The following is a 114,031-nucleotide window of genomic DNA, read 5'->3' as shown; positions in this document are numbered from 1 at the left end:
GGCGAGACCGCGCCAGGTGGCGAAGGTCATGGCGTTGCGCCGCTCGGGCCGGTCCAGCGTCACGGTCGCGACGGCACCGGCCACCTCCAGCCGCAGACCGGCCTCCTTGAGGGCCGTCTCGTCCGGAGCCGTCCCACCCGGAACCGGGCTGCCGTCCGCCCGGTCCGTGGCCGTTTCCGGCCGCCCGTCCGTATTCGCGTCCGCCATGGGCCTCCCTTTCGATGAGCGCGACGGGCCCGCCCCGCCGTCCACGGGGCGGAGCCCGGCACCTGTCCCGCCGCCGCGACCGAACCTTACTCGGCCGGTCGCGGCGCCGGTTCAGGCGGTGCGCTCATCCGGGGGCCGGTGTCCGGTCAGGACTTCTTGCCCCGGGTCGCGCCGCCGCGACCGCGCAGGTTGACGCCGGACTCGGTCAGAATCCGGTGGATGAAACCGTACGAGCGGCCGGTGGCGGCTGCCAGGGCGCGGATGCTCTCGCCGGAGTCGTACCTCTTTTTCAGGTCCGCCGCCAGCTTGTCGCGCTCGGCACCGGTCACGCGGGTGCCCTTCTTAAGGGTCTCGGCCACGAGTACCTCCCGTAGTGATGTGGTGACCGCTGCGTTATCCCCCGCCATGATCAGTCATTCCCGCCGGTTCGGCTACCCACTCGGCCAGAAAAGATCTGCGGAAGTCACTCCGCAGGTCACGCGAGCGCCACCAGATCGGCAAACTCGTCACTCCAGATGTCTTCCACCCCATCCGGCAGCAAAATCACTCTTTCCGGTGCGAGCGCCTCCACGGCCCCCTCGTCGTGGGTCACCAGGACGATGGCCCCGGCGAACGTCCGCAGCGCGCCGAGGATCTCCTGGCGGCTGGCGGGATCGAGGTTGTTGGTGGGCTCGTCCAGCAGCAGGACGTTCGCGCTGGACACCACGAGCATCGCCAGTGCCAGCCGCGTCTTCTCGCCGCCGGACAGCACGCCCGCGGGCTTGTCGACGTCGTCGCCGGAGAACAGGAACGAGCCGAGGATCTTGCGGACCTCGACGGGCGCCATGCCGGGCGCGGCCGACTGCATGTTCTCCAGGACGGACCGGCCGACGTCCAGGGTCTCGTGCTCCTGGGCGTAGTAGCCGACGCGCAGCCCGTGCCCGGCCACGACCGCCCCGGTGTCGGGCTCGTCGACGCCCGCCAGCAGGCGCAGGAGGGTCGTCTTGCCCGCGCCGTTCAGGCCCAGGACGACCACGCGGCTGCCCCGGTCGACGGCGAGGTCCACGTCGGTGAAAATCTCCAAAGATCCGTACGATTTCGACAAACCCTCCGCGGTGAGGGGGGTCTTGCCGCACGGAGCCGGATCCGGGAAGCGGATTTTCGCGACCTTGTCGGCCTGCCGCTCGCCCTCGACGCCCGCGAGGAGCTGCCGGGCGCGCCGGTCCATCTGCTGCGCCGCCTTCGCCTTGGTGGCCTTGGCGCGCATCTTGTCGGCCTGGGAGAGCAGCGCCGACGCCTGCCGCTGCGCGTTGGCCGTCTCGCGCTTGCGGCGCCGCTCGTCGGTCTCGCGCTGCTCCAGGTACTTCTTCCAGCCGACGTTGTAGATGTCGATGACGCTGCGGTTGGCGTCCAGGTGGAACACCCGGTTCACGACCGCGTCCAGCAGCTCGACGTCGTGGCTGATGACGACGAGCCCGCCCTGGTGGCCCTTCAGGAAGTCGCGGAGCCACACGATGGAGTCGGCGTCCAGGTGGTTGGTCGGCTCGTCCAGCAGGAGGGTGTCGGCGCCGGAGAACAGGATGCGCGCCAGCTCCACCCGGCGCCGCTGGCCGCCCGACAGCGTCCCGAGGGGCTGGGTCATCACCCGGTCGGGCAGGCCGAGGCTGGAGGCGATCGAGGCGGCCTCGGCCTCGGCGGAGTAGCCGCCGAGCACGTGCAGCCGCTCCTCCAGCCGGCCGTAGCGGCGGACGGCCTTGTCGCGGTCGGTGCCCGTCGCGGCGGCCATCGCGTCCTCGGCCGCGCGCAGCTCGCGGATGACCTCGTCGAGCCCGCGGGCGGACAGGATGCGGTCGCGGGCCAGCTCGGTGAGGTCGACGTCGCGGGGGTCCTGCGGGAGGTAGCCGATGGTGCCGGAGGACGTCACGGCGCCCTGCGCGGGCAGGGACTCCCCGGCCAGCACCCTGGTGAGGGTCGTCTTGCCGGCGCCGTTGCGGCCGACGAAGCCCACCCGGTCGCCGGGGTTGACCCGGAACGTGGCGGACTCGATCAGCAGCCTCGGCCCGGCGCGCAGCTCGATGTCTTTCGCGATGATCACAGTGACAGGGCTCCCCTGACGGACGGCTCGGAGGACAGGCACGAAGAAGCGCGCCTCTCGGTCCTGGACGACCGGGGCGCGCTGGGGCGCACTGTCAGTTCGGGAGCGGAACCATCCGCCCAGTGTACGTGACGGCAGGCCCCTCCCCGCCCGGCGATCGGGCGCCCCGTGGCCGGTCCCGGCAAGATCGATGTGTGAAGCCGCAGCCCGGGGCCAGGATGAGGGTCGGGGGCGAGCGGCGGAAGGCACGGGGAGTGTGAGCGAGATGACGCAGGTCACGAGCAACCCGCCGGAGGGGACGCCGAGCTGGCTCGACATCGGCGTGCCTGACATCGAGCGGGCCAGGGCGTTCTACGGAACGCTCCTGGGCTGGGAGTGCGAGGACGCGGGTCCCGAGGCGGGCCACTACAACCAGTGCACCCTGCGCGGGGAGCCCGTCGCCGGGATGATGCAGAACCCGGACGACCAGCCGGACGTGTACTGGTGGGCGGTCTACTTCGCCGCCGACGACTGCGACGCCGTCGTCCGGCGCGCCACGGAGGCGGGCGCGGAGGTCGTCGTGCCGGCGATGGACGTGATGGACCTCGGCCGCATGGCCATCCTCAAGGACCCGCAGGGCGGACAGTTCGGCCTGTGGGAGGGCCGGGCGCATCACGGGTCCGGGATCGTGAACGAGCCCGGATCGTTCGTCTGGAACGAGCTGGTCACGCCCGACTTGGAGCCGGCCTCCGAGTTCTACCGGGCGGTGTTCGGGTACGAGGCCGAGCCGATGCCGGGCGAGACGGAGTACGCCATGCTGCGCCGCCCCGACGGCCGCTACGTCGGCGGCGTCGAGGGCGGGCGGGGGCTCGTCCTCGGGAACGGCGGCGAGCCGGTCCCGTCCTGGACGACGACGTTCGCGGTCGAGGACGCCGACGCCGCGGTCCGCGCGGTCCGGGACGGCGGCGGCACGGTCGACGCGGAGCCGGTGGACAGCCCCTACGGCCGGTACGCCGCCGTCCGCGACCCGTTCGGGGTGCCGTTCAACGTGATGAAGCCCGCGCCCGAACCCGGGTCGTGACCGGGGGTCCCGGTCGAGTCCCGGTCAGCTCTGGCGCTCGGCGGCGAGCCGCTGGGAGATCGTCTGGTGGAGCCGCTGGAGCCCGGACGGGCCGACCAGGCCGATCTGGCCCTCGAGGTCGCGCAGGAGGACGTCATCGTTCATCACGACCTCCGACGACTGCATCAGCACGGTGCCGGCGCCGGTGAAGTCGAACTGGTGCTCCTCGCCGGACCGCCCGCCGACACCGAACGCCATCCGGGCGGCGCCGAACGCGCCGCGCATGTAGGTGTGGTCGTAGTGGTGGCACGGCGAGGGGCAGTCGGCCCAGCCGAGCAGCGCCTGCGGGTCGACCCTGATGGGCGGCTCCACGAAGTGGACGGGACCGTTGGAGGCCGCCACGAACCGGCCCGTGCCGATCAGCGTCAGGAACCCCGGGATGATCGACTGCTTGAGCTCCAGGCCCGGCTCGAAGGCCAGCAGGTTCCCGGCCCGGACGGTGAGGTTGCCGTCGTCGAGGTCGAAGGAGTTGACGTCGAAACCGCGGTCGGCGAGGACGAGCTTGCCCTGCCCCTGCGCGACGATCCAGTCCTGCGCGTACAGCGGGGAGTTGAAGGTGTGCGCGACCAGGGAGTCCAGCGGCCCCGCCGACAGCGCCTCGAACCTGATCTGCCCGTAGTAGGCGATCATCTTGCCCTTCTGCGCGAGCCACTGCCCGTTGAGGTCGACGCTGAAGGCGTAGGGGTTGACGTTGTCGTTGGACGGGAGGGTCCCGGCGTTCCAGGTCTGCGTGCCGAACATGCCCACGGGTCAGATCTTCCTCTCGCTGGCCTGGACGTAGACGACGCCGGTGCCGCTCAGCTGGAGCTGGAACCCTTCGCCGGAGCCCCGCCCGATCATCTCGCGCAGTCCCACCGCGGTGGTGAGCCTGTTCTCCACCTGGCCGCGGTGCGCGACGTACGCCTGCGGGTCGACGTGCACGGGACGCTGCGGGCTGATCGGCATCTCCATCACTCCGCCGTGCGACAGGAGCGCGCAGGAGCCGTGGCCCATGAGCGTCGTGGTGAACAGGCCCTGCCCGGTGACCGCGCCGCGGACCATGCCCCGCACACCGCCCTGCTCGCCCATGAACATCGTCCCCACCTGGAGGGACGCGTCGTGGACCAGGAGCCGGTCGGCCTCGGCGTAGAGGGTGTCGGTTCCGTGCAGGTCGACGACGGTGACCTCCAGCCCGCCCTGGCCGAACAGCACGCTGCCCTGGCCGGTGACGTGCATCATCGCGGTGCGCTCGCCGGCGACGGCGCGCCCGATCGTGCCGCCGATGCCCTGCCCGGCGGTCGTGGACGGGGCGAACGACACCTGGCCCGTGTAGCCGAGCATCGCTCCGCGCCTGCTGTAGACCTCCTGGCCAGGCCCGATCGGCACCTGGAGCATCTTCGAGTTGATCGGCTGGTAGCCCGGCATTCATACCTCCTGAAGGGGGACTGCCCCCCACGCCCCCGGGGCCGACTTCGTCGGCATCAGATCTCCAGAATTCCGCCGCGTTCGGCCGGCTGCACGTACACCAGCCCGTGTCCCGAGTATCGGAACTGCACGCTCTCCCCCGACCCCTGGCCGAGCACCGTGCGCCAGTTGACGTCGGTGACCACGTCCTGCTGGAGCTGCCCGTGATGGCAGACGTAGGCGTGGGGGTCGACGCACAGCGGCGTCTGGGGCGTCACCTCCAGCGCGATCGCGGCCCCGTCGGACAGGATCGCGACCGTCCCGTGCCCGTCGACCTTGGTGGTGGCCAGTCCCTGGCCGGTCCCCATCCCCCGCAGCCCGACGAAGTGCACACCGGTCTGCAGGGTCCCCTCAAGGGCCAGGAGACTCTCCGACTCCACGTACAGCGTGTCGCCGGTGAGCTGGACGAGCGTCACCTCGGCCGCCTCGTTGGCCAGGTAGACCGTCCCCTGCCCGGTGACCTCCATGAGGGTCATGCCCTCACCCGCCATCCTGCGCTTGAGGGCGCCGCGCAGGCCCTCGCCGCCCGTCATGCCCTGCCGCTTGAACGCCATCTCGCCCTCGTAGGCGACCATGGACCCGTTCAGCGCCCTGACCGTCTCGCCGGCGAGGTCGACGGCGAGCATCTTCGAGCCGTTCATCCGAAATCGCGCCACGAAGCGAGAAGATACCGGCCCGGCGCGTTGACGGACGCCTCGACCTCGGATCGGAGAGGATGAGCACCATGTGGATCGCTCCCGAACGCCGCAGTCTCGGCCGGTGGGCCGTACCCGGGCTCGTCCTGGGCGCCGGAGTGGTGGTCGGGGCCGTGCTCGCCGCCGACGGGCGGTCGGGGACGGCCCTCGTCGCGCTCGCCGCGCTCGCCGGCTACGCGGCCTATCTCGCCTACCGGCGCAACGAGCCCGCCCTGCCGCTCAGCGAGGGCTTCGGATCCGGCACCCGGGCCCGCGCGCACCTGCGGGCCGCCGCGATGACCGGGGACGTGCTGACCGTCGCGGTCGTCGGCGGCCTGATCGTCCAGGCGCTGCGCGGCGCCGACATCACCGCCTACGCGTGGCTCGCCGCCCTCGCGGGCGTCACCTACCTGCTGTCCGCCCTCGCCGGCGGCCGGGGCCTGTGAGCCCTGCCGCGCTGAGATCGTCTTTGCGGCGCCCGACCGTGTCAGGGTAGCTCCCGGGAAGGGGCCGCCCCCGGAATGCCGGACAGGGCCGTCTCCTGGGCGAGGATGGCGGCCTGGACGCGGCTGGTGAGCCCGAGTTTGCCGAGAATGCGGCTGACGTGCGTCTTGGTGGTGGTCTCGGCCATGTGCAGCCGGTCCGCGATCTGCCCGTTCGACAGGCCCTCGCCGAGGCACGCGAACACCTCCCGCTCCCGCGGCGTGAGGTCGGCCAGGCCGGGCGGCTCCGCCGGGGACGCCGGCCGGGCCGCGAAGGCGCCGATCAGCCGCCGGGTGACCCGCGGCGCGATGATCCCGTCGCCCGCCGCGACGGTCCGCACCGCCTCCACCAGCCGGTCGGCGTCGACGTCCTTGAGCAGGAACCCGGCGGCGCCCGCCCGCAGCGCGCCGAACACGTACTCGTCCATGTCGAAGGTCGTCAGCACCAGCACGTCGGTGAAACCCGCGATCTCCCGGGTCGCGGCGATGCCGTCCAGCCGGGGCATGCGGACGTCCATGAGGACCACGTCCGGGCGCAGCTCGCGGGCCAGCGCCACCGCCTCCGCCCCGTCGGCGGCCTCCCCGGCCACGCGGACGTCCGGGGCCGCGCCGAGGATCAGCACCAGCCCCGCCCGCACCGCCGCCTGGTCGTCGGCGACCAGCACCTCGATCATGACGCCCGCTCCGCGGCGTGCAGGTCGACCGGCAGCTCGGCGTGCACCCGCCACCGGTCGCCGTCCGGTCCCGCGTCGAACTCCCCGGCCAGCATCGCCGCGCGCTCCCGCATCCCGACCAGCCCGCTGCCCGTGCCCGGCAGCCGCGACCCGTTCCGCCCGAGCGGGCTCACCACGTCGATCACCACGCTGCGCCGCCCGTACTCGACGCGGACCTCGGCCCGGCCCGGCCCGGCGTGCTTCAGCGCGTTCGTCAGCGACTCCTGGACGATCCGGTAGGCGGCCAGCTCGACCGCCGCGGGCAGCTCGGCCGGCTCCCCGGCGATCTCCAGCTCCGCCGCCAGGTCGGACCGCGCCGTGTGCCGCACGAGCGGCTCCAGTTCCGTCAGCCGGGGCCGCGCCGCGGGGTCCGCGCCGTTCCCCTGCCGCAGCAGCCCGATCATGCGGCGCATCTCGGCGAGGCCCCGCACGCTGTTCTCCCGGATGACCTCCATGGCCCGCGCGACCTCCGCCGGGTCGAGGTCGCGGACCTTCAGCACGGCCGACGAGTGCAGGGCCACGGCGCTCAGGTGGTTGGCGACCACGTCGTGCAGCTCCCGGGCCATCCTGGCGCGCTCGGCGTTCACGGCGGCGAGCCGGTCCATCTCGGCCAGCCGCGCCACCTGCTCGGCGCGCTGCCGCTCCGCCTCCGCCCGGAAGCGGTGCTCCCGGACGGCCATCGCGGTCAGCACCGGCCCGACCCAGACCACCCCGGCGACCGCGCCGCCGACAACGCCGCCGGCCACCTGCCCGATGGCGACGCCGAGCGCGGCCATGACCGCCAGCGACGCCAGGACGGTCGTTCCGAGCAGCCACTCCGCGGTCCGGCGCCGCCCGTACAGGCTCGCCGCGTACAGCGCGTCCCCGTAGATCATCGCCGTGGCGATGCTCGGCCCCAGGGCCACGTCGGCGAAGTTGAACGGGGTCGCCAGCGCAAGCCCGGCCAGCGGCGCGGTCCGCCTCAGCAGCATCGCCGAGCACAGCCCGAGCAACGGGACCAGTCGCGCCCATGCCGGCGGGTCCCACTCCTCCGGCGACCAGATGGTGTAACCGCGCACGGCGAGCATGAGCAGCCCGCCGGCCAGTGCCGCCGCGGCGATGAGCGCGTCCTGGCGGGTCGTGAGGCGTCGGACCTTGTCCACGGATACATCTCAGCATCCCCGCGGGGCCGCCCGCTCCACCCCGGTGAGGACGGCCGCGTACATCCTTCGGACGACCCGCGAAACCTCACACCGGACGACGATCCCGCGCCGCGGGGGCGACACGCTGTAGCCAGGGGAGAAGGGATTCCACGTGCTCATCGCGATCATCGTCGCCTGCGAGATCGGCTTCTGGGTCGTCCTCGGAGCCGGGCTCATCGCCCGCTACCCGCTGCGGCTGCGGCGGACCGGCGCGGCGCTCCTGCTGTGCGTCCCGCTCATCGACCTCGTCCTGCTGGCCGCCACGGTGCTCGACCTGCGCGGCGGCGCGACCGCCGGGACCGGGCACGGCCTGGCCGCCGCCTACCTCGGCTACTCGGTCGCGTTCGGCCCCAGCGTGGTCCGCTGGGCGGACGAGCGTTTCGCGCACCGCTTCGCCAGCGGCCCGCCGCCCCGCGGCAGACCGAAGTACGGCCGGGCGCGCATCCGCTACGAATGGCGGGAGTTCGGCAAGGCGGCCCTCGCCACCGCCATCGCCTGCGGGCTGCTCCTGTCGATGATCGTCCTGGTCGACGACCCCGACCGCACCGCGGCCCTCCTCGCCTGGCTCGGCCGCCTCGGCATGGTGCTGGCGGTCTGGTCGATCTGGCCCATCAGCCACACCCTCTGGCCGGCGAAGCCCAAGGAGACGGACGCCTCCCGGCCGCCCGCGGGGCACACCGCGCCGAAGTGAGCGCCCGTCCAGGCGCCCATGCGGAGGGGCCGCGCCCCGAACCGGGGTGCGGCCCCTTCCACGTGGGCGATCCGCGCGGGGCGCGGGTCAGATGTTGAAGCCGAGGGCGCGGAGCTGGTCGCGGCCGTCGTCGGTGATCTTGTCGGGGCCCCACGGCGGGAGCCACACCCAGTTGATCTTGACGTCCTTGACCAGGCCGTCCAGCGCGCTGTGCGTCTGGTCCTCGATCACGTCGGTGAGCGGGCAGGCGGCGCTGGTCAGCGTCATGTCCAGCGTGGCGACCTCGTCGTCGAGGTTGACGCCGTACACGAGGCCGAGGTCGACGACGTTGATGCCGAGCTCGGGGTCGACGACGTCCTTGAGGGCCTCAAGGATCTCCTCCTCGGGCACGGTGCCGGTGGGCGAGCCCGTGGTGGGTGAGCCGGTGGCGGGCGAGCCCGTGGTGGGCGAGTCGGTCATGATGCCTCTCCGAGTGCGCGGGCGGTCGCGTCCTTCCACGCCATCCAGGCGAGCAGGGCGCATTTGATCCTGGCGGGGTACTTCGAGACCCCGGCGAAGGCGATGGCGTCCTCAAGGACGTCCTCGTCGAAGTCGGCGTCCTGGCCGCGCGACTGCATCAGCGCAAGGAACTCCTCGCCGACCGCCATCGCCTCCTTGACGGACTTCCCGATCAGCAGGTCGGCCATCACCGAGGCGCTGGCCTGGCTGATCGAGCAACCCATGGCGTCGTAGGAGACGTCGGCGACCGCGGCGTCCTGACCGCCGCCGGACAGGTGGACGCGCAGCGTCACCTCGTCGCCGCACGTGGGGTTGACGTGGTGCGCCTCCCCCTCGAACGGCTCCCGCAGCCCCTTGTGGTGGGGGTTGCGGTAATGGTCCAGGATGACCTCCTGGTACATCGCCTCCAGCTGCATGTCGTCCTTTCGAGCCTTTCTCACTACAACCGGGCCCTGGCCCAGCGTGTTCCGCAGTTCCCGCCAGAGGTGCGCCCCCTGCGGCCCCCGGAGTTATGAAGTACGGAAGAACTTCTGGGCCTGCCGTACCCCGTCGGCGAGGGCGTCAACGTCGGCGAGGGTGTTGTAAAGGTAGAACGTCGCGCGGGTGGTCGCCGGGATGCCGAAGCGGCGGCAGATCGGCCACGCGCAGTGGTGGCCGACGCGGACCTCGACGCCCAGGTCGTCGAGGACCTGCCCGACGTCGTGCGGGTGGATGTCCTCGACGGTGAACGACACGGCGCCGCCGCGGGCCTCGGTGGTGCCGGGGCCGATGATCCGGACGCCGGGGATCTCGGTGAGCCGCTCCAGCGAGTAGGCGACGAGGGCCTCCTCGTGCGCGTGCACGCGGTCCATGCCGATCTCGGCGAGGTACTCGCACGCCGCGCCGAGGCCGATCGCCTGCGCGGTCATCGGGACCCCCGCCTCGAACCGCTGCGGCGGCGGCATGAACGTCGACTCCTCCAGCCGCACGATCTCGATCATCGAGCCGCCGGTGATGAACGGCGGCATCGCCTCCAGCAGTTCCGCCCGGCCCCACAGCACGCCGATGCCGGTCGGGCCGAGCATCTTGTGGCCGGAGAACGCCAGGAAGTCGGCCCCCAGCGCGGACACGTCCACGGGCTGGTGCGGCACGGACTGCGCGGCGTCCAGCAGGACGAGCGCCCCCACGGCGCGGGCACGCGCCACGATCAGGTCGATCGGCGGGACGGTGCCCAGCACGTTCGACTGGTGCGTCAGCGCGACGATCTTGGTGCGCTCGTTGACGAGGTCGTCCAGGTCCGCCAGGTCGAGGCGGCCGTCGTCGGTGATGCCGAACCAGCGCAGCGTCGCCCCGGTCCGCCGGCAGAGCTGCTGCCACGGGACCAGGTTGGCGTGGTGCTCCATCTCCGACACCACGATCTCGTCGCCGGGGCCGACCGCGAACCGCGCCGCCTCCGGGCCCGCGGTCACGGCGTTGCTCATCGCGTACGCGACGAGATTGATGCCCTCGGTGGCGTTCTTGGTGAACACGATCTCACCGGGCGGCGCGCCGATGAACCGGGCGATCGACGCGCGGGCCTGCTCGTAGGCCTCCGTCGCCTCCTCGGCCAGCAGGTGCGCGCCCCGGTGCGGCGCCGCGTTGTGCCGCTCGTAGAACTCGCGCTCCGCGTCCAGCACCCGGAGGGGCTTCTGCGACGTCGCGCCCGAGTCGAGGTACACCAGGGGCCGCCCGCCGCGCACCGTGCGCTGCAGCAGCGGGAAGTCCTTCTTCAGCTCCTCCGGCAGCAGGACCGCGCCGGGCCGCGGCGCGGCCTCCGCCGGCGCCTCCGGGGGCGCTCCGCTCGGCGTCATAGGGATGCGCCCGCCTTGGTGTACTTCTCGTAGCCCTCTTCCTCCAGCTCGTCGGCCAGCTCGGGCCCGCCCTCGGCGACGAGGCGGCCCGCGGCGAAGACGTGCACGAAGTCGGGCTTCACGTAGCGCAGGATGCGCGTGTAGTGGGTGATGAGCAGGATCCCGGTGTCGCCGGACGCGAACCGGTTGACGCCCTCGGAGACGACCTTGAGGGCGTCGACGTCGAGGCCGGAGTCGGTCTCGTCCAGGACGGCGACCTTCGGCCTGAGCATCTCCAGCTGCAGGATCTCGTGCCGCTTCTTCTCACCGCCGGAGAAGCCCTCGTTCAGGCTGCGCTGCGCGAACGCGGGGTCGATGGCCAGCGCGTCCATCGCCTGCTTCATCTCCTTGGAGAACTCGCGGAGCTTCGGGGCCTCGCCGCGGACGGCGGTGACGGCCGAGCGCAGGAAGTTCGACACCGACACGCCCGGCACCTCGACCGGGTACTGCATCGCGAGGAACAGCCCGGCGCGGGCCCGCTCGTCGACCGACATGGCGAGAACGTCCTCGCCGTCGAGGGTGACGGACCCTGACGTGACCTCGTACTTGGGGTGCCCGGCGATCGCGTACGCCAGGGTGGACTTGCCGGAGCCGTTCGGCCCCATGATCGCGTGAATCTCGCCGGCCTGCACCTTCAGGTCGACCCCGCGCAGGATCTCCTTCGCGCCGTCGGCGCCGTCGCCGACGGAAACGTGGAGGTCGCGGATCTCTAGCGTGGCCATAGTGCTCGTGGTTCCTTCGTCGTGGGGCCTAGTCGCCGGCGGCGAGCGACACGTAGACGTCGCCGTCCTCGACCTTGACCTTGTATGTGGCGACCGGCTGCGTGGCCGGCGGGTTGGTGGGCTTGCCGCTGCCCAGGTCGAAGCAGGACCCGTGCAGCCAGCACTCGATGGTGCCGTCGTAGACCTCCCCCTCGGACAGGGAGACCTCGGCGTGGGAGCAGATGTCGTTCACGGCGTACACGGCGTCGCCGCTGCGCGCGATCGCGACGGGCGTGTCGTCCACCTCGACGGCGATCGCCCCGTCGGCGGGCACGTCGTCCAGCGCGCACACCTTGACGTACGCCTCCTGGGGGGACGTCCCCCCAGACCCCCCGGGCTGCGCGGCCGGGCTCATCGAGCCGCCCCCCGGTCCAGCTCCTCCTCGATCGCCTCGATGACCTTGTCGCGCACCTCGGCGACCTCGATGCGCTCGATCAGCTGGCCGAGGAAGCCCCGCACGACCATGCGCCGCGCATCGTCGAAGGAGATCCCGCGCGCCTGCAGGTAGAACAGGTGCTCGTCGTCCAGCCGCCCGGACGCCGAGGCGTGCCCGGCGCCGGTGACCTCGCCGGTGAGGATCTCCAGGTTCGGGACGGAGTCGACCCGCGTCCCGTCGGTGAGGACGAGGTTGCGGTTCAGCTCGTAGGTGTCGGTGCCCTCCGCCGCCGCGCGGATGATCACGTCGCCGATCCAGACGGCGTGCGCGTCCTGGTCCTGCAGCGCGCCGCGGTAGTCAACGCGGCTGCGGCAGTGCGGGACGGCGTGGTCGACCAGGAGGCGGTGCTCCAGGTGCTGGCCGCCGTCGACGAAGTACACCCCGTACAGTTCGGCGTCGCCGCCGGGGCCGTCGTAGGCCACGGACGGGGAGATGCGCACGACGTCGCCGCCGAGCGAGATGTTGTGCGAGACGAACCGCGCGTCACGGCCGAGCCTGGCGTGCTGGTGCGACACGTGCACGCCGTCGGCGGCCCAGTCCTGCAGGCTGATCACCGAGAGGCGGGCGCCGTCGCCGACGACGAACTCGATGTTGTCGGCGTAGGTCGCCGACCCGCGGTGCGCGAGCACGACGGTGGCCTCGGCGAACGGCTCCACCACGACCGTGGTGTGGCCGTAGGCGGCCGAGGAGGCGTCCTCGCCGCGGATTCGCAGGACGGTCGGCGCGGAGGCCACGGCCTCCTTCGGGACGGTCACGACGGTGGCGTGCGTGAAGGAGTTCCACGCCTGCGCGCTGACGCGGTCGGCGGGCACGTACGCCCCGCCGAGCCGGGCGTCGTCGCGGCCGACGGTCTCGACCGTCACCTCCGGCGCCGCCTCGGCCTCGACGAGGACCTTGCCGTGGGGCTCGGCGGTGCCGTTGTGCAGGCCGCGGAGGCGGCGCAGCGGGGTGAACCGCCACTCCTCCTCGCGGCCCGTGGGCACCTCGAAGTCGCCCAGGTCGTACGACGACCTGTCGTGCAGGGTCGAGAGCGGCCGCTGGTCAGACCGGGTCTCCAGGCCCATCAACCCACGGCTCCTTCCATCTGCAGTTCGATGAGCCGGTTCAGCTCGAGGGCGTACTCCATCGGCAGCTCGCGCGCGATGGGCTCGACGAACCCGCGCACGATCATCGCCATCGCCTCGTCCTCGGTGAGGCCGCGGCTCATGAGGTAGAACAGCTGCTGCTCGGACACCTTGGAGACGGTCGCCTCGTGGCCCATCTCCACGTCGTCCTCGCGGACGTCGACGTAGGGGTAGGTGTCGGACCGGCTGATCTGGTCGACGAGCAGCGCGTCGCACTTGACGGTGGACTTGCTGCGCTCGGCGCCGTCCTGGACCTGGACCAGCCCCCGGTAGGACGTGCGGCCGCCGCCGCGCGCCACCGACTTGGAGATGATGGTGCTGGAGGTGTTCGGCGCGGCGTGCACCATCTTGGCGCCGGCGTCCTGGTGCTGGTCCTCGCCGGCGAACGCGATCGACAGGGTCTCGCCCTTGGCGTGCTCGCCGAGCAGGTACACCGCCGGGTACTTCATGGTGACCTTGGAGCCGATGTTGCCGTCGACCCACTCCATGGTGGCGCCCTCGTAGGCGACGGCGCGCTTGGTCACCAGGTTGTAGACGTTGTTCGACCAGTTCTGGATCGTCGTGTAGCGGACGCGGGCGTCCTTCTTCACGACGATCTCCACGACCGCGGAGTGCAGCGAGTCCGACTTGTAGATCGGCGCGGTACAGCCCTCGACGTAGTGGACGTAGGAGCCCTCGTCCGCGATGATCAGCGTCCGCTCGAACTGCCCCATGTTCTCGGTGTTGATGCGGAAGTACGCCTGCAGCGGGATCTCCACGTGCACGCCCGGGGGCACGTAGATGAACGAGCCGCCCGACCAGACCGCGGTGTTGAGCGCGGCGAACTTGTTGTCGCCGACCGGGATCACCGAGCCGAAGTACTCCTGGAAGATCTCCGGGTGCTCGCGCAGGCCGGTGTCGGTGTCGAGGAAGATGACGCCCTTCTCCTCAAGGTCCTCACGGATCTTGTGGTAGACGACCTCCGACTCGTACTGCGCCGCGACGCCGGCGATGAGGCGCTGCTTCTCCGCCTCCGGGATGCCGAGCTTGTCGTAGGTGTTCTTGATGTCCTCGGGAAGCTCCTCCCAGGACGTGGCCTGCTGCTCGGTGGAGCGCACGAAGTACTTGATGTTGTCGAAGTCGATGGCCGACAGGTCGGAGCCCCACGTGGGCATCGGCTTCTTGTCGAACAGCCGCAGGCCCTTGAGACGCAGGTCGAGCATCCAGTCGGGTTCGTCCTTCTTGCCCGAGATGTCGCGGACGACTTCCTCGTTCAGGCCGCGGCGGGCCGAGGCACCGGCCTCGTCAGAGTCGGCCCAGCCGAACTTGTACCTGTCGAGCCCTTCCAACTCAGGGTGGGCTGCAGTAGTCATAGGGACGTCCCTCCGGACTCCTCGTCACTGGTATGTGTCAGTTCGGGGGACCGCTCCCCCGCGTCCCCACCAGGGGCGACGCTCGCGGCGGGATCGTCGGTCCCACCCGTCCCGCACAGGGTGCGGGAGCTGACGTGGGTGGTGCAGATCCCGTCGCCGTGGGCGATCGTGGCCAGCCGCTGGACGGGTGTGCCCAGCAGCCGGCTGAACGCCTCGGTCTCGGCCTCGCACAGCTGCGGGAACTCCGCGGCGACGTGCGCGACCGGGCAGTGGTGCTGGCACAGCTGCTCGCCGCCGCCCGGCTGGGGCGCCTTGGCCGCGGCGGCCGCGTAGCCGTCGCCCGACAGCGCCTCGGCGAGCGTGCGGACCCGCTGGTGGGGCGGGGCCTCCTGCACGACGGGCCGGTAGCGCCGCTCCAGATCGGCGATCTGGCGCCGGGCGAACTCGGCGACCGCGTGGTCGCCCGCCGTCTCGGCGAGGAACCGCAGCGCGCTGGTCGCCAGGTCGTCGTAGGCGTGCACGAACGCGCTGCGCCCCGCGTCGGTGATCGCGAACCACTTGGCGGGACGTCCCCGGCGGCGGGCCTGGGGCGTACGCGCCTTGCGGACCTCGATCATGCCCTCGGCCAGCAGCGCGTCCAGGTGCCGGCGGATCGCGGCCGGCGTGAGGCCGACCCGCTCCCCCAGCGCGGACGCCGTGACGGGCCCGTGTTCGAGGATCAGCCGCGCCACCCGGGCGCGGGTGTCGCGTTCGGTGCCGGTTCCGGCTCCGGACAGCGACGCGCCGGAGCCGAGGTGACCGGGGCCGGACGGCACGCCGGCAGGCCGCGCGACGGCGGCCCGGGCATGCGTCTGGTCCTCGCTCACGTATTTCACAACATCAGTGTGCCGTAATTCCTTCCCGGGAAACACCGGAACGCCGATGTCGTAGCTCACGCAGGTAAGCCTTACCTAACCTGGGCTTTCACCGCCGGGCGGCCCCGCCGCCCCCGCCGCCGCGGGGCCCGCGCCGCGCGGCAGGACCAGCACCGGGCACGGCGCGGCCCGCACGATCTTGCCCGAGCTCTCGCCGAGGAAGACCCTGCGCAGCGGCGCGTCATGGCTGGAATGGCAGGCCAGCACTTCACCGGGCAGCATATCGACGGTGCCGAGGGCCTTGTCGATGCCGGTCCCGACGGACGTCAGCCGCTCCACCGGCGCCCCGCCGCCGAGGAACCCGGCGGCCTCGCGCAGGTCCTCGTCGGCCTGCGCCACCTGCCGTTCCAGCACGCCGCCGGCGGTCTGGAACCTCGCCGCGAGCCCGGGAGGCCGCAGCACGAGCGTGACCAGGCGCATCGGCAGGCCGAGGGTCCCGGCGAACTCCGCGGCGGCGAGCAGCGGCCCCGCGACGTCACGGCGGCGCCAGTACGCGATCGTCAGCCGCTCCAGCCGGCCGGGCGCGTGCCCGGCGTAGCCGCGGGGCGCGAGCATCACCGGGACGGGCGAGCCGTGCAGGAGCTGGTCGGCGGTGCTGCCGATGGCGATGCGCCCGCGCCGCCCGCGCGGGGCCGAGCCGATGACGATCAGGCCGGCGCCGACCTCCCTGGCGACCTCGGCGAGCCCGCGGCCGCTCCCGCGGTGGGGGTGGGCGCGCACGGTGACCCGCTCCCGCGGCACCGCCAGCCCGCCGAGCCGCTCGGCCGCCTGGGCGAGGGCCTCGTCCGCCTGGCTCCTGAGGTAGGCGACCCACTCGGCGTCCACTCTGCCGGGGCCGTGGGCGGGCCACGGGGGCGGGTGGACGTGCGCGACCGCGAGCGACGCGCCCGCGCCCCTGGTGACCAGCGCCGCGAGGGCGAGCGCGTCCTCGCCCCGGTCGTCGGGCGAGTATCCGGCGAGGACCTGCAACGCGTTCGGCCCGCTCATGGCGACGTCCTTCCCTGGGAGCCGGACGCCAGACGCGAACGGCGGTGCCCGTACAGGAAGTACGCGGCCAGGCCGACGAGGAGCCAGAGCGCGAAGACCACCCACGTGACCCCGCCCAGGCCGACCATCAGGTACACGCAGAACCCGACGCCGAGCACCGGCGTCACCGGGTAGAGCGGCACCCGGAAGCCGCGCGGCAGGTCCGGCCGCGTGCGGCGCAGGACGATGACGCCGACGCTGACGAGCGCGAACGCGAACAGCGTCCCGATGCTCGTGGCGTCCACCAGCCGGCCGAGCGGGATCACCGCCGCCAGGATCGAGATGAACAGCGCCACGATGACCGTGTTGGCGACCGGCACCCGCCGCGACGGGCTCACCTTCTGGAACACGCTCGGGACGAGGCCGTCCCGCGACATCGCGAACAGGATGCGGGTCTGCCCGTACATGACGGTGAGGACGACGCTGGCGATGGCGATCACCGCGCCGAGCGACAGGACGATCGACGGCCACGTCCGCCCGGTCGCCGTGTCCAGCACCCGCGCCAGCGACGCCTCGGACCCGCTGATGTCGAACTCCGTCCAGTGCATCGCCGCGACCGCGGCCAGGGCGACCAGCACGTAGATGACGGTCACCACGACCAGCGAGAGCATGATCGCGAGCGGCAGGTCGCGGCGCGGGTTCCTGGCCTCCTCGCCGGCGGTGGACGCGGCGTCGAAGCCGATGTAGGAGAAGAAGACCCTGGAGCCGGCGGCGCTGAGGCCCGCCCAGCCCATCGGCGCGAACGAGTCGAGGTTCCGCGACCGGAACGCGGTGAACGCGACCGCGCAGAAGAACAGCAGCACGCCGATCTTGAGGAACACCATGACCGTGTTGGCGGTGGCGCTCTCCGACGCGCCGCGCAGCAGCAGGAACGCGGCCAGCATGACCACGACCACGGCGGGGATGTTGACGAGCCCGCCCTCGCCCGGCGGGCTGCTGACCGCGTCCGGGATCGTGAACCCCAACGCGGCGTCGAAGAACGCGTTGAGGTAGGAGCCCCAGCCGACCGAGACCGCCGACACCGACACGGCGTACTCCAGCAGCAGGCACCAGCCGCACACCCAGGCGACGAGCTCGCCGAGCGTGGCGTAGGTGTAGGAGTAGGAGGACCCGGCCACCGGGATCGTCCCGGCCAGCTCGGCGTACGAAAGGGCCGAGAACAGCGCGGTGACGGCGGCGAGGACGAACGACAGCGTGACGGCCGGGCCCGCCAGCGGCACCGCCTCGCCGAGCACGACGAAGATGCCGGTGCCGAGGGTCGCGCCGATGCTGATGGAGGTGAGCTGCAGCAGGCTCAGCGAGCGTTTCAGCTCGCCGCCCTCGCCGGCCCCGCCCTCGGCGACGATCCGGTCGACCGGCTTGGTCCGCAGCAGGCTGCGCGCGAACGAGACCGGTGCGGTCCCGGCGGTCACAGGGTGCTCGCCAGCGGCCAGGTCGCGTTGGGGGTCACGATCGTCCCGGCGGTTCCGTCGAGGATCTCCACGCACTGGTCGAGCAGCCCGATCCCGGCCATGTCGCCCGTCCGCTCGACGAAGGTCAGTGCGGCCTCCACCTTGGGGCCCATCGACCCGGCGGGGAACCGCTCGGCCCGCAGCTCGTGCGGGGTCGTGTGGAAGATCTCCTCCTCCCGGGCGGTGCCGAAGTCCCGCATCACCCGGGGGACGTCGGTGAGGATCAGCAGCGCGTCCGCGTCCATGCTCTCGGCCAGGAGCGCCGCCGTGCAGTCCTTGTCGATCACCGCCTCGACGCCCTCCAGCCGCCCGACGTCGTTGCGGAAGACGGGGACGCCGCCGCCGCCCGCGCAGACCACGATCGTCCCGAGCCGGACCAGCTCCCTGATCAGCCGGGTCTCGATGACCCGCTGCGGCCGCGGGGACGGGACCACGCGGCGCCAGCCGTCCCCGTCCCGCCGGACGGTCCACCCGTACTCGGCGGCGAGCTTCTCGGCCTCCACCCGGTCGTAGACCTGCCCGACGAACTTGGCCGGGTCGGCGAACGCCGGGTCCACCGCCGACACCAGCGTCTGGGTGATCATCGCCAGCACCTGGCGGCCGGGCAGCGCGTTCTGCAGCGACTGCAGCATCCAGTACCCGATCATGCCCTGGGTCTCGGCGCCGACGGTGTCCAGCGGATACGGGCGGGTCAGGCCGGGGTCGTTGAGGCTCTCCAGCGCGAGCACCCCCACCTGCGGCCCGTTGCCGTGCGTGATGATCAGCTCGTGCTGCTCGGCGAGCGGCGCCAGCGACCGGACGGCCCGGTCGACGTTGCCGCGCTGCGGCTCGGCGTCCGCCGTCTCTCCCCGCCGGACCAGCGCGTTACCTCCGAGCGCGACGACGACGCGCATGTTCCCTCCCCCCGCGCCCCGGCTCCCCCGGGGCGGTGCCCTCAGGCGTCCCGTTCGATCGGGCAGGTCATGCAGCGAGGTCCGCCGCGTCCCCGCCCCAGTTCGCTGCCACGGATCGTGATGACCTCGATCCCGTTCGCGCTCAGGTGGTTGTTGCTCGTCGCGTTGCGCTCGTAGGCGACGACCACGCCCGGCGACAGGGCCAGCACGTTGTTGCCGTCGTCCCACTGCTCGCGCTCGGCGGCGAACACGTCCTGCTCGGGGGTGAGGACCTTCACGTCGTCGGCGCCGAGCGCGGCGGCGATCGCCTTGTACATGTCCTCCGGGGGGTGGTCGGTGATCTTCAGTTCCTTCTCGGTGTCACCCGGTTCGACGGTGTGGGACGGCAGGAGCCCCAGGCCCGCGTAGGTGGTGAACACGCCGTGGTCGACCATCGTCATCACGGTGTCCAGGTGCATGAACGCCCGTTTCTGCGGCATCCGGAGCGCGACGATCCGGGAGCAGGAGCCGGCGGCGAACAGCGACTGCGCGAGCATCTCGACCGCCTGCGGCTGCGTCCGCTCGCTCATCCCGACCAGGACGGCGCCGTTGCCGATGACCAGGACGTCGCCGCCCTCCAGCGTCGCCGGGGCCATCCGGGTGCCGCGGTTCCACACGTGGTAGCCCCCCGCCGCCGGATCGTCGTGGCCGCCCGCGAACATCGGGTGCCACCGGTAGACGGCCTCCATGTTCACCGTCTCGCGCATCCGCGCCTTCTTGCGCATGGCGTTGATCGAGACGCCGTCGTAGATCCAGCAGGACGGGTCGCGGGTGAACAGGTGGTTGGGCAGCGGCGGCAGGATGAACCCGTCCGGCCCGATCGAGTGGAACGCGATGGACGCCGGTGCGGGCATCCGCTCCAGCATCTCCCGCTTGGTGACCCCGCCGACGAGGTACGCGACCAGCTCGTCCAGGTCCATGCCGTCGAAGCAGTTGCGGATGGCGTCGGTCGCCAGGGGCCCGTAGAAGTGCGGGTCGACGACCGAGTCGAGGATGTGCTTGCGCGCCTCGGGGATCTCGACCGTCTCCCTGAGCAGGTCGATCAGCAGGTACGTCCGCACGCCCTGGGAGCGCAGGACGTCCTCGAACTCCGCGTGCTCCTCCACGGCCCGCCGCACCCAGAGCACGTCGTCGAACAGCAGGCCGGCGGCGTTGGACGGGGTGAGGCGCTTCAGCGACAGCTCCGGCCGGTGCAGCAGGACCGCCCGCAGCCGCCCGACCTCCGAATCGACGTGAAACGGCATCCCCACCTCCTCGGGGCGCTGCCGCGGTGCCGCGCAGCCCCGGCTCGCCGCTGACCGCCGGCGACAGGCGGTGATCTCCCCCGGCCCGCGCGAACGAAACCGCCCCGATGCCGCGCCGCGCGCGGCGAACCGGCGCGGCCGCGCCCGCCCCCGGCGGGCTTTGCCCGATCTTCACGCGGCGCACCGGCGGGACCCCGAACGAACCGGTCAGGCCCCGGTTCTAAACTCGTCGGCATGACACCCCCCGGAGACGGCGCCGTCGAGCTGGACTCGCTCGTCAAGCGCTACGGCGCGGTCACCGCCGTGGACGGCCTGTCGCTCAGCGCCGCCCGGGGCGCCGTCACCGCGCTGCTCGGCCCCAACGGCGCCGGCAAGACCACCACGGTCGAGATCTGCGAGGGGTTCCGGCGGGCCGACTCGGGCACCGTCCGCGTCCTCGGCCTCGACCCGGCCGCGGACGGGCGGGCGCTGAAGCCGAGGGTGGGCGTGATGCCGCAGTCCGGCGGCGTGCCGGCGACGGCCCGCGCCGGGGAGTTCCTCGGCCTCGTCGCCTCGTTCCACGCGACGCCGCTCGACCCGCCGGCCCTGCTGGAGCGGCTCGGCCTGTCCGGGCATGCCCGCACCCCGTTCCGGCGCCTGTCGGGCGGGCAGCAGCAGCGGCTCTCGCTGGCGGTCGCCGTGGTGGGGCGGCCCGAGCTGGTCTTCCTGGACGAGCCCACCACCGGGCTCGACCCGCAGGCCAGGCGCTCGACCTGGGAGCTCATCGGGGAACTCCGTGCCGCCGGGGTGTCGGTCGTCCTCACCACGCACAACATGGAGGAGGCCGAGCACCTGTCCGACCGCGTCGTCATCGTCGACCACGGCAAGGTCGTCGCCGAGGGCGCGCCGGAGGAGCTGACCGGCGCCGAGCGGCAGCTGCGCTTCCGCGCCCGGCCCGGCCTCGGCCTCGAGGAGCTGCTGGCGGCGCTGCCCGCCGGGTGCGCCGCCAAGGAGTCGCCCGCCGGGCACTACCTGATCGAGGCGGACGTCCGCCCCGAGCTGCTGGCCACCGTCACCGCCTGGTGCGCCTCGCACGGCGTCTTGACGGAGGACCTGCGCATCGAGCGCCGCACGCTGGAGGACGTCTTCCTGGAGCTGACCGGACGGGAGCTGCGCCCGTGACCACCCCGCACGAGGCCGCGCCGCGGGACACGGCGCGGCTGGAGCTCACCCCGGCGCCGGCCGCCGTGCCGCTGCCGCGGATGGTCCTGGCGCAGACCCGCTACGAGCTGCGCACGATGCTCCGCAACGGCGAGCAGCTCCTGCTGACGCTGATCATCCCGGTGGTGCTGCTCGCCCTGTTCGGCGCCACGTCACTGCTGGACCTCGGCGCCGGGTCCCGCGTCGACTTCCTCACCCCCGGCATCCTCGCCCTCGCGGTCATGTCGACGGCGTTCACCGGGCAGGCCATCGGCACCGGCTTCGAGCGGCGCTACGGCGTGCTCAAGCGGCTCGGCGCGACGCCGCTGCCGCGTGCCGGTCTCATCGCCGCCAAGACCCTCACCGTGCTCGCGGTCGAGGCGCTGCAGGCCGCGGTGATCTGCGCGGTGGCGCTGGCGCTCGGCTGGCAGCCGCACGGCGACCCCTTCTCGGTGATCGTCCTGCTGCTGCTCGGCACGGCCGCGTTCAGCGGGTTCGGGCTGCTCATGGCCGGAACGCTGCGCGCGGAGGCCACCCTCGCCGCCGCGAACCTCGTCTACGTCCTCCTCCTGGTGACCGGCGGGGTCGTCTTCCCCCTGGAGGAGTTCCCCGCCCCGGTCCGGGACGCCCTGGAGCTGCTGCCGATCTCCGCGCTGGCCGAGGGGCTGCGCGACGTCCTGCGCGACGGCGCGGCGCTTCCGGCCGGTCCCGTGCTCGTCCTCGCGGTGTGGGCGGTCGCGGGGCTCGCGCTCGCGGCCCGCTTCTTCCGGTGGGAGTAGCCGATGGCCCTGGCTGAGACGCCCGAGCCGCTCGGCGGGGCGGCCATGCCTTCCCGGCGCGCCAGGCTGCTGTCGCTGGGCTCGGTGCCGCCGCCCGCGCTGGTCGTGCTCGGCATCATCTCCGTCCAGGTCGGCGCCGGTCTCGCCAAGCACCTGTTCGACCGGCTGCCGCCGAGCGCCGTCGTGTCGATGCGGCTGCTGACGTCGGCGATCGTGCTGGGCTTCCTGGCCCGCAGGGCGCTGCGAACCGTCCTGCGCGACCATTCCAGGTCCAGCCTCGCCGTCGCCGCCGGCTTCGGGCTGGCGCTGGCGCTGATGAACGTGTCCATCTACCAGTCGTTCGCGCGGATCCCGCTGGGCGCGGCGGTCACGATCGAGTTCCTGGGGCCGCTGACGGTGGCCTTCGTCGCGTCGCGGCGCCCGCGGGACGCGCTGTGGGTGGTACTGGCCGGGGCGGGCGTCGTACTGCTGGCCAGGGGCGGCACCGAAGGACTGGACCCGGTGGGCGTCGCGTTCGCGCTGCTCGCCGGGGTGTGCTGGGCCGCCTACATCCTGCTCACCGCCGCCACCGGCAAGCGGTTCTCCGGGACCACCGGCCTCGCGTTCGCCAGCATCGTCGGGACGGCGGTCGTGCTGCCCGCGGGGGCGGCCTCCGCCGGGGCCGCGCTGCTGGACCCCGAGCTCCTGCTGATCGGCGTGGGCGTCGGGTTGCTGTCGTCGGTCATCCCGTACTCGCTGGAGCTGGAGGCGCTGCGGCGCATGCCCGCCCGCGTGTTCGGGATCCTGATGAGCCTGGAGCCCGCCGCCGCCGCGCTGGTGGGGATGCTGCTGCTCGGCGAGTTCCTCACCTTCCGCCAGTGGGTCGCCGTCTGCTGCGTCGTCATGGCCTGCGTGGGTGTCACCCGGGGGCAGCGGAACCCGCCGGAGGCCCCGGAAGCCTGAGCGCCGGCCACGAGTGGCAGGGCGTGTGGCAGCGTGGAAGGATCGGGACCGCGAGATCGTCAGGACGAACGGAGAGGAGCCGCCGTGATCGGCCGGAGCCAGGACCAGGGGATACCGCCCGAGTTCTTCGAGGCGGGGCCCGCGTCGTTCGTGGACCTCCTGCGCCTCCACTCGCCGGAGCTGCTGCCCGTCAACCGCGTGCCGGACGGGGACGTCCCCGACCTGCCGCACGGCACCACCGTCCTGGCGCTGACGTTCCCGGGCGGCGTCATGATGGCCGGTGACCGGCGCGCCACCCAGGGCAACCGCATCGCCTACCGGGAGCTGGACAAGGTGCAGCGCGGCGACGAGTACTCCGCGGTCGCGTTCGCCGGGACGGTCGGGCTCGCGCTGGAGATGGTCCGGCTGTTCCAGGTGGAGCTGGAGCACTACGAGAAGATGGAGACGGTCCCGCTGTCGCTTCCGGGCAAGGCCCGCCGCCTCGGCGCCGTCGTCCAGGCGAACCTCGCGCAGGCGCTGCAGGGGCTCGCGGTCGTCCCGCTGTTCGCCGGGTACGACCCCGACACGGGCGAGGGCCGGATCTACACCTACGACATCACCGGGGCACCGCAGGAGGCCCGCGACTTCCACGCGGACGGATCGGGCTCCCCCTACGCGACGGGCGCGCTGAAGAAGCTCTACCGGCGCGACCTCTCCGAGGAGGACGCCGCGACCGTCTGCGTGCAGGCCCTCTACGACGCGGCCGACGACGACGCCGCCACCGGCGGGCCCGATGCGGCCCGGCGCATCTACCCGACGATCGCGGTGGTGACCGCGGACGGCTACCGGCGCCTCCACCAGGACGAGGTGTCCGCGATCGCCGACGAGGTCCTGCGCGCCCGGATGGACAATCCGGGCGGCCCCCTCGCCCCGCTGCGCTGAGCCCCGGACCCGGCGCCGCCGGGCACGGGGAACGTCGGTGCCGGCTCCTAGACTCGGGGCATGGCACGGGCGAACGACGAGGCCGCTGACCTCATCCAGGAACTGGCCGACCTCCTCTCGATCACCGGGGGCGACGCCTTCAAGATCAGGGCGTACGAGAAGGCCGCGCGGGCCATCGCCGGGCATCCCGACGACATCTCCGGCATGGACCTGGCCGGGCTGCGCACGATCCCCACGGTGGGCGAGGCGATCGCCAGGAAGGTGCTCGACTACACCACCACCGGCACCATCCGGCAGGTGGAGGAGCTGCGCACCCGGATCCCCGCCGGGGTCAGGGCACTGACGGCCATCCCGACCCTCGGCCCGAAGAAGGCCCTCACCGTGTACGAGGAGCTGGGCGTCTCCTCGGTGGACGAGCTGGCCACCGCCATCCGCGACGGCCGCCTGCGCGGCCTCAAGGGGTTCGGCCCGAAGACGGAGGAGAACATCCTCCACGGCATCGAGCTGCTGCGCAGTTCCGGTGAGCGGGTACTGGTCGACGCCGCCGCCGGCGTGGCCGACGAGATCGTCGCGGCGCTGTCCGCGCTGCCGCAGGTGGAGCGCTGCGAGCACGCGGGCTCCCTGCGCCGGATGCGGGAGACGATCGGCGACGTGGACGTCCTCGCGGCGTCCCGCGACCCGCGGCCGGTGATGGCGGCGTTCACCGCGCTGCCGCTCGTCGCCGAGGTCGTCGCGGGCGGCGAGAAGAAGACCTCCGTCCGCACCGCCAAGGGCCTGCAGGTCGACCTGCGCGTCGTCCCGCCCGAGGCGTGGGGCGCCGCGCTGCAGTACTTCACCGGGTCGCAGGCGCACAACATCCGCACCCGGGAGATCGCCGTGAAGGCGGGCTTCAAGCTGTCCGAGTACGGGCTGTTCCACGCCGAGTCGGACGAGCTGATCGTGTCCGAGACCGAGGAGGAGGTCTACGAGCGGCTCGGCCTCCCCTGGATCCACCAGGCGCTCCGCGAGGACACGGGCGAGATCGAGGCGGCCCTGAAGGGCGAGCTGCCCCACCTGGTCACCGTGGAGGACCTGCGCGGCGACCTGCACAGCCACACCGACCTCACCGACGGCATCGCCTCCCTGGAGGACATGGTCGCCGCCGCGCACGCCCGCGGCCTGGAGTACTACGCGATCACCGACCACGCTCCCAACCTGTTCATGCAGCGGATGACGGACGAGAAGATGCTCGCCCAGCGGCGGCGGGTCGCCGAACTCCAGGCCGAGTACCCCGGCATGAGGCTCCTCCACGGCACCGAGCTGAACATCGACCCGGACGGCGGGGTCGACTGGGACGCCGATTTCCTGGCCGGCTTCGACATCTGCGTCGCCTCGGTCCACTCGCACTTCACCCAGGACCGGGACGCCATGACCCGGCGCCTCGTCCGCGCCTGCGAGAACCCGCACGTCCATGTGATCGGCCACCCGACCGCCCGCAGCATCGGCCGCCGCTCCCCCGTCGACGCCGACTGGGACGAGGTGTTCCGCTGCGCCGCCCGCACCGGCACCGCCATGGAGGTCGACTCCTTCCCCGACCGGCTGGACCTGCCCGCCGACCTGATCCGCCGCGCCAAGCGGTTCGGGGTGAGGTTCTCCGTCGACACCGACGCCCACTCGGTCGGCCACCACCGCAACATCCGCTACGGCGTCGGCACCGCGCAGCGCGGCTGGCTGACGCCCGACGACGTCATCAACACCTGGCCGCTGGACCGCCTCCGCGCCTTCCTCCGCAAGCCCTGACGCGCCTCCGCGGGATTCGGCCCGGCGCCGGACGCCGCGTCCGGGTGGCGCCCGGCGCGGTCACGCGGGCTGAGGGCTCTGGGCCTGGCTCTGCGCGGAGGGCGCCTCGGTGACGGGTGGCGCGGCGGCGGGGGCCTCCCCGCGGTCGCGGAGGGCGAAGAACAGGCGGAAGGCCGCGATCCACATCAGCACCGACCCGAGCATGTGCAGCAGCACGAGGCCCTCGGGGACGCCGAGGAAGTACTGGACGTAGCCGACGACGCCCTGGAAGGCGATGAGGGCGGCCAGCTCGTGCGCGCGGCGGCGGGCGGCCGCGGGGGCGCCCGTGCGGTACAGGGCGATGATGACGAGCACCGTCAGGGCGGTGGTCACCCAGGCCAGCGTGCTGTGGACGCGGGCGACGTCGGTGATGTCGAAGCCGTACCGGCGGGAGTCGGCGTCCCCCGCGTGGGGGCCGGTGCCGGTGACGACGGTCCCGGCGACGAGCACGGCGGCGCACGACACCAGGAGCGCGGCGGTCAGGCGGCGCGTCCACGGGCCGGCGAGCGGCCGGGGCGGGGCGTCGCCCTCACCGGCGCGGATCCACAGGGCCACGCAGAAGACCAGCAGCGCGGGCGAGACGAGGAAGTGCAGGGAGACGGCCGTCGGATGCAGCTTCGTCAGCACCACGATCCCGCCGATGATCGCCTGCGCGACGACGCTCATCGGCTGCGCCAGCGCCCACCAGACGAGCTCCCTGCGGCGGGGCCGCAGCCGCAGCGCCGCGATGAACACCAGCAGCCCGGCGGCCAGCACGACGAAGGTGATCAGCCGGTTGCCGAACTCGATCGACATGTTCAGCACGTGGTGCTCGGGGTTGTGGGTGGGGACGAGGCTGTCGCCGGAGCAGCGGGGCCAGTCGGGGCAGCCGAGCCCGGACTTGGTGACGCGGACGGCGCCGCCGCTGACGACGATCAGCACGTTGCCGATGACGCCGAGCAGCGCGATCAGCCGCAGCGACCCGGGGGTCGGGCGCCACACGGCGTTCCACGCCCGGGACGGGAGGTTGGAGGACGATCGCTCTGCCACGGGACCAATCGTATGGCCGGGCCGGGGTGACCGTGATCCGGCCCCCGGTCACCCCGCGTAGGGGCCGGGGGGATCCGGTGGCCGGGGCGGCAGGAACCCGGACCGGCCTTGCCCGGCCCACGGCGGGACCCCCGCCCGCCGCGCCCCGGTGCCCGCCTGGGTGCGCAGGAACGCCTGCCTCGACAGCCCCATCAGGCTGAGCAGCGCGTCGCGGCGGGTCACGAACCAGTTCCGGTCGGCGACGCCGCGGTCGGCGCGCTTGTGCAGTAGCACCAGCTCCGTCGCCGCGAGCTGGTAGTCCGCCATGGCCTGGCCGGCCACCGGGCCGCCGGCGAGGCGGGCCCAGCGGCGGGCGGCGCGGCGCGCCGGGAGGGAGCGCAGCATCCGGATGTCCTGCGGCGTCACCAGTCCCGTCGCGGCGTACACCGGCAGGTAGATCTCGATGCGGCGCACGGTGCCCCGGCGCTCGAAGAAGACGATGGCGACCAGGGCGACCAGGATGCAGAAGTCCAGCACGTAGACGACGGCGAGGCCGCCGAGCCCGCCGACCGTGGCCGCGCCGTTCCACAGGCCGTGCAGGACGATCGCGCCCAGCAGCCCGGCCAGCGGCGCGATGAGCTGGCCCCGCCGGTGCGTGGCGGCGTAGGCGACGCCGAGGCCGGTCATCGCGGTGAACAGCGGATGGCTGAGCGGCATGATCAGGCCGCGCAGGATGAACACGGCCCCGAGCTGCTCCGTGCCGCCCTCCTCGTACGCCCGCATGTAGTAGGTGATGTTCTCCATCATCGCGAAGCCGAGACCGACCATGGCGGCGTAGACGATCCCGTCGGCGAAGCCGTCGATCTCGTTGCGGCGGACCCAGAGCATGACGAACAGGGCCGCGCCCTTCAGCGTCTCCTCGATGACGGGGGCGCCGAAGGTGGCGCTGACGACGTGGCCCTCGCTCTCGCCGAAGATCGGAACGGTGACGTACAGCAGGCCGGCGGTGTTCAGCACCAGGGCGCCGAGGACGGCGACGCCCGCCCCCCACATGAACGAGAACGCCAGGGCGCGCGGCGGTTCGGGCTCCAGCCGGTCCAGGGTGAGCGCGAGCGCGATCAGCACCGGGATCGGGACGATGGCGAGCAGCGCGCCGACCCAGAACCCCGGGCCCCCGTACAGGGCGGTGATGCCGAGCGCGATCGCGGCGCACAGCCCCGACACGGTCATGCCGGCGATGAGGGCGACGGGGGGCCTGCCCGGGATCCGCCCCTCCAGCACCGCCTTGGGGTCAACACGCGCCATGCCGCGAAGCGTAACGGCCGGTAGCGCGAAGTGCTAAGCCGCCGCCAGGGGATGATCGCGTTACGCTCGCGGGCGCCGTCCGAGCGTGCCGCGTCAGAACAGCAGCGGGTCGACGGCCACGGCGGTGAACAGCAGCGCCAGGTAGACGTTGGAGAGGTGGAAGAACCGCATCGGCCGGAGATGGACGCCGGTCACCCCGGCGCGGACGGCCCGCAGCAGCCGGTGCCCCTCGGCGACGAAGACCATGCCGAGGACGACCGCGACGGCGCCGTACACCGGGCCCATGCCCGCGACCGGCCACAGCAGCAGCGAGCAGGCCACGGTCGCGTAGGTGTAGAGGAGGCTCTCGGTGACGACGCGCCGCTCGCCGGCGACGACCGGCAGCATCGGGACCTTGGCGACCGCGTAGTCCTCGCGGTAGCGCATCGCGAGCGTCCAGGTGTGCGGCGGCGTCCACAGGAACACGACGCCGAAAAGGACGAGCGGGGCCCAGGCGAGCTCGCCGGTGACCGCGGCCCAGCCGATGAGGACGGGCATGCAGCCGGCGATGCCGCCCCACACCACGTTCTGCGACGTGCGCCGCTTGAGCAGCAGCGAGTACACGAAGACGTAGAACAGGATCGCGAACAGCGACCCGGCCGCGGCGACCGGGTTGACGGTGAGCAGGAACCCCGCCGTGGACAGCACCGCCAGCGTGATCCCGAAGATCAGCGCGCGGGCGGGGGTGACCTGGTGGCGGGCCAGCGGGCGCCGCCGGGTGCGGCGCATCTTGGCGTCGATGTCGCGGTCGATGTAGCAGTTGATCGCGTTGGCGGCGCCGGCGGACATGGTCCCGAACGCCAGCGTCAGCAGCACGGTGGACAGCGGGGGCACTCCCCCGGCCGCCAGGAACATCACCGGGATGGTGGTGATCAGGAGCAGTTCGATGACGCGCGGCTTGGTCAGCGCCACATAGGCCCGCACGCTCGCGCCGATCGTCCTGGGGGCGGCGGCCTGCGCCGCGGGCACCGGCACGAGGGCCGCGAAGGGCGCCCCCGGACCCTCGCCGCCGAGATCGTCGAGTTCGACCTCGACCCCGCGCTTGTTACTGAGCACCGTCACAATCGGGTCCACGTTGACTAGGAATGAGAAATCGCGTACCACCTCGGCGGCGCCCCCGCGATCCGGGCCGGCCTCGGCGTGGTGCAACTTCGGCTTGCGTCTTGCTGCCGCGGCCGTGTCGTCAACCGCGCAATCACTGTAGTCCGACCCCTCCGGGGGGCGTGCACCGGGTCACCGGATCACCCACGAGATCACCCGTGCGGGGGGTTAGTCCCGTATGCCCACGGGCAAGGGTGCATGAGCGGTGCGGCCCCCGGCGGCCGGGACCCCCCAGGCGGGGACGCGGGTGCCGGAGAGGCGGCGCCTCGTGGCCGCGTTTCGCGGCCGCCTGCGGCGGCCATCCCCCGCGATAGGCTCGCTCAGGGCGCGGCGCGGCTTCGCCGGCCGCGGGACGCGGCCGGCGCACGGGGCCGGCGGGCAGGCCGGTCGCGCGGCGGGCGGGCCCGGCCCGCGGGGTGCCGCGCGCCGGGCGTGCGGCACGACAAAGTGGTTCAGTACTACCGGTTCGAGAGGAGCCTGGCGTTCCGTGAGCAGGGACAACAGCACGTTTGAGTGGTCCGGGCAGGATCGGCGGGCGGTGGACGTCGTCCGCGCGCTCGCCATGGACGCGGTCGAGGAAGCGGGCTCCGGGCACCCAGGGACGGCGATGAGCCTCGCGCCCGCCGCCTACCTGCTGTTCCAGCGGTTCCTCCGGCACGACCCGACGGACCCGCACTGGCCCGGCCGGGACAGGTTCGTGCTCTCCTGCGGGCACTCCAGCCTGACCCTCTACATCCAGCTCTACCTGTCGGGCTACCCGATGACGCTGGACGACCTGAAGGCGCTGCGCAAGTGGGACAGCCTCACCCCCGGCCACCCCGAGCACGGGCACACGGCCGGCGTGGAGACGACCACGGGCCCGCTCGGGCAGGGCCTCGCGAACGCGGTCGGCATGGCGATGGCGGCCCGCCGCGAGCGCGGCCTGTTCGACCCCGACGCGCCGCAGGGCGAGTCCCCCTTCGACCACACCGTCTGGGCGTTCACGTCCGACGGTGACATCCAGGAGGGCATCAGCCACGAGGCGAGCGCGCTGGCCGGCCACCAGCGGCTCGGCAACCTGATCGTGCTCTACGACGACAACCACATCTCCATCGAGGACGACACCGCGATCGCGCTGTCGGAGGACGTCCGGGCCCGCTACGCCGCCTACGGCTGGGACGTCCACCACGTCGACTGGACGGAGAACGGCGACTACGAGGAGAACGTCGCCGCGCTCGCCGCGGCGTACACGGCGGCCCGGGCCGAGACGTCCCGCCCGTCGTTCATCGCGCTGCGCACGATCATCGGCTGGCCGGCGCCGAACAAGAAGAACACCGGCAAGATCCACGGCTCCGCGCTCGGCGCGGACGAGGTCGCCGCGACCAAGCGGATCCTCGGCATGGACCCGGCCGAGCCGTTCCACGTCCCGGACGACGTCCTGGCGCACGCCCGCAAGGTGACCGAGCGCGGCCGCGCCGACCACGCCGCGTGGAACGGCTCGTTCGGCGCGTGGCGCGAGGCGAACCCCGGGCGGGCGGCCGAGTACGACCGGATCGCGGCCCGCGAGCTGCCGTCCGGCTGGGAGAGCGCGCTGCCCGAGTTCGAGGCCGGCTCCGACGTCGCGACCCGCAAGGCGTCCGGTGACGTCCTGGCGGCGCTGGCGCCGGTGCTGCCCGAGCTGTGGGGCGGCTCGGCGGACCTGGCCGACAGCAACAACACGACGATGAAGGGCGAGCCGTCGTTCGTCCCCGAGGAGTTCCAGACCAAGGAGTTCCCCGGCCACCGCTACGGCCGCACGCTGCACTTCGGCGTCCGCGAGCACGCGATGGGCGCGATCTGCAACGGCATCGCCCTGCACGGCGGCACCCGCCCGTACGGCGGCACGTTCCTGGTCTTCAGCGACTACATGCGCCCGGCCGTCCGGCTGGCGGCGCTGATGAAGCTGCCGGTCACGTTCGTGTGGACGCACGACTCGATCGGCCTCGGCGAGGACGGCCCGACGCACCAGCCCGTCGAGCACCTGTGGTCACTGCGCGCGATACCCGGGCTGGACGTCGTCCGGCCGGCGGACGCCAACGAGACCGCGGTCGCCTGGCGGACCATCCTGCGGCACACCGACCGCCCCGCCGGCCTCGCGCTGACCCGGCAGAAGCTGCCGACGCTGGAGCGCGGCGGCGAACTGGCGTCCGCGGAGGGCGTCGCCAAGGGCGGCTACGTGCTGGCGGACGCCGACGGCGGCCGGCCCGACGTGATCCTCATCGCGACCGGCAGCGAGGTCCAGCTCGCCCTGGAGGCGCGGACGTCGCTGCAGGCCGAGGGGACCCCGACCCGCGTCGTGTCGATGCCGTGCGTCGAGTGGTTCGAGGAGCAGTCCGACGCCTACCGGCAGGAGGTCCTGCCGCCCGGGGTGCACGCCCGCGTGTCGGTGGAGGCCGGGATCGCGCTCGGCTGGCGCGGCTACGTCGGCGACGCCGGCGAGTCGGTCAGCCTGGAGCACTTCGGCGCGTCCGCCGATTACAAGACGCTGTTCCTGCAGTTCGGCATCACCGCCGAGCGGGTCGTCGCGGCGGCCAAGGCCAGCCTGATCAAGGCCGGTGTCCGGCACGCCGGGCGCGGCGAGACCACCGGCAACTGAAGACGCGACGAGGAGAAGACGATGAGTGAGATCCTGAAGCGGCTGTCGGACGAGGGCGTCTCGACCTGGCTGGACGACATCAGCCGCGAGCGGCTGCGGACGGGCAACCTCGCGGAGCTCGTCAAGGACAGGCACGTGGTGGGCGTCACGTCCAACCCGACGATCTTCGCCAAGGCGCTGAGCCAGGGCACCGCCTACGACGACCAGGTCCGCGACCTCGCGGTCCGCGGGGTGGACGTCGAGGAGGCGTCCCGCGCGATCACCACCTACGACATCCGCTGGGGCTGCGACGTGCTGCGCCCGGTGTTCGACCGCACGGACGGGCTGGACGGCCGCGTCTCGATCGAGGTCGACCCGCGGGTCGCCCGCGACACCCGCCGGACCGTCGCCGAGGCCCGCGCGCTGTGGTGGCTGGTCGACCGGCCGAACCTGTTCATCAAGATCCCCGCGACGGAGGAGGGCCTGCCGGCGATCACCGAGGCGCTGGCCGAGGGCATCAGCGTGAACGTGACGCTGATCTTCTCGCTGGAGCGCTACGGGAAGGTCATCGACGCGTACTTCGAGGGGCTGGAGCGGGCCCGCGCCGCCGGCCGCGACCTCTCGAAGATCGCCTCGGTGGCGTCGTTCTTCGTCAGCCGGGTCGACACCGAGATCGACAAGCGGCTCGACAAGATCGGCTCCGCCGACGCCGGGGCGCTGCGCTCCAAGGCGGGCCTGGCCAACGCTCGGCTCGCCTACGCCCTCTACGAGGAGAAGTCCGGCACCGACCGGTGGAAGGCGCTGAAGGACGCCGGGGCCCGTCCGCAGCGTCCGCTGTGGGCCTCCACCGGCGTGAAGGACCCCGACCTCAGCGACACCCTCTACGTGGACGAGCTGGTCGCGCCGGGCACGGTGAACACGATGCCGGAGGCGACGCTGGTGGCCGTCGCCGACCACGGCCAGCTTCGCGGCGACACCGTCCGGGGCACCTACGACGACGCCCGCGCCCACATGGCGGCGCTGAAGGACGCCGGCGTCGACTACGACGACGTCGTGCGGGTCCTGGAGGAGGAGGGCGTCGAGAAGTTCGCGGTGTCGTGGAAGGAACTGCTCGACACGATCCGCGGCGAGCTGGAGTCCAAGAGGGCCGGCGCGTGACCTCGGTGGTGACCGCCGGGGGGATCTCGGTCACCATCCGCGGCCCCGTGCTCGACGAGAGCGAGACGGTCCTCGACCGGCTCGTGTCCGACGGCGTCCCGGGCTCGCTGGCGTCGCGCAACGCCAAGCTGTGGGGCCCGGACGCGGCCCCGCGCGCCGCCCGCCGCCTCGGCTGGCTGGAGCTGCCGGAGACCTCGCGGTCGCTGGTGGAGCTGCTGGCCGGGCCGGTCGGCGAGGCCCGCGTCCGCGGCCTCGACCGCGTCGTGCTCGCCGGTGCGGGCGGTGCCGCGGTCGCCGCCGAGGCGATGTTCCGGACCTGCTTCCGGTCCGGGGACGCGCCCGCGGAGCTGATCGTCCTCGACACCACCGATCCGCACGAGGTCGCGGGCGTCCTCGCCGGCGACCTGCACCGGACCATCGTGGTCGTGGTGGGCGAGAGCGTCGAGGCGGCGGCGCTGCACCGCGTCTTCGGCCGCGCGTTCGCCGAGGCCGGGCTGGACGGCGCCGAACTGGCGCACCGGTTCGTCGTCGTGGCGGAGGAGGGGTCCGCGCTCGCGGAGGCCGCCGGGGAGGCGGGGCACCGCCTCGTGCCCGCCGAACCCGACGTCGACGGGCGCTTCGGCGCGCTCGGCGCGCGGGCGCTGGTGCCGGCCGCGCTCGCGGGCGTCGACGTGGACGCGCTGCTCGACGAGGCGTCCCGGCTGATGGCGGTGCTCCGGCAGCCCTACGACAACCCGGCCCTGGCGCTGGGGGCGGTGCTGGCCTCGTCCGCGCTCGGCACCCGCGACAAGCTCGTGATCGCCGACCACGGCTCGGGCCTGCACGGCTTCGCCGGGTGGGCGGAGCAGCTGGTCGGCGGCGCGCTGGGCAAGGACGGCAGGGGCCTGCTGCCGGTCGTGGTGGAGAGCGTCGACGCGCCGGGCTTCGAGCTGACCGGCGACCTGCGCCGCGTCATCCTGGGCAGCCGGCCGGACGAGCCCGGCCCCGGGCGCGAGGCGGGCGTGACCGTCGCGGGCCCGCTCGGCGCGCAGTTCCTGCTGTGGGAGTACGCGGCGGCCGTGGCCGCCCGGGTGCTGGGCGTCGACCCGTTCGACGAGCCGGACACCGGCCAGTCGGCGGACAGCACCGCCGCGCTGCTGCGCTCGGAGGAGGGCACCGCGCCGACGGTCGTGCGGCGGCCGCCGGAGCTGGTCTCCGGGGCGGTGGAGGTGCACGCGGGCGCGGAGGACGCGCTGCGGGGCGCGCAGACCCTGACCGAGGCGCTCGAGGTCGTGCTGGAGAGCGTCCCGGACGGCGGCTATCTCGCCGTCCTGGCCTATCTGGACCGCCGCGGCGACGCGGCGGCGGCCGGGCTGCGGCCGCTGCTGGCGGCGCGGGCGGGCAAGGCCCGCAGGCATCCGGCACCCGTCACGTTCGGGTGGGGGCCGCGCTACCTGCACACGGCCGGCCAGTACCACAAGGGCGGGCCGCGCAACGGCGCGTTCCTCCAGGTCACCGGCGCTTTCACCGGTGACGTCCCGGTCCCGGGGCGGCCGTACTCCCTCGGGGAGCTCCAGCTCGCGCAGGCGTTCGGCGACCTGCGGGTGGTCCGGTCCATGGGCGGTCCCGCCTTCCGCATCCATCTGCGCGACCGCGCGGAGGGGCTCGCCCAGCTCACCGAGGCGCTCGCCTGACGCGATGTTCGCGGGGCGAAGAAGATCGAGGGAGAGGTCGCCAATGTCCATTCTCTCCTGAAACGATGGGGGCCAGGAGGGATCGGTGTCCGGATTCGACGTATTGACGCGCGGCGACGTGCTGGACTCGGCGCTGCAGGCGAGGGACTACCTCGTCGGCTGCGGCGTCCCCGGCGCGCTCGCCGCCAAAGACCCGCGGCTGTGGGGGCGGCGCGCGGTCGACCACAGCAGGCTGGGCTGGCTCGACCTGCCGTTCGCCTCCCGCGGGCTGCTGAACCAGGTGGACGGCATGGTCTCCGAGGCGCGCTACTCGGGCCTCGACCACATCGTGCTGATCGGCGTCGGGGCGGAGAGCCTCGCCGCCCAGGCGATCATGGAGGCGCACGCGTCCGCGGTCGCCGCCGACGCGCCGGAGCGGGGCGCCGGCGACCGGCCGACGGGTGAGCTGACCGTCCTCGACGGCGGCGACACCGCGGCGCTCGCGTTCGCGATGGAACGGCTCGACCGGACGCTGGTCGTGCTGTCCAGCAAGGCGGGCGTGTCCCTGGAGGGCGACGCCTACCGGCGGATCTTCGCGGCCGCGTTCCGCGAGCGGGGCCTGTCGGAGCGGGAGATCGCGGGCCGGTTCCTGGTCATCACCGACCACGGGAGCCCGCTGCACGACTTCGCCCGGCAGTGCGGCTACCGGATCGGCCTCACCGACCCCTACCTGCCCGGGCACTACGGGGCCCTGTCGGCGTACGGGCTCGTGCCGGCGGTGCTGGCGGGGGCCGACGCCGAACGGCTGCTGGAGGAGGCGGCGTCGCTGGTGCCGTCGCTCGGCAAGGACGAGGACAACCCGGGCCTGCTGCTCGGCGCGGTCCTCGGCGGCTGCGCGCAGCAGGGGCCGGGCGGGCTGGCCCGCGACAAGGTGCTGCTGCGCGAGCCCGGCGGTCCGGGCGCGCTGAGCGGCTGGATCTCCCAGCTCCTCGCGGTCGGCACCGGCAAGCGGGGCCGCGGCGTGCTGGCGTTCGAGCCGCCGGGCGGGCGCGGCGACTTCCCCGACGTGCACGGGGTGTCGATCAACCCGCGGTCGGCGGCGCAGGACGAGTCCGACACCTCGGTGTGGGCGCCGCTCGGCGCGCAGTTCCTGCTGTGGGAGTACGCGACGGCGGTCGCCGGGTGGCTGCTCGGCGTGAACCCGTTCGAGGCGGGCAGCACCGTCGTGCAGGAGTCCGAGGACGACGCCGCGACGATGCTGCGCACGGCGGGCGGCGGGCCCCTCACCGCGGAGCGGCCGGTGTACGTGGAGGACGACATCGAGGTGCACGCGGACTTCCCGTGGCCGCCCGGCGCGGAGTTGCAGACCGTCCTCGGCGGGCTGGTCGCCTCGGTGCCCAACGACGGTTACCTGTCGGTCATGACGTATCTGTCGGGCGACTTCTCCGGCCGGTACCTCGCGCCGTCGATGGCCCGCGCGTCCGGGCGTCCCGTCGCCTACGGGCCGGGCCCGGGATACCCCCACGCGACGGGGCCGGTGCACAAGGACGGGCCGGGCAACGGCGCGTTCCTCATCATCACCGGCGACCCCGCGCCGGGTGACGTCCTCGCCACCCACCCCGTCCCCGGCCGCCCGTACAGCCTGGCGCAGCTGCAGCTCGCGCGGGCCCTCGCCGAGCTGCGGGCGCTGCGCGAGCGCAGGCTGCCGGTGATCCGGCTGCATCTGCGCGACCCGGTGGAGGGCGCGGGCAGGCTCACCGAGGCGATGCGGGCGGTGGCGGGGGCACGCCGACCGTGACGTTCACCGCCGTCGTCTCGGGGGAGACGGCCATCACCGCCCGCGAGCCGCTGCCGGCGGCGCGGACCGGGACGGCACGCCAGGACAAGAGGGCAGGATGCTTGAAGGGGTAGTACCACAGGGCGCCGCGGCACCGGAGACGGTGCGGCCGCGGGCGGCGCCGCCGGAGCACGCGCTATCGAAGGGGGCCACGTGACCGACCCAGCCAACCCGCTCCGCGACCCGCGGGATAAGCGCCTCCCCCGGGTGGCCGGGCCGTGCGTGCTCGTGCTCTTCGGCGTGACCGGCGACCTGTCCCGCAAGAAGCTGCTGCCGGCGATCTACGACCTGGCGAACCGGGGGCTGCTGCCGCCCGGGTTCTCCCTGGTCGGCTTCGCCCGCCGCGAATGGGACCACCAGGACTTCCGGGAGATCGCCCACGAGTCGGTCAAGGAGCACGCGCGGACCCCGTTCCGCGAGGACGTCTGGACGCACCTGTCGGAGGGCATGCACTTCGTCCCCGGCACGTTCGACGATCCGGGCGCGTTCGACGCGCTCACGATGGCGGTCAAGGAGCTGGACGCCACCCGCGGCACGGGCGGGAACTACGCGTTCTACCTGTCGATCCCGCCGAAGTTCTTCCCGCAGGTGGTGGAGCAGCTGCAGCGCTGCGGCCTCGCCGAACGCACCCCCGACTCCTGGCGCCGGGTCGTCATCGAGAAGCCGTTCGGCCACGACCTGAAGTCGGCGGTGGAGCTGAACGACACGGTGCACCGCGTCTTCCCCGAGGAGTCGATCTTCCGGATCGACCACTACCTCGGCAAGGAGACGGTGCAGAACATCCTGGCGATGCGGTTCGCCAACTCGATGTTCGAGCCGATCTGGAACCGGTCGTTCGTCGACCACGTGCAGATCACGATGGCCGAGGACATCGGCATCGGCGGCCGGGCCGGGTACTACGACGGGATCGGCGCGGCCCGCGACGTCATCCAGAACCACCTGCTGCAGCTGCTGGCGCTGACGGCGATGGAGGAACCCACGTCGTTCAGCGCCGAGGCCGTCCGCGCCGAGAAGGCCAAGATCCTCTCCTCGGTGCGGGTGTCGGGCGACATGGCCACCGCCACCGCGCGGGGGCAGTACGCGGCGGGCTGGCAGGGCGGCGTGAACGTCCGCGGCTACCTGGACGAGGACGGCATCCCCGCCGAGTCCCGCACCGAGACCTACGCCGCGGTCAAGCTGCAGATCGACAACCGCCGCTGGGCCGGCGTCCCGTTCTACCTGCGCACCGGCAAGCGGCTGAGCCGCCGGGTGACGGAGGTGGCGATGGTGTTCCAGAAGGCGCCGCACCTGCCGTTCTCCGAGACCGACACCGAGGAGCTCGGGCAGAACGCCCTGGTCATGCGGGTCCAGCCGGACGAGGGCATCACGGTCCGGTTCGGCTCGAAGGTGCCGGGCACCTCGATGGAGATCCGCGACGTCAACATGGACTTCGCCTACGGCGAGTCGTTCACCGAGACCTCCCCCGAGGCGTACGAGCGGCTGCTGCTGGACGTGCTGATCGGCGACCCGCCGCTGTTCCCGCGCCAGGAGGAGGTCGAGCTGTCCTGGAAGATCCTCGACCCGATCGAGGAGTACTGGGCGAGCCGCGGGGGGCTCGACCAGTACAAGTCCGGCGGCTACGGCCCGGTCTGCGCCGACGAGCTGATGGCGCGCGACGGGCGCGCCTGGCGGCGGCTCTAGAGGAAACGGGGGCTGTAGATGAACATCGACCTCACCGGCACCACCACCCGCAAGATCCAGGACGCGCTGACGCAGTCGCGGCACCTGATGGGCGGGCCCGCCGTCGGCATGGTACTCACGCTGATCATCGTGACGGACGAGTCGGCCCAGTACGACGCGGTGCGCGCGGCGACGGAGGCCGCCCGCGAGCACCCCTGCCGGGTGCTGACCGTGATCTCGCGCGACCCGCGGGGCGGCTCGTCCCGGCTGGACGCCGAGATCCGGATGGGCGAGACCGGGCCGGGCGAGACGGTGCTGCTGCGCATGTACGGGCCGCTCGCCGAGCACGCCGACTCGGTCGTCGTGCCGCTGCTGATGCCCGACACGCCCGTGGTGACGTGGTGGCCGGGCGGCAAGGTGCCGAAGGTCCCGGGCAGGGACCCGCTCGGGACGCTGGCGCAGCGGCGGGTGACCGACTCCTACGCGGCCCGCGACCGGCTCGGCACCCTCGCGCAGCTCGCCGCGGGGTACCGGCCGGGCGACACCGACTTCGCGTGGACGCGGCTGACGTCGTGGCGGTCGCTGCTGGCCGCCGCGCTGGACCAGCAGCACGACGCGGTCGTCGCCGGGGAGGTCGAGGCCGAGCCGGACAGCCCGAGCGCGGAGCTGCTGGCGGCGTGGCTGTCGATCCGGCTGGGCGTCCCGATCAGCCGGACGGTCTCCGAGGGCCCCGGCCTCACCGGCGCCCGGCTCGTCACGACGAGCGGCGACATCCGGATCCACCGCCCGGACGGGCGGATCGCGACGCTGTCCCGGCCCGGCCAGCCGGACCGGCAGGTGTCGCTGGTGCGGCGGCCGGTGGCCGAGCTGCTGGCCGAGGAGCTGCGGCGCCTCGACCCCGACGAGGTGTACCACGAGGCCGCCATCCGGTTCGCGAAGGATCTCGCGGGCGGGACGGACGAGGGCGTGGCGAGCGACCCGCTGTCGGCGACGGCGGAGGCGGCGCGGACGCGTCCCGCCAAGCGGGCCGCGGAACAGGCCGCCGCGGAGGACGCCGCGAATCGGGACGCCGGCGAGGCGGGCGGGGAGGACGGGGCATGAGCGTGCCCGAGGTCCTCCTCCACCGCGACCAGGGCATGCTCGCCGAGGCGGCCGCGGCCCGGCTGGTCACCCGGATCGCGGACGCCCAGGCGGCGCGGGGCGCGGCGTCGGTCGTGCTGACCGGCGGCGGCGCCGGCACGGCGGTCTTGGCCGCGCTGGGCGGCGCTGCGGCGCGCGACGCGGTCGACTGGGGGCGCCTGGACGTGTGGTGGGGCGACGAGCGGTTCCTGCCCGCCGGGGACCCGGAGCGCAACGAGACCGGTGCCAGGGAGGCGCTGCTCGACCACGTCCCGCTGGATCCGGCGCGGGTGCACCCGATGCCGGCCGCGGACGGGCCGGACGGCGCCGACCCGGAGGCCGCGGCGTCCCGGTACGCCGACGAGCTGCTGTTCGCCGCGCACCCCGGAGGGGCGCCCAGGTCGGCGTTCGCCGTCCCCTCCTTCGACGTGCTGATGCTGGGCGTGGGCCCGGACGCGCACGTGGCGTCGCTGTTCCCGGGGCTGCCGGCGGTGGCCGAGACGCGGCGCCCGGCGGTGGCCGTCCACGACGCCCCGAAGCCGCCGCCGACGCGGATCTCGCTGACGTTCCCGGTGCTGCGGGCCGCACGGGAGGTGTGGGTGCTGGCGGCGGGCGAGTCGAAGGCCGGCGCCGTCCGGCTCGGGCTGTCGGGGGCGGATCCGGCGGCGGCGCCGGTCGCGGCGGCCCGGGGCCGGGAGCGGACGCTGTTCCTGCTGGACGTCGCCGCGGCGTCGCGCCTGCCGGCCGGGCACTCCCCCGCGCCGTGACCGGGCTTCCGCACCGCTGACCCGACTTGGCGGAACCGCTGCTCCGCCATGGGAGAACCGAAAGAGTGCCGACACTCCCGCTTGCCTTCCGCAAAACCGCGCATAACCTGACCATGGGGTTGCCCGTGTCGAGCGTGAGGAGTTCGCAGGTGCTCATTGGTCGGACCGGGACGAGGATCGCGGCGGTCATCGGGGCGGCGGTCATCGCGGTCGCCGGCTGCTCGTCCGGCGGCGACGGCGGAGCGGGCGGGGGCGACGGCAAGGGCTCGGACGCGGTGACGCTGTCCATCACGCCCGCGACCGGCACCGAGCAGGTCGCGCCGGAGAAGCCCGTCACCGTCAAGGCGGACAACGGCAGGCTGACGGACGTCACCCTCACCTACGGCAAGAAGAACGAGAAGGCCGAGGGCACGCTCGCGGAGGACGGCGGGTCGTGGAAGTCGTCGTGGTCGCTGAGGCCGTCCACGACGTACACGGTCACCGCCAAGGGCGCCGGCGACGACGGCAAGGAGGTCACCGAGACCTCCACCTTCACGACGCTGAAGCCCCAGGGGAAGCTGGAGAGCGGCATGTCGCCGCTGGACGGCGAGACGGTCGGCGTCGGTATGCCGATCCAGCTGCTGCTGTCCAGGCCGGTGAGCACGAAGGCCGGCAAGGTCGCGGTGGAGAAGTCCCTGGAGGTCCGGATGTCGGAGCCGGTCCAGGGCGCCTGGTACTGGATGAGCGACAAGGAGGTCCAGTTCCGGCCGCGCGAGTACTGGCCGACCGGGCAGAAGGTGGAGGTCACCGCGCATCTCGCGGGCGTGAAGATCGCCGACGGCGTGTACGGCGTCGCGGACCGCACCGCGAGCTTCACGGTCGGCGAGCGGCACATCACCACCGTGGACGCCCGCAGGCACCGCGCGACGGTGACGAAGAACGGTGAGACCGTGAAGAACATCAAGGTCAGCCTCGGCAAGCCCGGCTACGAGAGCTACAGCGGGACGATGATCGTCCAAGAGAAGGCGAAGAACATCATCATGGACTCGGCGACCACCGGAAACCCGGGCGAGTACCGGATCCCGACGAAGTGGAACGTCCGCCTCACCTACAGCGGCGTGTTCGTCCACTCGGCGCCGTGGTCGACCACCTCGCAGGGCGAGGAGAACGTCAGCCACGGGTGCGTCAACATGTCGCCGGGGAACGCCAAGTGGTTCTACGACCTCTCCAACCGGGGCGACATCGTCAAGGTGGAGGGGACGTCCCGCAAGCTTCGGTTCGGCAACGGGCCGACGCCGTGGGCGAAGTCCTGGGAGGACTGGCTGGCGGGCAGCGCGACCGGCGAGCCGGTCACCGGCGCCCCGCTGACGTGACGCCTCTCATATGGCCCGCGCCGCGTGCGGCCGGTGAGATCACTGGCAGACTGGGGGCATGCAGAAGCTCTCGTTGGACGCACACGCACGTGACCAGCTGAAGCGCGCCGCGGCCGGCTCCACCGGGCGCAGCGCCGACACCGTCTACGGCGGTCACGAGCGCGTCCTGCGCCAGACCGTGATCGCGCTGACCTCGGGCACGACGCTGGCCGAGCACGAGAACCCCGGCGAGGCCACGCTCATGGTCCTGCAGGGGCGGGTCCGGCTGCTGAGCGGGGAGCACGCCTGGGACGGGATCTCCGGCGACCTCATCATCATCCCGGACGCGCGGCACAGCCTTGAGGCCCTGGAGGACTCCGCCGTCCTGCTCACGGTCGCCAAGACCCGCTGAGCCGGCGACCCGCCGGGAACCGGCCTGACGGGCCGGTTCCTCAGCCGCGGCGCAGGTGCGCGAGGCAGGCGCCGGGTTCGGCGAAGGGTTCCAGCCGGTGCGCCTCGACCGGCGCGTCCAGTTCGGTGAGCGCCCCCTGCATGAGCCCCAGGTGGACGTCGCAGACGAGCGGCCCGTACTCCTCGGCCAGTTCGAGGAACGGGCAGTGCCGCAGCCGGATGACGTCCCCGGAGGGCTTCGGGGCGAAGTCCAGGTCGTCCAGGAGGGCGGTCAGCCGGCCGGCCGCCTCCTCCTCGGTCAGCCGCTGGAACGGCGGCGGGCGGTCGACGAGGAACCGGCCCCATTCGCGGCCCGCCTGCGCGGCGTTCTCGCGTCCCTCGGCACCGTCGGCCGCCAGGCGGCTGAGCAGGATCTGGGCGAGCAGCCGGTAGCCGCGGGCGCCGCCGCGGTCCATCCCGGGCCGTGCGGCGTAGACGGTGCGGGGGCGCCCGGGACCGGAGGGCTGCTCGACGGTGCGCTCGACCGCGCCGTCGGCGGCCAGGGCGTCCAGGTGGAAGCGCGCGGTGTTGGCGTGCACGCCGAGCCGCTCCGCGACGTCGGTGACCCCGAGCGGGGCACGGGCGTCGCGCAGGACGTCCAGAACCTCACGCCGGCGGGAACGTTCGCGTTCGCTCGCCATGCCGCACATCCCCTCCCTGCGGCGGCACCGAGACCGGGCGCCGGTCACAGTGCGCTCCACCACGTTTTCACAAATACTACTGTGTTAATCGTGGAATGAGGAGCGCACCGTGACCGGGCGCCGGGACGGACGCCGGTACTCGCGACCAAAGTCGATGCGGTGGCCGACCTGCGGACGCATGCCGGGGCGGGGCGGCGTGGCTAACGTTGGGCCCGTGGACCTCAGGCGATCGTGGCGCGACTGGCTCGGGGACGCGGGGATCACCGCGGCCGCCGGCCTGCTCGGGCTGTTCCTGCTCCAGGCGTCGATCGAGGACCCGCCCTACCCCGGGGAGGAGATCTCGGTCCGCTTCGAGCTGGCGGCGGGCGCGGTGTCCCTCGGCGTCCTGCTGCTGTGGCGGCGCCGCCACCCGGTCGCCGTCGCGGTGACGATGATCGTCCTGCAGTGGGCGGCGACGACGGTCTTCGGCACGGCCGCGGTCGCCGTGTACTCCCTGGCGATGCTCCGGCCCTGGCGGATCGCCCTGCCCGTCGCCGCCACGAGCCTGACGCTGATCATCGGGATGTTCCGGCTGCTGTCGGCTCCGGACTTCCTGGAGGGCGCGGTCGTGTTCGCGCTGCTGTACGCGGTGGCGGTCACGACGGGGATGCTCGTCCGGTCCCGGCGGATGCTCATCGCGTCGCTGAAGGAGCGGGCCCGCGCGGCCGAGACCGAGCAGCGGCTGCGCGTCGAGGAGGCCCGGCTCCTGGAACGCGAGCGGATCGCCCGGGAGATGCACGACGTCCTCGCGCACCGGATCTCGCTGCTGGCGGTGCACGCCGGGGCGCTGGAGTTCCGCCCGGACATGCCGGACGACCAGCGCGAGGCCGCCGGGGTCATCCGGCGGAGCGCGCACGACGCCATGGAGGACCTGCGCGAGGTGATCGGCGTCCTGCGCGACGACACGCCCGGCGCGGACCCGGAACGGCCGCAGCCGACACTGGCCGACGTGTCCGCGCTCGTCGAGGAGTCGCGGCGCGCAGGCGGCCGCGTCACGCTGGACGACGGCGTCCCGGACCCGGACCGTGTCCCGCCCCGGGTGGGCCGGCACGCCTACCGGATCGTCCAGGAAGGGCTGACCAACGCCCGCAAGCACGCGCCCGGCGCCCGTGTCGAGGTGCGCCTGGCCGCCGGGACGGACCTGGACATCGAGATCGTCAACGCGCTGCCGGCGGACCGGCCCGCCCTCGCGATGCCCGGGTCGGGCGCGGGCCTCGTCGGCCTCGCCGAGCGGGTGGCGCTGCTGGGCGGCACGCTGGAGCACGGCCGCACCGGCGACGGCCGGTTCCGGTTGCGCGCCCGCCTCCCCCTCCGGACCGCATAAGATCACGCATGTCCCCGCCGGACGGAGGGAAGGGTCACCGGCATGGCAGCGAACTCCTCGTCCTCACCCGACCTCGAAGAACTCGACCGGGCCCAGTGCATGGCGCTGCTCGGCGAGGGCGGCATCGGCCGCGTGGCGTTCGACGACGGGGAGGGACCCACGGTGGTCCCTGTGAACTACGCCGTCGACGGGGACGCGGTGGTCTTCCGCACGTCGGTCTCGGGCCGGGTGAACCGCAGCCTGCTGACGTCCGTGGTCGGCGGCGAGGTCAGGGCGGCCTTCGAGGTCGACCGGTACGACGAGGCGAGCCGCAAGGGGTGGAGCGTCCTGCTGCGCGGCGGCGTCCACCCGCTGAGCGACGAGGAGAAGGCGGCCGCCGCGCGGGTCGAGCCGTGGGCCGGCGGCGAGCGCGAGGCTTGGTTCCGGCTGGCGGCGCGGGAGGTCAGCGGGCGGCGGGTGCACCGGCCGTAGCCGGTGCGAAGGCCCTGCTGCCCCGCGAGGCCGTAGGGTGACGGGATGGACTCCCCCACCATCCGGGTGCTGATCGTGGACGACGACGCGCTCGTCCGCGCCGGCCTGTCCATGATGCTGTCGAACGCCGCCGACCTGGAGATCGTGGGGGATGTCGCCGACGGCGCGGAGGTCGTGGCCGCCGTCAACCAGCACCGCCCCGACGTCGTCCTGATGGACATCCGGATGCCGCGGCTGGACGGGCTCGCGGCGACCGAGCTGCTGCGCTCCCGCCGCGAACCGCCCGAGATCATCATCCTGACGACGTTCGACTCCGACGACCACATCGTGCGCGCGATGCGGGCGGGCGCGAGCGGCTTCCTGCTGAAGCACACCCCGCCGCCGGACATCATCCGGGCGGTCCGGGAGGTCGCCGCCGGGGAGCCGATGATGTCGCCGGCGGTGCTGCGCAAGATGATGTCCTACGTCGCCGGCTCCGGCGCCGACCCGCGCCAGGCCCGGGCACGGGAGCTGCTGGACCGGCTGAGCGACGGCGAGCGCGCCGTGGCGGCGCTCGTCGGCCAGGGCCGCACCAACGGCGAGATCGGCAAGGAGCTGTCGCTCAGTGTCGCCACGGTCAAGGCGTACGTGTCGCGGCTGCTGACGAAGCTGGAGCTGAACAACCGCGTCCAGATAGCCCTCCTCGTCCACGACGCCGCCCTCGACGAGTGAGCCGTGGCACGGCACCTCCCCCGTATCGCCGTCCGAACAGGGGAAGGAAGTCAGCCCGGTTCGGCAGAGCCGCCGGAATGCTGAATCTCGTTCAGCAGTCTCGCGCATTCCGCCACGAGTCGCTGGTCACCACACTGGCCAAATTCTCCTCGCGCCCGAGCGATGTCCGCGGTCGCCTCCGCCCGGCGATTCGAGGCCATGAACATCCGTCCTCGAGTCAGGACGGCGCGTCCGACCCCGGGGCGAGCCTGTAGGCGCTCGAATATCTCTAAAGCGTCGTCGCAGGCCGACTTCGCTTCCGCGTATCTGCGTTCAATCGTCCGCGCTTCGGCCAGCAATGTGAGGCAGTCTCCTACTCCTAGAGGATTTTCAATGTGCCTGTAGAGCCGGAGCGCGCGGCCCGCGTGGTCCGCGCCCACCACAGGATCGCCTTCACTCAAAGCCACTTGAGCGAGCAGCGTCAGCGCGTGAGCCTCACCAAGCGGGTTCTCGACCTCGAGGTAGAGCTTTTGGGCCTCAGCGGCAAGGTCGGCTGCCTCTTCGACGCATCCCCCTTCGAGCTTGACGGCTCCTAGGAGGAGGAGAGCATTACCGAGTCCGAGCTTGTTCGTCGTCTTCCGATGAAAGGCGATTTCTTTCTGGGCATCCGCTTCCGCCTCCTCAAGTCGACTCCTTGCGAGGTTGATCCTGCCGAAGATATGAACGGCTCCCGCCTCTTTAAATGCTTCGCCTGTCTGACCGTAAATCTCCAGCGCCCGTGATGCGGATGCCACGGCCTCATCCATTCGGCCGAGTAGCAGGCTGAGGTCCGCCACCATGCCGTGCGCGGCGGCGAGGCCCCTGAGGTCGCCATGGGTTTCATAGAGACCAGCCGCCTCCGACACATCGGCCAGCGCGGCGACCAGTTCCGCTCTGCCGCACTTGACGTGTGCCTGGAGTTCCAAGGCCCGGGCCTGGCCCAACTCGTCGTCCATCGACTGGTAGATTCCGAGACTTCGGCTTGCGGCTTCCTGCGCCTGCTCGGTGTCCATCTGAGCGAGATGGAGGTGGCCCTGCATATGCAGGACGGCCGCAACTCCCCGCTCATCGCCTGCCTCCTGGAACCCTCGCCGCGCCTTTTCGGAAGCGGCGAAGGCACGCGGCAGGTCCAACTTGCGGTGGGCGACCTCCGCCAGCCTGAGTTGCGCTTCTCCCGTCAGGCCACTGTCGCCGGAGGCCTCCGCCAAGGCGTGGCCCCGCCGCAACTGCTCCTCGGCCGCATCCAGTCGCAGCTGGAAAAACGCAATCCTGCCGCCGGCGATCAACGCCTTGGCCCTTAGACGGCGACTCTCCTTCTCAATCGAACGGCCACCGCCGATGTGGGCCGCATCCGCCACTTCTACAAGTTGCAATGCCTTGTCGAACTCGTAGCGCGAGAGCGCGGCATCGACCTCGACTTCCCAGGAGCGCATAGCGTCCGTATCACCTACCGAAATCCGATGGTAGAGTACTTCGAGAGGATCGCCGCGGTCATCGAAGAAATTCGCTGCGGAGGCATGGAGTCGCCCGAGGGCATCGGGGCTCTCATCCGCAGCGAAGGAAAGTACGGCACTTCTTATGAGCGGATGCATCCTGGCCTCGAACCGGCCGCCTTCGCCGCGGCGGGACTGCACAAACGAATATGCACGGATTCGCTCGTACCACGCCGAGCCGTCGTCCTCGAACTCGCCCCTCTCCCCCAGCAAACGAGTGAGCAAGGGTTTTTCGATCTTCCGAGCAACCGCCGCCGCGATCACCCGAGACCTGTCTCGCTTCGGGATACGTCCGAGCAGTGTGCGACTCACCCAGCTGGCGCGCGGCTCGGAACGGTAGCTGCGATCGAGCAGGTCGCCGACCTCACTCAAGGGAGTGTCGGCCGAGGGCAGCACATCTGCTAGCACATTGGTCCACAATGGGTGTCCCAGGGCGACGGAATGGACTTGGGCCGCCACTTCAGGACCCATCCCTCGTCCCCGCAAAACCTCCCTCGTATACTCTTCCTCCCACTCGGTGAGCTCAATGCTCTCGACCTTCAGGCCATAGGGTAGAACCAACTCCTCTCTTCCGGCGAGGACGAACTTTAGACCTGGCCAAGCACGAGAAAGTTCCGCGATCAGACTTGTCGTGAGCCAATGAGACACGCTACCGGACATCAACGGAGAAACGGATCCGTCCAACATGTTTCCGTCAAGGAAATGCAATCGCTCGGTCGTGTCGAAACAAATAAAAGACGGCGCCCCTGCACCAGCCACCGAAACCGCTTTCTCGATTTCTACCATCAAGCCTGCGGTCAGCATTTCTCTCTGCTCACTTTTCAACAGTGAGTACCGGTGGCCAACGCCGACATCTACGTTAATTTCGACGTCGGAGATATTTCCGTGTCTGGTCGCCCGCTGATCGATGGAAAACGAAGGGGTCGCGCGAATGAATTCGCGCATCTCCCTGTTCGCCGCCTGCACAAGGCGCCAGTAGGCGGTGAGCTGCCGTCCATGCCACGCTTCGAAACATCTCGCCACCATGTTGAGAGTCTGCTGGGCCAGGTGGACTTCGTTTCGTAAATCGCCACCACCGAGATCAACAAGTTGCTCGAGATCGATCACCTCGCAGCAGGCGTCGTACTCTCCGGCAATACTTGCTTGAAAGTACGAGAGCATAGTGGATTTGCCCTGACCGCCGACCCCCCAGAGCATGAGCGCACGGGTGGTGTCGTTCGTGCAGAGCCGGTGCATGGCCGTGACGACTTGGATGCGATCAACAATCGCAGTGCTGTGAACCACCGTCCCCCCGCTACGAGCTCGTGTCGATGTTCTGGTTCTCTATCGACCCCCCATCCGCGTGCCTGTCGATCTTTGCCCCTTCAGCACGCACCTTTGAACGCGATATTCTACCATCATTTTCTGCCTTTTCAGAAACTTCTGCACCGCTTGACGCGGTGATCCTTCCGGAACGGATACTGCCGCCGCTCTGCGCCCTCTGAGTCACGATGGTCCCGCGCGGTTCGACCGCTCGGCCGCGCTCCATCCACGTCAGCGCGGCCGTGGCCGCCACCAGGCCAGCCAGACTCAGCGCCAGGATCCATGTGAAGGAACTTGTAACCATGTTGGTAATCAGGCCTATGGCAGCCGCCAGGAGAACCGAAAGCACACCGAGGATCTTGAAGCGCTTCGAGGGAGCGTCCATGTTGATCACCTTCCCGAGGCTTCGAGCACTGCGGCACCCATGCGGCCGGACGGCCGACGCCTTCCGCTGTCCGCGCCACCACGCGAGCTTCGCTGGCCGATACAGGCCAGTTTCGCCGCGACAGACGTAAGACGCATGCCTTCATCATCATAGTGATCGGGTATGGGGCTTGTTGTCCAGTGGTTCTCATCCGCGTGGCGTTGGGTGCGACGTCCACATGAAGACGGGCGGTCCGTACGGCATGATCAGAGTTCTAATAGATGGACGAGTCGCAGGCTCTGACGGGGTCGGAAGGTATACTCGGCAACTGACAGAAGCTCTTTACAGGACCTCATCTCCAGACGTTCGGATCACCGTTCTCAAGCCAACGGGTACTCCGCGATATACCCGCGCCGAGGGAACCGAACTGGCGGTGGCCGCGCAGGAGTGCGAAGCCAATGTGGTTCACCTTCTCGACTACCGGATCCCTCTCGAAAGTCTCGACGTTCCAATGGTGATCACGATCCATGACGTGTTTCGCGCCACCCGCCCCTGGCTCTGTTATTCGGATAATGAATTCGCGGAACGTTTTGGCGTAGCAGGTCTCAGGAACCTCAAAGATCTAACAACCGCGATAACGACCTCACACCGTGGGTCAGAAGCCGACCTTACCGGCTCAGGTAGCGCTCATCGGAAATTCTACCGAGCGATGCTCGACTTCGCCTGCTCTCAGGCACAGGATGTCATCGTACCGACACGAACGGTCGGCGAACAACTCCGTTCGCTTGTCGGGCCCACCACTGGCCTTACTGTCTCCCCCTACGGTGTCGACCATCTGGAGTCCCACGATGACGACCGTTCTCCGGTAGCAGGTGTGACAGGTCGCTATCTTCTCTACGTTGGCCAAGCACGCTCGCATAAGGGCCTGCCAAAGCTCTGCGCGGCTTATCTCGCCAGCGGTGCTCACGACCTAGGTGTCCCATGCGTTTTCGTTGGTTGCGATTTCGCTGATGCAACTTACCATGCGAAATGGATCCGGTCCCAACTCGGCGATGCAGCCGTCTTACGTGGCAAAATCGACGACGCCACACTGGCAGCGCTGTATTGCAACGCCTCCGCTCTCGTACATTTGGCGGAGGACGAGGGCTTCGGGTTCACGCCGCTGGAAGCGCTGACGCTGGGCACTCGGGTCGTGGTCCACGACCTCGACGTGTTCCGCGAGACACTTGCCGACCACGCGTTTTATTGTAAAACCGGCTCCACTCAGGAGATCGCAACCCTTCTCAATCGCCTCCTGCGGACGCCTGACGATTCATCTCAGAAGGAAATGCGCGCTCGATGGGCCGGCCGCTACACCTGGAAGGACCATGCCAAAGACATCCTTTGCGTCTACCGCAGGGTCGGTCAGTGACAGAACGACTGGTGATCCTCGATGTCGGAGACGTCCTCATACGGACCCGCCCCACGGCACAGTACAGATCTCTCGCCGAGAAGACAGGTCACCGTTGGCGGTGGGTCGCCGATGCCATCGAGGAATGCGGCGTGATCGCTGACTTCGAGACCGGTGCAGTATCCGTTCAGCAGTTCACTGATACGGTTAGTAGCCTTTTTCCTGATAACTGTCTTTCTAATCAGGACATCGTCATGGCCTGGCAATCGGTCCTTGGTGCACCGGTTGCCGAGATCATACATGCCGCCAGACCGCTGGTGGCGAGCGGAAGACTGCTTCTTGCAAGTAATACCAATCCACTGCATTGGCGATCCGTGGCCGCTTGCCTTCTCACGAGCGGCATCGAAGCACCCGCTGTCCTTTCCTTTGAGGTAGGTCACACCAAACCGAGCGAGAAGTTCTTCAGCGCCATTCTAGAGGCCGATCAACGAGTCGGCGACCAGGCGATCTTCATCGACGACCTCGGGCGGAACGTCGCCGCCGCCCGGCAGCACGGAATACCGGGACGGATCCACAGCGATCCACAGAAAACGGCCGAGTGGCTCCGCGAACTTTCGGCCGCGAGATGGGATTCGTAATGACACTGAAGCTGATCTTCGATATTCGATCGAATCATGACACCGGAGTCTCGCGTTATGGACTTTCCCTGTTACAGGCAGCCGCCCCAGTCATGGCGGCGATGGGATGGCGTCTCACCGTGATTGCCTGGAAGTTTCAGGAACGGCGAGCCAGACAGGCTTCAATTCCCTATGGAGCGGAGGTGCTCATCTGCCCGGAGCCGGAGGGCTTCGTTCGCGTCTCTCCGTGGTTGCAGGACCTCGTGTGCTCCGTCCGTCCAGATCTCTATTACACCACGCACTATACTGCGGATCCCTTTCTTCCCACACCGTTCGTATTCACCATTCATGATCTGACGCGACTGAAGTATCCAGAACTCAGCTACACCGATGATTCCTTTGTTCGACGGTTCGGATGGAACGAGTTCATCAAGCTCAAACTGGATCTGGAGACACTATCGACTCGCTTCGAAACGGACGACGGCGGCGATGTCTTCACCCAATACTTTGCCAAGTTGAACAGGATGCTGGTGGAGCGGGCCTCACTGGTAACCGTCGTTTCTCGGTCGACGGCTCTTGACGTCAGATCACTACTGAATGTTCCAGTGCACAGGCTCGCCCTCGTACCCGGAGCGGTAGACCCATCGGTCTTTCACCCGACAACTACCGAAGCGGTGCGGGCTGTAAGGACCAAGTACGCCCTGACGGGACCCTACGTGCTCTATGTGGGCCTCGCGAACGCGAACAAGCGGTTTCCGTGGCTCGTCGAGCAGTTGTTTACCAGGACGAACGAGCTGCCCGCCGAACTACGCCTCGTCGCCGTCGGCGGCCACGCGGAGACTCTTCCCGAGGTCGGTCTGATGCTGGCCGACCATGGGACGGGACGCGTGGTGTTCACCGGGCGGGTGCCAGATGTGGAGCTTGCGGCCCTCTACACGGGGGCGAGCGCCCTCGTCACCGCTTCTTTCAACGAGGGGGTAGGGCTACCGTGCCTGGAGGCGGCCGCTTGTGGAACGCCGGTCATCGCTCCCGACATCGTTCCCTTGCGTGAGTCCCTCGCCGACGCCGGTCTGTTCTACTCCCCAGGGGACGGCGGCGCGATGCGTTCGCTCATCGCGTCGGTGGTTAATCGAGCCGGACGCACCCCCGCGTCGGACTTCGAGCCGCCAAGGTGGCACAGGTCGGGTCGTCTTCTCGTGGCGGCGCTCCAACGTGCTGCCGTTACGGGCATCGCGGCTCCCGGCGTCAGCGACTTATATGCGGCGAGTCAAAGGGCTGTTCGGTAGGAGCAGCGCCGCGGCGAGGCCCGCCGCGAGGACGGGCAGTGCGGTGAGGAACAGGTCGGAGAAGGCCGCCGCGAACGCCTCCGAGACGCCGTCCCGCACGGGCCCGGGGAGGGTGGCGAGGACCTCGGGGCGGACGGCGTCGTCGAACGCGGGCACCTGGCCGCCGGGGGCGCGGCGTCCGATCTCTTCGGCGAACCGGCTCGACACGATGCCGCCGAACACCGCCATGCCCGCGGCGGTGCCGAGCATCCGGGTCGCGAAGACGCCCGAGCTCGCCGCGCCCAGGTCGCGGTGCGGCGCGGCGTTCTGCGCGATGAGGATGACGACCTGCTGGGACAGCCCGGCCCCGAAGCCGAGCAGCGCCATGTAGCAGCCGGCTGTGAACGGGTGGGTTCCGGCGTCCATCGTCGCGAGCAGCCCGACCCCGGCGGCGCTGAGCGCCATGCTCGCCGCGGGCAGCCGGTGGTAGCGGCCGGTCCGGGAGATGTGCCGTCCGGCGAGCATGGCGGCGGCGACGAGGCCGGCCATCATCGGCAGCACGAGCAGGCCGGAGCCGGCCGCCCCCACTCCCCCGACGACCTGGAAGAACATCGGCAGGTAGGTGGCGAGCCCGAAGCCGGTCGCGCCGCCCACGGCCGCGACGGCGCACGCCACCGCGAACGACCGGTCGCGGAACAGCCGCGGCGGGATGACCGGCTCGGCGGCGGTGCGCTCGGCGAGCAGCCACGCCGCGAACAGCGCCACCGAACCCGCCGCGAGCCCGGTGGCGGCCGGTGAGTCCCACGCGTAGCGGGTCCCGGCCCAGCTCGTGAACAGCGTGAAGCAGGTGACGGCCGCGCCGAGCAGGACGATCCCCAGGTAGTCGATCCGCGGCCTGCCCTGCGGTGCGGGCAGCCGCAGGAACAGCACGGTCGTGGCGGTGGCGGCCAGGCCGAGGGGCAGGTTGACGTAGAACACCCACCGCCAGGACGCGTGGTCGGTGAGGAAACCGCCGACCAGCGGCCCGGCGACACTGGACACCGCGAAGATCAGCGCCGAGTACCCCTGGTACTTCGCGCGCTCCCGCGGCTCGAACAGGTCGCCGGTCACCGCGAACATCGAGCTCATCAGGCACCCGGCGGCGGCGCCCTGGACGACGCGGAACGCGATCAGCCAGTCCATCGACGGCGCCGCCCCGCACGCCGCCGATCCCGCCAGGAACCCCAGCAGCCCGATCAGCAGGATCGGCCGGCGCCCGAACAGGTCCCCCAGCCGCCCCGACAGCGGGACGGTGACGCTGGTGGCCAGCACGTACGCGGTCGACACCCACGCGAGGCGGTCGAGACCGCCGAGGTCCCCGACGATCGTGGGCAGCGCGGTGCCGAGGACCGTCGCGTCCAGCGAGGACATCAGCCCGGCGAGCAGCAGCCCGCCGAACGCCGCCAGCCGGTGCCGGCGGCTCATCGGCACGGTCGGCCCGAACGCCTTGTTCATGTGCACCTCACATTTATCTGCTTCAAGCAGATGAATGCTAAGCGCACGCATATGTGCAATGCAACCTAGCTAGACTGGTCGCCATGCGCGACGAGGCGAGCCACGAGCGGGCCGGGGGCGACCCGGCGGTCGACGTCGTCGAGCGGAGCATGGTCAAGCTGCGGCGCGGCATGTCGCGGCAGCGGCTCGGCAAGGCGGCGGTCCGCGAGCACAACCTCCCCGTGGACGTCCAGGTCCTGCACGTCGTGGACGTCATCGACGAGGGCCCCGACCACGACGGCCAGGAGATGAGCGTCGGCCTGGTCGCCACCCGCCTCGGCGTGGACGCGTCGCGCGGCAGCCGCATCGTGGCCGAGGCGGTCAAGTCCGGCTACGTCCGGCGGGTCGCGTCCCAGGAGGACGGCCGCCGCATCCACCTGGAGCTCACCCCGGCCGGGCAGGCCGTCGTGGACGCCACCCGCCGCACCCGCCACGAGCACTTCGCCAAGGCCATGGGCGACTGGACCGGCGAGGAGCGCGCCGAGTTCGCGCGCCTCCTGTCCCGCTTCGTCCGCACCTACGAGGGCTGACGCGCGGCCACCGTCCCGTGGTCGAGCCAGGGCGGACGATCACGACAACGGCGCCGGCCGGCCACAGGAGATCGCACGCGCCGCCAAGGCCGGTCAGCCGGCTCGGCCCGGCGCCTGCCGCCGATGCGCCCGCCTTCTCCAGCCCGCGCGCTGAACCGCGGCTAGGCTCCCCGTGTGGACGAGGCCGAACTCCTGGCGAAGGCCCGCGCGGGTGACACGGCGGCGTTCGATGCCCTGGTCACCGGGTACCGGGGCGAACTGAAAGCGCACTGCTATCGCATGCTCGGCTCCCTCCAGGACGCGGAGGACGCCCTCCAGGAGTCGCTGCTCGCCGCCTGGCGCGGCCTGGGCGGATTCGAGGGACGCAGTTCGCTGCGCACATGGCTGTACCGGATCAGCACCAACGCGTGCCTCCGGCTGTCATCGAAACGCCCTCCCCGCCTCATGTCCCCCGACCTCGGCCCGTCCCGCCGCGACCCCGGTGACCTGGGCGAACCGGTCACCGGGCCGGTTTGGCTCGAGCCCTGGCCGGACGACGTCCCGGCCGACGCCCCCGGCCCGGCCGCCGCCTTCACCCGCCGCGAGGGCGTGGAACTGGCCTTCGTCGCCGCTCTCCAGCACCTGCCCGCGACCCAGCGCGCGGCGCTGATCCTCCGTGAGGTCCTGGAGTTCCCCGCGGCCGACGTGGCCTCGTTCCTGGACCTCACACCGGCGGCGGTCAACAGCGCCCTGCAGCGCGCCCGCAAGGCCGTCCGGGAACGCGTGCCGCGCGCCACCCAGCAGACCGAGCTGTCCGCGCTCGGCCCGGACGGGCAGCGCGAACTGGTCGACGCCTTCGTCACCGCGTGGGAACGAGCCGACGTGGACGCCCTCGTCACGCTGCTCGCCGACGACGTCCGGTTCACCATGCCGCCGCTGCCCGCCTGGTTCGACGGTCACGAGGACGTCATGCGCTTCCTCGTCGAGCGCGTCTTCGAGACGCCGTGGCGGCTGGTGCCGATCCGCGCCAACGGCCAGCCCGCCTTCGCCTCCTACCAAGCCGGGCCGGACGGACGCTTCCGCATAGGTGCGATCAGCATCCTCACCCTGCAGGACGGTCGTATCACCCAGATCTCCGGCTTCCTCGACCCCACGCTCCCCCGCCTCTTCGACCTCCCGGAAGAATTCTCTTCCTGACCGATGAATCCGCGGCGCCCCCTGTCTCTCCCCCTTTGCAAGCACCGCAGAGAGGAAGAGCACCGATGCGCAAGCTGATCGTCACCAACATCATCTCGCTCGACGGCTACTACGAGGGCCCGGGCAACGACATCATGGCCCTCCCCTTCGACGAGGGGTTCAGCGGATACAACGCCGAGCGCCTCCGCGCCGCCGCCACCCTCCTGCTGGGCCGCCACACCTACGAGGGCCTCAAGAGCTACTGGCCGCCCATCGCGGACGACACCTCCCAGCCGCCCGTGGAGCGCGAGATCTCCCGTCTCAACGGCGCCATAGAGAAGGTCGTCGTCTCCGACACCCTCACCCCCGGCCAGACGGAGCCCTGGCGCAACACCGAGATCGTCGAGCGGGCCGCCGCGCACGCCCGCATCGCCGAACTGAAGAACGCCCCCGGCAAGGAGATCCTCATGTTCGGCAGCCGCACACTGTGGAACGACCTTCTGGCCGCCGGCCTGGTGGACGAACTGCACCTCATGATCGGCCCGGCCGTCCTCGGCGCCGGAACCCCCGTCTTCCAGGGCCCGGCCCCGATCTCGCTCCGCCTGCTGGAGTCCCGCACCCTCCCGGACTCCAGCCTCGTCCTCACCCGCCACGCCCCCGCCTGACGGCGGTCGCGACCCCGGCGGCGCTCACGCCGCCGGGGCGCCTCCCAACCGGAGCACCCCGTGTCGGCGATGGACGTCGCCCGATCACCCGAGGCGCGTGCGGAGCAGGCAGAACTCGTTGCCCTCGGGGTCGGCGAGGACGACCCAGCTCTCCTCGCCCGTCTGCCCGACGTCGGCGTGCCGCGCCCCGGCGGCCAGCAGCCGCTCGAGTTCGGCGTCCTGGTCGCGGTCGGTGGGGTTGACGTCGATGTGCAGCGGGAGCTTGCCCGACCGGGGGTCGTCGCTGCGGCTGAGGATGAGCGTCGGCTGCGGCCCGCCGGCCCCTTCCCGGGGGCCGATCTCGATGTCGTCGTCCTCCCGGTCGAGCACCACGAACCCCAGCACCTCGCACCAGAACCCGGCGAGCGCCTCCGGATCGCGGCAGTCGAGGACGAGCTCAGTGATCCGACACGCCACGGGCCGCCTCCAGATCCTCGTTTCCACCTGCCTTCCACACCGTAGGGGGTCCGGCCTACATCCCTGGTCGCCACCGGACGGCCCGATGTACTCCAGAAGTTGCGGGCGGCACCGGAACGAGCGCGACGTGCGGGGGAATGCCCTGGCCGGATGGCCGTCTAGGCTGATCGCATGGGTGGCGGGCCGGATGTGCGCGGGCGGCTGACGGACAAGGCCGCGGCCGGCGGCGTCCTGCTGCTGGTGTCCGTCGGCAGCCTCAACTCGGTGTTCGCCCCCGGGGACGAGCCCTGGGCGCGCACCGCCTTCACCTGGGTACTGATCGCCATCGGCTGCGGGGCCCTGTTCTTCAGCCGCCGCTTCCCCCTCGCGGCCGCGCTCGTGTCGGTGGCGGCCACCGGCGCCTACTACATCACGAGCGAGCACGACGGCCCGCTGATGATCGCGCCGATCGTGGCGCTGTACATGATCGCCGCACAGGGGCGGCTGCAGGCCGCCATCGCCGTGGCCGCGCTGATCGTCATCGGGACGGGCGCCGGGACGCTCTCCGGCAACGACGACGTCAACGGGGTCGCCCTGTTCATGCTGACCGGGTGGGTCGTGGCGATGGCGGCGCTGGGCTGGGTCCGGCACAGCCGCCGGGTCTACCTGCGCGAGGCCGAGCAGCGCGCTGCGGGCGAGGAGCGGCTGCGCATCGCCCGCGAGCTGCACGACGTGGCCGGGCACCACATCTCGCTCATCAACGTCCAGGCCGGAACGGCGCTGCACCGGTTCAAGCGGGACCCGGCGCAGGCCGAGGCCGCCCTCGCGGCGATCAAGGAGTCGAGCCGGGACGCGCTGCGCGACCTGCGCGCGACGATCGGGGTGCTGCGCGAGGACGACGAGGACGCGCCGACGGCGCCCGTCCCGGGCATCGACCGCATCGGCGACCTCGTCGAGTCGGCGCGGGCGGCGGGGCTCACGGTCCGCACCGAGATCACCGGCGCCGGGGAGCCGCCCCCGACCGGCGTGGAGCTTGCGACATACCGCATCGTCCAGGAATCGCTCACCAACGTCGTCCGGCACGCCGCCGCCGGCACGGTCACCGTGCGCATCGCACGGGGACGGCGCGACGTCCTGATCGAGGTCGCCGACGACGGGCGCGGCCCCGCCGCGGGCTCGTCCGGGTCCGGCGTCCACGGGATGCGGGAGCGCGCCCGCGCGCTGGGCGGCGAGCTGACCGCGGGTCCGGGGCCGGACGGCGGCTTCCTCGTCCGGGCCCGCCTGCCCCATGGGAACGGAGCTGCATGATCAAGGTTCTGCTGGCCGACGACCAGCGGCTGGTGCGCGCGGGATTCAAGTCCATCCTCGACGACGAGGACGACATCACGGTGGCCGGTGAGGCCGCGGACGGCGCGCAGGCCGTCGCCGCGTGCCGCGAACTGCTCCCGGACGTGGCGCTGATGGACATCCGGATGCCCGGCATGGACGGGCTGGAGGCCACCCGGCGGATCACCGCCGACCGGCGGCTGGACGGCGTCCGGGTCGTCATCCTGACCACCTTCGACCTCGACGAGTACGTGTACGGGGCGCTCCGGGCCGGCGCCTCCGGGTTCCTGCTCAAGGACACCGATCCGGAGGAGCTGATCCACGCCGTCCGGGTCGTGGCGCGGGGCGACGCGCTGATCACCCCGTCGGTCACCCGCCGCCTGATCGCCGAGTTCGCCGGGCGGGTCGAGACGCCCGTGCCCGGCCCCCGCCTGAAGGCCCTCACCGACCGCGAGCGCGAGGTCATGGCGCTGGTCGCCGCCGGGCTCAGCAACGACGAGATCGCGGCCCGCCTCGTGCTGAGCCCGGCCACCGCGAAGACGCATGTCAGCCGCATCATGTCCAAGCTGGACGTGCGGGACCGCTCCCAGCTGGTCGTGCTGGCCTACGAGTCCGGCATGGTGAACCCGGGCTGGATGACCGGCAACCCGCAACCGCCGGGGTAGCCGGGCCGCGGCCCCGCAACCCACGGCGTACCGCAAGTGCCCGCCGGAGGCCGATGCCGCACGGCATGCCGTGATCGGAACCTGACGGCATGAGTGCAATGTCCAGACAGGCCACCGGCGCCGTCGTCGGCTTCCTCGCCGGCGGGGCGGCGGGGTTCGTCCTCACCGAGGCGGTGGCCGCCTTCTCCCATTTCGTCCTTGACCACACGCTCGACGTGGACGGCACCGGCACCCTGCTGGCCGTCTTCATCGGCGTGCCCGTCCTCTGCGCCGTGCTCGGCGCCGTCATCGGCGTCCGCCTCGGCGGCCGCCAGGGAGGTTGACCGGCATGTCCGCGAAGACAGAATCCTCCGGCGGGGGCTCCGCGGGGGCCGCACCGGCCCGGACCGGCGTCTTCGGCCGCACGGCCGCCTGGTCGCAGCGCCACCGCTGGGCCGCGCTCCTGCTGTGGGCCCTGACGGTCGTGGCGATCACGGCCGGATCGCAGGCCGCCGGTTCCGCCTACCACAACGACTTCTCGCTGCCGGGAACCGACTCCCAGGCCGCGGCCGACCTCATGGAGGAGCACGGCTCGCTCCAGGCGGGCGCCACCGTCCAGATCGTCCTCAAGGACCGCCAGGGGCTGGGCGGCGACCGCGCCGCGATCGACGGGATGCTGGCGAAGGTGCGCGAGCTGCCGAGCGTCGCCGACGTCCGGCCCCCGGGCCCCGGCTCCCTCTCCGCGGACGGGACCATCGGCTACGCCACCGTCACCCTCGACGGCTCGGCCGAGGACGTGCCCGCCGAGCACGTCACCGAGATCATCGAGACCGCCCAGGGCGCGACCCAGGACGGCCTCCAGATCGAACTCGGCGGTGATCCCGTGCGCGGTGCGCAGGAGGAGGGCGGCGGAGGCGCCGAGGGCGCGGGGATGCTCGCCGCGCTGGTCATCCTGGTCCTGCTGTTCGGCTCCCTCATCGCCGCGGCGGTCCCCCTGGTCACCGCCCTGTTCGCGGTCGGCGCCGCGGTCGGGCTGATCGGGCTCGCCTCGCACGTGTTCACCGTCGCCGACTTCACCCCGCCGATCATGATGCTGATCGGGCTGGGCGTCGGCGTGGACTACGCACTGCTGATCTTCTACCGGTACCGCCAGGAACTGCGGGACGGCGCGGAGCCCGCGGCCGCCACGCGCGTCGCGCTGGACGTGGCCGGCCGGACGGTCTTCTTCGCCGGCTGCACCGTGATCATCGCGCTGATGGGGCTGGTCGTCCTCGGCCTCGGCTCGCTCCAGGGCGTGGCCCTGGCCGTGGCGCTGATGGTGCTGGTCACCATGGCCGCTTCGCTGACCCTGCTGCCCGCCCTGCTCGCGGTGTTCGGGAAGCGGATCCAGCGGAACGTCCTCAAGCGCCCGGGCCGGACCGGCGACGACGGGTGGCGGCGGCTCGCCACGGCCGTGCAGCGGCGGCCCGTCCCCGCGCTGCTCGTCGCCGCCGCGGCCCTGCTCGCCCTGGCGGCCCCCGCCCTCGACATGCGGCTCGGCTTCGCCGACGCGGGCAACGACGCGCCGGCCTCCACCAGCCGGCAGGCGTACGACCTGCTGGCGGAGGGGTTCGGGCCCGGTTTCAACGGTCCCCTGGTGGTCGTCACCGAGGGCCCGGCCACCGGGCTCCAGCAGACGCTGGAGCAGGCCGAGGGCATCGCGGCCACGACCCCGCCGTTCCCGTCGGAGGACGGCAAGGTGCACACCGTGATCGCGTTCCCCGCGAGCGCGCCGCAGGACGAGGCCACCGCCGACCTCGTGCACGGTCTGCGCGACGACGTCCTCCCGGGCCTGTCCGAGCGGACCGGCGCGGAGTACCTGGTCGGCGGCCCCACCGCCGCCACCCTGGACTTCGCCGACTCGGTCTCGGACCGGATGCCGCTGTTCGTCGCCGTGGTCGTCGGCCTCTCCGCGATCCTGCTCATGGTGGTGTTCCGCTCGGTGCTGATCCCGCTCAAGGCGGCGGTGCTCAACCTGCTGTCGATCGCCGCCGCCCTGGGCGCCATCACCCTGGTCTTCCAGGACGGGCGGTTCGGCGCGCAACCCGGCCCGATCGAGGCGTTCATCCCCGTGATGATCTTCGCGATCGTGTTCGGGCTCTCCATGGACTACGAGGTGTTCCTGGTGTCCCGGATCCACGAGGAGTGGGAACGCACCGGGGAACCCGCGCACGCCGTCCGGGAGGGCCTGGCCGCCACCGGCCGGGTCATCACCGCGGCCGCCGCCATCATGATCGTCGTGTTCGCGGCGTTCATCCTGAGTCCGGGCCGGATGCTGCAGCAGTTCGGCCTGGGCCTCGCGGTCGCCGTCCTCCTGGACGCCGTGGTGATCCGCTGCCTCATCGTTCCGGCGATCATGCAGCTCCTCGGGAAGTGGGCCTGGTGGCTGCCGGGGCCGGTGGCCAGGCGCCTCCCGCGGGTCGCGCTGGAGCGCCCGAGCTGAGCCGGCGGAGATGAGCGGGCGTCACGTCTATGATCTCGGTGGAAGATCGTTCGGCACGACGGGGGGAGCGGCCGTGAGGCACCTCGGCATACTGGCCCACAGCGCGGAAGGCGCCGCACTGTGCTTCCGGACCTTCTGCCAGGAGGGTTTCCGCGAGCTGGGGCCCGATGACCATCCCGACGTGACGCTCGACCTCATCGCCCTCGCGCGGAGCATGCCCGCGTGGGAGGCCGGGGACCACGACCCGATCCGGGCGACGCTCGCGGAGAGCGTCCGGCGCCTGGCGGCGGCGGGCGCGGACTTCTTCGTGTGCCCGGACAACACCGCGCACCTGGCCCTCGAACGGCCCGGCGGCGACCTGCCGCTGCCCGGCCTGCACATCGCGCAGGTCGTCGCCGGCCGGGCCGCCCGCGACGGCCGGACGCGCGTCGGCGTCCTCGGCACCCGCTACACGATGGAGGGTCCGGTCTACCCGCGCGAGCTGGCGGCGCGCGGCATCGCCGCCGAGGTCCCGGACGCCGCCGGCCGGGACACCGTGCACAGGATCATCTTCGAGGAACTGGTCAACGGCGTCTTCACCGAGGACTCGCGCCGCGCGTACGTGCGGGTCATCGAGGGCCTCGCCGAGCGCGGCTGCGACGCCGTCGCGCTGGTGTGCACGGAGATCCCCCTCCTGGTGACGCCCGACGTCTCGCCGCTGCCCACGCTCGACTCGACCCGGCTCCTCGCCCGCGCCGCCTTCGACGTGGCGGCCGGCCGCGCCCCGCTGCCGGAGTGGCGCGGCGGCCCGGTCGGCTCCCCCTGAGGCCCCGGCCTCGTCCCGGCGCCCCGCGGCACGCTTCGGCCGGCGTCGAAACGAGGCCGCCCTAGAGTCGGCGGCATGGGATTCCGCGACCTGCACCACGGTGATCATCCGCTGGTCCTGCCCAACGCGTGGGACTTCGCGAGCGGCGCGGCGCTGGTCGGGGCCGGATTCCCCGCGATCGGGACGACCAGCCTCGGCGTCGCCGCGGCGGCGGGCAAGACCGACGCGGCCGGGGGCACGCGGGAGGAGACGCTGGCGCTCGCCCGGCTCCTGTCCCGCCTTCCCGTGCCGGTCACGGTGGACATCGAGGGCGGGTTCTCCACCCGGGCCGCGGACGTCGCCGCCCTCGTCACCGAACTGGCCTCGCTCGGGATCGCCGGGGTCAACCTGGAGGACGGGCGGGCCGACGGCACCCTCGCGCCGGTCGGCCACCAGGCCGCCGTCATAGCGGCGGTGAAGGAGGCCGCGCCGCAGGTGTTCCTCAACGCCCGAACCGACACGTTCTGGCTGGGCGCCGCCGACCGGGACGAGACGCTGCTGCGGGCCCGCGCCTTCGCGGAGGCGGGCGCGGACGGGATCTTCGTCCCCGGCATCGTGGACGACGCCGACATCCGGGCCGTCCTCGACACCACGGACGTCCCGCTGAACGTCCTGTACCTGCCGGGCAGGACCGAGTACGCCCGGATGGACCGCCTCGGCGTGCACCGCGTCAGCACCGGCTCGCTGCTGTTCCGCCGCGCGCTCCAGGTCACCGTCAGCGCGGCCCTCGGCGTCACCGGCGAAGGCGGCGACCACCCCGCGCCGTCGTACGGGGACGTGCAGCGGCTCGTCCGGCCCTAGGCGGGCTCGGGGCAGCCGGGGACCGCGTCGACGACGCCGCGGGACCCCACCCAGCGGGAGCGGTCGGCCGCGTAGTAGGCGGCGCCGTCGGGACCGGCGGGCCCGTCCGGCCCGCGGCGCATCCCGAGCTGCAGGGCGATCTCCGCCGACGCCGGGTTCGCCATGTCGATCTCGGCCGTGACCCGGTGCACCCCCACCACGCCGAAGGCGTAGTCGAGGACCGCGCGGGACGCCTCGGCCGCCAGTCCCTGGCCCCAGCGCTCCGGCTGCAGGCTGTAGAGGATCTCCACGTCCACGCCGTGGCCGAGCGGCCCGTCGCGGTGGCCGAGCCCGGCCATCCCGATCAGCGGCTCGCCCGCCGCCGGCCCGTCGATCCCGCCGCTCCAGCGCGCGGGACGCAGCGCCCACAGCCCGTAGCCCTCGGTGGCGAAGTCCCGCTCGCTGGCGTCGATGATCTCGCGCACCTGGGCGGCGGAGATCGTCCGGTCGCCGAACAGGTGGCGGCGGACGAGCGGTTCCGTCCAGTGCGTCAGCAGCGCGGCGTGGTCGCTCATCGTCACCGGGTGCAGCGCGAGCCGGACCGTGCGCAGCACCTCAGTCATCCCCGGCGCCGTCCGCCGCGGGCCACTCGGGCGGGGTCATGCCGTCCGGGACGCCGACCCGGAAGACGCGCATCTGCAGCGCCAGCGCCCGGTAGTAGCCGACGAGCGTGACGAGCTCGACGAGGGCGGGGCGGCCGAGCGTGGCGGCGGCCTCGGTGAACACCGCGTCGCCGAGGTCGTCCTCGGCGGCGAGCTGCCGCGTCGCCTCGTAGACGACCCGTTCGCGGACGTCGGCGAACATGGGCGCGCGGCCCTCGCGCAGCGCGTCCATCTCGTCGTCGCGGAGCCCGGCGCGGCGCCCGATCCGCTCGTGCGCGTACCACTCGTAGTCGGACCGGACGTGCGCGGCGACGACCAGCGTCGCGATCTCCCGCTCGCGCTTGGTGAACGCGGTCCGGAAGCGGAGCGCGGCACCGAGGTCCTGCAGCGGCAGCCCCACGGACGGGCTGTACAGCATGGCGTTGAACGGGCCGAGGAGCCGTCCGGACTCGTCGGCCATGAACGGGGGGAGGCGGTCGGCGGCGCGCGGTCCGCCGGTCAGCGCCTCGTACAGGAGCCGCTGCTCGTCGCTGAGGGAGCCGGGGAAAAGCAGGGGGAGCCGGGCCGCGGCGGGCCCGCGCGGAGGCCGGTCGTCGACGTGCTCACCGCTCACGGGGTCGATCACCCACCGCACGCTAGGCGTTCGGCAGGGAGGGCTCAAGTCCCCGTCCGGTATGTGAAACCGCGGGCACACCATGACGTAGCGGCCGCGTAACACGCGTGGGCGAGCCTGGTCGCCGACACACGCCGGGACCGAACGGGCGCCGGCCCCGTGAAGGGAACGCTCCAATGCCACTGTTCCGTATCCGCACCGAGATCGAGGACAGGCCCGGCCGCCTGGCCCTGCTCACCGCCGCGCTCGGCCGGCGCGGCGCCAACATCCTCGGCCTGTCCGTCCAGCTGGACACCGACGGTGTGGTGGACGAGTTCGTCGTGGACGTCCCGCACGGCGGCCCCGGCGCCCGGGAGCTGGCCGAGACGCTGGGCGCCGCCGGCGGGGTGCGCACGGCCGTCCGCCCCGCCCGGCCGCACGAGCTGGTGGACGAGCCGACCCGCGCCCTGGTCCTGGCGTCCCGGCTGCGCGCCGAGCCGGACGCGGTCCCCGCGATCCTCGGCGAGCTGCTCCGCGCCGACGACGCCTCCTGGGACGTCCCCCGCCGGGACTGCGCGGACGCCGACGTGCTCGTCGTCCCGGTGGGACGCGGGCGCGCGGTCCGGCTCCGCCGGTTCGGGCTGCCGTTCACCGCGACCGAGGCGGCGCGGGCGGACGCGCTGGTCCGGTCCGCGCTGCCCGCTCCGCCGCGCAGTCCCGTCCCGCGCCGCGTCGTGCTCCGCGACGGGACGCAGGTCGTCGTCCGCCCCATCGGCGCGGACGACGACGACGGCGTCCGGGCGCTGCACGAGCGCTGCTCGCAGGACAGCCGCCGGATGCGGTACTTCAGCCCGATGCCGGCTCCGCCGCGCCGGGCGATCGAACGGTTCCGCGACCCCGCCTACGGCCGCACGCTCGTCGCCGAGGGACCGGACGGGTCGCTGCTCGCGCTCGCCCACCTCATCCACGTCCTCGATCCCGGCGTCGCCGAGATGGCCTTCCTCGTGGAGGACGGCTGGCAGGGCCGCGGCCTCGGCCGGGCCCTCGCGGACCTGCTCGTCGCGCTGGGCCGGGACCGGGGCGTGGTGGAGCTGCGCGCGATCGCGCTGAGCGAGAACACCCGGATGCGCCGGCTACTGACCTCGCTCGGCGGCCGGACGCGGCGCACCGCCGACCCCACCGTGGTGGAGATCCGGCTGCGGCTGGACGGGCGCCCGGCCGGGCCCGGCGCGCTGGCAGGATGGCCGGGTGACCGGCATCTATGACAATCCCTGGGCGTACGAGCTGGCGTGCTCGTTCCGCGACGTGCCCGCCGAGGTCGAGGTACTGCTCGCCTGGTGCGCCGAGCACCGTCCGGGCGGCCCGGCCGCGACGGTGCTGGAGCTGGCGGCCGGGCCGGCCGAGCACGCCCGCGAGTTCGCCCGCCGCGGCCTGGCGGCGACCGCGCTCGACCTGAACCCGGAGATGTGCGCCCACGCGGCCCGCGCGGCGGAGCGCCAGGGCGTCGAGCTGCAGGTCGTGCGGGACGACATGACCCGGTTCGACCTGGGCCGCCGGTTCGACCTCGTCGTGACCATGCTCGACTCGACGTCCCACCTGATGACGCTGGACGCGTTCGTCGCGCACCTGCGCCGGGCCGCCGCGCACCTGTCCCCCGGCGGCCTCTACATCGTCGAGATGTCGCACCCCCGGGACCGGCTCGGCGACGAGCCCACCGTCGGCACGGCCTGGACGGTCGATCGTGACGGCGTCCACGCCGATGTGCGCTGGGGCGAACCCGCCGACCGGCTCGACCCGGTGACGCAGATCGCCGACGACCACGTCACGGTGACGGTCGAGGCCCACGGCGCGACCCTCGTGATACGCGACGTCGTCCCCTACCGCTTCTGGTCGGCCACGGAACTCGACGCCGCCGTCCGCCTCGCCGGCGACCTGGACCCGGTGGCGCAGTACGGCGACTTCGGGGCCGGCGAGGACGCGGTGGCCCTCACCGACCCCGGGGCATGGCGCATGATCACCGTGCTGCGCGGCGCCTAGGGGGTGGGCGTCCAGCCGGGCATCGGGTAGGACGTGAGCAGCTCCCGGATCTGCCCGGCGACGCGCTCGACGACCGTCTCGTCCTGCTTGGCGGTGGCCTGCACGACCTCGTCGATCCATGCCGCGACCTGCGGCATCCGCTCCTCCTCCAGCCCGCGGGTGGTGATCGCGGCGGTGCCGAGCCGCAGCCCGGACGGGTCGAACGGCTTGCGCGGGTCGAACGGGACCGCGTTGTAGTTCAGCTCGATCCCGGCCCGGTCGAGGGCCTGCGCGGCGGGTTTGCCCGCGACCCCCTTGTTGGTGAGGTCGATCAGGATGAGGTGGTTGTCGGTGCCGCCGGAGACCAGGTCGTAGCCGCGCTCCAGCAGCGCGGCGGCGAGGGCCTTCGCGTTCGCGACGACCTGCCGCGCGTAGCCGGAGAAGTCCCGCCGCGCGGCCTCCTTCAGCGCGACGGCGATCGCGGCGGTGGTGTGGTCGTGCGGGCCTCCCTGCAGGCCGGGGAAGACGGCCTTGTCGATCGCCTTCGCGTGCTCGGCCGTCGACATGATCATCGCGCCGCGCGGGCCGCGCAGCGTCTTGTGCGTGGTCGTGGAGATCACGTCGGCGTGGCCGACCGGGGACGGGTGCGCGCCGCCCGCGATCAGCCCGGCGATGTGCGCGATGTCGGCGGCCAGGACCGCGCCGGTCTCCCGGGCGATCTCGGCGAACGCGGGGAAGTCGATCGTCCGCGGGATCGCGGTGCCGCCACACCAGATGAGCTTCGGCCGCTCCTTGCGGGCCAGGTCGCGCACCTGGTCCATGTCGACCCGGCCGGTGTCGGCGCGCACGTCGTACCGGACCGGCGTGAACCACTTGCCGGTGGCCGACACCGACCAGCCGTGCGTGAGGTGCCCGCCCATCGGCAGCGACAGGCCCATCACCGGGTCGCCGGGCTCCAGGAACGCCATGTAGACGGCGAGGTTCGCGGGTGACCCGGAGTAGGGCTGGACGTTGGCGTGCTCAACGCCGAACAGCTCCTTCGCCCGGTCGATGGCCAGCAGCTCGATCGGGTCGACGTTCTGCTGCCCCTCGTAGTACCGCTTGCCCGCGTAGCCCTCGGAGTACTTGTTGGTCAGGACGGTGCCGGTGGCCTCCAGGACCGCCTGCGACACGTAGTTCTCCGAGGCGATCAGCCGGATCTTCTCGTACTGGCGGCGGGCCTCGTCCTCCACCAGCCCGGCGATCTCGGGGTCCTGCTCCAGCAGATGGGGTACGGCCGGTTCGTGCATGGTGAGCCTCCGCTGTCGGCGCCGGGACTTCGGGCGCCCCGACGAGGGGGCCCGTACACCCAGGCGCGCGGTGTGCGGACTACGTACGCTCCCCGGTGGTCGCCTCCACCTTGACTGCGCCAGTCGCGTGCGCCCCATCATACCGAGCCGCCCGCCGCCCGCGCGGTGACCGTGCCGGGACCGACACGACGAACAGGCCGCCCAGCAGGAGCAGCGACCCGGCCGCGACGGGCGCCGACATGCGCTCGCCGAGCAGGAGGATCGCGAGAGCGGCGGCCACCAGCGGCTCGGCGAGGCTGAGCGTCCCGGCGGCCGCCGCCGTGACGCGCTCCAGGCCCGTGACGAAGCACATGTACGCGGCGGCGGTGGCGGCGATCCCCAGCCAGGCCACGAGCACCGCCGACCCGGGTGCGGCGAGTGCGGGCAGCTCGGTCAGCGTCCACGGCAGCAGCACCGCTCCCCCGGCGAGCAGCGTCACCGAGACGGCGGCGGTCATCCCCACGTCGCGGCCGGTGAGGACCTTGGCCGACACGGTGTAGACGCCGAAGCACGTCCCGGCGAGGAGGCTCAGCGCGATTCCGGCGGGGTCGGCGCCGCCGGCGGAGCCGGGGGCCATCAGCAGCGCGACGCCGCCGATCGCGCCGGCCGTTCCCGCCCACCAGCGGCGGCTCAGTGCGGTCCCCAGCACGATCCGCTCGCACAGCCCCGTCGAGACCGGTGCCAGCCCGAACACGACGGCGGTCGCGATGGCGGCACCCGTGCGGTTCACCGAGCTGAAGAAGGCCGCCTGGAACGTGCCGGTCGCGGCCGACGCGGCCAGCAGCGGCCCCCAGGTCCGCCGGGTCAGCGCGCGGAACGCCCGCGGCCTCGTCAGGAGGACCAGCGCGGCGAGGATCAGGCCGCCCGAGAAGATCCGGGCTCCCCCGACCGCGACCGGACTCGCCGACGACTCCGCCAGCACCTGCGCCGGCCCGACCGTCCCCCAGAGCACCCCGGCGGCGAGCACCAGCAACGTCCCGGATGATTCATTCCGTCGATACACGCGACTGAAGTTAGAAGAATCTACGCACTTGTCGTGAGAGTTCCGTACTTCCTTCGCCGCGGGTGCTCGTGGCCGTCAATCATTCGTCCGTGGACGCACCATCCACGGCTCACCCGTAAGGCGTTCGGTCCCCGGGCCTCCCTGCCGACGGAAGTTCGCCCTGCTCGACCGGCTGGACGTGGTCGTACACGACCGTGGTGCGGACGTCCACGAACTCCTTGCGGCGCGCCAGCCGGTCGAGCACGAAGTCGCGCAGGTACGCGGTGCTCGGCACCGCCACGTGGACGAGCAGATCCTCGTTGCCCGTCACCACGAACACCCCGACGGCCTCGGGCATCGCCGCCATGCCGTCGCGCGCCGACTCGATCGCCTCCCGCGACTGCGGCCGGATCCGGATCGAGATGAGCGCCTGCACGCCCCGGTCGAGCCGTTCGAAGTCGACCGCGGCGTGGAATCCCGTGATGACACCGCGGGAGCGCAGCGCACGTGTCCGCTCCAGCGCCGTGGAGGGCGCGATCCCCACCGCCTCCGCCAGTTCCCGGTTGGTCTGCCGTCCGTCCCGCTGCAGCCGCCGCAGGATCGCCTGATCGACCGCGTCCACGCCACCTCCCAAGATCCCCACCACGAACCGAACCCAAGGTGCAGAAACGCACAAAAAGCGCCGCCCCTCCGAAGGATATTCGGAGGAGCGGCGACATCGACCAGGTCCCGGCCACGCCCCGACCACAACGTTCTGCCCTCACCACGGAAGCGGTTCCGAGCCTGCGAGAAAGCGAGCCACCGCGCTGACGCGCGCCGTCGCTACCCGCCAACCTCAGCCAGCACCGCAACCCCGCAACGACATCAACGCTTGCGATCGCGTCCGAAGGCAGGTTTCGAGCCTGCGAGAAACCTGATCGCGCAGCGAGCCGCAAGGCGAGCCGAAGCGATGCAGCGATCGCGCGCATTGCCCGCCGAAGGGAAGGCGCCCTAGCGCCTGACCGCCAAGGGCAATGCAAACAAACTCGCCTCAGCGGCTGGCGGACTCCAGGGCCTTCTTGACGGCGGCGCGCTTCTGGCGGAGCTTGGCGAGGGCCTCTTCGAGGATGGCCTCGCCGTCCTCGTCGCTGCGGCGCTCCTTCACGTACGCGAGGTGCGTCTTGTACGGCTCGGTCTTCGGCGGCGCCGGGGGGTTCTCCGAGTCCTGGCCGGCGGGGAACCCGCAGCGCGGGCAGTCCCAGGTCTCGGGGACCGCGACGTCGGTCGCGAAGCTGGGCCGGGTCTCGTGCCGGTTGGCGCAGTAGAACGTCACCCAGACGCGGGGGGCGGCGTCGCCGCGCTCCGCCTCACCCATCGGACCGGCTCCGACACGGCTGCCCCGAATCGCGTTGCCACTACCCACGGAGTACTCCTCGCTCAGTGTTTCCGCCGCCGCCCGCGGTCTCCGGTGGGCGGCGCGGCGCTCGCATGCTGTCTGACGGGTGGTTCAGGAGGCGTCGCCCTTGAACAGCAGCCCGAGGACGATGATGGACGCGGACCAGACCAGGCCGACGGCGACGGTCAGCCGGTCGAGGTTGCGCTCCACCACCGACGACCCGCCCAGGGACGTCGAGATACCGCCGCCGAACATGTCCGACAGTCCGCCGCCCTTGCCCTTGTGCATCAGGACGAGAACCACCATCAGCAGGCTCGACAGGATGAGCACGATGGCCGTTGCGATGATCACGATTCTTCAGCGCCTTGTCGTTCGTAGTTCGGGACGGTGGATGCGGCCGGGCGGTTTACCCGTCAGGTACGAAGGGTACGACGAACTACCCGCTGGTTCGGCAAGAACCCCCAGTTCACGCAGAATTGATCAGTTTTGATCAGACGGGGAGATCCCGGTACCGGCAGATCTTGACGAATTCTCCCGGGTCCAGGCTGGCACCACCGACCAAGGCACCGTCCACGTCCTCCTGCGCCATGAGCTTGGCGACGTTGCCGCTCTTGACCGAACCGCCGTACAGGATACGCGCCTGGTCGGCCAGTCCGCCGTCGTAGAGCTCGGCGAGCCGCGTCCTGATGGCGCCGCAGACCTCCTGCGCGTCCTGGGGGGTGGCGACCTCGCCGGTGCCGATGGCCCAGACGGGCTCGTATGCGATCACGGTGCGCCGCGCCTGGTCGGCGGGGATCTTCTCCAGTCCGCCGTCCAGCTGCGCCAGGACGTGCGCGACGTGCTCGCCGGCCTTGCGGACGTCCAGCCCCTCGCCCACGCACAGGATCGGGGTGATGTCGGCGCCGAGGGCGGCCCTGGCCTTGGCGTTGACGACCGCGTCGTCCTCGGCGTGGTACTGGCGGCGCTCGGAGTGCCCCACGGCGACGTAGGTGCAGCCCAGCTTGGCCAGCATCGCGGCGGAGATCTCACCGGTGTAGGCGCCGGAGGCGTGCTGGGAGACGTCCTGCGCGCCGTACTGGATCCCGAGCTTGTCGGCGTCGACCAGCGTCTGCACCGAGCGGATCGCCGTGAACGGCGGGAGCACGGCGATGTCGACGGCGTCGTGGTCGGCGTCCTTGAGGGCGAACGCCATCTTCTGCACGAGCTTGATGGCGTCGAAGTGGTTGTTGTTCATCTTCCAGTTGCCCGCCATGAGCGGCTTGCGGCCGCTCTGCGCGCCGGAAGGGGTCGTTCGCGCCACGTGTCAGTCCTCCAGGGCCTGCAGGCCGGGCAGCGTCTTGCCTTCGAGGTATTCGAGGCTGGCGCCGCCGCCGGTCGAGATGTGCGAGAAGGCGGCCTCGTCGAAGCCGAGCCGCCGGACGGCCGCGGCCGAGTCGCCGCCGCCGACCACGGTGAACGCGCCGGAGTCGATGAGGCCCTGGGCCACGGCGCGGGTGCCGTGCGAGTAGGGCTCCATCTCGAACACGCCCATCGGGCCGTTCCAGAAGACCGTCCGGGCGTCGGCGAGGCGCGCGGCGAAGAGCTTGCCGGACTCGGGGCCGATGTCCAGGCCGAGCCGGTCGGCCGGGATCGCGTCGGCGGCGACCACGCCGTGGTCGGCGTCGGCGGAGAACGCGGTCGCCGCGACGATGTCGACCGGGAGGACGAACTCCACACCCGACTCCTCGGCGCGCCGCAGGTACTCGCGGACGGTGTCGAGCTGGTCCTCCTCCAGGAGGCTCTTGCCGACCTCGTGCCCCTGGGCCTTCAGGAACGTGAACACCATGCCGCCACCGATCAGGATGCGGTCGGCCTTGCCGAGCAGGTTGTCGATCACACCGAGCTTGTCGGACACCTTGGAGCCGCCGAGCGCGACGGCGTAGGGCCGCTCGACGTCCTCGGTGAGCTTCCGCAGCACCTCGACCTCGGCGGCGATCAGCCCGCCGGCCGCGTGCGGGAGCCGCCGCGGCACGTCGTACACCGACGCGTGCCTGCGGTGCACGGCACCGAACCCGTCCCCGACGTAGAGCTCGGCGAGCGCGGCGAGCCGGTCGGCGAACGCGGCGCGCTCGGCGTCGTCCTTGCTGGTCTCGCCGGGCTCGAAGCGCAGGTTCTCCAGCAGCGCGACGCCACCGTCGGGGAGCCCGGCCGCGACCGCGCGGGCGGAGTCGCCGACGACGTCCCCGGCGGCGGCCACGTCCGCGCCGAGCAGCTCGCCGAGCCGCGCGGCGACGGGGGCCAGCGAGAACTCGGGCTTCACCTCGCCCTTGGGGCGGCCGAGGTGGGCGCAGACGACGACCTTGGCGCCCCGGGCCCGCAGCGCCTCGATCGTCGGCAGGCTCGCGCGGATCCGCCCGTCGTCGGTGATGGAGCCGTCCTCCAGCGGGACGTTCAGGTCGGCGCGGACGAGAACGCGCCTCCCGGCGACGTCGAGATCGTCAATGGTCCGCATCGGGATGTCGGTGTCCTTCCGTACACGGCCGCGCCGTGGCCTCGCGCCCTGTCTCTGCACGGTCTCCGTGCACGGTGCGCGGCCACGGCGCCGACGGCTGCGATCAATGTTCTCCCGGGGGCGGCCCCCAAGCCCCCCGAGGCCGCGCCCAGAGGCGCGTTACAGCTGCGCGCCGACGAGCTTGACGAGGTCGACGAGGCGGTTGGAGTAGCCCCACTCGTTGTCGTACCAGCCGACGACCTTGACCTGGTCGCCGATGACCTTGGTCAGCCCGGAGTCGTAGATGCAGGACGCCGGGTCGGTGACGATGTCGGCGGAGACGATCGGGTCCTCGGTGTAGGTGAGGTACCCCTTCAGCGGGCCGTCGGCCGCGGCCTTGAACGCCTCGTTGACCTCCTCGACGGTGACGTCGCGGGACACGGTCACGGTGAGGTCCGTGGCCGAGCCGGTCGGCACCGGGACGCGCAGCGCGTAGCCGTCGAGCTTGCCCTTGAGCTCGGGCAGCACGAGCCCGATGGCCTTCGCGGCGCCGGTGGAGGTCGGCACGACGTTGATCGCGGCGGCGCGGGCGCGGCGCAGGTCCTTGTGCGGCGCGTCCTGGAGGTTCTGGTCCTGCGTGTAGGCGTGGATCGTGGTCATCAGGCCCTTCTCGATCCCGAAGGAGTCGTTCAGGACCTTCGCCAGCGGGGCCAGGCAGTTGGTGGTGCAGGAGGCGTTGGAGATCACCGTGTGGTTCGCGGGGTCGTACTTGTCCTCGTTGACGCCCAGGACGACGGTGAGGTCCTCGTTCTTGGCCGGTGCGGAGATGATGACCTTCTTGGCGCCGTTGTCGGCGTGCACCTTGGCCTTGGTCGCGTCGGTGAAGAAACCGGTGGACTCCACGACGACGTCGGCGCCGACCTCGCTCCAATTGAGGGCGGCGGGGTCGCGCTCCGCGAACGCCTTGATGCTCTTGCCGCCCACGACGATCTCGTCGGCGGTGGCGCGCACGTCCTCGGGGAGACGGCCGAGGATGCTGTCGTACTTGAGCAACTGGGCCAGGGTGGCGTTGTCGGTCAGGTCGTTCACGGCCACGACCTCGATGTCGGCCCCGGACGCCTTCACGGCGCGGTAGAAGTTGCGGCCGATCCGGCCGAACCCGTTGATGCCTACTCGGATGGTCACGGAAAGGCTCCTCGCACGTCGATAGCGTCCGGCGCTGCCGGACTGTCAACTACGGTCGATCAGGGGGATCTCCCCCACGCTCGACCCTATCCAATGACCCGCGAGTAGCTTGACACCGGCGGTGTGGGAATCCCGGGGTGATCGCGTCTCCCCCGGCAGGGGGATGCCTCCGGTTCCGCCCCCGCTCACGACATATGGGACGCCCCTTCACTACACTCGCCGTCCATGCGCGGCGGGTGGCTCGTCCTGATCTTGAGCGGGGTGGTCCTGCTCGCGTGCCCGCCGCCGGCCGTCGCGCGGGAGCGCGCGGAGCCGCCGTCCCGCGCCGACCACATCGCCGCGCAACTCCGCCGCGACCCCGTCTACGTCACCGACCACGCCCCGCGGGTGCTGCCGCCGGACGCCGCCGCGCGGATCAAGACGGCCGTCGCGCGCCTCGGCGCCCCGACCTACGTGGCGGTCACCCCCACCGTCGGCCTCAGCACGGGGCGGCACGGCGAGTCCCTCCTGCCGCTGCTGCGCGACCGGCTCCGCCGGGACGGCGTCTACCTCGTGGCGTCCCCGACCTCGCCCGACGGCGAGGTCCGCCAGTACGGCGGTTCCCGGCGGCTGCCGCTTGAGGACGCGTGGCGGGCCGCCCAGAACGAACTCGCCTACGACGCGAGCACCCCCGAGCGGATCGAACTCTTCGTCGACATCGCCCTGTCGGGCCGGGCACGGGAACGTGCCCAGAACCCGCCGCCGAGACCGAAGTCGAAGGTCCGCAAGGCGCTGGACGCCGACGATGCCGCGGACCGGCGGGCGGCCCTGGTGGAGTGGGGGGTGTTCGGCGGGAGCGCCGCGCTCAGCGGAGTGCCCCTCCTCACCTTCCTGACCCTCCGCCGCGTCCGCCGGGGCACGCGACAGCAGCGGAGAACGAAGAGTCCGGCGAAGGGCCGCAGATGAGACGCGCGGGCACCGTGGCGATGCTCGCCGCCCTCCTCCTCGCACTGGCCGGCCCCGCCGTCGCCGCGGACGATCCCCCGCACGCCTACCAGCGCCTGGACCGGATCTCGGCGGCCCTGGAGAAGGACCCCCTGTTCGTCGACCCCGACGTCAGCCATGCCCTTGGCGAGTCCGAGCGCGCCCGGGTCCGCCGGGCGATCGGCGCGACGTCCCGCAGCCTCGGCGTGCCCGCCTATGTCGTCGTCGTCCCGAACCCGGGCGACTCGGAGTCCCAGGGCCGCGACGAGGCGTTCCTGTTCGCGTTGCACGAGCGCTCCGGCCGCGACGGCCTGTACCTCATGTCCAATTCACGCGGCGGCCTGGAATCCGAGGCGTTCCGGGTCCCGCGCCGCTACCGGTACTCGGTGCTGGACGACGACCAGCCGGGCTCCTGGCGGCCCGCCGACCGCGAGCGGCCGTTCGACGACCTCGCGCAGCGGATCGTCGAGCGCCTGGACAGCTACGCGACGGCCCCTTCGGCGTCCCCCGGAATGCCGACGCTGTACTCCAGTCCCGACCCGTTCGGGGAGGAGAACACGTTGCGGCCGGCCGAGCCGGAGATCTCGGGCCCCCTCGTCACCGGTCTCCTGTTCGCCGGTCCCGCCGCGGCCGTCCTGCTGTACTGGACGGGCGTCGGCGTCCTCGCCCTGCTGCGCCGCGAGAGCACGCCGCGGAACAAGCGGAAGCCCGTGCGGCACGGCACGGCCTGGACCGAGCCCAGCATGCGGCGGCTACGGCGCCAGGCGGCCAACGAGGTCGGTGCGCTCCGCCAGGCGCTCGTCACGGCCGACGCCGAACGCGGACGCCCCTATGCCATCTCCGCCTACGACGCCGCCCAGATCCTCTACGACGACGCCAAAGAGGATGAAGACCGCGCCATCGACCTCGTCGGCGCGATCGTCCTCGCGCGCCAGGGACAGGCCGCGCTCAGCCGCGACATCGCCGACCCGCCCGTCCCCTGCGTGGTGAACCCGCTGCACGGCGACTCCGTGAGGCGCAGGCGGCTGGCGAAGCTCACCCACAAGGTCCTCCCGAAGCCGTGCCCGCTGTGCGAGACCTGCGCCGGCATCGAGACGCGGCAGGGGCTGACCGACCGGCACCTCCTCAAGGTGCCGGGCCCCGGCCGCAGCCGCCCCCACACCGCGATCCCCGGCGTCTGGCGGGACACCGCCTGGGGGGCCACCGGCAAGAAGTTCCTTCCCCGTGTGATGAGGTATCTCGGTGTCGAGTGAACCGTCCCCCGGCGAACGGCTGGCGGCCGCGCTGCGCCGCTCCCCGATCTACGTCGACCCGTCGCTGGCGTCCGCGCTCCCCCAGGCGCAGCGGCGCGCGCTCATCGCGAGGTTCCGGAAGGCGCCCGCGCCCGTCTTCGTCATCCTCGTCCCCCTGGTCGCGGGCGGTACCTGGTCCGACTCCGAGGAACTGGCGACGGTCGTGCACGACCGCCTCGGCCGCGACGGCATCTTCATCACGTTCGACGACAGGACCGACGACCTGGCCGCACGGGAATGGGGCGGCGAGTACCAGGCCCGCGACGCCGCGTGGGCCGTCGCCCTCGACCGCGCGATGGACGACGCGCCGCTCGCGGACAAGCTGTCGCGCATCGTCGACCTGATCGTCTCCGGCACCGGCACCCGGGAGTACAAGCGGGTCTCCGCCGAGATCAGGGCACGCGTCAGCAGGCGCCCCGAAACCCGTGACCGCCCGGCGCCGGACGAGGACGGCGGCCTGGCGCTCCCCCTGGGCGCGGCGGGAGCGGCCGCCGCCGGCGTCGCGGGCCTCCTGCTGTGGCGCCGCCGCCGCATGGCGTCCGCCGCCCGGCGCGAGGTCGCGGGCGAGGGCCTCCTCATGCCCCGCACGGTGTTCGCCACCGCGAGCCGCGCGAACGAGGACCAGCTCCGCGAGCAGGCGTCGCACGAGGTCATCACCTTCGGTGAACTCCTGGACGAGAGCAGCACCCCGGCGAACGAGCGGGCCGGCACCCTGATGGCCAGGGCCCTGGACGCCTACCAGGCCGCCGGCAAGACCCTCGACGCGGCCCGGGGCGTCCCCGACCTCGCGGGCGTCCTGGTCCTGGTCGACCAGGGCCGCGACGCCCTCGCGTCCGCCCAGGCCGTCGCGAAGGGCAGGCCGGAGATCCCCGAGATGCCCCTCTGCTTCTTCAACCCCCTGCACGGGGACGCCACGACGAAGCTCGACTGGCGCCCCATCGGCACCCGCGAGCGACTCCGCGTTCAGGCATGCCGCACCTGCGCCCGCGCGGCCCGCAACAAGCAGACCCCGGACGTCCTCACGGACACCCGCGACGGCCGCCCCGTCCCCTACTACGAGGCCGACCCGGCCCAGAGCATCTGGGCCGAGACCGGCTACGGCCAACTCCGCCCAGACCTGATCCACCGAATCCTCAGAGGCGACCTGAACAAGACCGACTGAACACACCTCTTGGAGCCCCAACCCGGCCGAGGCCACGGGTCGTGCGGCCGGAGCGAGCGCAGCGAGCGCAGGCCGCAGGACCCGCCGAGCCGGGCGACCGCAGCGACACGACGCAAACCCGCACGGTCGCACGGACCCGCAGCGTGGCGTGAGGATCGACCGGCTCGTCACGGGGGGTTTGGGGGGTCGCCCCCCCAAACGACTAAGGCGCCAGCATGTCCGCCGTCAGGTTGGCGTCGGTGCCGGGGATGCCCTGGTCGCCGGCGCGTTTGTCGGCCATGGCGAGGAGGCGGCGGATGCGGCCGGCGATGGCGTCCTTGGTGAGGGGCGGGTCGGCGAGCTGGCCGAGTTCTTCGAGGGACGCCTGCTTGTGTTCGAGGCGGAGGCGGCCGGCGTTGACGAGGTGCTCGGGGGCGTCGTCGCCGAGGATCTCCAGGGCGCGGGCGACGCGGGCGCCGGCGGCGACGGCGGCGCGGGCGGAGCGGCGGAGGTTGGCGTCGTCGAAGTTGGCGAGGCGGTTGGCGGTGGCGCGCACCTCGCGGCGCATGCGGCGCTCTTCCCAGGCGAGGACGCTGTCGTGGGCGCCGAGGCGGGTGAGCAGGGCGCTGATGGCGTCGCCGTCGCGGACGACGACGCGGTCGACGCCGCGGACCTCGCGGGCCTTGGCGTGGATCTTGAGGCGGCGGGCGGCGCCGACGAGGGCGAGCGCGGCCTCGGGGCCGGGGCAGGTCACCTCCAGCGACATGGACCGGCCGGGTTCGGTGAGCGAGCCGTGCGCGAGGAACGCGCCGCGCCAGGCGGATTCGGCGTCGCAGGCGGCGCCGGCGACGACCTGGCGGGGCAGGCCGCGGACCGGGCGGCCGTTGTTGTCGATGAGGCCGGTCTGCCGGGCGAGCGACTCGCCGTCGCGGAAGACGCGGACGACGTAGCGGTTGCCCTTGCGCAGGCCGCTGGGCGCGAGGACGACGACCTCGGAGGTGTGCCCGAACACCTCCGCGATGTCCTTGATGAGGCGCCGTGCCGCGACACCGGTGTCGATCTCGGCCTCGATCACGATGCGGCCGCTGACCAGGTGCAGCCCTCCCGCGAAGCGCAGCAGCGTCGAGACCTCGGCCTTGCGGCAGCACGGCTTCATGACCGTGAGCCTGCTCAGCTCGTCCTTGACCACACCGGTCATCGCCATCTGATGAACCCTCCCCCTATCGGACTCCCAGCAGTGTGGCCGATTCCGGCCGCGCGGGTCGTCAGTCGGTGAATATCTTGTCGAAGGCTTGGGCCAGCCGGGCGGGTTCATGACGTGCTGAGCCGTCGTCGGCGGCGACGTCGGCGAGGACGAGGCGCCCGCCGATCTCCTTGACGGCCTTGTCGAGGGCCACCGGGTCGTCGACCACCCCGTCGTCGGCGATGACGACGTCCACGCTGAGGTCGGGTGCGTGCGCCCGCAGGACCTCCAGGTGGGTCTGGGGGGAGAAGTCGTCGGTTTCGCCGGGCTGGGGGGCGAGGTTGAGCGCGACGGCGCGGCGGGCGCGGGTGGAGGTGAGGGCGCGCGCCAGCGCCGGGACCTTGAGGTGGGGCAGGACGCTGGTGAACCAGGAGCCGGGGCCGAACACGATCCAGTCGGCGTCCGCGACGGCGGCGAGGGCTTCGGGGCAGGCGGGCGGGTCGGCGGGCACGAGCGACACCCCGAGCACGGTGCCGGGCGTCTTCGCGCAGGCGACCTGCCCTTTGACGTGGGTGATCTCGTCGGGGCGGGCCGGGTCGGCGCCGCGGACCTCGGCGACGATGTCCATCGGGACCGCGGCCATGGGCAGCACCCGGCCGTGCGCACCGAGCAGCCGCCCGACCCAGTCGAGCCCGGCGACGGTGGAGCCGCCGGGCGCGTCGGCGGCACCGGCTTCGAGGAGTTCCCACAGGGCGACGATGAGGAGGTTGCCGACGGCGTGGTCGCGCAGGTCGCCCTGGCTGCGGAAGCGGTGCTGGACGACGTCCCGCCAGGTCTGCCCCCATTCGTCGTCGCCGCACAGCGCGGCGAGCGCCATCCGCAGGTCGCCGGGCGGGAGCACGCCGAGTTCGCGGCGGAGGCGTCCGCTGGAGCCGCCGTCGTCGGCGACGGTAACGATCGCGGTCAGCCGGTCGGTGACGCGGCGCAGCGCCGACAGCGAGGCGTAGAGGCCGTGACCGCCGCCGAGCGCGACGACCTTCGGGCCGTTAAGCTTCACCGTGCCGTTTTCCTGCTCTCCTCGTGCGGGGCCCGCGCCGGGTTACGGGCGGGCGTCACTCGCGGCCGAGGTCACGATGGGCGACCTGCACCTCGATGCCCTCGTCCCGCAGGCGGGCGGCGATCTGTTCCGCCATGGCCACACTACGGTGTTTGCCGCCGGTGCAGCCCACGGCCAGGGTCACGTAGTGCTTGCCCTCGCGCTCGTACCCGGCGGACAGCAGGCGCAGGACCTCGGCGTAGGCGTCCAGGAACTCCTTGGCGCCGCGCTGGCCGAGCACGTAGTCGCGGACGGCGGTGTCGCGGCCCGTCTTCGGCCGCAGCTCCGGAACCCAGTGCGGGTTCGGCAGGAACCGGCAGTCGACGACGAGGTCGGCATCGACCGGCAGGCCGTACTTGTAGCCGAACGACACGACGGTCGCGCGCAGGCTGGACTCGCCGGTGTCGTTGCCGAAGAACCCGATGATCTTGTTGCGCAGTTCGTGCACGTTGAGGCCGCTGGTGTCGATCACCAGGTCGGCCTCGGCGCGGACCTCGCGGACCAGTTCGCGTTCCCGCGCGATGCCGTCGACGAGGCGCCCGTCGCCCTGCAGCGGGTGGGGGCGGCGCACGCTCTCGAAGCGGCGCACCAGGTCGGCGTCGCTCGCCTCCAGGAACACGACCCGCGGGTGGACGCCGCGCGCCTCCAGCTCCGCGATCGAGGAGTGCAGGTCCTCGGTGAAGGCGCGGCTGCGGACGTCCACGACGACGGCGATGCGGGGCACCGCGTCCTTCACCCGGCCGCCGAGGTCGGCCATCGTGGCCAGCAGCCCCGGCGGCAGGTTGTCGACCACGAACCAGTCGAGGTCCTCCAGGGACTTGGCCGCGGTGCTGCGGCCCGCCCCGGACATGCCGGTGACTATCACGATGTCCGGGATCTTCGTCTCGGTGCTCATGACCGCCTCCCCCTGTGCTCCCCGTCCGCGCCGGCTCCGACGCCGCCGCCGTCCCCGCCGGGCCTTCCCCGCGGGACCGCGGCGCCGTGCAGGGCCGCGACGATTCCCTCGGCGCTGCGCATGCCGATTCCCGGGACCTCGGCGACCTGCTCGGGCGTCGCGTCCTTCAGCCGTTTCAGCGAGCCGAAGTGTTTCAGCAGCGCCGCGCGGCGCGCCGGGCCCAGACCAGGAACGTTATCGAGTTCGCTCGTCGTCATGGACTTGGATCGCCGTTGCCGGTGGAAGGTGATGGCGAACCGGTGGGCCTCGTCGCGGATCCGCTGGACGAGGAACATGCCCTCGCTGTTGCGCGGGAGGATGACCGGGTCGTCCTCGCCGGGCAGCCACAGCTCCTCCAGCCGCTTGGCGATGCCGCAGACCGCGATGTCGTCGACGCCCAGCTCGTCCAGCGCCCGCTGCGCGGCGGCGACCTGCGGCGGGCCGCCGTCGACGAGCACCAGGTTGGGCGGGTAGGCGAACTTGCGGGGCCTGCCGGTCTCGGGGTCGATCGGCTGGTGCGCGCCCTCCGCGGCCTCGGCGGAGTCCCCGAGGTGGTCCAGTTCGCCGGTCTTCTCGGTCTCGGCGAGGTAGCGCTTGAACCGGCGGGTGATGACCTCGTGGATGGAGCGGACGTCGTCCTGGCCCTCGACGGCCTTGATCGTGAACCGGCGGTACTCGCTCTTGCGGGCCAGCCCGTCCTCGAACACGACCATGGACGCGACGACGTTCGTGCCCTGCAGGTTCGAGACGTCGTAGCACTCGACGCGCAGCGGCGCCTCGTCCAGGTCCAGCGCGTCCTGGATCTCCTGCAGCGCCCGGCTGCGGGTCGTCAGGTCGGACGCGCGGCGCGTCTTGTGCTGCTTGAGGGCCTCGTGCGCGTTGCGCGCGACGGTCTCCAGCAGCGACTTCTTGTCGCCGCGCTGCGGGACCCGCAGCCGCACCGGCCCGTCGCGCCGCTCGGACAGGAGCTCGGTCATGGCGTCCTCGTCGGGTGGGAGCGCCGGGACGAGCACTTCGCGCGGCACCGACTCGCTCTCGCTGTAGATCTGGATGAGGAAGTGCTCGACCAGGTCGGCGGTGCTGACGTCCGCGACCTTGTCGACCACCCAGCCGCGCTGCCCGCGGATCCGGCCGCCGCGCACGTAGAAGACCTGGACGGCCGCCTCCAGCTCGTCCTCGGCGAGGGCGATCATGTCGCAGTCGGTGCTGTCGGCGAGGACGACCGCCTGCTTCTCCAGGGCGCGCTCAAGGGCGCGGATGTCGTCGCGGAGGCGGGCGGCGCGCTCGTACTCCTGTGCCGCGGCGGCCTCGCGCATGTCGCGTTCGAGGCGCTTGATGAACCGGGTGGTGTGGCCCGCCATGAAGTCGCAGAAATCCTCGGCGAGCAGGCGGTGCTCGTCCGGGGAGACGCGGCCGACGCACGGCGCCGAGCACTTGCCGATGTAGCCGAGCAGGCAGGGCCGGTCGAGCTGGTGCTGCCGCTTGAACACGCCCGCGCTGCACGTCCGGACGGGGAACACGCGCAGCAGCTGGTCGACCGTCTCCCGGATCGCCCATGCGTGGGAGTACGGCCCGAAGTAGCGCACGCCCTTGCGTTTGGCCCCGCGCATCACCATCACCCTCGGGAACTCCTCGTTCAGGGTGACGGCGAGATACGGATAGGACTTGTCGTCGCGGTAGCGGACGTTGAACCGCGGATCGAACTCCTTGATCCAGGAGTACTCGAGCTGGAGGGCCTCGACCTCGGTGGCGACGACCGTCCAGTCGACGCGGGCGGCGGTCCGCACCATCGTCTGGGTGCGGGGGTGCAGCGCGGAGAAGTCGGCGAAGTAGGAGTTCAGCCGCTGGCGCAGGTGCTTCGCCTTGCCCACGTAGATGACCCGGCCGTGCTCGTCGCGGAATCTGTACACGCCGGGGGATTCCGGGATGGAGCCGGGTGCGGGTCGGTAGGTCGCCGGATCAGCCACGTTCATGAGCCTAGTCGGCGGGGCCGACACGCCGTCGCGCCCGTGCCCCGGTTCGGGTGCCGGGCCGGGGTGACGGGTCGGGGTGACGGGTCGGGGTGACGGAGATCTCGCCGTCCGGCCCGGGTGATACCGCAGGCAGCGGAAAGGCAGAATCAAGCGTACGTTGTGCGAATGGAGATCGTCGCTGCCTGAGGGGGTCGTCGCGCAGGTGTCCGCGTTCTGGGGATGGGTCGTCCTGGCCGCCGTGGTCGCCACGTCCGTGATCGTCGTGGAGGCCGTCCGGCGGCTGCTGGCCGGCCGGCTGTCGGCGCGCTGGCCGGGCGCCGGACGCGTCGCCCGCCGCGTCGCCGCGCCGGCGTTCGCGTTCGCGGCCGTCGTCAGCGCCAACGCCGCGATGCCGTACCACCTGCTGGACGTTGGCGCGGAGGGCCTGGTCCGGCACATGCTGCGGATCGCCGCGATCGGCGTGAGCACCTGGCTGCTGCTGCGTATCGTCTACGCGCTGAGCGATCCGCCGCTGGAACGCCTGACGCGCATCGAGGGCGAGCGCAACCGGCGGGCCCGGCGGGTCCGCACCCAGATGCTGCTGCTGCGCCGCATCGCCGCCGTGGTGATCGTGGTCCTGGCGGTGGGCGCCGCGCTGTTCACCTTCCCCGGCGTCCGGGCGATCGGCGCCGGGGTGCTGGCGTCGGCGGGCGTCGCCGGGCTGGTCGTCGGCATCGCGGCCCGGCCGACGCTGGGCAACCTGCTCGCCGGGCTGCAGCTGGCGTTCAGCGACGCGCTGCGGCTGGACGACGTCGTCGTCGTGGACGGCAACTGGGGCCGGGTCGAGGAGCTGACCCTGTCCTACGTGGTGCTGCGCCTCTGGGACGACCGCCGGATGATCTACCCGGTGTCGCACTTCACCGAGCAGCCGTTCGAGAACTGGACCCGACACTCCAACCGCCTGCTCGGCTCGGTCGAGCTGCACGTCGACTGGTCCGTGCCGGTCGACGAGCTGCGCCGCGAGCTGTACTCCGCACTGCAGGAGAACCCGCTGTGGGACCGCCGGGAGTGGGTCCTGCAGGTGGTCGACGTGCAGCCGAACGGGCTGGTCACCCTCCGGGCGCTGATGAGCGCCGCCGACTCGGCGAGCACCTGGGATCTGCGCTGCGACATGCGCGAGCACCTGGTCTCCTACATCCGCGACAACCACCCCGGCGCGCTGCCCCGCTTCCGCGTCGGCCGCGCGGACGGCACGGCCGGCGGGTCCCCGGACGGCGCCGCGCCGGACGGCGGGCGCGCGGACGGCCGCGCGGCGGCGGACCGGGAGGTCGTCGGCGGGGAGGCCGCCGGGGGCCCCGGGGAAGACGAGCGGGCCGCCCGCCGCGGGAGCGCCCCGCACGGGGACGGCTCCCCGCGCGGGGACGGCCCGGCGCGGCCGAAGACGCTCAGGCGAGCATGATCTTGTCCCCCTGGACGGTGATCCGCCGCTCCTCCAGGGGCCTGTCCGCCGGCGGGTTCACCACCGAGCCGTCGGTGATCTTGAACTTGCTGCCGTGGCACGGGCAGTTGATCGTGCCGCCGGCGACCGCGTCGACGCTGCATCCGCGGTGGGTGCAGGCCGCGGAGAACGCCGTGAACTCGCCCTGCGCGGGCTGGCACACCACGACCTCCGCGTCCTTGAAGACCTTGCCGCCGCCGACCGGGATCTCACCGGCCGACGCGAGCGTCTCGCCGGCGCCGCCGCCAGCGGCGCCGCCACCCGCCTCCCCGCCTTCGGAGCCGCCCGCGTCGCCGCCGTCCCCGGAGCCGCCGCACGCCGCGGCGAGCCCGGCGAGGCCCGCGAGCCCCGCCCCGAGCAGGACGCCCCTGCGGGTGTTCCCGCCGTCCGGCGCGTCTCCCGGCGCGCGCTCCGCCTCGTCGGCCTGCGTCCCGGGCTCCTGTGGCATTCTCACCCTCCAGTGATCTCTCCGGTTCCGGTGCGTCACCAGTGATCACGCGCGGGAGGGGAAGTTGGTTCAAAACAGAACCAATTTTTCGGGTTCCCGCCGGAGGGCCTCGCTCAGGTGACGACGATCCCGCCGTTCCTGACCTCGACGGGGTACTCGGTCAGCCCCTTGTCCGCGGGGCCCTTCTGCACCGCCCCGTCCGCGATCTTGAACTCGCTGCCGTGGCAGGGGCACCGGATGAGCCCGTTCTGGACCTTGTCGACCGAGCAGCCCTGGTGGGGGCACACCGCCGTGAACGCCTTGTACGTGCCTTCGGCCGGCTGCGTCACGACGACGTTCTCGTCGGCGTAGACCTTTCCGCCGCCGACCGGGATGTCGGCGGCCTTCGCGATCTCCTGGCCCTTGAGGTCCTCGGCGGACTTCGCGTCCCCGCCGCTCGCGCATCCGGTGAGCAGGGCGGCGCCGGCGACCCCGGCGCCGCACAGCACGGTGCGGCGCCCGATCCCCCCGTTCCCGGCCGATCCCGCTCGCTGCGGGACTCCGGGCGTCACTTCGTCAGTCATGGCTCCATGATCCTGGACCCGGCCCCGCACCCCGCACCGACCCACCACCTGCAGCGGGCCCGGAACTTCCGTGACGTTGCGCGAGCGGTATTTCCCGGGCTTGAGTCTCCCAAAGGCGCGTCCCCCTGCCCCAGGGCGAACCTTCGGAAGCGGGCCGGTTCGGCCGCGCCACCCGCACGCGCGGAGTGCAGGTCAGGGGGACCCGGAGATCAGGCGAGCATCTTGGCGAGGAACTGGCCGGTGTGGCTGGCGTCGACCTTGGCGACGTCCTCGGGGGTGCCGGTGGCGACGACGGTGCCGCCGCGAGAGCCGCCCTCGGGGCCCATGTCGATGATCCAGTCGGCGGTCTTGACGACGTCCAGGTTGTGCTCGATGACGATCACCGTGTTGCCCTTGTCGACCAGGCCGTTGAGGACGCCGAGGAGCCTGCGGATGTCCTCGAAGTGCAGGCCGGTGGTCGGCTCGTCCAGCACGTAGACGGTGCGGCCGGTCGAGCGCTTCTGCAGCTCGGACGCCAGCTTGACGCGCTGGGCCTCGCCGCCGGACAGGGTGGGGGCGGGCTGGCCGAGCCGGACGTAGCCGAGCCCGACGTCGTTGAGCGTCTTCAGGTGCCGGTGGATCGCCTTGATCGGCTCGAAGAACTCGGTGGCCTGCTCGATCGGCATGTCGAGCACCTCGGAGATCGTCTTGCCCTTGTAGTGGACCTCCAGGGTCTCCCGGTTGTAGCGGGCGCCGTGGCACACCTCGCACGGGACGTAGACGTCCGGCAGGAAGTTCATCTCGATCTTGATGGTGCCGTCGCCGGAGCAGTTCTCGCAGCGGCCGCCCTTGACGTTGAAGGAGAACCGGCCCGGCTGGTAACCGCGGACCTTCGCCTCGGTCGTCTGCGCGAAAAGCTTGCGGATGTGGTCGAACACGCCGGTGTAGGTCGCCGGGTTGGAGCGCGGGGTGCGCCCGATCGGGGACTGGTCGACGTGGACGACCTTGTCGAGCTGGTCGACGCCGTTGACGCGCCGGTGCTTGCCGGGGACGAGCTTGGCCCCGTTCAGCTTCTTGGCCAGCGCGCTGTAGAGGATGTCGTTGACCAGCGTCGACTTGCCCGAGCCGGACACGCCGGTCACGGCGGTGAGGACGCCGAGCGGGAACGACACGTCCACGTCGCGGAGGTTGTTCTGCTGCGCGCCCTTCACGGTGACCTCGCGGCCGCGGGTGCGGGGCCGGCGGATCTGCGGGACGGCGATCTCGCGGCGCCCGTCGAGGTAGGCGCCGGTGATGGAGCGCTCGGACTTCTTCAGCTCGTCGAGGGTGCCGGACACGACGATCTCGCCGCCGTGCTCGCCGGCGCGGGGGCCGATGTCGACGATCCAGTCGGCGGCGGCGATGGTGTCCTCGTCGTGCTCGACGACGATCAGGGTGTTGCCCATGTCGCGCAGCCGGAGCAGCGTCTCCAGCAGCCGGTGGTTGTCGCGCTGGTGGAGGCCGATGGACGGCTCGTCCAGCACGTACAGGACGCCGACCAGCCCGGAGCCGATCTGCGTGGCCAGCCGGATGCGCTGCGCCTCCCCGCCCGCCAGCGTCGCGGACGCCCGGTCGAGGGTGAGGTAGTCGAGGCCGACGTCCAGCAGGAAGCCGAGGCGGGCGTTGATCTCCTTGAGCACGCGTTCGGCGATGTGCCGCTCGCGGTCGTTCAGCTCCAGCGCCAGCAGGAACTTCGCGGCCTCGCCGATCGGCAGCGCGGCGACCTCGGCGATCGACCGGCCGCCCATGGTGACGGCGAGCACGACCGGCTTGAGCCGGGCGCCCTCGCACGTCGGGCAGGGGATTTCGCGCATGTAGCCTTCGAGCTTCTCCCGGCTGAGGTCGCTCTCCGCCTCGGCGTGCCGCCGCTGGATGTAGGGGATCACGCCCTCGTACGCGGTGTAGTACGACCTCGTCCGGCCGTACCGGTTCTTGTAGCGCACGTGGACCTGGGTCTCGTGTCCGTTCAGGATCGCCTTGCGCGCCTTGGCGGGCAGCTTCTCCCACGGGGTGTTGAGGTCGAAGCCCATCGCGTCGCCGAGCGCGGACAGCAGGCGCAGGAAGTAGTCGCTCACGTGCCCGTTGGACCACGGCTGGATCGCGCCCTCGCCGAGCGTCAGCTCCTCGTCGGGGATGAGGAGCTCGGGGTCGACCTCCATGCGCGTCCCGAGGCCGGTGCAGTCCGGGCACGCGCCGTAGGGCGAGTTGAAGGAGAACGACCGCGGTTCCAGCTCCTCGAACGACAGGTCGTCGTAGGGGCAGTAGAGGTGCTCGGAGTACATCCGGGTGCGGTTCTCGTCGTCTTCGGGGACGTCGACGAAGTCGAGGACGATCGTGCCGCCCGCGAGGCCGAGCGCCGTCTCCACCGAGTCGGCGAGCCGCTGCCGCGCCGAGTCCTTCACCGAGAGCCGGTCGACCACGATCGCGATGTCGTGCTTCTCCTGCTTCTTCAGCTTCGGGGGCTCGTCCAGCCGGATCGTCCGGCCGTCCACGATCGCCCGGGAGTAGCCCTTCGACTGCAGCTCGCGGAACAGCTCCAGGTACTCGCCCTTGCGGCCGCGGATCACCGGCGCGAGCACCTGGAACCGGGTGCCCGGCTCCAGTTCCAGTACCCGGTCGACGATCTGCTGCGGCGCCTGGCGGGTGATCGGCCGCCCGCAGCGGGGGCAGTGGGGGTGTCCGATCCGCGCGTACAGGAGGCGCAGGTAGTCGTACACCTCGGTGATCGTCCCGACCGTCGACCGCGGGTTCTTGCTGGTCGACTTCTGGTCGATCGACACCGCCGGGGACAGCCCCTCGATGAAGTCGACGTCGGGCTTGTCCATCTGCCCGAGGAACTGGCGGGCGTACGCCGACAGCGACTCGACGTAGCGGCGCTGGCCCTCCGCGAAGATCGTGTCGAACGCCAGGCTGGACTTGCCCGAACCCGACAGACCGGTGAACACGATCAGGGAGTCCCGCGGGAGGTCGAGCGAGACGTCCTTCAGGTTGTGCTCGCGTGCTCCACGCACGATGAGTCGGTCATGCACGGTGTTGATCCGGTTCCTCTTCTGGGCGCGGCCGTCGGGAGAGACAGGCCGGTCTCAAGGCTAGCCAGGGGGTCCGACAGAATCCCCCGAGTTGATAACGGCGGCGGCCGCCGCCGCATTTCCCGGCGCTCCCCGCCCGTCCCCGGAGAGCCCGGGCGGAACCACCGTACCGTACACGTGTTCGAACGACCCCCGCCACCGGAACACCGCCGGTGGCGAGGGGACGCGCCGTCACCGCACCCGGCGGGAAGTTTCATGATCGCTTGGGTGTTGCGCGGGCGGGGTGGTGCGAGGATGGAGACTCTTTCCGGTGCTGGGAGGCGCGTCATGGACTGGCGAGAAGTGATCGACGAGCTGGATGCCGGCGTGGAGCGCATCGCCGGGACGCTGTCGAAACTCGACGAGCAGGACCTGCGCGGCGCGTCGGCGCTGCCCGGGTGGACCCGGGGCCATGTGGCCACGCACATCGCCAGGAACGCCGACTCCCTGTGGAACCTGCTCGAATGGGCGCGGACGGGCGTGGAGATCCTGCAGTACCCGAGTCTGGCCGCCCGCAACACCGCGCTGGACGAAGGCGCCGGGCGCGACCGGGACGAGCTGGTCGAGGACGTCCGCGCGACCGGGGCGAGGTTCGCCGAGCGGGCGAGGACGCTCCCCGAGGCCGCTTGGAACGCTTCCGTGCGGGCCTTCGGGGGCTGGGAGCACCCCGCGTGGTACACGCTGTACCGCCGCTGGAACGAGGTGGAGGCGCACCACGTCGACCTCGCCGCCGGGTACGGGCCCGCCGACTGGCCTGAGCCCTATGTCCGGTGGGCCCTGACCAGCACGTTGGCGGACATCGCCGCGCTCCCGGACGAGACGCGCGGGGAACTGGCCGGTCTGCGGATCACCGCGACGGACTCCGGGGAGTCCGCCGACCTCGGGTGGACGCCCGGCGGCCCGGAGGCGTCCGGGTCCGGGCGGGCGCTGCTCGCCTGGCTGAGCGGGCGCACGGACGGCTCCGGCGTGAGCATGCGCCCGGACGGCCGGCTGCCGGTGCCGCCGCCGTGGCCGCACCGGCCCGCGGGATTCTGACGCCTCAGTCGGTGTCGTGGCCCGCGAGGCGGTGCAGGGCGTCCACCGAGCGGACGACGATCGCGCTGCGGGCGACGGTCAGTCCGCCGCGGACCGGGTCGGCGGCGAGGATCTGCGCGACCTTGCGGCGGCCCATGCCGGCCCAGCGCCCGAGGTCCTGCTGGGTGAGCGGGATGCGGACCTGCACGCCGCCCACCTCCCCGGCGGTCCCGTCCGCCCCCGCCGGGACCGCGTCCGGCCGTTCCTCCTTGACGGGCGACCCGAAGCGCGACACCAGGCGCAGCAGCCGGCTCGCGAGGCGGCGTTCGGGGTCGTCGGGGAAGTGGGCGACGCGCAGCTCGTTGGAGTCGCGCAGCCGCTCGGCGAGGACGGCGGCGACGGCCCAGGCGGAGCCGGGATGGTCGTCCAGTACGCTCCGGAACCGCGAGGCGGGCAGGACGAGCGCCTCCACGCGGGTCAGCGCCTCGACGTTGGCGTGCCGGACGCCGCCGTCCACCGCCTCCAGTTCCCCGGCGAGGTCGCCCGGGCCGAGGACGTCGAGGATGGCGCTCTCGCCGTCCCGGTCGACCCAGACCTTCACCGCTCCGGTGCGCAGCACGAAGACCTGGGACGCGCGGGTGTGCTCGCGCGTGAGGAAGGCGCCCTGCCTGATCACCACGGGGGTACCGGCTCGGCGCAGCGCCTCGCGGACTCGTTCGGGAAGCGCGTCCCAGAAGGGGGTGGTCTCCATCTCGCCTCCTCCCCCCGGTCCGGGCCCGGGGTCACCCGGTCCAGTGAACGCCGCGCTGCGCCGGTGGACCAGGTCATCGGTCACATGTCGAGAATCCTGTCCGGTTCGAGCCAGCTGTCGAGGGCGCGGACCCGCCGGACGCAGTCGGCCGCCGCGGCCTCGTCGCCCAGCGCGAGGTGGCAGTCCCGCAGCAGTTCCAGGGCGCGCCGCAGGCCGCGGCGGTCGTCCATGTCGCGGCGGATGCCGACCTCGGCGGTGGCGTGCTCGACCGCGCGGGTGTGCTTGCCCAGCAGCCCGCAGGCGCGGGCCATGAAGTGCAGCGCGGACGCCTGCGCGCGGGTGTCGCCGAGTTCGGCGGTGAGGTCGTGGGCGCGCCGCCCGGCCTCCAGGGCGTCGTCGGCGCGGCCGAGGTCGAGGTGGATGGCGGCGAGGTGGACCAGGGCGGTCCCCTCGCCGTGCCGGTCGCCGACCTTGCCGAGGAACTCCAGTGCCTCCAGCTCGCGGGCGAGGGCCTCCTCGGGGCGGCCCGCGCGGCGCAGCACGGCGGCGAGGGTGTCCTTGCCGACACCGAGGCCGTGCCAGTCGCCGCCGGAGCTGCGGATCCGCAGGGCCTGCCGCGCGGCGCGCTCGGCGTCCTCGGGCAGGCCGAGCCGGGAGTAGGTGCGGGCGAGGCTGCCGAGGGTGCCGGCCATGCCGCCCTGCGCGCCGAGCTGATGCCACAGGTCGAGCGCCTCCAGGCCGAGGACGAACGCCTCCTGGTGCCGTTCGAGGCGGCGCATGATCACCGAGAGGTGCTCCAGGTCGTGGGCCTCGCCGTGCTGGTCACCGATCTCGCGGCGGATCTCCAGGGCGCGCAGGAGGTGCTCGCGTGCCTCCCGGAACCGTCCGAGGCGCCAGTGGACGATCCCGAGCTGCGCGAGCGTCTCGGCCTCACCGTGCCTGTCGCTGGTGTCCCGGTGCAGGCGCAGTGCCTGCCCGCAGTAGGTGAAAGCCTCGGCGAACCTGGTGGCGTCGCACATGAGCCTGGCCAGCGTGGTGAGTGTGCGCGCCTCCCCGTGGCGTGCGCCCAGGGAGCGGTATGTGGCCAGAGCCTGCTCGGCGTCCTGCCGTGCCATGTCGCGTAGGCCGAGGGTGGCGTTCATGCGCGCCAGCTCCGTGAGCGCTCGGGCGGCGCCGTGCATGTCGGCGAGTTCCTGCCGGATGGAGAGGGCCTCCAGCGCGTGCGACACCGCCTCATGGACGCTCCCCTGGCGGCGGTGGACCTGGGCGATGGTGAGGAGGGTCTCGGCCATTCCCGGCAGGTCGTCGATGCGGCGCCGGATACCGAGCGCCTGCGCGGCGTGTTCGAGCGCGTTCTCGTACTCGCCGAGGCCCAGGTACGCGCGGGCGAGGGTCTCATGGCCCTTGGCCACCGCCCCGTCGCCGCCTTCGTCTCCCAGCTCCCCGTGGATGCTCAGCGACAGGCGGGCCTGCTCGATCGAGGTCAGGTAGCGGCCCAGCACCACGTGGACGTCGGCGAGGGTGGCGAGGGTGACGGCCTCCCCGTACCGGTCGGGCGGGTCGACGGCCCGGAAGCCGCGCCGCGCGTCCTCCCCGTACCCGATGGCCTGGACGGCGTCGCCCAGCTCGAAGTGCGCCATCGCCAGGTTGTGCAGCATGACGGCCGCCGCCGCCCAGTCCTCCTCGGTGCGGGCCGCGTGCAGCCCCGCCTGGTGGACGGCGATGTTGTCCTCGCTGTAGCGGCGGAAGTCCTGGAAGTCGAAGAGGGCGTCGGCGAGTTCCCAGCACGTCCGGTGCAGGCCGAGCCGGGCCGCCTGGTGGACGGCGGCGACGAGGTTGCGCCGCTCGGCCTCGAACCAGGCGAGCCCGGCCGCGCGGTCGGCCGCCGGCGCCGGCCCCTGCGCTCCGCCCCGCCGTGCTCCGTCCCGCTGCCGCGGGGGCGTCCTGTTGAGGGTCGGGCGGGGCCGTCCCGGAAGAGCCGTGCCGGCGTCGCGGGCGTCGGCGAGGTAGGCGGCCAGAAGCCGCTGCTGCGCCGCCAGCTGCTCCCCGTCGGAGTCCTCCAGCAGCCCTTGTTCCCGCGCGAAGTCGCGCAGGAGGTCGTGCATGCGGTAGCGGTCCGGCGCGACGTCCTGCACCAGGTACGCCTGGCGGAGGCCCTCCAGGCAGTCGCGCGCCTCGTCCACCGTCCGGTTCTGCAGGGCCGCGAGCGCGGTGGGCGTGAAGTCGGGGCCGGCGACGAGCCCGAGCATGCGGAAAGCCTCCCGCTGGTCCCGGCGGAGGCTCCGGTAGGCGACGTCGAACGTCGGGCTCACGGCCGCCCGCAGGCCCGGCCCGGTCCCGGCGTGCACCGCGCCGTCGCCCAGCCCGCCGCCGGTCAGTCCCGGCCCGTACGGCGCGGCGTCCTCGGCGTCGCGGGCGGCGAGTTCCCGGACGGTCGCGGCGATGGACTCGCCGGGGTTCTCGGCCAGCCGCCCGGCCATGACGCCGAGCGCCAGCGGCAGGTGCCCGCACTCGCGGGCCAGCCGCACGACCGCCTTGTGCTCCTCGCGGACGCGGGCGTCCCCGGGGCCGAGGACGTTGGAGATCAGGTCCACCGCCTCCTGCGACGCCATCTCCTGCAGTTCCAGCGTCCGGATGTCGGCGTTCTCGAGCAGCGCGGGCAGCCGCTGCCGGCTCGTCACGATCACCAGCCCGGACGTCGCGGCGGCGAGCAGCGGCCTGACCTGCTCGGGACGCGACGCGTTGTCCAGGATCAGCAGCATCCGCCGGTCGGCCAGCATCGACCGGCACTGCGCCGCGAGCTCCGCCTCGGTGCGCGGGAGCCGGTCGCCGGGCACGCCCGCCGCGCGCAGCACCTGCCCCATCGCCTCCGCCGGGGTGACGGGGCTGCGCCGCGTGCCGCGCAGGTCGGCGAACAGGACGCCGTCGGGGAACCGGTCGACGACCCGGTGCGCCCAGTGCAGCGCCAGCGTCGTCTTGCCGACGCCCGCCATCCCCTGGACGATCACGGCCCGGGGCCACTCGGACTGGCTCACCAGCAGGTCCAGCTTCCCGAGGCTGATCGCGCGGCCGGCGAAGTACGGGTTGTCCGCGGGGAGGCTGACCTGGGGCGGGCCGGCACCGTCCGGGCGCACCGGCTCGGGCGCCGCGATCACGGCGTCCTCCGCCGGCCCGAGGGGCCGCGCCGCCTCCCGGTCGGCGGCGGGCCACTCGTCGCCCCACGGGCTCGCGGCCCGGCGCAGCCGCTCGGTGTCCAGGATGGTGAGCGGGCGGGGCCTGCCGTCGAGGATGCCCCTGGCCCGCCACAGCCGGAACCACCGCACCAGCGTCTCGCGCGAGATGCCGGCCCAGTTCGCCAGTTCCGCCTGGCTGAGCTTCAGCGGGATCCGGGTGCCCTGCCCGGGGGCGGGCTCGCCGAACCGGTGGGCCAGTTCGAGCAGGTGGTACGCGAGCCGCTGCGGATGGTCGGCCGCCCGCACGGCGTGCCGGCGGCCGCCGTAGGTGACGGTCTGGGAGATCGCGTGCATCATCGCCTCGGCGACGTGCGGGCTGGCCGCCAGGAGGCTGCGGAACTTGCGGCGGTCGATGCGCAGCGCCGCGACGTGGTCGAGCGCGGCGACGGTGCCGCGCTGCGGATGGCCCCAGGGGCCGAGGGCGCCGACGAGGTCCCCCGCGCCGAACAGGTCGATGATCGACTCGTCGCCCTCACTGGAGTCGACGAACTCCTTGGCCACCGCGTTGCTCGCCGCGGCGGGGGACGCCTTGAACACCACGTACACCGCCGGCGCGACCGAGCCCTGGTGGCACAGCATCCCGCCGGGCGGGATGTCGGTGCGGCGGCCCATGGCGCGCAGGGCCTGCCGGTCGGACGGTTCGAGCCGCTCCCAGAAGCTGCCCGGGCGCACGCCCATGACGTGCCGGGGGGCCGTCCCGTTCTGCGGGACCTCCTCGATCAACCGATCAGCCTCCCGCCATCGCCGCTGCCAGCGTCCAGAACAGGAAGAGCACCGAGGTCGCCACCGCCCACGCGACCGCCTGCCAGGACAGTTCGCCGCAGCGGTGCGCCGCGGACAGCAGCCGCCGCAGCTCCACGTCGCGGATCCGCTCGTCCAGCGCGGCCGCCGAGCCGAAGGGCGTCCAGGGCACCCCCGGGTCGACCGGCGAGCCGGTGCGGCCGCGCACCTCCGCGAGCACCGAGACCAGGGTCCGGCGCGAGCGGACCGCGTAGCCGGCCGAGACCGCGAACGAGCCGGCCAGCACGGGCAGCAGCGCCAGCGCGGTGAGGCCGGGCGGCCCGGCCGCCAGCCGGGTCGCGGTCCCGGCCAGGACCAGGGCCAGGAACACCGCGGCGATGGCGGAGTCCCGGCCGCACAGCCGGACCAGTGTGCAGGCGTGCCCGAGGAGGTCCTCCGGCTTGTCGCTGTCCGGTCCGGGACGGAATGCGGTAACCAACTCCCTCACCGTCCTCCCGCTCTATTCGATCTTCCAAGGACAATGATGCGCTGGCAATACGGAGATTTCCGTCCGTGAGCGCACGGTTCGGCTGCGTCTGGTGACTCATTCGCGCCGCGCGCCGGGTACGGCGGAGATCCGGGCACCGATGATGGAGGATGGATCTCCGCACCCACCGACGGGAGGACGCATGACCTACACGGGAAACGTCGAGACCGGGGGCCGTCCGGACGTCCGGGAGCTGCCCGGCCTGACGGTCACGAAGGTCTCGGTCGGCCCCTACGACAACAACGCCTACATCCTGCGCTGCACCGCGACCGGCGAGCGGCTGCTCATCGACGCGGCCAACGAGGCGTCCCGGCTGCTGGAGCTGATCGGCGACGGTCCCCTGACCCGCGTCGTCACCACGCACCGCCACCAGGACCACTGGATGGCGCTGAGCGAGGTGGTCCGCGCCACGGGCGCCCCGGTCGCCGCGCACCCCCGCGACGCCGAGGCGCTGCCCGAGCCGGTGGCCGAGCCCGTCGAGCACGGCGACACCGTCCAGGTGGGGCAGGTGACGCTGGAGGTCATTCACCTTCGCGGCCACACGCCCGGCTCGATCGCGCTACTGTACGACGCGGGCGGTGAACTCGCGGACCGCCCGCACCTGTTCACCGGCGACAGCCTGTTCCCCGGCGGCGTCGGCAACACCTGGGGCGACCCGACCCGCTTCAAGCAGCTGCTCGCCGATGTCGAGGAACGGGTTTTCGACCGGCTCCCGGACGCCACCTGGTTCTATCCGGGCCACGGCAAGGATTCGACGCTGGGTCGCGAGCGTCCCGCACTTCCCGAATGGCGCGCCCGCGGCTGGTGATCCTTCGTCCCGGCCGGAACAAGCGGTGCCGAGCGTTCGTTGCTTCAACGCCGACTGCGGGCCGAGACCAGGAGACGACCATCCACGAACCCCACGAGGTGGATCCGGGGCCCTCCCTGCACTACCCGGCGGGCTCACTGGTGCTCGTCGCCGGACTCCCCGGCGCGGGCAAGAGCACCCTGCTGAATCGGCTGTACGGGCTGCACGGTGACGAGACGGCCCCGGTGTGCGCCGGCGACGTCCGCGTGATCGACTCCGGCCAGTCCCGCAACTGGTGGTCGCGGGCGCTGCGCCCGCTGCCCCGCCGGCTGCGCACCCCGCTCGTGCACGCCACGCACGTCTGGCGGATCGGCCGCGCGATCCTCGCCGGCCACGGGGTCGTCGCGCACACCCGCGGCACCTGGCCGCACATCCTGCATCTGTTCGCGTGGATGGCGAACCACCGCGGCCACGACCTGCACCTGATCCTCATCGACGTCGATCCCGGCACCGCCCGCGCGGGCCAGGTCGCCCGGGGCCGCGTCGTCACCCACACGACGTTCTCCCGCCACTGCCGCCGCTGGCGCCCGATCATCGCCCGCGCCCGCGGCGGCGGCCCGCTGCCGCCCGCCGCCGGCGTCACGGTCCTCGACCGCGACGCCGCCGACAAACTCCAGGCCATCCGCTTCACCTGAGCCGGACCTCAGGCGACCTCGATGACCTCGTCGTCCCATTCGATGACGAGCGACACCCTCGCCCCGAGACCCGCCGCATACGCCCGGATGGCCTCCATGTTGTGAATCCTGCCGCGCTCGATCTGGGACACCCGGGCCTGGGAGACGCCCAGCCGCTCGGCGACCTCGGCCTGGGTGAACCCCCGGGCCAGCCGGAGCTCCCGCAGGTGATACCCGACCACGTACGCCTCGGTGGCCCGCCGAGCGACCTCCTTCCGCTCCGCCCACTCCGCATCGCCGATGTCCGGACGGGCCTCGCGCATCTTGGCCTTGGTCTCCCGCCAGCTGACGGCTCCGCCGCTCATCCCTTGTCCTCCATGCGTTCCAGATACTCGCGATAGCGCTCCTCCGCCAGCGGAATCGCCCGGTCGTACCAGCTCCTCCACCGCCCGGCCTTGTCGCCGGCGACGAGCAGCACAGCGGCTCGAACCGGATCGAAGACGAACAGGATTCGCACCTCGCTCGCGCCCGTGGACCCCGGTCTCAACTCCTTGAGGTTGTGGATCCCGCTCCCCCGGATCCGATCGACCATCGGCCGCCCGAGAACGGGCCCGCAGGCGGCGGGGTGGTCGATCGCCTCCTCGACCAGATCCGCGGTATCAGGATCGTTCTTGGCCAGGTCCAGGAGCCACTCATGAACCTCCGGATGCAGGTTGATGTCCCACGCCATGCCGCCGATATAACCGTACGCTTCTACTTGCCCGCATGCAATCCGCGAAAGGATCACCACTCGCAGTGCCGCCGGGTTCACCGGACGCGGTGCCCCGTGGCGATCTCGGCCGTGCCCGGTTTCGGTGGCGGAAGCGGAGCGGCAGGTCAGTGGGAGGTATATAGGGTCGGGGGAAGGTCCAGGCGAAGAGAGGCGGCAGCATGGCGCAGCAGGTACGCGGGGTCGTCGCACCGGGCAGGGGCGAGCCGGTGCGCATCGAGACGATCGTCGTTCCGGACCCCGGGCCCGGGGAGGCGGTCGTGAAGATCCAGGCGTGCGGGGTGTGCCACACCGACCTGCACTACCGCGAGGGCGGGATCAACGACGAGTTCCCGTTCCTGCTCGGCCACGAGGCCGCCGGCGTGGTGGAGCAGGTCGGCGACGGGGTGACCGAGGTCGGACCCGGCGACTTCGTGATCCTGAACTGGCGGGCGGTGTGCGGCCAGTGCCGGGCCTGCCTGCGCGGGCGCCCCTGGTACTGCTTCGACACGCACAACGCGAAGCAGAAGATGACCCTCGCGGACGGCACGGAGCTGTCGCCCGCGCTCGGCATCGGCGCGTTCGCCGACAAGACCCTCGTCGCGGCGGGGCAGTGCACGAAGGTCGACTCCCGGGCCAGGCCGGAGGTGGCGGGCCTGCTGGGCTGCGGCGTGATGGCCGGGCTCGGCGCGGCGATCAACACCGGCGGGGTCGGGCGGGGCGACTCGGTCGCGGTGATCGGCTGCGGCGGTGTCGGCGCTGCGGCGGTGCTGGGGGCGCGGCTGGCGGGCGCGGCGACGATCATCGCGGTGGACCTGGACGAGCGGAAGCTCGCCACGGCGTCCTCGCTGGGCGCGACGCACACCGTCCACGGCGGGGACGAGGACGTCGTCGCGAAGGTGCGGGAGGTGACCGGCGGGTTCGGCGCCGACGTCGTCATCGACGCGGTCGGCCGCCCGGAGACCTACGAGCAGGCGTTCTACGCCCGCGACCTCGCCGGGACGGTCGTGCTGGTGGGGGTGCCGACGCCGGAGATGCGGCTCGAGCTGCCGCTGCTGGACGTGTTCGGCCGCGGCGGGTCGCTGAAGTCGTCCTGGTACGGCGACTGCCTGCCCTCGCGCGACTTCCCGATGCTCATCGACCTCTACCTGCAGGGCCGCCTGGACCTCGACGCCTTCGTGTCCGAGACGATCGAGCTGGACGGCGTCGAGGCGGCGTTCGAGAAGATGCACCGCGGTGACGTGCTGCGCTCGGTGGTGATGCTCTGATGGCCGCGCGGATCGACCACATCGTGACGTCCGGGACGTTCTCCCTGGACGGCGGGACATGGGACGTCGACAACAACGTCTGGATCGTCGGCGACGACAGCGAGGCGATCGTCATCGACGCCGCGCACGACGCCGGCGCGATCGCGGAGGCGGTCGGCGGCCGGCGGCTCGTGGCGATCGTGTCCACGCACGGCCACGACGACCACATCGACGCGGCGCCGGCACTGCGGGCCCGTACCGGCGCGCCCGTGCTGCTGCACCCGGACGACCTGATGCTGTGGAAGCAGAAGCACCCGGACGTGAACCCCGACGGGGACCTGGCGGACGGGCAGGTCATCACCGTCGCCGGCACGGACCTGACCGTCCTGCACACGCCGGGGCACAGCCCCGGAGCCGTGTGCCTGTACGCCCCCGCCCTGGGGACGGTGTTCTCCGGCGACACGCTGTTCAACGGCGGGCCGGGGGCGACCGGGCGGTCGTTCTCCGACTTCCCGACGATCATCACCTCGATCCGGGAGCGGCTCCTCACGCTGCCCGCGGACACCGAGGTCCGGACGGGCCACGGACCCTCCACCACGATCGGCGCCGAGGCGCCGCAGCTGGAGGAGTGGATCGCCCGCGGCCACTGACCCGCCGGCCCGTCCCGCGGGCCCGCGTCAGGCGAGTTCCTCGATGAAGGCGGCCAGCTGGGTCAGGTTCCGGCACTCGTACATGGGGACGAGCTCGCCGTAGCGGGACGCGGCGGAGTCGCCGGTGTCCCACTGGCCGCGCGGCTCGGGGTTGAGCCAGTACGCGTGCCGGGCGCGGTCGACCATGGAGCGCAGGATCGGCAGGGACAGCTCACCGTAGTTCGAGCGGGCGTCGCCGAGGATCAGCAGGGACGTCTTGGACGTGATGGCGTCGCGGTACCGGTCGTCGAAGACCTTGATGGCGTGGCCGTAGTTGGAGCGGCCGGTGATCCAGACGAGGTCGGCCTCGGCGGCCAGCCGCGCCATCGCGTCCGCGACGTCCACGCCCGGCGCGAAGAACCGGGTGATCTCGTCGGTGGCGTCGATGAACGCGAACGCGCGGACCTTGCTGAACTGCTCCCGCAGCGCGAACGTCAGCAGCAGCGTGAAGTGCGCGAACGCCGACACCGAGTCGCTGGCGTCGCACAGCACGACCAGTTCGGGCTTGTGCGGGCGGCGCGGCCGGTGGTGGGTGGTCAGCGGAACTCCCCCGCTGGCGAGGGACGCGCGGACCGTCCGGCGGAAGTCGAGCCGGCCGCGCCTGCCGTGCCGCTGCTTCTGGACGAGCCGGGACGCGAGCTTGCGCGCCAGCGGGTACACCTCGCGGCGCAGCGCGGCCAGCTCGGCGCGGCTCGCGCCGGAGAAGTCGAGGCGTTCCAGCGGCGGGCGGACGGTGATGCGGGCGGTGCGCTCGACGCCGGTGTCCTCGGCGATGCGGCGCCGCACCTCGCCCGCGACGAGGTCCTCGAACCGGGCGATGCGGTCGCGGAACGTCCGGCGGGCGACCCGGTCGGCCATCCCGCCGCGCTCCTGCCCGGTCAGCACCGCGTTGAGCAGGCGGGCCATGAGCGTTTCGGGCGACATGGCGCGCAGGACGCCGAAGGAGAACCACGACTCCTGGCCCGGGGTCCGGCCGTATTCGCCGACGGCCATGCGGGCGAACTGCCGCAGCCCCGCGTCGTCGCCGGACAGGAGGAGTTCGGCCAGCTCGTCGCGGCGCGCCTGGACCTCGGGGTCCAGCGCCGGCGGGACGGGACGCCCGTCGTCGTCCAGCGTCCGGGCGGGGCGGTCCCGCTCGCCGGACCCGGCGCCGTCCCCGACCGCGGCGGGGAACCACAGGTCGAAGAGCGTGTCGAAGGTCGGGCGGTGCTGCGGCCGCTTGACGAGCGTCGCCGCGTAGGCGGCGCGCAGCGACTCGCGGTCGAGGAGGTCGACGGCCTGCATGGCGCGGACCGCGTCCAGGCCCTCGGCCACCGACACCGGGAGCCCGGCCCGGCGCAGCTCCGCGACGAACCCGGTGTGCCGGTCGATGAGGGAGGCCACGCGGATCAGCCCCGCAGGCCCAGTTCCCTGGCGGCGCGCTCCTGGTCGGAGACGTGCTTGAGGACGACGCCGAGGGTGCGGGCCACGGCTGCCTCGTCCAGCTCGTCCAGGCCGAGGGCGAGCAGGGTGCGCGCCCAGTCGACGGTCTCGGCGATCGACGGGGCCTTCTTGATCTCCAGGTCGCGCAGCGTACCGACGGTGCGGACGAGCTGCTCGGCCAGCTCCGCCTCGATGCCGGGGACCTGGGCGAGGACGATGTCGCGTTCCCGCTCGGGCGCCGGGTAGCCGAGGTGCAGGTAGAGGCAGCGGCGCTTGAGCGCCTCCGACAGCTCCCGCGCGGCGTTGGAGGTGATGACCACGAACGGGCGGCGGACGGCGGCGACCGTCCCCAGCTCGGGGATCGTGACCTGGAAGTCCGACAGGACCTCCAGCAGCATGCCCTCCACCTCGACGTCGGCCTTGTCGGCCTCGTCGATCAGCAGGACGGTCGGCTCGGTGCGGCGGATGGCCGCCAGCAGCGGCCGTTCCAGGAGAAACTCCTCGGAGAAGATGTCGTCGTGGGTCTCCTGCCACGCCCGGTCGGAGGGCGCGGCCTGGATCGCGAGGAGCTGCTTCTTGTAGTTGAACTCGTAGAGGGCGCGGGCCTCGTCCAGTCCCTCGTAGCACTGCAGCCGGATCAGCTCCGCCCCGGTGGCGGCGGCGACGGCCTTGGCCAGCTCGGTCTTGCCGACTCCGGCGGGCCCCTCGACGAGCAGCGGCTTGCCGAGCGCCTGCGCGAGGTACACGGTGGTCGCGATCGCCTCGTCCGCGAGGTAGCGGACCTCCCCCAGCCTGCGGTCCACGTCGGCGGGGGACGCGAACGCCCCCGCCCCCGTGTCCGCGGTGCTCGTCTCCAGGGTGCCTGCTTCCCCGATGTCCGTCATCCCCTGCCCCTCGTCGCGGGTGCCTTCTTGGCGGGTGCCTTCTTGTAGGTCTGGTTGGTCCCGGCGAACACGAGCGATCTCCCGTTCTCGGCGAGGGTGACGCCCCAGTAGGACGCGACCTGCGGGTCTCCGCCCTTCCAGGAGAAGCGGTACTTGCCGCCGCCCTCGGGGATGACCGTCCCGGTCCAGAGCCGCTGCTTGCCCTTCACCCACACCCCGGCACCGTCCACCCGGAACTGGAAGAAGTCGTCCGCGGTGCCGATCCACCGTCCGACCAGCGGTTTCATGTCGGACGGCTTGACCACCGGAACCGGCGCGAGCGTCGTGGGCGGGGCCGCCGAGGGCGCGGTCGCGGCGCCTTCCGTACCGCCGTCCGAGCCGCCGCAGCCGGTCAGGGCGAGCGCGACGGCCGCGCAGAAGGCGAGGGCGGTGACTCTCACGAAGACCTCCCGGGCGAGCTGGGGTGAAGCGGCAGTTTACCGGCGGGTCGCTCCCGCTCCGGGCCGGGACCTGCGGGGTAGGGGGCGGTTGGCCCCGCCGGGTGACGCGGGGCGGGAACGCCGCCGCCTATAACCGGACCATGACGACCCCACGACTCCCCCGCGACGACCTGGCGGCCGCGATGGCGGCCCGGCGCGAACTGGGCCCCGAATACGACGACGCCTTCATCGAGACGGTCGTCGAGCGCATCCAGGAGACCCTCGAAGCGCGTCCCGCCGCCGTGCCCGTGCAGCGGACCCGGCCGGGTCCGCTGCACGGGCACGGCGGCCACGATCACAGCCTGGCCATGGCGGTGCTGTCGCTGCTGGCCGCGATCCCGCTGAGCGCGATCGCGGCCGTCAACGCCGGCCTGCCCGGGCTGTTCGTGGTCATGACCGGAATCGTCCTGATCAACGTCACCTACACCTGCCGTCCTCGCTAGCCCAGGGGGGCGACCCCCTGGAACCCCCGTTACGCACGGCGAACCGTTTCCCGATCCGCTCCGCGTCTCGTGAAACGGCCCCCCGTGCGGCGGGTCCTGCGGCCTGCGCTCGCTGCACTCGCTCCGGCCGCACGACCCGTGACCACCGGCTCGGGTTAGAACCTGTCGGTCATTTGCCGGGTTCGGGGTCGCGGGGCAGGCCGAGCAGGCGCTCGCCGATGATGTTGAGCTGCACCTCGGTGGTGCCGCCGTAGATCGTCATCGCCCGGCTGAACAGCATGGCCCGCGCCACGATGCCGCTCTCGGTCAGCGGCACCTCGGTGGCCGCAGCCGCGCCCTGCGCCGCCCAGCAGTAGTCGGCGACGTCCTGGTTGAACTGGACGCCGAGCAGCTTGCGGACGCTGGCCTCCGCACCCGGCTCCACGCCGTTCAGCTGCTTGAGCGTGGTGCGCAGGCCGAGCAGGTCGATCGACTGGCCCTGGGCGACGAGCTTGCCGACCTCGACGGCGGCGACCGGGTCCAGCGTGCGCTTCTTGAAGAAGCTCAGCAGCTCGGGGACGCCCATGCCGAGCCCCCCGCCGGTCGACAGCGACACCCGCTCGTTGGACAGCGTGTTGCGCGCGACCTGCCAGCCCTTGTTCACCTCGCCGACCACGCGGTCGTCGGGGACGAACACGTTGTCCAGGAACACCTCGTTGAAGATGGCCTCGCCGGTCAGCTCCTTGAGGGGCCGCACGTCGATGCCCTCGGACTTCATGTCCACCAGGAAGTAGGTGATGCCGTCGTGCTTCGCCGCGTCCGGGTCGGTGCGGGCGATGCAGAAGCCCCACTGGGCGTAGTGCGCGAGCGACGTCCAGATCTTCTGGCCGGTGAGCCGCCAGCCGCCCTCGACCCGCTCGGCCTTCATCGACAGCGACGCCAGGTCGGAGCCGGCGCCCGGCTCGGAGAACAGCTGGCACCAGACGATCTGCCCGCGCAGCGTCGGGCGGAGGAACGTCTCCTTCTGCTCGTCGGTGCCGTACCGGACGAGGGACGGCACCAGCCAGGCGCCGATGCCCAGGTTCGGGGCCTTGACCTTGGCGGCCTTCAGCTCCTGCTGGATGAGGATCTGCTCGACCGGGCCGGCCTCGCGCCCCCACGGCTTCGGGAAGTGCGGGACGCTCCAGCCCCCGTCCCCCAGCTTCGCGTGGAGCTCGTCCTTGTCGTCGATGGCGGCCAGCTCGCCGATCTCGGCGCGGATGCGCTCGCGCAGCGGCTGGGCGTCCTCGTCCAGCTCCAGGACGACCTCGCGGCGGGAGCCGTCCAGCGCGAGCGTCGCGATCCGGGCGGCCCAGTCCTTGGCCGGTCCGAGCAGCGACCGCAGGGTGAGGGCGCGGCGCAGGTAGACGTGCGCGTCGTGCTCCCAGGTGAAGCCGATGCCGCCGAGGATCTGGATGGCGTCGCGGGCGGTCTGCACCCCCGCGTCGAGCGCGATGACGGCCGCGACCGCGGCGGCGAAGCGCGTCTGCTCCGCGCCGGCCGCCTCGGTGCCCTCGTCCAGGACGCGGGCGGCGTCCCAGGCGGCGGCGCGGGCCTGCTCGAGCGCGATGAGACTGCGCGCGGCCTTGTGCTTGACGCCCTGGAACTGCCCGATCGGGCGGCCGAACTGCTCGCGGACCTTGGCGTACTCGGCCGCGGTCGTCACCAGCCAGCCGGCGAGACCGGCCGCCTCGGCGCCGAACAGCGCGGCGGCGAGGTCCTTGACGCGCTCGGTCGTCAGGCCGTCCAGCACGCGGTCGGCGGCGACGGCGAGGCCGGAGACCTCGACGGCGGCGACGCGGCGGACCCGGTCCAGGCTCGCGACCGGGGTGACCGTGACGTCGGCGGCGTCGACCGCCACCCACTGCTCGTCGTCGCCGTCCGCGACCGGCAGCACGATCACGTCGGCGAGGGTGCCGCCGAGGACCGTCGCGGACGTCCCGGACACGACGAGGGAGTCGCCCTCGCGGCGGCCGGTCAGTTCCCCGTCCAGCGCGACCGCGCCGGTCCTGGACCCGTCGGCGAGGGCGGGCAGCAGTTCCGCGCGCACCTTCGCGTTGCTGGAGGCGTTGACGACAGTGCTCGCGAGCACGGTCGGCAGGAAGGGGCCGGGCGCGGCGGCGCGGCCCAGCTCCTCCAGCACGACCGACAGCTCCAGGAGGCCGAAGCCCTGACCGCCGTGCTCCTCGTCCAGGTGCAGGCCGAGCAGGCCCTGCTCCGCCAGGGCCGGCCAAAAGCCCGGCCTGCTCTCCTCGTCGGCCTCCAGCGCGGCCCGGACGGCCGTCGCGGGAATGTTGCGCTCGGCGAAGCCCCGCACCGATTCGGCGAGCGCCTCGTGCTCCTCGGTCAGCCCGATGGCCATGCGTGAACCCTCTCTCAGCCCGCTTTTGACCGCGATTCTAGAACAGGATTCGGTGCTGTGGTCCAGTGCGGGTGGACTTAGCTGTCGCGGGTCGCCGGGATCTCGGCGTCCGCCTCCACGGGAACCTCCTTCAGCGGTACCCGCCGCCCCTGGTCGGCGGCCCCGCGGCCGACGGCCAGGCTGGCCACGGTCGTCGCGACGAGGGTCCCGGCGATCACCGCGAGGGACAGCCAGATCGGCACCTCGGGCGCCCACCCGGCACCGTACTCGTGCGCCGCGTGGAGGATCAGCTTGACCCCGATGAAGCCGAGGATGAACGCCAGCCCGTGGGACAGGAAGACGAGCCGGTCGGTGAGCCCGCCGAGCAGGAAGTACAGCTGCACCAGGCCCATCAGCGCGAACGCGTTGGCGGTGAAGACCAGGTACGGCTCGGTCGTCAGGCCGAAGATCGCCGGGATGGAGTCCACCGCGAACAGCACGTCGGTCGAGCCGATGGCGATCATCACGATGGCCATGGGGGTCATCATCCGGACGCCGTCCCGCCGGGTGACGAACCGCGTCCCGTCGTACTCGTCGGCCGTCGGGATGACCCGCTTCGCCCACCGCAGGAGGGCGTTCTCCTTGAGTTCGCCCTCGTCCTCGCCGCCGCCGCGGACCATCCCGAACGCCGTCCAGAGGAGGAACACGCCGAAGATGAAGAAGACCCACGTGAAGGTCGAGATCGCGGCGGCGCCCACGGCGATGAAGATGCCGCGCAGCACCAGCGCGATGACGATGCCCGCCATCAGGACGGTGTGCTGGGCGTGCTTCGGAACGGCGAACCGGGTGAGGATCACCATGAACACGAAGAGGTTGTCGACGCTGAGGCTCTTCTCGGTGACGAAGCCGCCGAAGTACTCACCGGCGTACCGGGCGCCGGAGAAGAACCAGACGCCGATGCCGAACAGCACGGCGAGGCCGATGTAGATCGCCGACCAGAACGCGGCCCGCCGGGTGGTGAACTCCCGCGTCTCGTTCCGGTGGATCAGGAAGAGGTCGGCGGCGATGACGACGAGGATCCCCGTGATGGTCAGGGCCCACACCAGAGGGGAGACGGACAACGTGTACCTCCAGCGGACACTAAAGAGCGCTGGAGGTCTCTCCCGCCCCGCACGAGCGAGGGCCGCGGAACCCGGGCCGGTATGGACCGACCGTACTGACGGGAACCGTGCGCGGGGATACTCCCCTCCACTGCCCTCTTCAACGCGACCCCCGCGAGCGCGGTTCCTCCTCGGCGGACATTCTTTTCACTTTTTTCGAACCGGCGCCCGGGGGACGGCGTCTAAGGTCCTGTCACCGCCCACGCTCCGGGTCAGCGGCGGCCGCCCGCCAGGTCCCGGTACAGGTCGGCCAGCTGGGCGACGGCGTCGTCCTCGTCCGGCAGCATCGCCGACCGCTGCGCGGCGGCCGATCCGAGCCGCGCCGCGAGCGCCGGGTCGTCCAGGACGCGGCTCACCGCGCGTTCCAGGGCGGCCGCGTCGCCGGGCGGCACCAGCAGCGCCGCCTCGCTCTCGGGCCCGTGCAGCAGCGCACCGCCCGCGCCCCCGGCCGCGCCGACCATGCCGGGTATGCCGCCGACCCGGGTGGCGACGAGCGGCAGCCCCGCCCGCAGGATCTCCTGGACGATCAGCGGCTGCCCCTCCCACACGCTCGGGACGACCGCGACGTCGGAGGCGGCCAGCAGCCCGGCGACGTCCGAGCGGCGCCCGAGCAGCCGCACGGGCAGTTCCTCGGCGTCGATCCGGGAGCGCAGCCGGTCCTCCAGGGGCCCGTCCCCGACGATCGCGACGAGCGGCGGCGGGGTGCGGCCCGCCCAGTCCCGCGCGGCGTCCAGCAGCGTCGGCAGGCCCTTCTGCTCGGCCAGCCGCCCCACCGTGATGATGAGCGGCCGGTCCCCCACGCCGAGCTCCGCGCGCAGGTCGGCGCGGACGGCCGGGCCCGGCGGCGCCTTCGGCGCGGGCGCGGGCACGATCGCGTGCCCGGCGGACCGGGCGCCGAGGGAGCGCATCCGCTCCTCCAGGTCGGGTGAGACGCCGAGGACGCGGGCCGCGCCGCGCGCCACGACGCGCTCCAGCGCCCCGTAGACCGCGGCCGTCCGCCCGCCGGCGATGACGGCGTTGTGCAGCGTGACGACCACCGGCGTCCGGCCCCGCGAGAGGCGCAGCGGGCCCGGCGCGACCCGCGCGCACGCGGCGACGGCGAGGGCGCCGGCCCGCAGCCCGTGGGCGTGGACGACGTCGGCCCCGCGCAGCAGCGCGCGGAGCCGGGCGACGGCCTTGGCGTCGTGCACCGGCCGGGGCCGGTCGGCGAGGTCGACCTCCGCGAAGCGGGCGCCGGCGCCGCCGAACCCGAACAGCTCCTCCGTCGAGGCGGGCCCGCAGACCAGCACGCGGGCGCCGCGGGCCACCAGGCCGGCGGCGACCGACCGCACGTGCCGCCCGACACCGCCCGCGCTGGTGCCGAGGACCAGCGCCACGCGCAGGCCCTCCAGATCCCGCGCGGCGCGTTCGGGGAGTCTGGGGGTCCGCCCCCACGTGCGGCAGGGATCTTTCTCAGACATCGCGGGTGACCCTTCGGTTGAGGACGGCCCGAAGATCCCGGCCGTCGATCATGAATGCGATGAGCAGGAACGCCGCGCCGGCGGCGAGCGCGGCCACCGCCCCGGTCCCGATGCTGTGCAACTGCCCGCCCGTGCCGAGCAGGGCCGCGGTCGCGTACCCGGCCGCACCTCCCCCGGCGCCGCCCGCCAGCCCGGCCGCCAGGGCGCGCGGTGTCCCGGCGGCGGACGCGGCGCCTCTGGTGCGGACGAGCGCCGCGACCAGCAGGACACCGGCGACGGTCATCCCGGCCGCGTTGCCGGCACCGAGTGCGGCGACCACCCACTCCCGGTCGACGGTGAGCACGAGCGCGACGTCGGCGGCCATCACGACCAGCCAGCCCGTGACGACCGCGCCGGCGGCCGCCCTCCCCCGGTGGCAGGCGTACAGGACCCGCCCCAGGTGCGCGACGAGGCCGTAGCCGACGAGGCCGGGCGCGAACGCCAGCACCGCCCGCGACAGCACGTCCTGCTGCTCGGGAAGGCCGGGGTTGAACACGGCCGCGACCGGCACGGCGACGGCGGCGAGCACGGCGGCGCCCGCGCAGGACACGAGGACGACCGCCCGGGTGGTGGACGCGGTGACCCGGTCGAACCGCTCGTGCTCCCCGGCGCTCATCCGCGCGGACAGGGCCGGGAAGGCGCTTGTCGCGATCGGCACGGCCAGGATCGCCCACGGCAGCAGGTAGATCGCCCACGCGTACTGGTAGTTGGCGAGGGCGCCGCCCGTGCCCTCGTAGCTGAGCCGCACGACCAGCAGCGCCGACAACTGCTGCGCGGCGACCGTGGCGAGCCCGGCGGCGGCGAGGCGCCGCACCTTCCGCGCCACCCCGTCCGGGAACCGCAGCGTCGGGCGCAGCCGCAGCCGCAGCCGCCACGCCGCGATCCCGGCGGTCGCCGCCATCGCGACGCCGCCGAGCGCCGTGCCCACCGACAGTGTCAGCTCGGCGCTCAGCGGCAGGCCGGCCAGGTCGTTCTCGTGGCCGCGGCCGAGGGGCGCGTAGGCGAGGTAGGCGCCGATCACCACCAGGCTCGACGTCAGCGGTGCGAGCGCCGGGGCGATGAACCGGCGGTGGGACTGCAGCACCCCGTACAGGACGACCGCCATCCCGTACATCACCATCTGCGCCGACATGACGGCGAGCATCGAGGAGCCGACGTCCACGATGCCGTCCCGCGAGCAACCCGCCAGGTCGCGGCCGACGAGCAGCTCCATGATCGGGCGGGCGCCGAGCGCCATCAGCACCGACAGCGGCACCATCAGCACGACGATCCAGGTGAGCAGCGCCGACCCGATGCGGCGGACCTCGTCGCGGTCGCCGCGCTCGGCGGCCCCGGCCAGCACCGGCACGACCATGGCGGTCAGGGCGCCGCCCGCGACGATCTCGTAGACGATGAACGGGAGCTGCGTGGAGGTGAAGTACGCCTGGCTGAGGCACGAGGTGGTGACGGTCTGGGAGAACGCGTAGGTGCGCCCGAATCCGGCGAGCCGCGCCAGGACCGTGATGATCCCGATGACGACGGCGGCGCCGGCGAGGCCGCCGGTCAGGCGGCGGAGAGTTGACGGTGGCACGCTGCTGGAATGCCGCGGGGGGTTCTGGTGCGCCTACGCGGGGTCGGCGGTGACGCCGTTGCCCGTCACTCCGGTGCCCGCCGGACCGGACTGCGGCGGGACGGACGGGCGGAACGCGTCCTCCATGCCCGGCTTGCCGGCGTCATCGACCGAGGCGGGCGCCGCCGTGGTGGCGGGCGTGGCGACCGGGCGGCGGCCGAGCATGTCGATGCGGTTCAGCACCGGGTTGCCCGCGATGACCTTGGTGAAGCTGACGAACTCGCTGGCGGCGTTCAGGCCGACGAGGCCGGTCAGCACGGCGAGCCGGGGGCCGCGGCCGAGGCGGGTGGCGGCCAGGCCGAGCAGCGCGCCGAGCGCGTTGGATCCGGTGTCGCCGAGCATCGCGCGCTCGCCGAGGTCCTCGGGCAGCAGCGCGGCGGCGGCGCCGAGCGGCGCGGCCACGACGGCGGCGGACGGGCGCGCCAGCGCCAGCGGCGTGCCGGTGATGAGGCCGACCTTCACGGCCCGGCCGGGACGCAGGTCGAACAGGTTCATCAGGTTCGCGGACCCGGCGATGACCGCGCCGTTGAGGAGGGCGTCGAACGCGCGTCCCGTCCGGGTCGGGGCGGGCGATCCGGCGACGGCGGCGGCGGCCAGCCCGGTCGCGCCGATGCCGAGGATCTTCACCGCGCCGCTGGTGACCTCGCCGCGGGCCAGTGCGGTCAGGTGGCCCTTGAAGCCGCGCGACGACGCCGAGCCGGCCAGGTCGTCGTAGCCGCCGAGGATTCCGGATCCGGCGCCGGCGAGCAGCGCGGCGGCCCGCGTCCGGCCTGCCACGCCGGGCGCCAGCAGCCCCGCCGCGGCGGCGCCCGCGACGACCGCGGGCCCCTCCAGCAGCGTCACCGGCTCCCCGCGGTGGTTGGTGCGGCCCCATACCTCGTCGCCCGGCACCCCGTTCAGGCCGGGCGGGTTGCGGGTCAGCGCGGCGTAGGCGGCGCGTGCGGCGGCGGCGCCCAGGGCCGCGCCGGCCACCGCGCCGAGCCGTCCCGCCGAGCCTGCGGCGATGCGTCGCTTCATCAGGTCACCCGTTCTTCCCCGCCGTTGGCGCGGGCGAGGGCAGGTAGCCGCTCACGCCGGCGCCCGTCCCGTACTGCCCGCTCTTGCCGTTCATCTCGTTCTGCAGCGCCAGGATCGTGACGACCTGGCCGGAGGGGGTGTCCACCACGTCGACGGTGGAGACGTTCTCCTCGGCGTCGGAGTCGCGCAGCGCCGCGATCAGCCCGCCCTCCTGTGCGGAGGTCGAGGGGCCACCGACGACCGTACCGCGCCCGGCGGCGTCGAGGGCGGAGGCCAGCGAGATCAGGGCCTTGTTGTCGTCGCCGCCGCCCTCGTAGGCGTACGGGGTGGCGGGGCCGACCACCACGGCGAGCGTCGCGTGCCGGCCGGGCTTCCCGGTGACGGTGATGTACCCGGCCTCCTTGAAGCCGTTGAGGACGGCCCCGCCGGCGGCGTCCTCGCGGCCGGACTCGCCGGGGTCCCGGGTGACCAGGGCGCCCGCGAGGACCGCGCCCGCCTTGTCGTAGGCGTCCGCGTCCTCGGGGAACTCGACGTCGTCGGCCTTCAGCTGGGTGGCCAGCTCGTCGATCGTCATCAGCTGGTCGTCGTCCAGCAGCTTGCTCTGGACGGTGACGCGGCCGGTGACGGCGGCGCCCGCGTTCTTGGCCAGCTCGCTGACCTGCTCGATGCTGTCGTCGCCGGCGCCGGGCGCCTCGACCAGGACGACGGACTGGCCCTTGAGCCGGTCCGCGACGATCTGCGGCGACAGCACGCCGGCGAACTGCTCCTGCCCGTTGACCTGCTCCTGCAGCTGCCGCTGCTGGTTACGGGCCTGCTGGGCGCTCTTGGCGGCCTGGTTGGCCTGCTGCCGCAGGGTGTCGCTCACCGAGTCCGACAGCGTGGTGGAGCCCAGCACGATGCCGAGCGCCAGCGCCAGGAAGATCGCGACGATGGAGACGAGGTGGTAACGGAAATCGATCACGTGAAGAGTCCGGTCAGCCAGAAGACGAAGGCGTGCCAGCGGTCGGCGAGCAGGGGACTGATGACGTCCCCCGCCGGGGACACGGCGACGGCGATGACGATGGCGACGAGCGCGCCGAGGACGAGGAACAGCAGCGACCAGGTGGAGATGCGGCTGCGGTAGAGCCGGCTGACGCCCTTGGCGTCCACGAGCTTGCTGCCGACCCGCAGGCGGGTGAGGAAGGTGCTGGCCATGCCGGCGCGCCCCTTGTCGAGGAACTCGACCATGTTGGCGTGCGTGCCGACCGCGACGATGAGCGAGGCGCCCTTGTCGTCGGCGAGCAGCATCGCGATGTCCTCGCTGGTGGCGGTGGCGGGGAACGTGACCGCCTCCAGGCCGAGCTCGTGCACCCGTTTCAGCCCGGGGGCCCGCCCGTCCCGGTAGGCGTGCACGACGATCTCCGCGCCGCAGGTGAGCGCGTCGTCGGAGACCGAGTCCATGTCCCCGACGATCATGTCGGGGCGGTAGCCGGCCTCCAGCAGCGCGTCGGCACCGCCGTCGACGCCGATCAGGACCGGCCGGTACTCGCGGATGTAGGGCCGCAGGGTCGCGATGTCCTCGCGGTAGTGGTAGCCGCGGATCACGATCAGGGCGTGCCGCCCGGCGAGCTTCGTGGTGACGTCGGGGACGCCGACGCCGTCGATGAGCAGGTCGCGCTCGCGCTTGACGTACTCCATCGTGTTGGCGGCGAACGCCTCCAGCTGGCTCGCGAGGCCCGCCTTCGCCTCGACCAGCGCCGTCTCCACCGACTCGGGGGTCTGCTCGGTGCCCTTGACGATGAGCTCGTCGCCGCGGTGCACGGCGCAGCCGTCGACGCGGACCTGGTCGCCCTCCTGCAGCTTGGCGAAGATCTCCGGGCCGACGTCGTCGACCAGCGTGATGCCGGCCCCCAGCAGGATCTGCGGGCCGAGGTTGGGGTACCGGCCCGAGATGCTCGGGGCGACGTTGACGACGGCGCCGACCCGGCAGGAGACCAGCGACTCGGCGCTGACGCGGTCGAGGTCGACATGGTCGATCACCGCGACCTCGCCCGGCTGGAGGCGTTTGGTGAGGTCCTTGGTGCGGCGGTCGAGCCGGACCGTGGCGCTGACCCCGGGCAGGCCGTCCTCGCGGCCACGGCCGCGCGCGAGCGCGCGCAGCGGCAGTTTCTGTGCCAGCCGGACGCGGCGCTCGGTGGTGGGTGACGGGTCGCTCATCACTTGCCATCCTGCCAGAGCGCGGATGCGGTCGCCCGAAAAGACGGGCGTCCAGGCGTGTCCGTTCGCGTACTCTCTGTGATTTTGCGCGCGGGTCGTCCCCCCGCGGCGGCACCCTGCTTATCCGGGGGGCTTTGCGCCGCGGTCAACGTTCCTCGGAGGCCATGGCCAGCAGTTCCTCGGCGTGGGCGCGGCCCAGTTCGGAGTCCTCCAGGCCGGCGAGCATCCGGGACAGCTCCCGTACGCGGCCCTCCCGGTCCAGGGCGGTGACGCCGCTGCTGGTGACGCTGCCGTCGTCGGACTTCTCCACCAGCAGGTGCTGGTCGGCGAACGCCGCGACCTGCGGCAGGTGTGTGACGACGATCACCTGGGCGTTGCGGGCGAGCCGCGCCAGCCGGCGCCCGATCTCGACGGCGGCCTTGCCGCCGACGCCGGCGTCGACCTCGTCGAACACGAACGTCGGCACCGGGTCCGCGCCGGCGAACACGACCTCGATCGCCAGCATGACGCGGGAGAGCTCGCCGCCGGAGGCGCCCTTGTGCAGCGGCAGCGGCTTGGCGCCCGGATGCGGCGCGAGCCGCACCTCGACCTCGTCGACGCCGTGGGGGCCGTAGTCCTCGGTCGGGGTGACGGTGACGACGACGCGGGCGTGCGGCATCGCCAGCGCCGTCAGCTCCCCGGTGACGGCGTCGGAGAACCGTTCGGCGGCGCGGGTGCGGACCTCGGTCAGCTCCGCGGCCTCGGCGGTGAGCCGCCCGGTCAGCTCCGCGTGCTCGGCGCGCAGCTCCTCGATGCGGTCGTCGTCGCCCTCCAGCTCGGTGAGCCGGGCCGCGGACCTGCGCGCCCACTCCAGGACCTCCGCGACCGTCCCCTCCGCGCCGCCGTACTTGCGGGTGAGGCCGGTGAGCTCGGCCCGCCGCTCCTGGACGGCGGCGAGCCGCGCGGGGTCGGCGTCGACGGACTCGGCGTAGGAGGCGAGGTCGGTGCCGACGTCGGAGACCAGGTAGCCGGCCTCGGCGAGCCGGTCGGCGAGCGCCGCCAGCTCCGGGTCGTGCTCGCGGACGGCGTCCAGTGCGTTGCGGGCCTGGCCGAGCAGGCTCGTCACGTTCGCGGCCTCGAACGCGGCGGCCGCGTCGCCGAGCAGCGCCTCGTGCGCGGTGTCGGCGGCGCCGCGCAGCGCGTCGGCGTGCCCGAGGCGCTCCTCCTCCGCGGCGAGGCCGACGTCCTCGCCGTCCTTCGGGTCGACCTTCTCGATCTCCTCCAGGCCGAAGCGGAGCACGTCCGCCTCCTGGGCCCGCTCCCGCGCCCGGGTCGTCAGCTCCTCCAGCAGCGCGGTGACCTGCCGGTGCCGCTGGTACGCCTTGGTGTAGCCGCGCATGGGCTTGGTGAGCGCCGCGCCCGCGTACCGGTCGAGCGCGCCGCGCTGCCGCGACGACTGCAGCAGCCGCTGCTGGTCGGACTGCCCGTGCACGGCGACCAGGTCGTCGGCGAGGTTGATCAGCACGTTGACGGGGACGGACCGCCCGCCGAGGAACGCGCGGGAGCGGCCCTCCGCCGACACCGACCGGGTGACGATCAGCGCGCCGTCGTCCAGCTCGCCGCCGGACTCCTCGACGCGCTCGACCACGCGGCCGCCGGGATCGACGACGATCCGGCCCTCCACGGTGGCGCGGTCGGCGCCCGGCCTGACCCGCTGCGGGTCGGCGCGGCCGCCGAACAGCAGCCCGAGGCTGGTGACGACCATGGTCTTGCCCGCCCCGGTCTCGCCGGTCACCACGTTGAACCCCGGGGACAGATCGAGCACGGCCTCGTCGATCACTCCGAGGCCCTGGATCCGCACCTCATCGACCATCGGGCGCACCAGCGTCACAACCCTCCGCAAAACAGATCCCGGACCAGCGCCTGTGGAGATTATCTCCTCTCCCCGCCGGATGCTCCCCCGTCCGGCGCCGCGGGCCCCCCGCCCGCGGCCGTGCCCGGTGCGGGGCGGCCGGGGGTGCCGCCCGCCGCCGGAACGTCTCCGACCTGCGAGTCCTCCAGTGAGGGCGACGGGTGCGCGGGCTGGCGGACCCGGCCCCGCCACCCCGTCACGGGCAGCCCGAACTTGGTGACCAGCCGGTCGGTGAACGGGGTGAGATGCAGCCGGGCGAGCCGCACGGGCTCCACACCGCGCCGGACCTCGACCCGCGCGCCGGGCGGCAGGTCGAGGGTGCGCCGCCCGTCGCACCACAGGACGGCCCGGGGCGTGCCGGGCAGCACCTCCACCGCCACCGACGAGCGCGGCGACACCACCAGCGGGCGCGCGAACAGCGAGTGCGCGCTGATCGGCACGACCAGCATCGCCTCGACCTCCGGCCACACGACCGGGCCGCCGGCGGAGAACGCGTACGCGGTCGACCCGGTCGGTGTGGCGCACACCACGCCGTCGCAGCCCCAGTTCGACAGGGGACGGCCGTCGATCTCGGCGACGACCTCCAGCATCCGCTCCCGCTCGCCCTTCTCGATGCTCGCCTCGTTCAGCGCCCACGTCGTGCCGAGGACCGTGCCGTTGCGGCGCGCGGTGACGTCGATCGTCATGCGCTCCTCGACGTCGTAGCGGCGGGCCACGACCCCCTCGACGGTGGCGGCGAGGTCCTCGCGCTCGGCCTCGGCGAGGAACCCGACGTGGCCGAGGTTGACGCCGAGCAGCGGCGTCCCGGAGGTGCGGGTCAGGTCGGCGGCGCGCAGCAGCGTCCCGTCCCCGCCGAGGACCATGACCACCTCGGCGTCCTCGGCCGCCGCCGCGGTGCTGGGCATGACGTCCACGCCCGTGCCGCCGATCGCGGCGGCCTCCTCGTCGAGGACCCGGACGCAGATCCCGGCCTCGCTGAGCCGCTCGATGACCAGCTCGGCGCTGCGGATCGCCTCGGGACGCCCGGTGTGCGCCACGACAAGCACCGACCTCTTGCTCATGCTCTGCCCCACTCCCGACGCGCTACGGCGTACAGACGGCTGGACGAACGTCCCGCTGGGGGAAGTTCCCCGTTCGGACGCCCTCTGTACGGTCCCGCGGAGCCCTGCCGATCATCGTGCCGCCGATCACTGCGGGCCCTCCGCGATGGCCTTGGCGAGGTCGGCCGGGTCGAGCGGCGGGGCGCCGGCGCGCAGCCACAGGAAGTACTCCACGTTCCCCGACGGGCCCGGCAGCGGGCTCGCCGTCACGCCCCGGACCCCGAGGCCCATTGTCGCCGCATGCCCGGCCACGCGGCGCACCGCGTCGGCGCGGAGCTCCGGGTCGCGCACGACCCCGCCCGCGCCGACCCTGTCCTTGCCGACCTCGAACTGCGGTTTCACCATGAGCGCGAAGTCGGCTTCGGGCGCCGCGCACGCGCGCAGCGGCCCGAGGACGAGCCTCAGGGAGATGAACGACAGGTCCCCGACGACGAGTTCCGGCGGGTCGCCGTCGAGCATCTCCGGCGTCAGCTCGCGGATGTTCACCCGTTCCATCACGGTGACCCGCTCGTCCGTCCGCAGGGACCAGGCGATCTGGCCGTACCCGACGTCGACCGCGTACACGCGCGCCGCGCCCGCGCGCAGCAGGACGTCGGTGAACCCTCCGGTGGAGGCGCCCGCGTCGAGGCACACCCGGCCCTTCACGTCCGGCCCGCCGAACGCGTCCAGCGCACCGGCGAGCTTGTGCCCGCCGCGCGAGACGTACTCCGGGCCGCCGCCGGCCTCGGCGACCACGATCGCGGCGCCGGTCTCGACCTGCGTCGCCGCCTTGGCCGCGGGCTGCCCGCCGACCCGCACCCGGCCGTCCCCGATCAGCTGCCCCGCGTGCTCCCTGGACCGGGCCAGGCCGCGCCGCACGAGCTCCGCGTCCAGGCGGCGCCTGCTCATCGCCGTTTCTCCGCCGGGCTCACGGGCGGGGGCGGAGGGCGTCGGGGAAGG

The 114,031-nt window shown here is 72.5% G+C and carries 106 protein-coding genes, 1 pseudogene and 1 riboswitch (1 of these 108 cut by a window edge); of the genes and pseudogenes, 45 read left to right on the top strand and 62 right to left on the bottom strand.

The annotated features are described in order from the left end of the window. The 3 genes from E1289_RS02610 to E1289_RS02600 form a co-directional block, all read right to left on the bottom strand. Positions 1-207, bottom strand: partial view of an enoyl-CoA hydratase/isomerase family protein gene (locus tag E1289_RS02610; RefSeq protein WP_131974847.1) — the beginning only. It extends 642 nt beyond the left edge of the window; the window shows 207 of its 849 coding nt (coding positions 1-207); the start codon lies at positions 205-207; its stop codon lies off the left edge, out of view. Between the two features lie 146 nt (positions 208-353). Then, positions 354-566 (bottom strand): helix-turn-helix domain-containing protein, encoded by a 213-nt coding sequence (locus tag E1289_RS02605; RefSeq protein WP_021596738.1) that lies wholly within the window; start codon positions 564-566, stop codon positions 354-356. 116 nt (positions 567-682) lie between these two features. Then, positions 683-2,281 carry an ABC-F family ATP-binding cassette domain-containing protein gene (locus E1289_RS02600; RefSeq protein WP_131974845.1) on the bottom strand — a complete coding sequence of 533 codons (1,599 nt, stop codon included), beginning with the start codon at positions 2,279-2,281 and terminating at the stop codon, positions 683-685. 265 nt (positions 2,282-2,546) lie between these two features. On the opposite strand from E1289_RS02600, the gene E1289_RS02595 reads away from it, so the two are divergent. Beyond that, entirely contained in the window at positions 2,547-3,341 is a 795-nt protein-coding gene (locus E1289_RS02595) for a VOC family protein (protein WP_131974843.1), read from the top strand. Between the two features lie 24 nt (positions 3,342-3,365). Here E1289_RS02595 and E1289_RS02590 read toward each other — a convergent pair whose 3' ends face one another. The 3 genes from E1289_RS02590 to E1289_RS02580 are packed head-to-tail and all read right to left on the bottom strand — an operon-like array spanning position 3,366 to position 5,479. After that, entirely contained in the window at positions 3,366-4,121 is a 756-nt protein-coding gene (locus E1289_RS02590) for an AIM24 family protein (protein ID WP_131974875.1), read from the bottom strand. Positions 4,122-4,130: 9 nt separating this feature from the next. After that, positions 4,131-4,784, bottom strand: a complete 654-nt coding sequence (locus E1289_RS02585) for an AIM24 family protein (protein WP_131974841.1) — start codon at positions 4,782-4,784, stop codon at positions 4,131-4,133. Between the two features lie 56 nt (positions 4,785-4,840). Then, positions 4,841-5,479, bottom strand: a complete 639-nt coding sequence (locus E1289_RS02580) for an AIM24 family protein (RefSeq protein ID WP_243712561.1) — start codon at positions 5,477-5,479, stop codon at positions 4,841-4,843. A 68-nt stretch (positions 5,480-5,547) separates the two neighbouring features. Between E1289_RS02580 and E1289_RS02575 the strand changes: the two genes are divergently transcribed. Then, positions 5,548-5,943: an ABC transporter permease gene (locus E1289_RS02575; RefSeq protein ID WP_131974839.1), complete on the top strand. Its 396-nt coding sequence runs from the start codon at positions 5,548-5,550 to the stop codon at positions 5,941-5,943. Positions 5,944-5,984: 41 nt separating this feature from the next. Here E1289_RS02575 and E1289_RS02570 read toward each other — a convergent pair whose 3' ends face one another. Together E1289_RS02570 and E1289_RS02565 are read right to left on the bottom strand one after the other, a co-directional pair. Beyond that, entirely contained in the window at positions 5,985-6,653 is a 669-nt protein-coding gene (locus E1289_RS02570; protein WP_131974837.1) for a response regulator transcription factor, read from the bottom strand. Beyond that, on the bottom strand, positions 6,650-7,834 hold the full coding sequence (locus tag E1289_RS02565) for a histidine kinase (protein WP_243712560.1): 1,185 nt from the start codon (positions 7,832-7,834) through the stop codon (positions 6,650-6,652). The genes E1289_RS02570 and E1289_RS02565 overlap by 4 nt, the downstream gene beginning before the upstream one ends. A 151-nt stretch (positions 7,835-7,985) precedes the next feature. On the opposite strand from E1289_RS02565, the gene E1289_RS02560 reads away from it, so the two are divergent. Next, positions 7,986-8,564 (top strand): hypothetical protein, encoded by a 579-nt coding sequence (locus tag E1289_RS02560; protein WP_131974835.1) that lies wholly within the window; start codon positions 7,986-7,988, stop codon positions 8,562-8,564. Between the two features lie 87 nt (positions 8,565-8,651). Here E1289_RS02560 and E1289_RS02555 read toward each other — a convergent pair whose 3' ends face one another. The 12 genes from E1289_RS02555 to E1289_RS02500 form a co-directional block, all read right to left on the bottom strand. Next, a complete protein-coding gene (locus E1289_RS02555; protein WP_131974833.1) occupies positions 8,652-9,023 on the bottom strand; it encodes a metal-sulfur cluster assembly factor in 372 nt (123 codons plus the stop codon). Next, positions 9,020-9,478, bottom strand: coding sequence for a Fe-S cluster assembly sulfur transfer protein SufU (gene sufU / locus E1289_RS02550; RefSeq protein ID WP_131974831.1), 459 nt, complete (start codon positions 9,476-9,478; stop codon positions 9,020-9,022). The genes E1289_RS02555 and sufU overlap by 4 nt, the downstream gene beginning before the upstream one ends. A 93-nt stretch (positions 9,479-9,571) precedes the next feature. After that, positions 9,572-10,891, bottom strand: a complete 1,320-nt coding sequence (locus tag E1289_RS02545) for a cysteine desulfurase (RefSeq protein WP_131974829.1) — start codon at positions 10,889-10,891, stop codon at positions 9,572-9,574. Continuing rightward, positions 10,888-11,652, bottom strand: a complete 765-nt coding sequence (gene sufC / locus E1289_RS02540; RefSeq protein WP_131974827.1) for a Fe-S cluster assembly ATPase SufC — start codon at positions 11,650-11,652, stop codon at positions 10,888-10,890. Before sufC ends, E1289_RS02545 begins: the two co-directional genes overlap by 4 nt. A gap of 28 nt (positions 11,653-11,680) precedes the next feature. Then, the gene (locus tag E1289_RS02535) at positions 11,681-12,046 is read right to left on the bottom strand and encodes a non-heme iron oxygenase ferredoxin subunit (RefSeq protein WP_131974825.1); all 366 of its coding nucleotides are present in this window, start codon (positions 12,044-12,046) and stop codon (positions 11,681-11,683) included. After that, positions 12,043-13,191, bottom strand: a complete 1,149-nt coding sequence (gene sufD / locus E1289_RS02530; protein ID WP_131974823.1) for a Fe-S cluster assembly protein SufD — start codon at positions 13,189-13,191, stop codon at positions 12,043-12,045. The genes E1289_RS02535 and sufD overlap by 4 nt, the downstream gene beginning before the upstream one ends. Continuing rightward, positions 13,191-14,603, bottom strand: coding sequence for a Fe-S cluster assembly protein SufB (gene sufB, locus E1289_RS02525; protein ID WP_131974821.1), 1,413 nt, complete (start codon positions 14,601-14,603; stop codon positions 13,191-13,193). The genes sufD and sufB overlap by 1 nt, the downstream gene beginning before the upstream one ends. Continuing rightward, positions 14,600-15,379 carry a metalloregulator ArsR/SmtB family transcription factor gene (locus E1289_RS02520; RefSeq protein WP_243712568.1) on the bottom strand — a complete coding sequence of 260 codons (780 nt, stop codon included), beginning with the start codon at positions 15,377-15,379 and terminating at the stop codon, positions 14,600-14,602. The genes sufB and E1289_RS02520 overlap by 4 nt, the downstream gene beginning before the upstream one ends. 174 nt (positions 15,380-15,553) lie before the next feature. Beyond that, on the bottom strand, positions 15,554-16,504 hold the full coding sequence (locus E1289_RS02515; RefSeq protein ID WP_131974819.1) for a universal stress protein: 951 nt from the start codon (positions 16,502-16,504) through the stop codon (positions 15,554-15,556). Further along, positions 16,501-17,955, bottom strand: a complete 1,455-nt coding sequence (locus E1289_RS02510) for an amino acid permease (protein WP_207928733.1) — start codon at positions 17,953-17,955, stop codon at positions 16,501-16,503. The genes E1289_RS02515 and E1289_RS02510 overlap by 4 nt, the downstream gene beginning before the upstream one ends. Next, positions 17,952-18,887: a carbamate kinase gene (gene arcC / locus E1289_RS02505; RefSeq protein WP_131974817.1), complete on the bottom strand. Its 936-nt coding sequence runs from the start codon at positions 18,885-18,887 to the stop codon at positions 17,952-17,954. The genes E1289_RS02510 and arcC overlap by 4 nt, the downstream gene beginning before the upstream one ends. 41 nt (positions 18,888-18,928) lie before the next feature. Then, complete coding sequence (locus E1289_RS02500) at positions 18,929-20,170, bottom strand: arginine deiminase (protein ID WP_131974815.1); 1,242 nt, start codon at positions 20,168-20,170, stop codon at positions 18,929-18,931. Positions 20,171-20,404: 234 nt separating this feature from the next. On the opposite strand from E1289_RS02500, the gene E1289_RS02495 reads away from it, so the two are divergent. The 5 genes from E1289_RS02495 (at position 20,405) to polX (ending at position 25,770) form a co-directional block, all read left to right on the top strand. Then, positions 20,405-21,331 carry an ABC transporter ATP-binding protein gene (locus E1289_RS02495; protein ID WP_131974813.1) on the top strand — a complete coding sequence of 309 codons (927 nt, stop codon included), beginning with the start codon at positions 20,405-20,407 and terminating at the stop codon, positions 21,329-21,331. An 80-nt stretch (positions 21,332-21,411) separates the two neighbouring features. Further along, positions 21,412-22,128, top strand: a complete 717-nt coding sequence (locus E1289_RS02490; RefSeq protein WP_131974866.1) for an ABC transporter permease — start codon at positions 21,412-21,414, stop codon at positions 22,126-22,128. Positions 22,129-22,173: 45 nt separating this feature from the next. Beyond that, positions 22,174-23,070: an EamA family transporter gene (locus E1289_RS02485; protein ID WP_243712567.1), complete on the top strand. Its 897-nt coding sequence runs from the start codon at positions 22,174-22,176 to the stop codon at positions 23,068-23,070. Positions 23,071-23,154: 84 nt separating this feature from the next. Next, the gene (gene prcB / locus E1289_RS02480) at positions 23,155-23,991 is read left to right on the top strand and encodes a proteasome subunit beta (protein WP_131974808.1); all 837 of its coding nucleotides are present in this window, start codon (positions 23,155-23,157) and stop codon (positions 23,989-23,991) included. Between the two features lie 60 nt (positions 23,992-24,051). Continuing rightward, positions 24,052-25,770, top strand: coding sequence for a DNA polymerase/3'-5' exonuclease PolX (polX, locus tag E1289_RS02475; protein ID WP_131974806.1), 1,719 nt, complete (start codon positions 24,052-24,054; stop codon positions 25,768-25,770). A gap of 60 nt (positions 25,771-25,830) precedes the next feature. Here polX and E1289_RS02470 read toward each other — a convergent pair whose 3' ends face one another. The 3 genes from E1289_RS02470 to E1289_RS02460 form a co-directional block, all read right to left on the bottom strand. Further along, entirely contained in the window at positions 25,831-26,838 is a 1,008-nt protein-coding gene (locus E1289_RS02470) for a COX15/CtaA family protein (protein ID WP_243712559.1), read from the bottom strand. A gap of 48 nt (positions 26,839-26,886) precedes the next feature. Then, positions 26,887-28,122 carry a PrsW family intramembrane metalloprotease gene (locus E1289_RS02465; protein WP_131974802.1) on the bottom strand — a complete coding sequence of 412 codons (1,236 nt, stop codon included), beginning with the start codon at positions 28,120-28,122 and terminating at the stop codon, positions 26,887-26,889. A gap of 93 nt (positions 28,123-28,215) precedes the next feature. After that, positions 28,216-29,136 carry a heme o synthase gene (locus E1289_RS02460; RefSeq protein ID WP_165970304.1) on the bottom strand — a complete coding sequence of 307 codons (921 nt, stop codon included), beginning with the start codon at positions 29,134-29,136 and terminating at the stop codon, positions 28,216-28,218. Between the two features lie 613 nt (positions 29,137-29,749). Here E1289_RS02460 and tkt point away from each other — a divergent pair. From tkt to E1289_RS02415, 9 genes are all read left to right on the top strand, one after another. Beyond that, entirely contained in the window at positions 29,750-31,876 is a 2,127-nt protein-coding gene (gene tkt / locus E1289_RS02455; RefSeq protein WP_131974798.1) for a transketolase, read from the top strand. Positions 31,877-31,897: 21 nt separating this feature from the next. Continuing rightward, a complete protein-coding gene (gene tal / locus E1289_RS02450) occupies positions 31,898-33,013 on the top strand; it encodes a transaldolase (RefSeq protein WP_131974796.1) in 1,116 nt (371 codons plus the stop codon). Further along, positions 33,010-34,686 carry a glucose-6-phosphate isomerase gene (locus tag E1289_RS02445; protein WP_131974794.1) on the top strand — a complete coding sequence of 559 codons (1,677 nt, stop codon included), beginning with the start codon at positions 33,010-33,012 and terminating at the stop codon, positions 34,684-34,686. The genes tal and E1289_RS02445 overlap by 4 nt, the downstream gene beginning before the upstream one ends. Before the next feature lie 85 nt (positions 34,687-34,771). Beyond that, positions 34,772-36,463, top strand: coding sequence for a phosphoheptose isomerase (locus E1289_RS02440; RefSeq protein WP_131974792.1), 1,692 nt, complete (start codon positions 34,772-34,774; stop codon positions 36,461-36,463). Positions 36,464-36,655: 192 nt separating this feature from the next. Further along, positions 36,656-38,182, top strand: a complete 1,527-nt coding sequence (zwf, locus tag E1289_RS02435; protein WP_131974790.1) for a glucose-6-phosphate dehydrogenase — start codon at positions 36,656-36,658, stop codon at positions 38,180-38,182. An 18-nt stretch (positions 38,183-38,200) separates the two neighbouring features. After that, on the top strand, positions 38,201-39,262 hold the full coding sequence (locus tag E1289_RS02430; RefSeq protein ID WP_131974788.1) for a glucose-6-phosphate dehydrogenase assembly protein OpcA: 1,062 nt from the start codon (positions 38,201-38,203) through the stop codon (positions 39,260-39,262). Beyond that, positions 39,259-40,047: a 6-phosphogluconolactonase gene (gene pgl, locus E1289_RS02425; protein ID WP_131974786.1), complete on the top strand. Its 789-nt coding sequence runs from the start codon at positions 39,259-39,261 to the stop codon at positions 40,045-40,047. The genes E1289_RS02430 and pgl overlap by 4 nt, the downstream gene beginning before the upstream one ends. Before the next feature lie 149 nt (positions 40,048-40,196). After that, positions 40,197-41,399 (top strand): Ig-like domain-containing protein, encoded by a 1,203-nt coding sequence (locus E1289_RS02420; RefSeq protein WP_243712558.1) that lies wholly within the window; start codon positions 40,197-40,199, stop codon positions 41,397-41,399. Between the two features lie 58 nt (positions 41,400-41,457). Next, positions 41,458-41,790, top strand: coding sequence for a cupin domain-containing protein (locus E1289_RS02415; protein ID WP_131974782.1), 333 nt, complete (start codon positions 41,458-41,460; stop codon positions 41,788-41,790). 40 nt (positions 41,791-41,830) lie between these two features. On the opposite strand, the gene E1289_RS02410 is transcribed toward E1289_RS02415, so the two are convergent. Further along, a complete protein-coding gene (locus tag E1289_RS02410) occupies positions 41,831-42,469 on the bottom strand; it encodes a helix-turn-helix domain-containing protein (protein ID WP_207928732.1) in 639 nt (212 codons plus the stop codon). Positions 42,470-42,683: 214 nt separating this feature from the next. Between E1289_RS02410 and E1289_RS02405 the strand changes: the two genes are divergently transcribed. The 3 genes from E1289_RS02405 to E1289_RS02395 are packed head-to-tail and all read left to right on the top strand — an operon-like array spanning position 42,684 to position 45,014. After that, positions 42,684-43,832: a histidine kinase gene (locus E1289_RS02405; RefSeq protein ID WP_243712556.1), complete on the top strand. Its 1,149-nt coding sequence runs from the start codon at positions 42,684-42,686 to the stop codon at positions 43,830-43,832. 42 nt (positions 43,833-43,874) lie between these two features. Beyond that, the gene (locus E1289_RS02400) at positions 43,875-44,303 is read left to right on the top strand and encodes a pyridoxamine 5'-phosphate oxidase family protein (RefSeq protein ID WP_131974778.1); all 429 of its coding nucleotides are present in this window, start codon (positions 43,875-43,877) and stop codon (positions 44,301-44,303) included. Between the two features lie 45 nt (positions 44,304-44,348). Further along, positions 44,349-45,014, top strand: a complete 666-nt coding sequence (locus E1289_RS02395) for a response regulator transcription factor (RefSeq protein ID WP_131974776.1) — start codon at positions 44,349-44,351, stop codon at positions 45,012-45,014. A gap of 50 nt (positions 45,015-45,064) precedes the next feature. On the opposite strand, the gene E1289_RS02390 is transcribed toward E1289_RS02395, so the two are convergent. Continuing rightward, entirely contained in the window at positions 45,065-47,809 is a 2,745-nt protein-coding gene (locus E1289_RS02390) for a hypothetical protein (RefSeq protein ID WP_131974774.1), read from the bottom strand. Positions 47,810-47,819: 10 nt separating this feature from the next. Further along, the gene (locus E1289_RS02385) at positions 47,820-48,212 is read right to left on the bottom strand and encodes a hypothetical protein (protein WP_131974772.1); all 393 of its coding nucleotides are present in this window, start codon (positions 48,210-48,212) and stop codon (positions 47,820-47,822) included. Between the two features lie 217 nt (positions 48,213-48,429). Between E1289_RS02385 and E1289_RS02380 the strand changes: the two genes are divergently transcribed. The 3 genes from E1289_RS02380 to E1289_RS02370 all read left to right on the top strand — a co-directional run bounded on the left by E1289_RS02380 (position 48,430) and on the right by E1289_RS02370 (position 51,484). Next, complete coding sequence (locus E1289_RS02380; RefSeq protein WP_131974769.1) at positions 48,430-49,602, top strand: glycosyltransferase; 1,173 nt, start codon at positions 48,430-48,432, stop codon at positions 49,600-49,602. Positions 49,603-49,733: 131 nt separating this feature from the next. Continuing rightward, the gene (locus E1289_RS02375) at positions 49,734-50,219 is read left to right on the top strand and encodes a hypothetical protein (RefSeq protein ID WP_131974767.1); all 486 of its coding nucleotides are present in this window, start codon (positions 49,734-49,736) and stop codon (positions 50,217-50,219) included. Continuing rightward, a complete protein-coding gene (locus tag E1289_RS02370) occupies positions 50,219-51,484 on the top strand; it encodes a glycosyltransferase family 1 protein (RefSeq protein ID WP_165970302.1) in 1,266 nt (421 codons plus the stop codon). The genes E1289_RS02375 and E1289_RS02370 overlap by 1 nt, the downstream gene beginning before the upstream one ends. Here the strand turns inward: E1289_RS02370 and E1289_RS02365 are convergent. Then, a complete protein-coding gene (locus E1289_RS02365; RefSeq protein ID WP_165970301.1) occupies positions 51,452-52,957 on the bottom strand; it encodes an MDR family MFS transporter in 1,506 nt (501 codons plus the stop codon). The genes E1289_RS02370 and E1289_RS02365 overlap by 33 nt on opposite strands. An 83-nt stretch (positions 52,958-53,040) precedes the next feature. Here E1289_RS02365 and E1289_RS02360 point away from each other — a divergent pair, with 83 nt between their 5' ends. The 3 genes from E1289_RS02360 (at position 53,041) to E1289_RS02350 (ending at position 55,346) form a co-directional block, all read left to right on the top strand. Further along, positions 53,041-53,526, top strand: coding sequence for a MarR family transcriptional regulator (locus E1289_RS02360; RefSeq protein ID WP_131974761.1), 486 nt, complete (start codon positions 53,041-53,043; stop codon positions 53,524-53,526). 174 nt (positions 53,527-53,700) lie between these two features. Further along, on the top strand, positions 53,701-54,702 hold the full coding sequence (locus E1289_RS02355) for an RNA polymerase subunit sigma-70 (RefSeq protein WP_131974759.1): 1,002 nt from the start codon (positions 53,701-53,703) through the stop codon (positions 54,700-54,702). 65 nt (positions 54,703-54,767) lie between these two features. Beyond that, positions 54,768-55,346 carry a dihydrofolate reductase family protein gene (locus tag E1289_RS02350; RefSeq protein ID WP_131974757.1) on the top strand — a complete coding sequence of 193 codons (579 nt, stop codon included), beginning with the start codon at positions 54,768-54,770 and terminating at the stop codon, positions 55,344-55,346. A gap of 84 nt (positions 55,347-55,430) precedes the next feature. On the opposite strand, the gene E1289_RS02345 is transcribed toward E1289_RS02350, so the two are convergent. Continuing rightward, positions 55,431-55,802 carry a VOC family protein gene (locus E1289_RS02345; protein WP_131974755.1) on the bottom strand — a complete coding sequence of 124 codons (372 nt, stop codon included), beginning with the start codon at positions 55,800-55,802 and terminating at the stop codon, positions 55,431-55,433. Positions 55,803-55,973: 171 nt separating this feature from the next. On the opposite strand from E1289_RS02345, the gene E1289_RS02340 reads away from it, so the two are divergent. The 6 genes from E1289_RS02340 (at position 55,974) to E1289_RS02315 (ending at position 61,878) form a co-directional block, all read left to right on the top strand. After that, entirely contained in the window at positions 55,974-57,089 is a 1,116-nt protein-coding gene (locus E1289_RS02340) for a sensor histidine kinase (RefSeq protein ID WP_131974753.1), read from the top strand. After that, positions 57,086-57,772: a response regulator transcription factor gene (locus E1289_RS02335; protein ID WP_131974751.1), complete on the top strand. Its 687-nt coding sequence runs from the start codon at positions 57,086-57,088 to the stop codon at positions 57,770-57,772. The genes E1289_RS02340 and E1289_RS02335 overlap by 4 nt, the downstream gene beginning before the upstream one ends. A gap of 98 nt (positions 57,773-57,870) precedes the next feature. After that, positions 57,871-58,095, top strand: a complete 225-nt coding sequence (locus tag E1289_RS02330) for a hypothetical protein (protein ID WP_207928731.1) — start codon at positions 57,871-57,873, stop codon at positions 58,093-58,095. Between the two features lie 5 nt (positions 58,096-58,100). Then, entirely contained in the window at positions 58,101-60,233 is a 2,133-nt protein-coding gene (locus tag E1289_RS02325) for an MMPL family transporter (RefSeq protein ID WP_131974747.1), read from the top strand. Between the two features lie 73 nt (positions 60,234-60,306). Further along, on the top strand, positions 60,307-61,038 hold the full coding sequence (locus tag E1289_RS02320) for an amino acid racemase (protein ID WP_131974745.1): 732 nt from the start codon (positions 60,307-60,309) through the stop codon (positions 61,036-61,038). Between the two features lie 75 nt (positions 61,039-61,113). Continuing rightward, positions 61,114-61,878 carry an isocitrate lyase/phosphoenolpyruvate mutase family protein gene (locus E1289_RS02315; protein ID WP_131974743.1) on the top strand — a complete coding sequence of 255 codons (765 nt, stop codon included), beginning with the start codon at positions 61,114-61,116 and terminating at the stop codon, positions 61,876-61,878. On the opposite strand, the gene E1289_RS02310 is transcribed toward E1289_RS02315, so the two are convergent. Together E1289_RS02310 and E1289_RS02305 are read right to left on the bottom strand one after the other, a co-directional pair. Beyond that, positions 61,875-62,480 carry a GNAT family N-acetyltransferase gene (locus E1289_RS02310; RefSeq protein ID WP_131974741.1) on the bottom strand — a complete coding sequence of 202 codons (606 nt, stop codon included), beginning with the start codon at positions 62,478-62,480 and terminating at the stop codon, positions 61,875-61,877. The two genes, E1289_RS02315 and E1289_RS02310, sit on opposite strands and share 4 nt — an antisense overlap. After that, positions 62,473-63,144 carry a carboxymuconolactone decarboxylase family protein gene (locus E1289_RS02305; RefSeq protein WP_131974739.1) on the bottom strand — a complete coding sequence of 224 codons (672 nt, stop codon included), beginning with the start codon at positions 63,142-63,144 and terminating at the stop codon, positions 62,473-62,475. The genes E1289_RS02310 and E1289_RS02305 overlap by 8 nt, the downstream gene beginning before the upstream one ends. Before the next feature lie 164 nt (positions 63,145-63,308). Here E1289_RS02305 and E1289_RS02300 point away from each other — a divergent pair, with 164 nt between their 5' ends. Both E1289_RS02300 and E1289_RS02295 read left to right on the top strand, forming a co-directional pair. Then, a complete protein-coding gene (locus tag E1289_RS02300; RefSeq protein ID WP_131974737.1) occupies positions 63,309-64,376 on the top strand; it encodes a GNAT family N-acetyltransferase in 1,068 nt (355 codons plus the stop codon). Continuing rightward, entirely contained in the window at positions 64,360-65,148 is a 789-nt protein-coding gene (locus E1289_RS02295) for a class I SAM-dependent methyltransferase (RefSeq protein WP_131974735.1), read from the top strand. Before E1289_RS02300 ends, E1289_RS02295 begins: the two co-directional genes overlap by 17 nt. Here the strand turns inward: E1289_RS02295 and glyA are convergent. After that, a complete protein-coding gene (gene glyA, locus E1289_RS02290; RefSeq protein ID WP_131974733.1) occupies positions 65,145-66,416 on the bottom strand; it encodes a serine hydroxymethyltransferase in 1,272 nt (423 codons plus the stop codon). The two genes, E1289_RS02295 and glyA, sit on opposite strands and share 4 nt — an antisense overlap. Before the next feature lie 50 nt (positions 66,417-66,466). Next, a riboswitch (ZMP/ZTP riboswitch) is annotated at positions 66,467-66,553 on the bottom strand. 102 nt (positions 66,554-66,655) lie between these two features. On the opposite strand from glyA, the gene E1289_RS39365 reads away from it, so the two are divergent. Continuing rightward, positions 66,656-66,955 (top strand): hypothetical protein, encoded by a 300-nt coding sequence (locus E1289_RS39365; RefSeq protein ID WP_243712555.1) that lies wholly within the window; start codon positions 66,656-66,658, stop codon positions 66,953-66,955. A gap of 612 nt (positions 66,956-67,567) precedes the next feature. Here the strand turns inward: E1289_RS39365 and E1289_RS02280 are convergent. The 6 genes from E1289_RS02280 to gap form a co-directional block, all read right to left on the bottom strand. After that, positions 67,568-68,059, bottom strand: a complete 492-nt coding sequence (locus E1289_RS02280) for an Lrp/AsnC family transcriptional regulator (RefSeq protein ID WP_131974731.1) — start codon at positions 68,057-68,059, stop codon at positions 67,568-67,570. A 408-nt stretch (positions 68,060-68,467) separates the two neighbouring features. Beyond that, positions 68,468-68,839 (bottom strand): RNA polymerase-binding protein RbpA, encoded by a 372-nt coding sequence (locus E1289_RS02275; protein WP_131962259.1) that lies wholly within the window; start codon positions 68,837-68,839, stop codon positions 68,468-68,470. Positions 68,840-68,923: 84 nt separating this feature from the next. Next, a complete protein-coding gene (gene secG / locus E1289_RS02270; RefSeq protein WP_131974729.1) occupies positions 68,924-69,163 on the bottom strand; it encodes a preprotein translocase subunit SecG in 240 nt (79 codons plus the stop codon). Between the two features lie 139 nt (positions 69,164-69,302). Next, positions 69,303-70,064: a triose-phosphate isomerase gene (gene tpiA, locus E1289_RS02265; RefSeq protein ID WP_131974860.1), complete on the bottom strand. Its 762-nt coding sequence runs from the start codon at positions 70,062-70,064 to the stop codon at positions 69,303-69,305. A 51-nt stretch (positions 70,065-70,115) separates the two neighbouring features. Further along, the gene (locus E1289_RS02260; RefSeq protein WP_131974727.1) at positions 70,116-71,303 is read right to left on the bottom strand and encodes a phosphoglycerate kinase; all 1,188 of its coding nucleotides are present in this window, start codon (positions 71,301-71,303) and stop codon (positions 70,116-70,118) included. A gap of 159 nt (positions 71,304-71,462) precedes the next feature. Further along, entirely contained in the window at positions 71,463-72,467 is a 1,005-nt protein-coding gene (gap, locus tag E1289_RS02255) for a type I glyceraldehyde-3-phosphate dehydrogenase (protein WP_131974725.1), read from the bottom strand. A gap of 225 nt (positions 72,468-72,692) precedes the next feature. On the opposite strand from gap, the gene E1289_RS02250 reads away from it, so the two are divergent. Genes E1289_RS02250 through E1289_RS02240 form a run of 3 tightly spaced genes read left to right on the top strand, consistent with a single transcriptional unit; the run spans position 72,693 to position 75,884 of the window. After that, positions 72,693-73,412, top strand: a complete 720-nt coding sequence (locus E1289_RS02250) for a hypothetical protein (protein ID WP_131974723.1) — start codon at positions 72,693-72,695, stop codon at positions 73,410-73,412. Next, complete coding sequence (locus E1289_RS02245) at positions 73,409-74,683, top strand: hypothetical protein (protein WP_131974721.1); 1,275 nt, start codon at positions 73,409-73,411, stop codon at positions 74,681-74,683. The genes E1289_RS02250 and E1289_RS02245 overlap by 4 nt, the downstream gene beginning before the upstream one ends. Then, positions 74,673-75,884: a hypothetical protein gene (locus tag E1289_RS02240; RefSeq protein ID WP_131974719.1), complete on the top strand. Its 1,212-nt coding sequence runs from the start codon at positions 74,673-74,675 to the stop codon at positions 75,882-75,884. Before E1289_RS02245 ends, E1289_RS02240 begins: the two co-directional genes overlap by 11 nt. Before the next feature lie 202 nt (positions 75,885-76,086). Here the strand turns inward: E1289_RS02240 and whiA are convergent, their stop codons facing one another. The 4 genes from whiA to uvrC form a co-directional block, all read right to left on the bottom strand. Beyond that, a complete protein-coding gene (gene whiA, locus E1289_RS02235; protein ID WP_131974717.1) occupies positions 76,087-77,067 on the bottom strand; it encodes a DNA-binding protein WhiA in 981 nt (326 codons plus the stop codon). A 61-nt stretch (positions 77,068-77,128) separates the two neighbouring features. Further along, positions 77,129-78,103, bottom strand: coding sequence for a uridine diphosphate-N-acetylglucosamine-binding protein YvcK (yvcK, locus tag E1289_RS02230; protein WP_131974715.1), 975 nt, complete (start codon positions 78,101-78,103; stop codon positions 77,129-77,131). Between the two features lie 55 nt (positions 78,104-78,158). Further along, positions 78,159-79,037, bottom strand: a complete 879-nt coding sequence (gene rapZ, locus E1289_RS02225; protein ID WP_131974713.1) for an RNase adapter RapZ — start codon at positions 79,035-79,037, stop codon at positions 78,159-78,161. Beyond that, positions 79,034-81,049 carry an excinuclease ABC subunit UvrC gene (uvrC, locus tag E1289_RS02220; RefSeq protein ID WP_207928729.1) on the bottom strand — a complete coding sequence of 672 codons (2,016 nt, stop codon included), beginning with the start codon at positions 81,047-81,049 and terminating at the stop codon, positions 79,034-79,036. The genes rapZ and uvrC overlap by 4 nt, the downstream gene beginning before the upstream one ends. A 157-nt stretch (positions 81,050-81,206) precedes the next feature. On the opposite strand from uvrC, the gene E1289_RS02215 reads away from it, so the two are divergent. Further along, positions 81,207-82,487: a mechanosensitive ion channel domain-containing protein gene (locus tag E1289_RS02215; protein ID WP_131974709.1), complete on the top strand. Its 1,281-nt coding sequence runs from the start codon at positions 81,207-81,209 to the stop codon at positions 82,485-82,487. Here the strand turns inward: E1289_RS02215 and E1289_RS02210 are convergent. From E1289_RS02210 to uvrA, 3 genes are all read right to left on the bottom strand, one after another. Further along, a complete protein-coding gene (locus tag E1289_RS02210) occupies positions 82,474-82,974 on the bottom strand; it encodes a Rieske (2Fe-2S) protein (protein WP_131974707.1) in 501 nt (166 codons plus the stop codon). The two genes, E1289_RS02215 and E1289_RS02210, sit on opposite strands and share 14 nt — an antisense overlap. Before the next feature lie 113 nt (positions 82,975-83,087). Further along, positions 83,088-83,537: a Rieske (2Fe-2S) protein gene (locus E1289_RS02205; protein WP_131974705.1), complete on the bottom strand. Its 450-nt coding sequence runs from the start codon at positions 83,535-83,537 to the stop codon at positions 83,088-83,090. Positions 83,538-83,746: 209 nt separating this feature from the next. Further along, on the bottom strand, positions 83,747-86,584 hold the full coding sequence (gene uvrA / locus E1289_RS02200) for an excinuclease ABC subunit UvrA (RefSeq protein ID WP_131974703.1): 2,838 nt from the start codon (positions 86,582-86,584) through the stop codon (positions 83,747-83,749). Between the two features lie 327 nt (positions 86,585-86,911). Here uvrA and E1289_RS02195 point away from each other — a divergent pair, with 327 nt between their 5' ends. Next, complete coding sequence (locus E1289_RS02195) at positions 86,912-87,658, top strand: maleylpyruvate isomerase family mycothiol-dependent enzyme (protein WP_207928728.1); 747 nt, start codon at positions 86,912-86,914, stop codon at positions 87,656-87,658. A gap of 4 nt (positions 87,659-87,662) precedes the next feature. On the opposite strand, the gene E1289_RS02190 is transcribed toward E1289_RS02195, so the two are convergent. The 3 genes from E1289_RS02190 to E1289_RS02180 all read right to left on the bottom strand — a co-directional run bounded on the left by E1289_RS02190 (position 87,663) and on the right by E1289_RS02180 (position 92,849). Then, positions 87,663-88,388, bottom strand: coding sequence for a Crp/Fnr family transcriptional regulator (locus tag E1289_RS02190; protein WP_131974699.1), 726 nt, complete (start codon positions 88,386-88,388; stop codon positions 87,663-87,665). An 80-nt stretch (positions 88,389-88,468) separates the two neighbouring features. After that, positions 88,469-92,344 carry a tetratricopeptide repeat protein gene (locus E1289_RS02185; RefSeq protein WP_131974697.1) on the bottom strand — a complete coding sequence of 1,292 codons (3,876 nt, stop codon included), beginning with the start codon at positions 92,342-92,344 and terminating at the stop codon, positions 88,469-88,471. 4 nt (positions 92,345-92,348) lie between these two features. Then, positions 92,349-92,849: a hypothetical protein gene (locus E1289_RS02180; RefSeq protein ID WP_131974695.1), complete on the bottom strand. Its 501-nt coding sequence runs from the start codon at positions 92,847-92,849 to the stop codon at positions 92,349-92,351. 181 nt (positions 92,850-93,030) lie between these two features. Between E1289_RS02180 and E1289_RS02175 the strand changes: the two genes are divergently transcribed. Both E1289_RS02175 and E1289_RS02170 read left to right on the top strand, forming a co-directional pair. Beyond that, entirely contained in the window at positions 93,031-93,696 is a 666-nt protein-coding gene (locus E1289_RS02175) for an MBL fold metallo-hydrolase (protein ID WP_131974693.1), read from the top strand. Positions 93,697-93,794: 98 nt separating this feature from the next. Beyond that, positions 93,795-94,370 carry an AAA family ATPase gene (locus E1289_RS02170; protein ID WP_131974691.1) on the top strand — a complete coding sequence of 192 codons (576 nt, stop codon included), beginning with the start codon at positions 93,795-93,797 and terminating at the stop codon, positions 94,368-94,370. Between the two features lie 8 nt (positions 94,371-94,378). Here the strand turns inward: E1289_RS02170 and E1289_RS02165 are convergent, their stop codons facing one another. Continuing rightward, positions 94,379-94,714, bottom strand: a complete 336-nt coding sequence (locus tag E1289_RS02165; RefSeq protein ID WP_131974689.1) for a helix-turn-helix transcriptional regulator — start codon at positions 94,712-94,714, stop codon at positions 94,379-94,381. Then, positions 94,711-95,079, bottom strand: a complete 369-nt coding sequence (locus tag E1289_RS02160) for a type II toxin-antitoxin system RelE/ParE family toxin (protein WP_131974687.1) — start codon at positions 95,077-95,079, stop codon at positions 94,711-94,713. Before E1289_RS02160 ends, E1289_RS02165 begins: the two co-directional genes overlap by 4 nt. A gap of 200 nt (positions 95,080-95,279) precedes the next feature. Between E1289_RS02160 and E1289_RS02155 the strand changes: the two genes are divergently transcribed. Both E1289_RS02155 and E1289_RS02150 read left to right on the top strand, forming a co-directional pair. Further along, complete coding sequence (locus tag E1289_RS02155) at positions 95,280-96,365, top strand: S-(hydroxymethyl)mycothiol dehydrogenase (RefSeq protein WP_131974685.1); 1,086 nt, start codon at positions 95,280-95,282, stop codon at positions 96,363-96,365. Next, positions 96,362-96,994, top strand: coding sequence for an MBL fold metallo-hydrolase (locus E1289_RS02150; protein ID WP_243712564.1), 633 nt, complete (start codon positions 96,362-96,364; stop codon positions 96,992-96,994). Before E1289_RS02155 ends, E1289_RS02150 begins: the two co-directional genes overlap by 4 nt. 27 nt (positions 96,995-97,021) lie before the next feature. Here E1289_RS02150 and E1289_RS02145 read toward each other — a convergent pair whose 3' ends face one another. Genes E1289_RS02145 through E1289_RS02135 form a run of 3 tightly spaced genes read right to left on the bottom strand, consistent with a single transcriptional unit; the run spans position 97,022 to position 99,779 of the window. Next, the gene (locus tag E1289_RS02145) at positions 97,022-98,416 is read right to left on the bottom strand and encodes a VWA domain-containing protein (RefSeq protein ID WP_131974681.1); all 1,395 of its coding nucleotides are present in this window, start codon (positions 98,414-98,416) and stop codon (positions 97,022-97,024) included. Positions 98,417-98,421: 5 nt separating this feature from the next. Then, entirely contained in the window at positions 98,422-99,339 is a 918-nt protein-coding gene (locus E1289_RS02140) for a MoxR family ATPase (RefSeq protein ID WP_243712553.1), read from the bottom strand. Beyond that, the gene (locus E1289_RS02135; protein ID WP_131974679.1) at positions 99,336-99,779 is read right to left on the bottom strand and encodes a hypothetical protein; all 444 of its coding nucleotides are present in this window, start codon (positions 99,777-99,779) and stop codon (positions 99,336-99,338) included. Before E1289_RS02135 ends, E1289_RS02140 begins: the two co-directional genes overlap by 4 nt. Positions 99,780-99,919: 140 nt before the next feature. Here E1289_RS02135 and E1289_RS02130 point away from each other — a divergent pair, with 140 nt between their 5' ends. Beyond that, complete coding sequence (locus E1289_RS02130) at positions 99,920-100,261, top strand: hypothetical protein (protein WP_131974677.1); 342 nt, start codon at positions 99,920-99,922, stop codon at positions 100,259-100,261. 169 nt (positions 100,262-100,430) lie between these two features. Here E1289_RS02130 and E1289_RS02125 read toward each other — a convergent pair whose 3' ends face one another. From E1289_RS02125 to E1289_RS02080, 10 genes and pseudogenes are all read right to left on the bottom strand, one after another. Then, on the bottom strand, positions 100,431-102,641 hold the full coding sequence (locus tag E1289_RS02125) for an acyl-CoA dehydrogenase (protein ID WP_131974675.1): 2,211 nt from the start codon (positions 102,639-102,641) through the stop codon (positions 100,431-100,433). Between the two features lie 77 nt (positions 102,642-102,718). Then, positions 102,719-103,741, bottom strand: coding sequence for a TerC family protein (locus E1289_RS02120; RefSeq protein WP_131974673.1), 1,023 nt, complete (start codon positions 103,739-103,741; stop codon positions 102,719-102,721). Positions 103,742-103,992: 251 nt separating this feature from the next. After that, a complete protein-coding gene (locus tag E1289_RS02115; RefSeq protein WP_131974856.1) occupies positions 103,993-105,162 on the bottom strand; it encodes a glycosyltransferase family 4 protein in 1,170 nt (389 codons plus the stop codon). 70 nt (positions 105,163-105,232) lie between these two features. After that, positions 105,233-106,849, bottom strand: coding sequence for a lipid II flippase MurJ (locus E1289_RS02110; protein WP_131974671.1), 1,617 nt, complete (start codon positions 106,847-106,849; stop codon positions 105,233-105,235). Positions 106,850-106,882: 33 nt separating this feature from the next. Continuing rightward, a complete protein-coding gene (locus tag E1289_RS02105; protein ID WP_243712552.1) occupies positions 106,883-107,905 on the bottom strand; it encodes a hypothetical protein in 1,023 nt (340 codons plus the stop codon). 4 nt (positions 107,906-107,909) lie between these two features. Continuing rightward, positions 107,910-108,866: a copper transporter gene (locus tag E1289_RS02100; protein WP_131974669.1), complete on the bottom strand. Its 957-nt coding sequence runs from the start codon at positions 108,864-108,866 to the stop codon at positions 107,910-107,912. Next, positions 108,863-110,101 carry a putative cytokinetic ring protein SteA gene (gene steA / locus E1289_RS02095; RefSeq protein ID WP_131974667.1) on the bottom strand — a complete coding sequence of 413 codons (1,239 nt, stop codon included), beginning with the start codon at positions 110,099-110,101 and terminating at the stop codon, positions 108,863-108,865. The genes E1289_RS02100 and steA overlap by 4 nt, the downstream gene beginning before the upstream one ends. A 145-nt stretch (positions 110,102-110,246) precedes the next feature. Next, entirely contained in the window at positions 110,247-111,953 is a 1,707-nt protein-coding gene (recN, locus tag E1289_RS02090; RefSeq protein ID WP_131974665.1) for a DNA repair protein RecN, read from the bottom strand. Between the two features lie 218 nt (positions 111,954-112,171). Next, a pseudogene (locus tag E1289_RS02085) lies at positions 112,172-113,053 on the bottom strand (NAD kinase); the annotation flags it as partial. A gap of 126 nt (positions 113,054-113,179) precedes the next feature. Continuing rightward, positions 113,180-113,980 (bottom strand): TlyA family RNA methyltransferase, encoded by an 801-nt coding sequence (locus E1289_RS02080; protein ID WP_131974661.1) that lies wholly within the window; start codon positions 113,978-113,980, stop codon positions 113,180-113,182. Positions 113,981-114,031: the final 51 nt, after the last annotated feature.

This window comes from Actinomadura sp. 6K520 (genome assembly GCF_004349245.1).
Taxonomy (GTDB): domain Bacteria; phylum Actinomycetota; class Actinomycetes; order Streptosporangiales; family Streptosporangiaceae; genus Spirillospora.
This window is presented reverse-complemented; position numbering and strand designations above follow the sequence as displayed.

Excerpts from the sequence above, each read along its gene's own strand:
- E1289_RS02495 (WP_131974813.1), top strand. The coding sequence starts at position 20,405 with ATGACACCCCCCGGAGACGGCGCCGTCGAGCTGGACTCGCTCGTCAAG.
- E1289_RS02350 (WP_131974757.1), top strand. The coding sequence starts at position 54,768 with ATGCGCAAGCTGATCGTCACCAACATCATCTCGCTCGACGGCTACTAC.
- E1289_RS02570 (WP_131974837.1), bottom strand. The coding sequence starts at position 6,653 with ATGATCGAGGTGCTGGTCGCCGACGACCAGGCGGCGGTGCGGGCGGGG.
- sufC (WP_131974827.1), bottom strand. The coding sequence starts at position 11,652 with ATGGCCACGCTAGAGATCCGCGACCTCCACGTTTCCGTCGGCGACGGC.
- E1289_RS02330 (WP_207928731.1), top strand. The coding sequence starts at position 57,871 with ATGTCCAGACAGGCCACCGGCGCCGTCGTCGGCTTCCTCGCCGGCGGG.
- E1289_RS02360 (WP_131974761.1), top strand. The coding sequence starts at position 53,041 with ATGCGCGACGAGGCGAGCCACGAGCGGGCCGGGGGCGACCCGGCGGTC.
- E1289_RS02165 (WP_131974689.1), bottom strand. The coding sequence starts at position 94,714 with ATGAGCGGCGGAGCCGTCAGCTGGCGGGAGACCAAGGCCAAGATGCGC.
- E1289_RS02310 (WP_131974741.1), bottom strand. The coding sequence starts at position 62,480 with ATGACTGAGGTGCTGCGCACGGTCCGGCTCGCGCTGCACCCGGTGACG.
- tal (WP_131974796.1), top strand. The coding sequence starts at position 31,898 with ATGAGTGAGATCCTGAAGCGGCTGTCGGACGAGGGCGTCTCGACCTGG.
- E1289_RS02515 (WP_131974819.1), bottom strand. The coding sequence starts at position 16,504 with ATGAGCGGGCCGAACGCGTTGCAGGTCCTCGCCGGATACTCGCCCGAC.
- E1289_RS02400 (WP_131974778.1), top strand. The coding sequence starts at position 43,875 with ATGGCAGCGAACTCCTCGTCCTCACCCGACCTCGAAGAACTCGACCGG.
- tpiA (WP_131974860.1), bottom strand. The coding sequence starts at position 70,064 with ATGGCGGGCAACTGGAAGATGAACAACAACCACTTCGACGCCATCAAG.
- E1289_RS02585 (WP_131974841.1), bottom strand. The coding sequence starts at position 4,784 with ATGCCGGGCTACCAGCCGATCAACTCGAAGATGCTCCAGGTGCCGATC.
- E1289_RS02465 (WP_131974802.1), bottom strand. The coding sequence starts at position 28,122 with ATGGCGCGTGTTGACCCCAAGGCGGTGCTGGAGGGGCGGATCCCGGGC.
- E1289_RS02250 (WP_131974723.1), top strand. The coding sequence starts at position 72,693 with ATGCGCGGCGGGTGGCTCGTCCTGATCTTGAGCGGGGTGGTCCTGCTC.
- E1289_RS02490 (WP_131974866.1), top strand. The coding sequence starts at position 21,412 with ATGGTCCTGGCGCAGACCCGCTACGAGCTGCGCACGATGCTCCGCAAC.
- E1289_RS02365 (WP_165970301.1), bottom strand. The coding sequence starts at position 52,957 with ATGAACAAGGCGTTCGGGCCGACCGTGCCGATGAGCCGCCGGCACCGG.
- E1289_RS02535 (WP_131974825.1), bottom strand. The coding sequence starts at position 12,046 with ATGAGCCCGGCCGCGCAGCCCGGGGGGTCTGGGGGGACGTCCCCCCAG.
- E1289_RS02370 (WP_165970302.1), top strand. The coding sequence starts at position 50,219 with ATGACACTGAAGCTGATCTTCGATATTCGATCGAATCATGACACCGGA.
- E1289_RS02245 (WP_131974721.1), top strand. The coding sequence starts at position 73,409 with ATGAGACGCGCGGGCACCGTGGCGATGCTCGCCGCCCTCCTCCTCGCA.
- E1289_RS02595 (WP_131974843.1), top strand. The coding sequence starts at position 2,547 with ATGACGCAGGTCACGAGCAACCCGCCGGAGGGGACGCCGAGCTGGCTC.
- E1289_RS02260 (WP_131974727.1), bottom strand. The coding sequence starts at position 71,303 with ATGCGGACCATTGACGATCTCGACGTCGCCGGGAGGCGCGTTCTCGTC.
- E1289_RS02430 (WP_131974788.1), top strand. The coding sequence starts at position 38,201 with ATGAACATCGACCTCACCGGCACCACCACCCGCAAGATCCAGGACGCG.
- E1289_RS39365 (WP_243712555.1), top strand. The coding sequence starts at position 66,656 with ATGCGCTCGCCGAGCAGGAGGATCGCGAGAGCGGCGGCCACCAGCGGC.
- E1289_RS02575 (WP_131974839.1), top strand. The coding sequence starts at position 5,548 with ATGTGGATCGCTCCCGAACGCCGCAGTCTCGGCCGGTGGGCCGTACCC.
- E1289_RS02335 (WP_131974751.1), top strand. The coding sequence starts at position 57,086 with ATGATCAAGGTTCTGCTGGCCGACGACCAGCGGCTGGTGCGCGCGGGA.
- E1289_RS02380 (WP_131974769.1), top strand. The coding sequence starts at position 48,430 with ATGAAGACGGGCGGTCCGTACGGCATGATCAGAGTTCTAATAGATGGA.
- recN (WP_131974665.1), bottom strand. The coding sequence starts at position 111,953 with ATGGTCGATGAGGTGCGGATCCAGGGCCTCGGAGTGATCGACGAGGCC.
- E1289_RS02140 (WP_243712553.1), bottom strand. The coding sequence starts at position 99,339 with ATGACGGACATCGGGGAAGCAGGCACCCTGGAGACGAGCACCGCGGAC.
- E1289_RS02545 (WP_131974829.1), bottom strand. The coding sequence starts at position 10,891 with ATGACGCCGAGCGGAGCGCCCCCGGAGGCGCCGGCGGAGGCCGCGCCG.
- sufB (WP_131974821.1), bottom strand. The coding sequence starts at position 14,603 with ATGACTACTGCAGCCCACCCTGAGTTGGAAGGGCTCGACAGGTACAAG.
- sufU (WP_131974831.1), bottom strand. The coding sequence starts at position 9,478 with ATGCAGCTGGAGGCGATGTACCAGGAGGTCATCCTGGACCATTACCGC.
- E1289_RS02300 (WP_131974737.1), top strand. The coding sequence starts at position 63,309 with ATGCCACTGTTCCGTATCCGCACCGAGATCGAGGACAGGCCCGGCCGC.
- E1289_RS02340 (WP_131974753.1), top strand. The coding sequence starts at position 55,974 with ATGGGTGGCGGGCCGGATGTGCGCGGGCGGCTGACGGACAAGGCCGCG.
- E1289_RS02195 (WP_207928728.1), top strand. The coding sequence starts at position 86,912 with ATGGACTGGCGAGAAGTGATCGACGAGCTGGATGCCGGCGTGGAGCGC.
- E1289_RS02385 (WP_131974772.1), bottom strand. The coding sequence starts at position 48,212 with ATGGACGCTCCCTCGAAGCGCTTCAAGATCCTCGGTGTGCTTTCGGTT.
- arcC (WP_131974817.1), bottom strand. The coding sequence starts at position 18,887 with ATGCGCGTCGTCGTCGCGCTCGGAGGTAACGCGCTGGTCCGGCGGGGA.
- E1289_RS02415 (WP_131974782.1), top strand. The coding sequence starts at position 41,458 with ATGCAGAAGCTCTCGTTGGACGCACACGCACGTGACCAGCTGAAGCGC.
- E1289_RS02555 (WP_131974833.1), bottom strand. The coding sequence starts at position 9,023 with ATGACCGACTCGCCCACCACGGGCTCGCCCGCCACCGGCTCACCCACC.
- pgl (WP_131974786.1), top strand. The coding sequence starts at position 39,259 with ATGAGCGTGCCCGAGGTCCTCCTCCACCGCGACCAGGGCATGCTCGCC.
- E1289_RS02155 (WP_131974685.1), top strand. The coding sequence starts at position 95,280 with ATGGCGCAGCAGGTACGCGGGGTCGTCGCACCGGGCAGGGGCGAGCCG.
- E1289_RS02590 (WP_131974875.1), bottom strand. The coding sequence starts at position 4,121 with ATGTTCGGCACGCAGACCTGGAACGCCGGGACCCTCCCGTCCAACGAC.
- E1289_RS02485 (WP_243712567.1), top strand. The coding sequence starts at position 22,174 with ATGCCTTCCCGGCGCGCCAGGCTGCTGTCGCTGGGCTCGGTGCCGCCG.
- E1289_RS02080 (WP_131974661.1), bottom strand. The coding sequence starts at position 113,980 with ATGAGCAGGCGCCGCCTGGACGCGGAGCTCGTGCGGCGCGGCCTGGCC.
- rapZ (WP_131974713.1), bottom strand. The coding sequence starts at position 79,037 with ATGAGCACCGAGACGAAGATCCCGGACATCGTGATAGTCACCGGCATG.
- E1289_RS02175 (WP_131974693.1), top strand. The coding sequence starts at position 93,031 with ATGACCTACACGGGAAACGTCGAGACCGGGGGCCGTCCGGACGTCCGG.
- E1289_RS02500 (WP_131974815.1), bottom strand. The coding sequence starts at position 20,170 with ATGCCGTTTCACGTCGATTCGGAGGTCGGGCGGCTGCGGGCGGTCCTG.
- E1289_RS02160 (WP_131974687.1), bottom strand. The coding sequence starts at position 95,079 with ATGGCGTGGGACATCAACCTGCATCCGGAGGTTCATGAGTGGCTCCTG.
- whiA (WP_131974717.1), bottom strand. The coding sequence starts at position 77,067 with ATGGCGATGACCGGTGTGGTCAAGGACGAGCTGAGCAGGCTCACGGTC.
- E1289_RS02205 (WP_131974705.1), bottom strand. The coding sequence starts at position 83,537 with ATGACTGACGAAGTGACGCCCGGAGTCCCGCAGCGAGCGGGATCGGCC.
- uvrC (WP_207928729.1), bottom strand. The coding sequence starts at position 81,049 with ATGAACGTGGCTGATCCGGCGACCTACCGACCCGCACCCGGCTCCATC.
- E1289_RS02315 (WP_131974743.1), top strand. The coding sequence starts at position 61,114 with ATGGGATTCCGCGACCTGCACCACGGTGATCATCCGCTGGTCCTGCCC.
- E1289_RS02210 (WP_131974707.1), bottom strand. The coding sequence starts at position 82,974 with ATGCCACAGGAGCCCGGGACGCAGGCCGACGAGGCGGAGCGCGCGCCG.
- E1289_RS02410 (WP_207928732.1), bottom strand. The coding sequence starts at position 42,469 with ATGGCGAGCGAACGCGAACGTTCCCGCCGGCGTGAGGTTCTGGACGTC.
- E1289_RS02130 (WP_131974677.1), top strand. The coding sequence starts at position 99,920 with ATGACGACCCCACGACTCCCCCGCGACGACCTGGCGGCCGCGATGGCG.
- E1289_RS02395 (WP_131974776.1), top strand. The coding sequence starts at position 44,349 with ATGGACTCCCCCACCATCCGGGTGCTGATCGTGGACGACGACGCGCTC.
- sufD (WP_131974823.1), bottom strand. The coding sequence starts at position 13,191 with ATGGGCCTGGAGACCCGGTCTGACCAGCGGCCGCTCTCGACCCTGCAC.
- steA (WP_131974667.1), bottom strand. The coding sequence starts at position 110,101 with ATGAGCGACCCGTCACCCACCACCGAGCGCCGCGTCCGGCTGGCACAG.
- E1289_RS02190 (WP_131974699.1), bottom strand. The coding sequence starts at position 88,388 with ATGGAGACCACCCCCTTCTGGGACGCGCTTCCCGAACGAGTCCGCGAG.
- polX (WP_131974806.1), top strand. The coding sequence starts at position 24,052 with ATGGCACGGGCGAACGACGAGGCCGCTGACCTCATCCAGGAACTGGCC.
- glyA (WP_131974733.1), bottom strand. The coding sequence starts at position 66,416 with ATGCACGAACCGGCCGTACCCCATCTGCTGGAGCAGGACCCCGAGATC.
- E1289_RS02105 (WP_243712552.1), bottom strand. The coding sequence starts at position 107,905 with ATGAAGCGACGCATCGCCGCAGGCTCGGCGGGACGGCTCGGCGCGGTG.
- E1289_RS02325 (WP_131974747.1), top strand. The coding sequence starts at position 58,101 with ATGTCCGCGAAGACAGAATCCTCCGGCGGGGGCTCCGCGGGGGCCGCA.
- E1289_RS02125 (WP_131974675.1), bottom strand. The coding sequence starts at position 102,641 with ATGGCCATCGGGCTGACCGAGGAGCACGAGGCGCTCGCCGAATCGGTG.